This is a genomic window from Nocardioides sp. WG-D5 (assembly GCF_054031175.1).
Genome location: NZ_CM132928.1, coordinates 4,518,387 through 4,628,631, shown reverse-complemented (window position 1 = coordinate 4,628,631; position 110,245 = coordinate 4,518,387). Strand labels below are relative to the sequence as shown.

Below are 110,245 nucleotides of genomic sequence, written 5' to 3'. Positions count from 1 at the left end.
CTCCAGGAGCGCCTCCAGCACGGCGTCACGGGCGGCAGCGGCCTGCTCGAGGCGCTTGCCGTTGCCGAGGCGGCCGCGGACGTCCTCCTCGAGCTCCTTGACGGTGTCGAACTCGCTGGCGAGCTGGGCGAAGTCGTCGTCGTACGCCGGGAGCTCCTGCTCCTGCACCTGGTTGACGGTGACGTTGACGTCGACCTCCTGGCCGATCAGCTCACCGCCGACGAGGGTGCTCTTGAAGTCCTTGGACTCGCCTGCCGAGAGGCCGGTGATGGCCTCGTCGAGGCCGTCCAGCATGCCGCCCTTGCCGACCTGGTAGCTCATCCCGACGGCCTCGGCGCCGTCGACGTCCTCGCCGTCCTTGGTGGCCTTCAGGTCGATGACCACGAAGTCACCGTCGGCGGCGGGGCGCTCGACGTCCTTGAGGGTGCCGAAGCGCTCGCGCATCGCCTGGATCTGCTCCTCGACGTCAGCGTCGGTGAGCTCGATGTCCTCGACCTTGGCCTCGATGCCCTCGTAGTCGGGCAGCGTGATCTCGGGCTTGACGTCGACCTCGGCGGTGAACTCCAGCGCCTCGTTGTCCTCAAGCTTGGTGACCTCGATCTCGGGCTGCGCGAGCGGCTCGAGCGAGTTCTCCTGGAGGGCGTCGAAGTACTTCTGCGGGAGGACGTTGTTGACCGCCTCGGAGAGCACCGCACCGCGGCCGACCTGCTTGTCGATCACCTGGGGCGGGACCTTGCCACGGCGGAAGCCGGGGACGTTGATCTGCTGGGCGATCTGCTTGTACGCCGCGTCGAGGCTCGGCTTGAGCTCCTCGAAGGGCACCTCGACGGTCAGCTTGGCCCGGGTCGGGCTCAACGTCTCGACGGCGCTCTTCACAGGGTGTCTCCTGTCGTTTGTTTCTGAGAATGATGTCGCGTGCAGGGGCTGTATGGATTTTCAGGCGAGATGTCGGGGCGACAGGACTCGAACCTGCGGTCTCCTGCTCCCAAAGCAGGCGCGCTAGCCACTACGCTACGCCCCGTCAAGGGCCCCTCCCCAATCAGCGGGAATGGCACTTGGAGCGGATGACGGGAATCGAACCCGCGTAATCAGTTTGGAAGACTGAGGCTCTACCATTGAGCTACATCCGCGCACGCGAGAGCCAGCGCCCTCGTGCGACCCGCGAAATCCTGCCATAGATCTGGCTCACACCTGTAACCGGCTCCCCTACTGGCCGGTTTGCGTCACCGTCTACCGACCGCGACGAGGGCTCGATCGTCCGAGCTGGCGCTCAGTCCCTCGAGCAGACGGCGCGCTCCCCCACCACGTCCGGTGACGGCGAGATGGTCGGCGGTGGCGACCAGGTTGCCGATGCCGTGCTCGAGGTCGACGCCCCGCGCCTCCACGACACCGTCGGTGTAGAGCATCACCATGTCGCCCACCCCGAGCACGCCCTCGCAGGCGTCGAAGTCGACGTCGTCGATGAGGCCGAGCACGGGACCGTTGCTCTCGGCCTCCTCCCAGCGGCCGGTCGAGGCGCGGCGTACGAGGGCGGGCGGGTGGCCCGCGGTGCGGATCTCGTAGGCGCCGTTGCCGAGGTCGATCGAGAGGTAGACCGCGGTGGCGAAGCCCTCCTGCCAGTCCTGGCGGAGCAGGTAGCGGTTGGCGGCGGGGAGGAACTCGCTCGGGGGCAGCGCACCGAGCAGGCCGCCGAACGCTCCGGAGAGCTGGAGCGCCCGGGTGCCGGCACGCACGCCTTTTCCGGAGACGTCGACGACGACCACCTCGAGCCGGTTGTCCACGCGCACGGCCACGACGAGGTCGCCGGCGAACTTGGTGCCGCCGGCCGGAAGGACCGCGGAATCGGCGAGCCAGCCCGGAGGCATCGGCGGGATCGCCCCCTGATCGAGCCGGGTCGTCAGGTCGAGCAGCATGCGCTCGTTGCTCAGCCCGCCCACACCGAGATCGCTGCGCTTCATCGCGACGTACAGCACGATGAAGCCGAGCAGGAAGTGCACGACGATGGCGGCGGCATCGCGGTCGGACAGCGTCAGCCGGCTGGCGGCGACCACGATCATCACCATCACGAAGACCACGAACCAGCCCAGCGTACGCGGCCCCAGCAGCACCGCACCGAGCAGCAACGGCACCGTGAGGACGGCCACCGGGACCACCTGCAGCCAGCCGGTCTGGGCGGCCGCGAGGACCGTCAGGACGATGGTGAGCAGCCCGAGCCACAGCACCGTCCGCAGCTCCGGGTCACGGAACCTGCGGCGGAACGCGTTGCTCCGCAAGCGGTCTGCGAAGGCATGGCTCGACATGGCCTCACTCTAGGTCTCGAGGTGGGGGCTGCGTGGTCGTTCTCGCAGGCCGGAGACTAGTGCGGGCTACTTCTTTACGGTCGTCCGGGGCCGGTAGGCGCGCTGGCACTTCGGGCACCAGAACAGGTTGCGCTGCTGCAGCTCGGTGGTGCGTACGCTCGTGCCGCACACCAGGCACGGCTGGCCGTTGCGGCGGTAGACGTAGACCTCGCCGCCGTGGTCGTCCTTGCGCGGCGGGCGGCCCATGGCCTCGGGCGTGTGCTCGTCGCGGACGGTGTCGATGCGGTTCTTCTCGACGCCGTCCTTCATGAGCTCGACCAGGTCCTCCCAGATGGCGTCCCACTGCTGCCTGCGCAGGGTGTTGCCCGGGCGCATGGGGTCGATCCGGTGCCGGAAGAGCACCTCGGCCCGGTAGACGTTCCCCACCCCGGCCAGGACGGACTGGTCCATCAGCAGCGCCCCGATGGTGGTCCGGCTTCGGCTGATCCGCAGCCACGCCCGGCCCGGGTCCGCGTCGTCGCGCAGCGGGTCCGGCCCGAGCTTCGCGACCACCGCGTCCCGCTGCGCCGCGGTGACCAGGTTGCAGGTGGTGGCGCCGCGCAGGTCGGCGTAGGTTCCGCCCTCGCCGGTCGAGCTCGTCGAGACCACCCTCAGGCGGACCTGGCCGACCGGGAGCGGTGGCTCGCCCGTGTAGGGCTTCAGGTCGAGCTTGCCGTAGAGGCCGAGGTGGATGTGGACGTACTGCTCCCCCGGGAACTCCACGAACAGCTGCTTGCCCCACGCCTCGGCGCCGGCGACGACCTGGCCGTCGAGGAGGGCGGCGGAGTCGGCGAACCGGCCCTGCGGGCTGCTGACCCGGACCTGCTCGCCGGCGAAGGCATCGCTCAGATCGAGCGCGAGACGGTGGAGGGTGTGCCCCTCGGGCATCCCCGGATCAGTCCTGGTCCTCGGCCGGCCCCAGGCCCTTGGCCGAGTCCGGGAGCGGCGGCCGCACGCCGTCGGCGTCGTAGGCGTGGAGCTGGTCGATGCGGCGTACGTGCCGCTCGTCCCCGCTGAACGGCTCGGCCAGGAAGATCTCGACGAACGTCGTCATGTCCTCGAGGCTGTGCATCCGGCCACCGACCGCGACGACCTGGGCGTTGTTGTGGTCGCGGGCGAGCTTGGCGGTCTCCTCGCTCCACGCGAGCGCACACCGGATCCCGGTCACCTTGTTGGCCGCCATCTGCTCGCCGTTGCCGGATCCACCGATCACGACGCCGAGGCTGTCGAGCCCCTGGTCGCGGTCACGGGCCACACCCTCGGCCGCCCGGATGCAGAAGACCGGGTAGTCGTCGAGTGCGTCGTAGACGAACGGGCCGTGGTCGACAGGCTCGTAGCCGAGCTCCGTCAGACGGTTGATCAGATGGGACTTCAGTTCGAGACCGGCGTGGTCACAGCCGATGTGGACGCGCATGCCACCATCCTCTCTCACGGGCGGCCCATCTTCGGATTCGGTGGGGCGAGCAGCCGAAAAGCACTCCCGGCCACGAGCCGCACACCGATAGATTCCCCCACCGTGACCCAGTGGAAGACGATGGACGAGATCCTCGCGGCACGAACCCGGTTCGAGACGGCCATCGACGGCTGGACTCCCCCACAGGCCCACGGCGTGGGCCTCCGGCCATCGACGGCGACCACCCACGAGCCCGAGCACTTCCCCCTGGTCAACGCCTACGGCCACCGCTTCCCGGCGGTGGTGATCGCAACGGTCGTCGGACACACGAGCGGCACCGCGGCGTATAGGATGACCCGAGAGCAGCTCGAGCGGGCCATCGAGCTGATCTCCCCGGCGGAGGCGTACGTCGACTACGACCACCCCAACCTGTGGAGCTGGCGCGACCGGATCCTGCCCGCGCTGACCGAGGATCCCGAGGCCGAGGTGGTGGCGGTCTTCATCGGCGACGAACCGGAGGAGTCCCCGGATCCGGCGATCGACGCCTTCCGACGAGCATTTCCGGACGAGGCGGTCGCGATCGCCGCGGCGACGGCGGGGGCGGCGGTCGTCCGGGAGATGTACGGCACCGACCTGAGCCACTTCGACAAGTCGCCGACCGACTTCGCCACCGAGGCGGACATTGCCTCGGAGAAGGCGATCCGGGAGACGATCGCGACCTACCGGCCCGAGGACGCCTTCGAGGGCGAGGAGACCGGTCGCACCGGCGACAGCGAGCGGAGGTGGCTGGTGGACCCGCTCTGCGGGACCCTCAACTACGCCGCCCAGACCCCGCTGGCCGCGGTGAACGTCGCGCTGGTGACCCCCGACGGCGTCACGGCGGCGGTCTCGGCCGACCCGATCAGCGAGGAGATCTTCTGGACCGACGGGGTCTCGGCCCGGATCCGTAAGGGCGGCGGCGACACCGTCCTCGCCCCGACACCGCGCACCAGGCTGGTCGACGTCCAGTGCGACGGTCCGCTCGACCGGCCGTTCGTCGGCGGACAGCTCGTCGCCGACCCACGCCTGCGCGCCGAGTTCGGGCCGCGGGTGATGTCCTCGACGCTCGCGGTCGCCTGGGTCGCGGCCGGCCGGCGGGCGGCGTACGTCACCGACGGCCACCTCGAGGGCAGCGTCCACTTCACCGCGGGCATCGCGCTGTGCCAGGCCGCGGGATGCGTCGTCACCGACCTCAACGGCGACCCGATCCACACCGGCCGCGGGATGATCGCGGCAGCCGACGCCGACACCCACCGGAAGCTGCTCGGCCTGGTCCGCCGACATCTGGACCCGGCGGACCGGCCCTGAGCCGACGAGATCAGCGCTGCATCAACGCGTCCATCGCGACCGCGACGGCGGCGGCGACGCGGAAGTCGACGCGAGGGTCGTGGACGGTGACCGTGTACTTGTCGCGGAAGGCGAAGCGGCGCTCGATGGAGATCAGCGGCTGACCCTCGGAGGACACGTAGTCGAAGTGGATCGGCAGGAAGTCGAGCTCGGTGAAGCGACGCAGGATGGCCACCAGCTGGTTGCGCTCCTGACCGGTGCCGGAGTAGCCCGGGCCCTCGACGTGGAAGGTCGAGCGCAGCAGGCTCTTGCCGAAGTCCTTGCGGAAGAAGCCGAGCGGCGCGCCGCTCGCGTCGGTGACGTCGTAGCCCGCGTTGAGGTCCATCACCGCACGCGCCTTGAACGCGAAGACGGCCTGCGACTTCGACTCGTCGGCGTAGAACGTGACCTGCTCCTTGAACGCCAGCCGCTTCTGCTGCGCGAAGGCGAGCACCTGCCCCTCGGAGCCGTCGGCGTTGGCGGCCTGGGCGACGTACTTGTTGGCGAAGGGCGTGACCTTCTGGCGAAGGAAGAAGCGGGGTACGTGGTAGGGCTGCTGCGTCATGGGCGCAACGTACCCTCGTCAGCGCCGCCGCGCGACGAGATATGCCTGCGGCGTCCGCTCCCAGTTCTCGGCCGACCGCACCACCGTCGCGGTGACCTCGAAACCGGCCTCCTCGAGGAGTGCGCTGGTCGCCTCGACAGGGAGCCGGTAGCCGTCGAAGGTGACGTCGTGACCGTAGGCGCCGATGTGGCGGACGTGCTCGTCGCCGACCTGGAAGGCGGTCACGAACCGGCCGCCGCGCCGGGTGACCCGGGCGAGCTCGGCGATGACGTCGGGGCGGCGCGAGGGCGGGGTGTGGATGAGCGAGTACCAGGCCAGCACGCCTGCGAGCTCACCGTCACGGAGCGGGAGGCGGGCCATGTCGCCGACCTCGAACCTGAGCGCGGGATGCCGCTCCATCGCCTGCGCGATCATGCCGGTCGACAGGTCGACCCCGAAGACGTCCAGCCCCCGCTCGGCCAGGTAGGCGGTGATCCGCCCGGGCCCGCAGCCGATGTCGCCGACCAGGCCGCCACCGTCCTTGCGTACGTAGGCGGCGAAGGTGTCGAGCACGCCGGCGTCGAAGGACGTCTCCGTGAGCGTCGGGTCGACGATCTCGGCGTAGGCCTTGGAGACGGTGTCGTAGGCGGCCCTGGTCTCGGTGACGTCGTAGGGCTCGGTCACCGGCGTCCCCTCGGGCTGTGCTGGTTGATGAAGCCGGCGGTCATCGCCATCACCGACTCCGCCGCGGGGAACGTCGTGCCGTGGCGCCAGAACCCGTGGATCTGGCCGACGGCACGGAAGGCGACCACCTCGACGCCGAGGTCGGCGAGCCGCAGCGCGAAGTCCTCGTTCTCGTCGGTGAGGATGTCGCCCTCGGCGCTGACGATCAGCGTCGGCGGCAGGCCGCGGAGCTCCTCGTCGGAGGCGAGGTAGGGGCCGAGGTCGGGGTTGCGGAGGTCGGCCTCGGTAGCGGCGTACTGCTTCCAGTACCAGGCCGCCTCCTCGTTCCAGCCGTCCTCCATGGTGTAGCCCGGGGTGCTCATCGACGGGTCGAGGAACGGGTAGACGAGCACCATCGCGCCGAAGACGCCGGGGTTGCGCAGCGCCGCGACCAGGGCGAGGTTGCCGCCGGCGCTGTCACCGTGGACGTACGCCGGCAGCGTGCTCAGCAGCGGGTCGTTGCCCAGCCACTTGACGACCGTGTCGACGTCGTCGGGAGCCGCGGGATAGGGGTCCTCGGGAGGCCTGCGGTAGTCGACCGACAGCACCCGCAGCCCGCTCCGGTTGGCCAGCCGCCGGCACGCGGCGTCGTGGACCTCGACGTCGTTGAAGACGAAGCCACCACCGTGGAGGTGGACGATCAGCCCCTCGCGTACGTCCTCGGGGGTGTAGAGCCGGCACGGAACCCCGTCGGCGTCGATCCCGGTGACCTCCGCGACCTCCTCCTTAGCCTCGGCCGCGGCCAGCCTGCGGGCCTCGGTGCGCTGGGCGGCGACGTCGACCTCCCAGACCGGCGGCGAGGCCTGCTCGGCGGCGATGGCACGGCGGGCGGCGGGGAAGAGTCGAACCATGTCAGAAGATTCCCACACCAGTGGCGGTGGTGCATGCTGAGCCGCATGAACGCGGGGGAAGTGACGAGCACCTCGATCTACGTCATCGACGTGCTGGTGAAGGTGGTCGCGCTCGGGGTGGTGCCGAAGAACCGGCGCCCGAGCAGTGCGATGGCGTGGCTGCTGGCCATCTTCTTCATCCCGGGAATCGGCCTGATCGGCTACCTGCTGCTCGGTCAGACCCGGCTGGACCGACGGCGGCACGCCCGCCAGCGGGCCCTCAACGACGAGGTGACCGAGTATGTCCGGGGGCTGCCGAGGACCCCGCACCCGAAGACCATCTCCGAGGTCGACGCGGCGACGATCGAGCTCAACGAACGGCTCGGTTCACTGCCTGCCAGGCCGGGGAACCGGGTCGATCTGATCGACGACTACACCGCCTCCGTCGAGGCGATGACGGCCGCGGTGGACCAGGCCGAGACGTACGTGCACGCGCAGTTCTACATCACCGCCTGCGACCACGTCACCGAGCCGTTCTTCGACGCTCTGGACCGGGCAGCGGCGCGCGGGGTGCGGGTGCGGCTGCTCCTCGACCATCTGGGCTCGCGCGGCATCCCGGTCTGGCGCGCGCTCAAGAAGCGGCTCGACGCCTCCGACATCGACTGGCACCCGCTGCTCCCCATCAACCCGCTGCGCGGCCAGATCCGCCGCCCCGACCTGCGCAACCACCGCAAGCTCCTGGTCGTCGACGGCCGGGTCGCCTTCACCGGCTCGCAGAACCTCATCGAGCCCGGCTACAACAAGCCCAGGAACCACCGCGCCGGCCGGGAGTGGGTCGAGCTGAACGCCCGGATCGAGGGTCCGCTGGTGACCGCGCTGAACGTCGTGTTCGCCAGCGACTGGGACACCGAGACCGGGGAGCTGCTGCGGTCGGAGCTGGCCGCCCCCGCACCGGCCGCCGGCGACGTGACCGGCCAGATCGTGCCCAGCGGTCCGGGTGTCGACGCGGAGAACAACCTGCGCGCGTTCACCCATCTCATGTACGCCGCCAGGAAGCGGATCTCGATCACCAGCCCCTACTTCGTGCCGGACGAGTCGCTGTTGTACGCCGTGACGACCGCCGCCCGCCGTGGCGTCGAGGTCGAGCTCTTCGTCAGCGAGGGCAAGGAGCAGTTCATGGTCTACCACGCCCAGCGCTCCTACTACGAGGCGCTGCTGGAGGCCGGGGTCCGCATCTACCTCTACCCCAAACCCGCCGTCCTCCACTCCAAGCACTTCAGCATCGACGACGAGGTCGCCGTGCTCGGCTCGAGCAACATGGACATGCGCTCGTTCGCCCTCAACTACGAGGTCTCGCTGATGCTCTTCGACGGCGACCCGGTGGCGCAGCTGCGGAAGGTCGAGGACGGCTACCGGGCCATCTCCCGCGAGCTGCTGCTCGAGGAGTGGCTCGCGCGGCCGCGGGTCGCGGCGTACGTCGACAACGTGCTGCGCCTCACCGCCGCTCTCCAGTGAGCCCGGCGGGCACAGCGCTTCGCGCGAAGAATTCCGGGGCGGGATCGCCGGGGGCTCCCTAGACTCCCGCCGTGGACCTCCGAGCACGCGCTGCGGCGCTCGCGCTCGTCGCCCTCCTCGCCGCCGGCTGCGCGGAGCTTCCCGGGGGCGCGGGCGCCGGGCCGTCACCGGCGCCGTCGCATCCTCCGTACGAACCCGTTCCCGCCGACTACGAGGCGGTCGAGAAGGTGCTCGCCCAGCGCGCGACGGCGGCCCTGCAGGGCGACGAGGAGGCGTTCCTCGCCACCGTCGACCCCCGCGACCGCAAGCTGGTCGACCAGCAGCAGACCATCTTCGGCAACCTCCAGGAGCTTCCGATGAAGTCGCTCGCCTACGAGGTGAAGGACACCGAGCAGACCCCGGACGAGGTCCGCAACGACGGTGTCCTCTTCGCCCCGCAGGTCACCGAGGTGGCCCAGCTCGAGGAGGCGCACCGGGCGCCCGTCTCCCACCCGACCGACATGACCTTCGTACGCCACGACGGCGGCTGGGTGATCGGACGGGACCGTGCCGCACCCCAGGAGAGGTACAGCCGGCCGTGGTTCGGCGGCCCGGTCGTGGCGGCGGCCGGGCGTTCGGTCGTCGTGGTCACCGAGCGCGACGGCCCGACCGACGCCGCCGAGCTCCTGGACCGGGTCTCGACGGCGCGCGCGGAGGTCGAAAAGGCCCTCGAACCCGTGTGGCGCGGCGATGACCAGGAGGAGGTGCCGCTGCTCGTCGACGCGACGTACAACGGCAAGCCGCCCGGCGACACCTTCGAGGGCGAGGACGGCGCCGCTGCGGTGACCTTCTGGGTCGACGCCGTCGGGCTCCCGAAGACGAGCATCGCCACCTTCGCCGGAGCCGTCATCAAGGACAACCCGGTCGCGGCCAACCGGCTGGCGACCGACGAGCGCACGCTGCGTCACGAGCTGAGCCATGTCTACGGCCCGGCCCTGGTGCCCACCTGGGTCAACGAAGGGCTCGCCGAGTATCTCTCCGGCTGCGAGGCCAACATCTGTGGCGAGGACGAGGAGCGCGACCAGCTGCTGGCGCACGAGCGAGCGCTCCCGGGCGACGAGGAGTGGGGCGAGGACGGCTCGATCGACTACGCCATCTCCCACGCCGCGGTCTCGTGGCTGATCGACGAGAACGGCGGGATGAAGAGGTTCCTGGAGTTCTGCAACGACTTCTTCCTCCACCTGCCGAGCGGCACCGAGAACTTCCACGACGGGACCGGCAAGGCGCTGGAGGCGAGCTACGGCATCACCGAGAAGCAGCTGGTCGACGGCACCTGGTCGTGGTTCGAGCAGCTGCCCTCCGATTGACTGAGCCCATGCGCCACCGAACGCCCATCCGCGGGGGCAGCCGCTCCGAACCCAGCGACATGAACCTTCGCATCGTGGCTGTGATCGCTCTCCTCCTGCTCGCCGCCGGGTGCGGCACCGACACCGATCAGGCCGCCGAGCAGGCCACCCCGCCGGCCTCCTCGACGCCGTCGAGCGCCGCGTCCGCTCCGGGCGAGACGCCCGCCGAGGATCCCGCCTGCGAGGGCCGCTACGCGGACTACTCCGCCGAGGCGGTCGCCGAGGAGTGCTACGCCGACACGATCCTCTTCTTCCACGCGCCCTGGTGCCCGGAGTGCCGCGGGTTCGAGGAGGCGATCAAGAGCGGCGAGGTGCCTGAGGGAGCACAGATCCTGAAGGTCGACTACGACTCCGCGACCGACCTGCGCAAGAAGTACGAGGTGACGATCCAGTCGACCTTCGTGCGCGTCGACTCAACGGGTGCACGGGTCGCGCTGTGGTCGGGCTACGGCCAGGACAAGTCGGTCGACGCCATCTTCGAGAACACCCAGTGACGCTGCTGCTCGCGTCGTTCCTCGCCGGGGCGCTGTCGGTGCTCGCCCCGTGCGTGGTGGCGTTCGTGCCAGCCATGTTCTCCCGTGGCACCGGCGAGCGCCGCCCGTGGGTGGCGGTTGCCGCGCTCGGCGTCTCCGTCATCGTGTTCAGCGTCCTGCTCAAGTCGACGACCCTGCTGATCGACGTCCCGCCCCGGTTCTGGAGCGTCGTCTCGGGCGTGATCGTGGCGCTCTTCGGCGTGGTGATGATCTGGCCCCGGCTGTGGGACGCGCTGGCGTTCCGCCTCGGCCTCGGCTCCCGTGCCCAGGAGCGCCTGGCCCGGGCGAGCGTCCGCGGCGGGATCGGTGGCGACATCCTCCTGGGCGCGAGCATGGGGCCGGTCTTCAGCGCGTGCAGCCCGACGTACGCCCTGATCGTGGCGGCGATCCTCCCGGCCGAGCCGTTGCGCGGGCTCGGCTACCTGGTCGCGTACGTCGCCGGCCTGACCCTGCTGCTCGCCGCGGTCGTGGTGGGTGGCCGGGCGCTGCTGGCCCGGCTCCGGTGGGCGATCGACCCCGAGGGCGCCTTCCACAAGGTGCTCGGTCTCGTCCTGGTCCTCATCGGCGTCGCGATCGCGACCGGTCTCGACAAGACCCTGCTCACGCTGCTGGTCGAGCGGGGGCTCTTCGACTGGCAGATCGGGCTGGAGGGCCGGCTCAGCACCGATCGGTGACCACGTTCGCGGCGGCCCGGAACGACTCGCCACGCAGGAGCGGCACCACCGACGCGCTGTCCACCTCGGCGGCGACGACGACGTCCTCGGCGTAGCCCTTGGCGGTCAGCTCGCGGCCACCGGCACAGGCGTGGAGCGCGGCCGGGAGGTCGGCGGCACGGAACGCGTCGCGCGCCATCGCCGCCTCGGGCGAGAGGTCGTCGGGGTCGAGCGCGTCGAGGACGGCCCCGGCGCCCCAGAGGTCCTCGACCGCCGGCCGGAGCGTACCGTCCGGCCAGCGCTCCCCCGAGGCGATGACAGCGATGCTGGCGCCGTCGGCGAAGCGAGGAGCCAGCCACCTGGCGACGGCGGTCCGGTTGCGGAGCGAGGCACCGACGACGGTGGCACCGCCCTCCGCGAGCAGGCTGCTGATCGTCGAGCCGTTGGGCGAGGGCAGGACCAGCCGCCGGACCCCGTCGGCCTCGCGCAGCGACGCGGGCGAGAGCGAGGGACGCCCCGGCACCGCGTCCTGACGCTGCACCGCGAGGACGGCGTCGCGGTCGCGGGCGTACGCCTCCGCCCGGTCGTCGCGCCACCGGAACGGGAACACCTCGATCCCGCGCTCGGCCGCGACCGTCAGCGTCGTGGTGAACGAGAGCACGTCCACCACGACGGCGATGTCCGCGGGCCCGATCGCCTCGGCGCCCACCGGGCCCCAGTCGAGCCGGACCCGGTAGGCGTGCTGGCGATGCTGGTCGTCGACGGCGCTCACGCGCCGAGCGCGGCGGCGATCTGCGGAGCGATCTCGCGCAGCGCGCGGCCGCGGTGGGAGATGGCGTCCTTCTCCTCGATCGACAGCTCGGCCGACGTACGTCCGTCCTCGGTGTCGACCGCGACGAACAGGACGTCGTAGCCGAACCCGCCGTCACCGCGGACCTCGCGGATGATCCGGCCGTCCATGCGGCCCTCGACGACGATCTCGCCACCGTCCCAGACGAAGGCGATCGCGCAGGCGAAGTGGGCGCCGCGGCGCTCGTCGGGGACGTCGGAGAGCTGAGCGAGCAGCAGCTCGTTGTTGCGCTCGTCCGACTTCGGCGGACCGCCCCAGCGCGCTGAGAGCACGCCCGGCATCCCGTTGAGCGCGTCGACGCAGAGACCCGAGTCGTCGGCGACGGTCGGCAGCCCGGTGGCCTTGAACCCGGCCCTCGCCTTGATCAGCGCGTTGCCCTCGAAGTCGGGCGCATCCTCGACCGGCTCGTCGTAGTGGGTGACGTCGTCGAGACCGACGACCGAGACACCGGGCACCAGCGGCGAGAGGATCCGGAACATCTCCCCCAGCTTCTTGGCGTTGCGCGAGGCGACGTGGACGCTGAGCTCGTTCCAGGGCTCGTTCGTGGGCTCAGCCGGCAAGTGCGGCCTCCTGCAGCTTGGTCAGGTCGGCGCAGCCCTTCTCGCCCAGCGCCAGCAGCAGGTCGAGCTCGGTGCGGTCGAAGGCGACGCCTTCGGCGGTGCCCTGCACCTCGACGAACTTGCCCTCGCCGGTCATCACGATGTTCATGTCGGTCTCGGCGCGGACGTCCTCCTCGTAGGGCAGGTCGAGGCGCGGCACACCGTCGATGATCCCGACCGAGATCGCCGCGACGGAGCCGGTCAGGGCCTTCGAGACGCCCAGCGAGGCCACCGCGTCGGCGAGGGCGACGTAGGCGCCGGTGATCGCCGCCGTGCGGGTGCCACCGTCGGCCTGCAGCACGTCGCAGTCGATGTTGATGGTGTTCTCGCCGAGCGCCTTGTAGTCGATGACGGCGCGCAGCGAGCGCCCGACCAGGCGGGAGATCTCGTGCGTACGTCCGCCGATCTTGCCCTTCACCGACTCGCGCGAGGAGCGCTCGTGGGTGGAGGCGGGCAGCATCGCGTACTCCGCCGTCACCCAGCCCAGCCCGGAGCCCTTGCGCCAGCGCGGCACGCCCTCGGAGGCCGAGGCGGCGCACAGGACGCGGGTCTTGCCGAACTCGATGAGGACGGAACCGGCCGCGTGGTCGAGCCAGTTGCGGGTGATCTTGATGGGGCGCAGCTCGTCGTCGGCGCGCCCGTCAGCTCGTGTGGTCACGAGACCACCCTATGCAACGGTCTCCCGCTTGGGTTCACCGCTGGGTCGCGCCCACGCCCGGCGCACGACCCACGGCCCCAGATCCCGCGCCCGGCGCCCCATCCACGGCACTCCCTCGCCCGCCATCCAGGCCAGGTCCTGCCGCCAGCTGGTCGGCAGCCCGCCGCCGGGCTCCAGCGAGGGCGGTTCGAAGGAGAAGCCGTACGCCACCAGCTGCTCCCCGAACGCACGGGCCATCCGCCGGTGACCGAGCTCGGAGGGATGCAGCCGGTCGGCGGCCCAGAAGCGCCGTTCGTGCACGTCGGGGACCGCCCCCAGGTCGAGCCGCAGCCCGCCGTAGGTCGCGTAGACCTCGTCCCAGATGGCGTTGAGATCGGCCGTACGCCGCTGGATCGACCGCTTCATCCAGCCGGGCATCGGCCACATCACCGAATGGTCGTGGAAGCGCGCCGTCATCAGCAGCGCGCCCTGGCCCGCGAGGGCGTCGGCGCAGGTCATCAGGTCGTTCCGGAGTCTCGCCGTGTCCCACGTCGAGCGCATCACGTCGTTGACCCCGACGATCAGCGACGCCACGTCCGGCCGGTGCGCCACCGCGTCGGCGAGCTGCTGCTCGACCACCACGGTCGAGGTCGCACCGATCACCGCGGTGTTGCAGAAGGAGACGTCGTACGTCTGTCCCAGAGCCTCGGCCAGCAGCCGGGCCCATCCTCGCCAACCCTCGACAGTCGGGTCGCCGAGCCCAACGGTGGCGCTGTCGCCCAGCGCCGCGTAACGCAGGTAGGTGCCCACGTCCGACAACGGTGACGGGGGTGGGTGCCGAAGCACCCACCCCCGCGTGTCGTGTCGCGAACAGTCCGATGAACTACTTCACCTCGGACTTGAGCACCCGGTAGGCGCCCAGCACGACCGGGACGACCACCCACAGGAAGATGCTGCAGATGAGCGCGAGCACCTGCTGCGTACCGGGGTCGGGAAGACTCGCGCCGTCCGGCACAGATCCGGCACCCGCAGCGAACGGCGACAGCGCGTAGCCCATGTCGATGAACGGGATCACGTCGGCGGCCCAGTCGAAGATGAAGTAGAGCGTGGACCACACCATCAGCGGCAGGAGCAGCTGGTCGACGTAGACGACCACGATCGAGAACGGCGTGCTGAGCAGGCACATCGCGAGACCGAAGGCGCTCACGAAGTAGAGCAGCTGCTGGGCGATCGTCCAGCCCAGGACCTGACCGTCGATCGACCAGCTCGCGTCGTATCCGCCCACCGCAGCGGCGAGCACGTTCCCGACGATGCCGCACAGCAGCGCGACGGCGATCAGGACGAGGGCAAGCGCGACGACGGCGACCAGCTTGGCGCTCATCACTCGCAGCCGGCTCGGCTCGAGGCTGAAGGTGACCATGTTGGTGCGCTGGCCCCACTCCTGGGTGACGATCATGATCGCCAGGACCGGCGTCAGCAGCGAGAGCGGGATGACCAGGATCGAGGACCACGCCGAGAGCGAGACCTCGACGGTCTCGTTGAGCGCGGCCACCAGGACCACGATCCCCATGGCCAGCAGCAACAGTCCGGCCGAGATGATCAGCAGGGCGCGGCCAGCACGCGTGTCGGTCATCTTGCGCCACTCGACCAGCAGCAGCCGGCCGAACGGCACCTTGGTCACCGCCGGGAGCGGGGTGGACGGCGCTACGGATACGGCGCTCATGCGGAGACTCCTTCGGCGTGGATCTGGGTGGTGCTCTCGCGCTGGGTCTCGGCGGTGAGCTGCAGGAAGATGTCCTCGAGGCCGGCGCCGCCGTCACGCAGGTCGGTGAGCACGACGTTGGACTCCAGGGCGGCCTTGCCCACCTCGGCCGGCGCGGCCGAGACGCGCATGCCGGTGCCGAGCGGCTCGACGCTGTAGCCCTTGGCCTTCAGCGCGACAGTGAGCGCCTCGTTGTCCAGGGAGGTGACCAGCGACTGGCCGGCGGTGCCCTGGCTGGCGAGGATCGTGTCCTTGGTGCCCTCGGCCACGATGCGACCGTTGCCGATGAGGATCAGCTCGTCGGCGATCTGCTCGACCTCGTGCAGCAGGTGGGAGGAGAGCAGGACGGTGCCGCCGCGGTCGGCGTACTCCTTCAGCAGGCCACGCATCCAGCGGATACCGGCCGGGTCGAGGCCGTTCGCCGGCTCGTCCAGGATCAGGACCTTGGGGTCGCCGATCAGCGCGTGCGCGATGCCGAGGCGCTGCTTCATGCCGAGCGAGTAGTTCTTGATCCGGCGCTTGGCCTCCGACGGCGTCAGCGACACCAGCTCGAGCATCTCGTCGACGCGCGACTTGGGCAGGCCCATCGTCATCGCGGCGAGCGTGAGCACCTCACGGCCGGTGCGGCCGTCGTGCTGAGCGCTGGCGTCGAGCAGCACACCGACGTGGCGGCCCGGGTTGGGGAGGTCGGCATAGAGGCTGCCGTCGATCGTTGCCCGACCCTTGGTGGGGTTGGTCAGGCCGACCATGATGCGCATGGTGGTCGACTTACCGGCACCGTTCGGGCCGAGGAAGCCGGTGACTTTGCCGGCCTCGGCGGTGAACGACACGTCGTCGACCGCGGTGAAGGTCCCATAGACCCTCGTCAGTCCTTCGACTTTGATCATGGCCCACATCCTGCCGTGCTTCCGGCGCGGACTGCATCGGACATACGGATGACCTGCAACCCGACAAAAGTATGGGGCCGGTCCCGACTGCGGGATCCTGTCTGCCCGACCTCGGTTGACTAGCGTGTACGCCGTGCAGCAACCGTCACCCGAGGTCTATCAGCCACGCCTGAGCCTGTGGGGGCACGTGTGGCGGTATCTCCTTGCGCTGGGGATCAGCGCCATCGCCTTGATATCCAGCACCGACGGCTGGCCGGAGTGGCGCTTCCTGCTCGACCTCGGCCTCGGCGTCCTCTGCATGGTCCTGGTCTTCTGGCGCCGCCGTTGGCCGGTGGCGATCGCCACGTTCACCATCGTCGCCGGAGGGTTCTCGATCCTCTCCGCCGGAGCGTCGAGCCTCGCTCTGGTCTCGTTGGCGACCCGGCGCCGCTGGCGCGAGATCATCCCGATCTCCCTGCTCAACGTCGCCGCAGGCATGTTCTGGTTCGCGGTGATGGAGACCACCCCCACCGAGGAGATCCCCGGCATCCCGTTGTGGGGCTTCAACCTCGGCGCCAACGTGGTGATCATCGCCGCGATGGTCGCCTGGGGCATGTACATCGGCTCGCGGCGCGAGCTCATCGCCACGCTCCGGCTCCGTGCCGAGACGGCCGAGGCCGAGCAGTCGCTGCGCGTCTCCCAGGCCCGCGAGACCGAGCGCCGGCGGATCGCCCGCGAGATGCACGACGTGCTCGCCCACCGCATCTCCCACATCTCCATGCAGGCCGGGGCGCTCGCCTACCGCGAGGACCTCTCCGCCGACCAGGTCCGGGCCGAGGTCGGCACCATCCGCGAGGGCGCCCACCGGGCCCTCGAGGACCTCCGGACCGTCCTGGGCGTGCTGCGCGGCAACGGCGAGGACCCCGAGACCGCGCCCCAGCCGACGTACGCCGACCTGGGCCGGCTCGTCGAGGAGGCCCGCACGGGCGGCATGAACATCACCTTCACGGACGACGTCGAGGGCTCGCCGCCGGAGACGGTGGGGCGGTCGATCTACCGGGTCGTGCAGGAGGGCATCACCAACGCCCGCAAGCACGCCCCGGGAGCGCTGCTGGAGGTCGCGCTGAGCGGGTCCGAGGAGCACGGCATCGACGTACGCCTGCGCAACCGCCTCGGCTTCGACTCGAACACGCCCGGCGCCGGCCTCGGCCTGGTCGGGCTCACCGAGCGCGTCGACCTCGCGGGCGGACACCTCACGCACCGTACGGAAAAGGATGTCTTCATTCTCGAAGCATGGCTACCGTGGGGCCAGTGAGCAGCCCAGGGACCAGCCCAGAGACTCCGGTCAAGATCAAGGTCGGGATCGTCGACGACGACCCGCTCGTGCGCTCGGCCCTCGGGCTGATGCTCGGCGGCCAGGCCGACATCGAGGTCGTCGGCGAGGCGACCGACGGCCAGGAGGCACTCGCCCTGGTGCGTACGTCTGCCCCTGACGTGGTGCTGATGGACATCCGGATGCCGCGGATCAACGGCCTCGACGCGACCCGTCGGGTCCTGACCGAAGCCCGGCCGCCACGGGTGATCGTGCTGACCACCTTCGGTGCCGACGAGTACGTCGTGGACGCGCTCGCCGCGGGCGCCGAGGGGTTCCTCCTCAAGGACACCCCGCCGCCGGAGATCGTCGCGGCGATCCGCGCGGTCGCGGCGGGCGAGCCGATCCTCTCCCCCAAGGCCACCCGCACCCTGATCACCCGGCTCCGCGCCGAGCCGACCGGCGACCGCGCCGCTGCCGCCGGCCGCCGCCTCGAGGCGCTCACCGAGCGCGAGCACGAGGTCGCGCTCGCCGTCGGGCGCGGGCTGAGCAACGCCGAGATCGCCAAGGAGCTCTACCTCTCGATCCCGACCGTCAAGGCGCACGTCTCGCGCCTGTTCGACAAGCTCGGCGCCACCAACCGCGTGCAGATCGCGATCACCGTCCACGACGCCGGGCTGGTCTGAGCCGCCGGCCTAACCGCTGGTCGAGCCGCCGGAGCCGCTAGGCGGAGGCGTGTCGAGACCAACACAGTCCCCTCGGTGCTCGACCAGACCGTGTTGGTCTCGACACGCTCGCTTCGCTCGCGGCTCGACCAACGAGGGCGGTCAGATCTCGTAGATCGACCCCGTCGCCGCCAGCTCCGTCGGACCGTCGTACGCGGACCGCGCCTCGCGGAGCGCGTCGGCGGAGTCGTGCCAGGGCGGGACGTGGGTGATGACCAGCTTCTTCACATGCGCCTTGGTGGCGTACTCCCCCGCATGGACGCCGGTGATGTGCACCCCGGGCGGGTTCTCGACGCCGTCACGGAAGGCCGCCTCGCACAGGAACAGGTCGGCCTCGGTGGCGATGTCGAGGAGCGCCTCGGTCTCGGCGGTGTCGCCGCTGTAGGCGATGACCTTGCCGTGCGCCTCGATCCGCAGCCCGTACGCATCGACCGGATGCTCCACGGCCGTCGGGGTGATCACGAACGGACCGAGATGGATCGGCCCGGTGTAGGTCGAGAACGCGAACTCCTCGCGCATCCCGGGCCGCTTGGGCAGGTCGTAGGCCTTCGCCAGCCGCCGTCCGGTGCCCTTGGGACCGTAGACCGGGATGGGCGGCTGCGGGCCGGTCGGGTGCCACTTGCGGAGCACGTAGTAGGAGGTCATGTCGACGCAGTGGTCGGCGTGCAGGTGCGAGAGCAGGACCGCGTCGATCAGCAGCGGGTCGACGTAGCGCTGCAGGACGCCGAGCGCGCCGTTGCCCATGTCGAGCACGATCCGCCAGGTCCGCCCCTCCGAGTCGTCGGCCTCGACGAGGTAGCAGGAGGCGGGGCTGTCGGGCCCGGGATAGGAGCCCGAGCATCCGATGATCGTCAGCCGCATCCCGGAGGTCATCCCATCCCTCCGGCGAACTGCTGGGCAGCTGCCAGCTCCGGGCCGAGGAACCGGGCACCGATCGCCTTGAACTCGGCAGGGTTGCCGGTGGTGAGGAACGTGTAGGTCGGCTCGCCGCCCTCGCGCATGAGGTCGTTCTCGGCCAGGACGCGGTAGACGTCCTTCGCCGACTCCTCGGCGCTGCTGACCAGCGTCACGTTGTCGCCCATCACATAGGAGATCACACCAGTCAGGAGCGGATAGTGGGTGCACCCGAGGATCAGCGTGTCGACCCCGGCGCTGGTCAGCGGGTCCAGATATTCGTGCGCGGCGGCCAGCAGCTCCTCGCCGCCGGTGACGCCGGCCTCGACGAACGGCACGAACCGGGGGCAGGCCCGGGTGTGCAGCGAGACGTGGGGCGCCGCGGCGAAGGCGTCGTCGTAGGCCATCGACTCGGCCGTCGCGTGCGTGCAGATGACCCCGATGCGACCGGTGCGGGAGGCCGCGACGGCGCGACGCGTCGCCGGCAGGATCACCTCGACGACGGGCAGCGGCTTGTAGCGCTCGCGGGCGTCGCGCAGCATCGCCGCGGAGGCCGAGTTGCACGCGATGACCAGGGCCTTCACGCCCTGCTCGACGAGATGGTCGAGGCACTCCAGGGCGTACTCGCGCACCTCGGCGATCGGCCTGGGGCCGTAGGGGGCGCGGGCGGTGTCGCCGACGTACAGGATCGACTCGTGGGCGAGCTGGTCGATCACCGACCGGGCCACGGTGAGACCCCCGAAGCCCGAGTCGAAGATCCCGATCGGGGCGTCGCGGTCGGGCTGGGCTGAGCCCAAGGGCGAGGGCGAACCCAGGGACGAGACGGACTGCACAATCGTCAAGGCTAGGCCCAAACGCCGCGTAATCGCAGTGCTGGGGGTCACTCGAGACATACCCGAGATCCATCTCACGTTCATCAGCAGTGCCGATCGGTGTTGTTAACGTCCGGTCATGACGATTTCTCGGCGCTCGCTGGTGCTGACGGTGCTGATCGCCCTGCTGGCCGTCACCTTCGCGGTCGTGGAGCTGCCCGGGCGTCCCGCACAGGCGGCGACCACGAAGCGGGTGCTGGCGATCTCCGTCGACGGGCTCAGCGTGACCGCGATCGAGCGGCTCGGCCCGGGACACCTGCCCAACCTCTACCGGCTGATGCGCGGCGGCGCCTCGACCCGCGAGGCGCGCAGCGAGTACGAGCAGAACGTCACCCTGCCCAACCACACCTCGATGGTCACCGGCCGCCGGATCACCCGGTCCGCCCACGGCCACGGCGTCACCTGGAACGACGACCGTCCCTGGATGACGGTGCAGGAGGCCGCCGGGCATCCGGTCTCGTCGGTCTTCAGCCAGGTCGGGCGGGCCGGCCGGAGCAGCGCCCTGTTCGCCTCGAAGTCGAAGTTCGGCCTCTTCGACCGGTCCTGGCCCTCGATCGACCGGTTCGTCGTCGACGGCGACGCCGACCTGGTCGAGCGGGCGGCCGCCGACCTGGTGAGGAACAAGCGCGCTCTCACCTTCGTCCACCTGGGCTCCCCCGACCACTACGGCCACCGCGACGGCGGGATGAGCGCGGCCTACCGCGCCTCGGTGATCCGCACCGACGCCCGCATCGGCAGGCTGCTGAGGGCGATCGACTCCTCGACGGCGCTGAAGGGGTCGACGTACGTCATCCTCACCGCCGACCACGGCTTCAGGGCGACCGCCACCGACCACAGCGCCCACCTCTACGCCAACTACCGGATCCCGTTCGTCGTGTGGGGTCCCGGGGTCGCCCGCGGCGCCTCGCTCTACCGGCTCAACCCCGACTACCGCGCGCCGGGGACGACCAGACCGACGTACGCCGGTGAGCAGCCGATCCGCAACGGCGACCTCGGCAACCTGGCCCTCGACCTGCTCAGCCTGGGCCCCATCCCCGGCAGCACCTTGAACTCAATCCAGTCACTAGACATTCGCTGAGCGTTCGCCCGGGGTGCCATCGGGTTCACTTAGGGTGTGCCGGTGCGTCGCCTCTTCCCTCTGGTCTCCGTCGGCATCTTCGTCGTCGTCGTGCTCGTCGTCGCGTTCACCGCGCTGCCGGACCGTGACGGTGGCGAGCGAGCGGAACGGGAGGCCACCCAGGCCGACCGCAAGGTGCTCGCGATCTCCATCGACGGGTTGAACCCGGATGCGCTGGCGGAGCTCGGGCCGGCGAAGACGCCGAACATCCACCGGCTGATCGACGAGGGCGCCTCGACGCTCAACGCCCGCACGGCCTACGAGAAGAACATCACCCTGCCCAACCACACCGGGATGGTCACCGGCGACCCGATCGACGCCGACGACGGCGGCCACGGCGTCACCTGGAACGTCGGCGACCCGTCGAGGTCGATCGCTCCGGACGAGGAGTCGATGTTCACCGTGGCCCACGAGGCCGGGCTCAGCACCGGCGTCTTCGTGACCAAGCAGAAGTTCGAGCTGTGGCAGCGGGCCTGGGAGGACGACATCGATCTCTTCGTCCCGATCGACGACCACGACAAGCTGGTCCCGGAGGCGGCCGAGGACCTGGCCGACGAGCAGCGGGACCTCACCTTCGTACATCTCTCGCTTCCCGACGTCGCCGGGCACAAGTCGGGCGGGATGTCGCCGCAGTACCTCGACGCCGTCGAGGAGTCCGACGCGCAGGTCGGCGAGCTCCTCGACGTCATCGACGCCGATCCCGAGCTCGCGAAGGAGCTCGACGTCATCCTCACCGCCGACCACGGCTTCAAGCCCGGGATCACCAACCACTCCGAGAAGGTCTACGAGAACTACCGGATCCCGTTCATCGTGTGGGGTCCCGACGCCGGCGCCGGCGCGGATCTCTACGAGCTCAACTCCGACGACTACCGCGACCCGGGCAAGGACCGCCCCGGCTATGACGGCCCGCAGCCCGTACGCAACGCCGACCTCGGCAACCTGGCCCTGGATCTCCTCGGCCTCGGTCCCATCGAGACCAGCGACATCGGCAAGAACCAGACACTCGACGTCAAATGACGTTCTCGTAACCATCCACGCGCACATCGGGCCCTGAGGTACGTTTCGAACGTAATCTCCCGAAGGAGCGTGCGATGTCAGTCAGCCGGATCGCTCGGGCAGCTCTACGCCGGGACCGTCGTGCCCGGCGGGTCACGATCGTCGGCGCCGGGATCGGCGGCCTGACCCTCGCCGTCGAGCTGCGCCGCCGGGACATCGACGTCGAGGTGTACGAGTCCGCAACCGACCCGCACCCGACCGGCGACGCCGTGCTGCTCACCGCCAACGCGACCAGGCTCCTGGAGCGCCTCGGGCTCGAGCCTCGCCTCGGGGAGGCGTCGGCGACCGTCGACGGACTGGCCTGGCGCGACGGCCACACCGGAGCGGCGATCGGCCGGGTGCTCTCGGCCGAGGAGTACGCCGCGCGCTGCGGCGCGCCCTGCTACGGCATCCGTCACGCGGACCTGCAGGCTCTCCTGACCGAGGCCCTCGGCACCGACGGGCTCCATCTCGGCCACCGTCTGATCGACATCACCGACAGCGACGACGGGCCGGCGAGGCTGGAGCTCGCGGGCGGCGACCCGGTCGAGGCCGACCTCGTCGTCGGCGCCGACGGCGCCGCATCGATCCTGCGTCAGCACGTCGTCGGCTACGACGACGCCCAGTTCTCCGGCTGCGTGGCCTGGCGCGGGACCGTCCCGCGCTCGCGGCTCACCCTGCTTCCCGATCCCGGCCGCCTGCAGCTGTGGACGGGAGCCGACGGCCACCTGATGCATCATCCGGTCGGCGACGGCGACCATGCGTTCCTGCTGGTCAAGCGGCAGCTGGGACCCTGGGCGCCGGACTCGTGGTCGTGGCCGGCCGACCCCGACGAGCACGTCCACGCCTACGCCGGCTGGCATCCGGCCGTCGTCCAGATGATCTCCGCGGCGACGGCCTCCGAGCGCTGGGGCCTCTTCCACCGGCCACCCCTGACCACCTGGTCGCGCGGCCGGGTCACGCTGCTCGGCGACGCCGCCCACCTGATCCTCCCCCACCACGCCCAGGGCGCCGCCCAGGCGATCGAGGACGCGACCGTCCTCGCCGACTGCCTCGCCTCCGACGACGACTGGGACCGCGCCCGCGCGACCTACGAGCTACGCCGCCGCGACCGCACCCGCCGGATCCAGGCCGCCTCGGTGGCCGCCGCCGACGTCCTCCACCTCCCCGACGGTCCCCGCGCGCAGGCCCGCAACAAGCGGCTCGGGTCCCCCGATGCGTACGAGCGCCATCTCGCCTGGATCCACGAGCACGACGCGGCCGACCCTGCCCCGGGGCCCGGCGGCCCGTAACTCCGCGGCCCGCTGCCGCGTTGCCCGGTAGTGAGAGCCATCCTTGGCCCCAAGGGCTTCGTGGCGCTCGGCATCTGGGCGATGTACGCATCGGCCGTCGCCGTAGCGCTGGTGCAGCTCGGCTCCACCTCGGCGTCCGGCGGACTCGACTCCGGACGCCCGCTCGCCCCCGGCAGCCCCGAAGCCCTCATCGAGAGGCACGACTGCTGGAGCGCCGAGGCCCCGCGCGACATGATCGGCAGGCTCCCCGGCCACGCCATCGTCGCGACCGGCTCCACGCCGCGCTACGTCGACGCCCACCTCACCGGCAAGGCCCTCGACCAGGTCTTCTCCGGCGACGACCACGGCCTCGTCGTCTACGCCTTCTGCCGCTGATCCCGCACGGCTCGACCAGCGGTGCCGGTCAGGCCCAGAGCTGGCCCTCGAGGCCTTCCTCGGCCTCGTCGATGGTGCCTTCGTACGCCCCGGTGGAGAGGTACTTCCAGCCGCCGTCGGCGACGACGAAGGCGATGTCGGCCTTCTCGCCGGCCTTGAGGGACTTGGCGGCCTGGGCGAGGGCGGCGTGGAGGATCGCGCCGGTGGAGATGCCGGCGAAGATGCCCTCCAGCTCCAACAGCTCACGCACCCGGCGGACGGCGTCGCGCGGACCCACCGAGAAGCGGGCGTCGATGAGGGAGGCGTCGTAGAGCTCGGGGACGAAGCCCTCGTCGAGGTTGCGCAGGCCGTAGACGAGCTCGCCGTAGCGAGGCTCGGCGGCCACGATGCGTACGTCCGGCTTGGCGGCGCGGAAGTAGCGGCCGACGCCCATCAGGGTGCCGGTTGTGCCGAGCCCGGCGACGAAGTGGGTGATCGAGGGGAGGTCGGCGAGCAGCTCGGGGCCGGTGCCCTCCTCGTGCGCGAGCGCGTTGGCGCTGTTGCCGTACTGGTAGAGCATCTCCCAGTCGGGGTGCTCGGCGGCCAGGCGCTTGGCGACCCGGACGGCCTCGTTGGAGCCGCCGGCGGCGGGCGAGGAGACGATCTCGGCGCCCCATATCCGCAGCAGCTGGCGCCGCTCCTCGGAGGTGTTCTCCGGCATCACGCACACGATCCGGTAGCCCTTGAGCTTGGCCGCCATGGCCAGCGAGATGCCGGTGTTGCCGGAGGTCGGCTCCAGGATCGTGCAGCCCGGGCGGAGCCTGCCGTCCTTCTCGGCCTCCTCGACCATGCGAAGAGCCGGGCGGTCCTTGATCGAGCCGGTGGGGTTCCGGTCCTCGAGCTTGGCCCACAGACGTACGTCGGGCGAGGGCGAGAGGCGGGGCAGGCCCACCAGCGGAGTGCCACCGACCGACGCCAGCAGGTTGTCGTAGCGCATGGGGTCCATCGTCGCATCAACCGATCGGCTGATGCCTACTCGCGCCGATCGCCCGATCCGTGAGACCGCGCCACGCACCAGGCTGAACGTATGCATCAGGAGCGAGAACCAGCGGTCGTCGTGGACGGCCTGCGCAAGACCTATGGCGACAAGGTGGCGGTCGACGAGATCAGCCTGAGCGTCCACGAGGGCGAGATCTTCGGCATCCTCGGACCCAACGGAGCGGGCAAGAGCACGACCGTGGAGTCGATCGCCGGGCTGCGGGTCGGCGACCGGGGCCGGATCCGGGTCCACGGCATCGACCCGTGGACGGACCGGGCGGCGGTGACGGAGGTGCTCGGCGTACAGCTCCAGGAGGCGAAGCTGCAGCCGAAGATCACGGTCCAGGAGGCGCTGGAGCTGTGGAGCGCGTTCTACGACGACCCGGAGCCGTGGGCGCCGCTGGCCGAGCGGCTGGGACTCGGGGCTCACCTGCGGCAGCGGTTCGAGAACCTCTCCGGCGGCCAGCAGCAGCGGCTCTCGATCGCGCTGGCGCTGATCGGCCGGCCTCGGGTCGTCGTGCTCGACGAGCTCACCACCGGCCTGGACCCGCGGGCGCGCCGTGAGGTGTGGGACCTGGTCCGGGACGTACGCAACCGGGGTGTGACCGTCCTGCTGGTCACCCACTCGATGGAGGAGGCCCAGACGCTCTGCGACCGGATCGCCATCGTCGACGCCGGCCGGATCCGGGCGCTGGACACCCCGGCGGGACTCATCGACTCCGCCTCCGCCGCCACCATCATGACCTTCGAGACCTCGGTCGCGATCGACCTGGCCTCCCTGCGCGAGCTCGACGGCGTCACCGCCGCGCGCAGCGAGAACGGCACCGTCACCGTCGAGGGCGCCGAAGGAGTCGCGCTCGCGGTCATCGAGGCGCTGCGTCCGCAGGGGGTGGCACCGCTTCGGCTGCGGGTCGCCGCCGGCAGCCTCGACGCCGCCTACCTCGACCTCACCGAGACCGTCACCGACATGGAGGTACTCCGATGACCAGCCCGACCGTCGCCATGATCCGTACGGAGACCCGGCTCTTCGCCCGCGAGCGACTCTCGCTCTTCTGGATCCTCGCGTTCCCGACGTTGCTGCTCGTGGTGCTCGGGGTCGTGCCCGCCTTCCGCGAGTACAACGAGGACTTCGGCAACCGGCGGCTTATCGACCTCTACGTACCGACCACGGTGCTGCTCTCGATGATCATGGCGGCGATCATGACGATGCCGCCGACGCTGACCGGATACCGCGAGAGCGGCGTCCTGCGGAGGCTCGGCACCACCCCGGCCCGGCCGGCCTCGATCCTGCTCGGCCAGGTGCTGGTGCACGCGATCGCGGTCGCGGCCTCCTCGGTGATCGTGCTCGTGGTCGGCCGGGTGGTGTTCGGGACGCCGCTGCCGGGATCGCTCCTCGGGTACGCGGCGGCCTACCTGCTGGCACTGGCCGTCTCGCTCGGGATCGGGACCGCGATCACCGCGGTCTCCCCCAACGCCAGGACCGGACAGGTGGTCGCGATGGTGGCCTTCATCCCCAGCATGTTCACCGCAGGGGTCTACTTCCCCGTCGAGGTCTTCGGCGGCCCCGTCCGTGACGTCATCTCGCTCACGCCGTACGGCGCGGCGTCGAACGCCCTCAACGACGCCGGCGCCGGGGCCTTCCCGCAGCTGATCGACCTCGCGGTGATGGGCTGCTGGGCGATCGTGCTCTACGTGATTGCCGTGCGCGCCTTCAAGTGGGAGTGAGAGGGTCTGGGCATGGACTCGGTCGTCGAGCACGATCAGCGCTGGGTGCGCAATCTCAAGGTGCTGCCCCTGGCGCTGATCGTGCTCGCCACGACCATCTGCATCGCGACCCTGCCGGTGCTGGGACCCAGCACTCTCGAAGGGCGAGCGGCGTTCGGCGGGCTGGTGGCGGCGGTCGCGGTGTGGTCCTGGTGGTGGGCCTATGTCCACGGCGGCCCGCACCCGGTCGGCTACATCGGACGCACGCTGCTGATCGCCGTCCTCACCGTGATGCACCCGCTGTTCTGCATCGTCGCGTGGGTCGGCTTCCTGGACGCCTTCGACTCCTTCCGCGGCCGCCTGCGCTGGGTGGCGATGGGCGTGACGGCCGTGATCATGGCCGTCGGTCAGACCGGCGGACCGCCGCCCTACGACAACCCCTGGCAGGCGATGCTGCTGCCGCTGCTGTTCGTGGTCAACTTCGGGCTGGCGACGCTGATGGGCCACTACAGCGAGCACCTCGATGCCATCAGCCGGGAGCGGGGCGAGACGATCGTCCGGCTGGAGGACGCGCTCGCCGAGAACCACCGGCTCCAGGAGCAGCTCCTGGCCCAGTCGCGCTCCGCCGGCGTACGCGACGAGCGCGAGCGCCTCGCCCGCGAGATCCACGACACCATCGCCCAGTCCCTGGCCGGGGTCGTCGCCCAGCTCCAGGCCGCCCAGGGCTCCGCGGACGCCGAGGACGTACGCCGCCGGGTGGCGCGATCCACCGAGATGGCCCGCACCGCGCTGGTCGAGGCCCGCCGGTCCGTGCAGGATCTCGCCCCGGTCGAGCTGGCCGACGCGAGCCTTTCCGACGCGCTGTCGGCCCTGGTCGCGGGCTGGCGCGACGACCACGGCGTCGAGGCCTCCTTCGTCGTCGTCGGCGAGGCCACCGCGCTGCACTCCGAGGTCGAGGCGACGCTGCTGCGGATCGCCCAGGAGGCCCTCGCCAACGTCGCCAAGCACGCCTCCGCACGACGGGTCGGGGTCACGCTCACCTTCGACGGGTCCGAGGTCATCCTCGACGTACGCGACGACGGCTCCGGCTTCGATCCCGCCGCTCCGCGCCGCTCGTCCGCGTTCGGCCTCGGCGTGATGCGCGACCGCGCCCAGCGCCTGACCGGCACCTTCACCCTGGAGTCCGCCCCCGGCTCCGGCACCGCCGTCTCCGCCAGCATCCCCGCACTCCCCCGAGGACCTGCATGAAGCCATCGATCAAGATCGTGGTCGCCGACGACCACCCGGTCGTACGCGACGGGGTGGTCGGGGTACTCCTCGCCCAGGGTTTCGAGGTCGTCGGCCAGGCCGGCGACGGCGAGGAGGCGCTGGCCCTCGTCGAGACGCTCCATCCGGACGTCCTCGTCCTCGACCTCCGGATGCCCGGCACCAGCGGTGTCGAGGTGATCGAGCGGCTCCGCGCAAGGGAGTCGCGGACCGGCGTACTCGTCCTGACGACGTTCGACACCGACACCGACGTGGTCGCCGCGATCGAGGCCGGGGCGACCGGCTACCTGCTCAAGGACGCCCCCACGACAGACCTCGTCGAGGCCGTCCGGGCGACCGCGGCCGGCGAGACCGTCCTCTCCCCCGCGGTCGCGACCCGGCTGGCCTCACGGCTCCGCTCACCGGGCCCGTCGGCCCAGCTCAGCCCGCGCGAGCGCGAGGTGCTCACCCTGGTCGCCCGCGGCACCACCAACCGCGCGATCGCCGCCACGCTGTTCGTCAGCGAGGCGACGGTGAAGACCCACCTGGGTCACATCTTCGACAAGCTGGGGGTCACAGACAGAGCAGCCGCGGTCGCACGAGCGTACGACCGCGGCATTCTGGGCTAAGAGGTCAGCAGCCGCCGGCGACCGCAGGCAGCACGACGACCTGGTCACCGTCCTTGAGCTCGGCGTCGAGACCGCCGATGAAGCGTACGTCCTCGTCGTTGATGTAGACGTTGACGAAGCGGCGCAGGTCACCGTTGTCGATGAGGCGCTCCTTGATGCCGGAGTGGTTCGCCTCGAGGTCGTCGATGAGCGCGCTCAGGGTCTTGCCCTCGGCGCTGACTGCCTTCTCACCGGCGGTGTAGGTGCGGAGGATGGTCGGGATCTTGACCTCGATGGCCATGGGTTCGTTCTCCTAGATGTAGGTGGTGCGCGTCACGACAACGTCGGGACGACGTTGATTTCTTCCTCGGTGACGTTGCCGTCGACGATCCGGTAGGACCGGAACTCGACCGGACCCTCGTCGTTTCCGTGCTCACGGGTGCTGACCAGCACGTAGTGGGCGTTCGGCTCCATCGCCAGCCCGATGTCGGTGCGGGAGGGGTAGGCCTCGGTGGCCGTGTGGGAGTGGTAGACGACCACCGGCTCCTCGTCGTTCGCGTCCATCTCCTTGTAGAGCTGGAGCAGATCGGTCGAGTCGAACTCGTAGAAGGTCGGCGAGCCGGCGGCGTTGATCATCTCGATGAACCGCTCGGGCCGGTCGGACCCCTCGGGGCCCGCGACGATCCCGCACGCCTCGTCGGGATGGTCGCGCTTCGCGTGGGCGACGATCGCGTCGTACGTCGCCTGGTCGATGGTCAGCACGGGATCAGCCTAGGCGGACCGAGGCCGGCTCCTGAACGTGACCGGCACTCGGACTCCCGCCGGCCTCTCACCGGCGACCGTGCTAGGCGGCGACGGTCAGCCCGCCCCGAACGAGGTCGGCATAGGCACCGCCCCGCAGCAGCAGCTCCTCGTGGGAGCCGACCTCGACGACCCGGCCGTGGTCGAGGACGGCGATCTGGTCGGCGTCACGGACGGTGGAGAGCCGGTGGGCGATGGTGATCGTCGTACGCCCCTCCGCCAGCCGGTCCAGGGCCGCCTGCACCTCCCGCTCGGTGGTGTTGTCGAGCGCCGAGGTGGCCTCGTCGAGCACGAGCACGCGCGGGTCGCGCAGCAGGGTGCGGGCGATCGCCAGCCGCTGCTGCTCGCCACCCGAGAAGCGGTGGCCGCGGGAGCCGACCAGGGTGTCGTAGCCGTCGGGGAGCTCGACGATCAGCTCGTGGATCCGGGCCGCGCGGGCGGCCGCCTCGATCTCGGCGTCGCTCGCCTCGGGACGGGCGTGGCGCAGGTTGTCCCGGACGCTCGCGTGGAGCAGGTAGGTCTCCTGGGTGACCATGCCGACGTTGGCGGCCAGGTCGGCCAGGTCCAGGTCGCGCAGGTCGATCCCGTCGATCATCACCCGGCCGGAGGTCGGGTCGTGCAGCCTCGCGACCATCCCGGCCAGCGTCGACTTGCCCGAACCGGTCGCCCCGACCAGCGCCAGCGAGCCGCCCGCGGGCACGCGCAGGGAGATGTCCTCGAGCACCGGGTGCGAGCCGTCGTAGGTGAACCCGACGCCGTCGAAGACGACCTCGCCGCGAGCCTCACCGAGAGGCACGGGCGAGGCCGGGTCGTCGATCTCGACCGGCAGGTCGAGATACTCGAAGATCCGGGAGAAGAGCGCCAGCGAGGACGTGACGTCGACCCCGACGTTGAGCAGCCCCATCAGCGGCCGGAAGAGCGAGCCCTGCAGCGAGACGAAGGCGACCAGCGTACCGATCGTCAGCGCCCCGGAGGTCGCCGGGAAGCCGGCCGCGAGGTAGAGCGCGGCGGGAACCGCGGCGAAGACCACCTGCATGGTCGCCATCCGCCACCGTCCGGCGAGCTGGCTGCGTACCTCGAGGCCGACGAGGTCGTGAGAGGTCTGCTCGAAGCGGGCGGCCAGGGCCGGTGCGGCCCCGAGGGTCTTGGTCAGCAGGATGCCGCTGACCGAGAGCCCCTCCTCGACCTGCACGTGCAGGTCGGCCATCCTGGCCTGCCGCTGGGTGGTCACGGCGTAGCGCATCTGCGCCACCTTGCGGGTGGTCCACACCGCCGGCGGCAGCACCACCATGGAGATCAGCGCGAGCCGCCAGTTGAGTGCCATCATCGCCACCACGGTGCCGGCCACGACGGTGACGTTGGCCGCGATCGAGGTCGCGGTGGAGGTGACCACCGACTGCATCGAGCCGATGTCGTTGACCATCCGCGACTGGACCTCCCCACCCCGCGTACGGGTGAAGAAGTCGAGCGACTGGCGCTGCAGGTGCCCGAAGAGATCCGTACGCAGCCGGTGCATGACTCGCTGGCCGATCTCGGTCGAGATCAGCGTCTGCGCGACCCCGAGGGCGGCGGAGGCGATCGCGACGAGCACCATCGCGGCGACGCTGAGCATCAGCAGCCGGGTGTCGCCCTCGGGCAGGGCGGTGTCGATGACGTGCTTGACCAGGAACGGCTGCGCCAGCCCGATCACCGAGCTGACCACGATCAGCGCCACGACGAGAAGGAGGCGCCCTCGGTAGGGCGCGAAGAGGCGCGCGATCCGGCGCAGCGAGACCGGCTTGGCCTCGAGCTGAGCGCGGTCGGCGCGCTTGTTCTGGGGGTCACGGCCGTCGCGGCCGGACTCGCGGGAAGACTTGTTGGGGTGCGGGTCACTCATCCGAACACCTCGATCCTAATTACTGAGGTTGGCTCACAATGAGGCAAACCCAGGATGGGTTAGAGTTATTCCCGTGGACGAGACCGCCGACCTGCTGATGGCGGCAGCACACACCCTCCGTCGGCGCTTCGGCGCCGCCACGGCCCGGTGGGGCATCACCCCGTCGCAGAGCCGAGCGCTGCGCATCGTGCTCGCCGCCGACGAGCCGATCCGGCTCTCAGCGCTGGCCGAGCGACTGCACATCGTGCCCAGGTCGGCCACCGAGGTCGTCGACGGTCTCGAGGGTCACGGCCTGGTGGCGCGACAGCCCGACCCGGCCGACCGCCGGGCGGTCTGCGTGGTGGCGACCGAGGAGGGCGTACGTCTCGGCCGGAAGATCGACAAGGCCCGTCAGGAGGCGGCCGACGAGTTCTTGGCCGTCCTTCCCGACAGCGACCGGGAGAGCCTGCGCACGATCCTGGTCAGGCTGACCGCCGACTCACTCCGCTGACCACAGCGCTTCGACGATGGTCTCCTGCAGGATCCCGACCCACTGGTAGATCCCGTAGACCTGGCCGGCGGGGTCGTCCTCGGGCAGAGAGTCCCAGAAGTCCTCGTCGCCCTCCTCGACCCCGAGCCGGGTGGCGAGCGCCAGCCGGATGTCGGTGAAGGAGCGCATCCACGCCTCGGCGTCGGCGATCGGGAGCTCGACGTCGATGACCAGCCCGTCCTCGTCGAGCTCGGGCGGGAGCCCGGCCTCCTCGAGCGAGTCGATGATCGTCGAGGCGGCCCGCGCCTTGCCATCGCGCAGCCCGCCCTCGGTGAACCGCCGGAACTCCCCGGCCGCTTCGGTGTCGTCGCCGTAGGCACTCGGGAAGAGCCGCTTCAAGACCGGATCCTCCGGCTCCGTGGTCGGTCCCGAGAAGTCGAGCAGCGCCTCGAGCGGGTCGTCGCTCTCGGCCGGCGCGGCGACCTCGTTGCGCAGCAGCTCGACGAGCTGGGAGGCCAGCGAACGCAGCAGATCGGCCTCGAATCCGGAGAAGGTCGCGATGATCTGCTTGCTGCGGCGGTGGTAGCTGAACCCGCCCATCAATCCTGCTTCTCCAAGGTCGCCCAGAGACCGTATTCGTGCATCGCCTGCACGTCGCGCTCCATCTCCTCGCGAGACCCGGAGGAGACGGCCGACTTGCCGTCGTTGTGCACCTCCATCATCAACTTCTCCGACTTCTTCTTGGAGTAGCCGAAGTACTTCTGGAAGACGAAGGTGACGTAGGACATCAGGTTGACCGGGTCGTTCCAGACGATCGTCACCCACGGGGTCGCAGGCGCGACGAGGTCGTCGACCTCGGGCTCGTCGAGCTCCACGGGGCTTGGCGCGCTCATACAGTCCATCGTGCCACGATGTGCTCGTGGACTCGACAGCGGACTCGACCGCGCTCCTGACAGATCACTACGAGCTGACCATGCTCCAGGCCGCCCTGAAGGCGGGCACCGCGGAGCGCCGCGCCGTCTTCGAGCTGTTCCCCCGGCGCCTGGCCGGTGGACGGCGCTACGGCGTCGTCGCCGGGGTCGGCCGAGCCCTCGACGCGATCGAGGCGTTCCGTTTCGACTCCGAGCAGCTGGCGATCCTGGAGGGCGTCGTCGACGGCCCCACGCTGGAGTGGCTGGCCGGCTACCGCTTCACCGGCGACGTCTGGGGGTACGCCGAGGGCGAGACGTTCTTCCCGCAGTCGCCGCTGCTCGTGGTCGAGGCCAGCTTCGCCGAGGCGGTCGTCCTGGAGACGGTGCTGCTCTCGATCTACAACCACGACTCGGCCATCGCCACCGCGGCCTCCCGGATGACGCTGGCCGCCGGCGAGCGGCCGTGCATCGAGATGGGCTCGCGCCGCACCCACGAGGCCGCCGCGGTCGCCGCCGCCCGCGCGGCCTACGTGGCCGGCTTCACCGCCACCTCCAACCTGGCCGCCCGGGCCCGCTTCGGCGTACCCACCACCGGCACCTCCGCACACTCCTTCACCCTCCTGCACGACACCGAGGAGCAGGCCTTCCAGGCCCAGGTCGCCTCGCTCGGCAAGGGCACCACGCTGCTGGTGGACACCTATGACATCGCCGAGGCGGTGGCCAAGGCGGTCGAGATCGCCGGTCCCGAGCTCGGTGCGGTGCGGATCGACTCCGGCGACCTGGGGCTGCTCGCCCATGACGTACGCCGCCAGCTGGACGACCTCGGCGCCACCGAGACGAAGATCATCGTCACCAGCGACCTCGACGAGTACGCGATCGCCGCCCTGGCGGCCGCCCCGGTCGACGGCTACGGCGTCGGCACCCAGCTGGTCACCGGCTCCGGCCACCCCACCGCCGGGTTCGTCTACAAGCTGGTCGCCCGCGAGGGTGCCTCCGGCGAGCTGGAGCCGGTCGCCAAGAAGAGCGCGTCCAAGACCTCGATCGGCGGCCGCAAGTACGCCCTGCGCCGCCGCAACCGCAAGGATGTCGCCGACGCCGAGGTGATCGGCATCGGCACCGCTCCTGAGGGCGACAACAACGACCGTCCCCTCCTCACCCAGCTCGTGCGCAAGGGTGAGGTCGTCGGTCGCGAGCCCCTCGACGCGGCTCGCGACCGTCACCGGGCCTCGGTCGCGGAGCTCCCGGTCATCGCCCACTCGCTCCTCAAGGGCGATCCCGCGATCCCGACGCTGTTCCAGTGAGACCGGGTTTCAGCCGGGTCTAGGCTGGCGGGCATGACGCGTGCACTGATCGTGGTCGACGTACAGAACGACTTCTGCGAGGGCGGGTCCCTGCCGGTCGACGGCGGGGCCCGGGTGGCCTACGACATCGGTCAGCTGCTGCGCGAGCGGGCGGCGAGCAAGGAGCCGGAGCAGACGTACGGGCTGGTCGTGGCCACCAAGGACCACCACATCGACCCGGGCGACCACTTCGGCAACCCGCCGGACTACGCCAACTCCTGGCCGGCGCACTGCGTGGTCGGCACCGACGGCGAGGCCTTCCACCCCAACCTCGACCCGGTCACCTTCGACGAGATCTTCCGCAAGGGCGAGTACGCAGCGGCCTACTCCGGCTTCGAGGGCGCCGCCACCGGCGGCACCACCCTGACCGACTGGCTCCGCGCCCAGGGCGTCGAGGAGGTCGACGTGTGCGGGCTGGCGACCGACTACTGCGTACGCGCCACCGCGCTCGACGCACGGGCGGCCGGATTCCACACCAGACTGCTCTCCGACCTGGCCGCGGGAGTGGCCGCAGCGTCGACCGCGACGGCGATCGAGGAGATGCGAGCGGCGGGGATCGCGGTCTCGTGACAGATTTGGGAATTTTCGGCAGATAGAGATCGCCCGAAGGTCTATTGTCTCTCGAATGGCTCGGATCTCGGCGACAGCCCCCCTTCGCGAACCCCACTTCCGATGGTTCTTCGCATCCCGCTCGATCAACATGGTGGGCAACTTCATGGCGCCCGTCGCGCTCGCCTTCGCCGTCCTGGAGGTGAGCGACGCGCCGATCGCGATCGGCGCCGTCCTCGCGGCCCGCACCATCCCGATGATCGTCTTCATGCTCATCGGCGGCGTGCTCGCCGACCGGATGGGCCGGGCCCGGATCCTGTTCGCCTCCAACCTGATCTCCGGCCTGAGCCAGGCGGCGGTCGCCGTCCTGGTCATCGCCGGGGTCGCCGAGCTGTGGCACCTGATCGTCCTCTCCGCCCTCAACGGCATCGTCTCCGCCGCCGGTCTGCCCGCCCAGCAGGGGATCATCCCGCTCGTGGTGCCCCGCACCATGCTGCAGGAGGCCAACGTGCTGATGTCGCTGACGCGGGCGGTGGTCGCGGTCGCCGGTCCCGGCACCGCCGGCCTCCTCGTCCTCAGCGTCGGCGCGGGCTGGGCGCTCGCCCTCGACGCGGCCACCTGGATCATCGCCGCGCTGCTGTTGCTGCCGGTCAAGCTCAGCGGGTCGGTCGGCAAGGCCTCGGTGATCGGCGACCTGCGCCTGGGCTGGGACTACTTCCGCACCACCAGCTGGCTGTGGCTCTGCGTCGGCGCCGCGACGATGCTCAACGCGCTCTACGAGGGTGGGCTGCTCACCCTCGGCCCGCAGCGTGCCGAGGGATCGTCGCTGGGCGCGGGTGGCTGGGGTCTGCTCCTCACCTTCCAGGGCATCGGCGTGCTCGCCGCGACGCTCGTGCTGATGAAGGTCCGGCTCGAGCGGCCGCTGTTCTACGGCATGATCGGGATGGCCCTGTTCGGGCTGCCGATCGCGGCGCTCGGGTTCTCCACCGACCTCGGCGTGCTGCTGCCCGCGGCCACCCTCTCCGGCGCCGGCATCCAGGTCTTCAGCCTCGGCTGGCAGCTGTCGATGCAGGAGAACGTCCCCGGCGAGCTGCTCTCCCGCGCGTCCTCCTACGACCAGCTGGGCACCTATATCGCCATCCCCGTCGGGCAGCTGGCGATGGGGCCGCTGGCTGCTGCGTACGGGATCGAGAACATGCTCGCGATCGCCGGCATCGCCTATGTGGTGATCTCGCTGGCGACGCTGCTGAGCCCGGCCGTACGCGGCCTGAACCGGGTCTCCTTCCCCTCCGCCGAGCGCAACGGCGCCCCGGCACACTAGGGTCTCGCGCTCTCCAGCAACGACCGCAGCAGGTCGACCAGGCTGGCGACCGACAGGTCGGGGTCGAACGCACGCTGGACACCCAGCCCGATGCCGAGGGAGAGCAGCTGGACGGCGGCCTCCTCGGCCGGTGAGGGCAGCGTGAGGCCGAGCTCGTCGGCCTGCTGCTCGATGAGGCCGGCGACCGCCGCGGTGAGCTCGCGGCGCCTGTTGGCGAGCTGCTGGCTCACGCCCGGGACGCGACGGGTGCTGGTCGCGAACTCGACCTCGAGCGCGGTCCAGCCGACGTCACCGATGTTGGCTTCGGCCCACGCCGCGAAGGCGTCGATCCGGCCCTCGACGGTCTCGATCCCGTTGACCGCGCTCGCCAGGGACAGTGCCCGCTCCTGATGGATCACGTCGAGCACGGCGAGGCCGAGATCGTGCTTGGTCGCGAAGTTCGAGTAGACGGCGCCCTTCGAGTAGCCCGCCTCGGCGGCGACCTTGTCGAGCGAGGTCGCGTTGTAGCCGTCCGAGAGGAACAGGCGATGTGCGGTCTGGACGAGTCGCTCCCGCGTCTGCGCGTGCGACTCCTTGCGCGTGATCCGGCCCACGGCCCAGATCTTACCAGCCAGGCCTACCGTCGGTATTCAAATACCGTTAGTATCCGAATCATGACGCAACGACGCGCGCTCGCCATCGGCTGCGGCGGCACCCTCGGGTTCGCCTGGACGGCCGTCGCCCTCCGCACCCTCGAGGAGGCCCTCGACTGGGACGCCCGGACCGCCGACGTCCTGGTCGGCACCTCCGCGGGCTCCGAGATCGTCGCGGCCCTCGGGTCCGGCCGTACGCCGCAGGACCTGCTCGACGCTCTCGACGGGACACCGGGCGCCGACCCGGTGCTGGCGGCCCACGTCGCCGTCCACCCCGGCACGGTGCCGCCGATGCCGGCTCCCGCGCTGCCGGCGCTCGGCCTGGTCCGGTCCGGGCTCTCGCGCCGCTCGCCCTACAGCGCGCTGGCCGGGCTGCTCCCCCGGGGCCGCGGGGACGCCGGCTGGCTGCGGGAGTACGGCGACGCGCTGGCCGGTCCCGACGGCTGGGTCGGCCACCCCGCGACCTGGCTGGTCGCGGCCGACGCGACCACCGGCGAGCGGGTGGCGTTCGGCTCCGACGACGCCCCGGCGACTTCATTGAGCGCGGCCGTCGCCGCGTCGTGGGCGATCCCCGGCTGGTTCCCGCCGGTCGAGATCGCCGGCCGTCGCTACGTCGACGGCGGCGCGGTCTCCTCCGTCTCGGCCGACCTCCTCCTCGGCCAGGCGGTCGACGAGGTCGTCGTGGTCGCCCCGATGACCACCGAGGGCGGCGTACCGGCCCGCGGGATCGACCGGGTCGAGCGACTGCTGCGCTCCCAGATGACCGCGGTGCTCGACCGCGAGGTCGCCCGGCTCCGGGCGGCCGGGGTGCGAGTGATCCGGGTCGAGCCCGGTCCCGAGGAGCTCGCCGACATGGGCCCCAACTTCATGGACCTCGGCCGCCGCGAGGCCACCCTCGCCGCGGCCCGCCGACACGTTCCCGGCCGCGTCGCGGCCGCACTCGAAGGAGCAACCGCATGAGCAAGCATCACGAGGTCGTCGTCATCGGCGCCGGCATCTCCGGCATCGCCGCCGCGATCAAGCTGCGCGAGGCAGGCGTCGAGGACGTCGTCATCCTGGAGAAAGCCGACACCTACGGTGGCACCTGGCGGGCCAACACCTATCCGGGATGTGCCTGCGACGTACCGTCCAACCTCTACTCGTTCTCCTTCGCTCCCAACAGCGACTGGTCGCGGGTCTACGGCAACCAGCCGGAGATCCTCGCCTACATCGACCGCGTCGCCCGCGACCGTGGCCTCGAGGACATCACCCGGTTCGGCGTGGAGGTCCTGGGAGCCGCCTGGAGCAACGAGTCCGCCGAGTGGCGCCTGGAGACCAGCGCCGGTGAGATCACCGCGCGTTTCCTGGTCGCGGCCGCCGGCCCGTGGAACGAGCCGAAGATCCCGGACCTGCCGGGCCTGGCCGACTTCCCCGGTGAGGTCTGGCACTCGGCGCGGTGGAACCACGACGTCGACCTCGACGGCAAGCGGGTCGCCGTGATCGGCACCGGTGCGTCGGCCGTCCAGTTCGTGCCCGAGATCCAGAAGCAGGTCGCCGATCTGCACCTCTTCCAGCGCACCGCCCACTGGGTCCTGCCGAAGGTCGACCACCCGGTGCCGGAGGCGGAGAAGTGGGTCAAGCGCAACGTCCCCTTCTTCGAGAAGGCCCTCGGCGCCGTCGAGTACGCCGCGATGGAGACCGTCGGCCTCGCCTTCCACCGCCCCAAGCCGCTGATGCACGGGCTGCAGAAGATCGGTCAGGCCTACCTGCGCGCTGCCGTCCGGGACAAGGAGCTGCGGGCCAAGCTGACGCCCGACTACCTGCTCGGCTGCAAGCGGATCCTCTTCTCCAACAACTACCTCCAGTCGCTGACGAAGCCGAACGTCGAGGTGCACGCGACCGGCGTCGACCGCGTCGAAGGCGCCAGCGTGATCGGCTCCGACGGCAGCGCGGCCGAGGTCGACGCAATCATCCTCGGCACCGGCTTCCACATCCTCGACATGCCGGTCGCCGACCTGATCCGCGGGGCCGACGGCCGCACGCTCGCCGAGCACTGGGCAGGCTCCCCCGAGGCCTACCAGGGCACCTCGGTCGCTGGCTTCCCCAACGCGTTCGTGGTGCTCGGCCCGAGCCTCGGCACCGGCCACGGCTCCGCCTTCGCCGTCGCCGAGTCGCAGGTCGCGATGATCACCGACGCCGTCACCACCGCCCGCGAGCAGGGCTGGACACAGCTCGACGTGACCCCACAGGCCCAGGCAGCGTACGTCGCGGACGTGCAGGCCGCGCTCGCCGGCACCGCCTACAGCGGCGCCTCGTGCCACAGCTACTTCATCGACGCCAACGGCCGCAACAGCTTCTCCTGGCCGTGGTCGACCGGCGAGCTGGTCCGCCGGATCAGCCGATTCGACCCCGCCGACTTCCAGATCACCTCGGTGGTCGAGCCTGCCGAGACCGAGGTGTCCGCATGACCCGCTGCCCCAGGATCGACCTCGACGGCGCGCTGGTCGTCGTCACCGGCGCCGCCCGCGGTATCGGCCTGGCCACGGCGAAGGAGTTCGCCGCGGCCGGGGCGAAGGTGGCGCTCGGCGACCTCGACGACGCGCTGGCGCGGGAGGCGGCGGCAGGACTCGGCCGGGGCGCGAGCGGTCACCGGCTCGACGTCGCCGACAAGGAGTCCTACGGCGACTTCCTCGCCGCCGCGGAGGAGGCCCACAGCAGGCCGGTCGACGTCCTGGTCAACAACGCCGGCGTCATGCCCAACGGCGCCTTCCTCGAGCAGGAGGACCGGATCGACCGGCTGACCATGGACGTCAACGTCTACGGAGTCATCCACGGCATGCGGCTGGCGCTGCCTGGGATGATCGCGCGCGGTCACGGCCACGTGGTCAACGTGGCCTCGCTGGCGGGCAAGTTCCCGCTCAAGGGCCTGGCGGTCTACAACGCCAGCAAGTACGCCGTCGTGGGCCTCAGCGCGGCCACGCGCCTCGAGCTCGACGGCACCGGGGTCTCGCTGACCACCGTGCTGCCGAGCGCCGTCCGCACCGAGCTCTCCTCCGGCATCGACCTCGGCGTCCTCCCGACGGTCGACCCCGAGGACATCGCGGCCGCCGTGGTGAGGTCGGTCCGCACCCGGGCGGCCGAGATCGCCGTCCCGTCCTACGTCGGCCTCGCCGCCGCCGGCGCTCCGCTCGTCCCCGAGCGGGTGATGCGCCTGATCCGCCGCGCCGTGCACGACGACGCCGCGATCACCCGCGTCGACGACGACGTACGCCGGGGCTATCTCGATCGCATCGAGGCGCAGTAGGGGCGCAGCAGGCCTCAGGCCCAACGGTCGGCGAGGGTGCGGATCACGTTGAGGTTGCGGTTGGTGCTGATGGCGATGTGGCGCTCGACCACGGCGTTGGTGATCTTCGTCTGGTGAAAGCTCTCGGTGAGCAGGTGCACGGCGCGACCGATGACGTAGACCCGCTCGCCCTCGCCCGCCCGGGCGACCAGGGCCTCACGCGAGCTGGGATCGCTGTGCTCCTTGCACAGGAACACGAACTGCCGGCCCTCGTGACCCATCCCGACCGCCGCGGCGTCGTTGGCGATCACCTTCAGCTCGGCGGGCGTGACGCAGATCGTCGGCACCTCGAAGAAGCGGTCGGCGGCGAAGGCCTCCTCCAGGATCGCCTCCATCTCGGCCCGGTCGCCGACCGGGTGGTCGAAGCGTACGTTGCCCGTGTTGATGTAGGTCTCGACGTCGGTTCCGCCTGCCCTCACGACCGCTGCGGTGATCGCCTGCTTGGGGAACTTTCGCGTCGCGCCCAGGTTGATGGCGCGCAGGAACGCGATCCAGGTGTGCCGCTCCGTAGTCATTCTCAGATAGTCTCCACCCGTTCACCGCGCCGCAACCCCAACCCTGGAATCCACCGATGCCTTCACAGCAGCTGCTCCCCACAGCAGGCCCGACCGCCTCGGGCTCCGCTTCGGCGAAGACCCTGGACCTCTCCAGCGACCTGGTGGTCTACGCGGCGCGCCTCATGCGCCTCGTACGCCGCGCGCTCGATCTTCCGGCCAGCGTCCGCGTCCTCACGATCCTCGACGCCATCGGGCCGCTCGGCATCACCGACCTGGCGCGCGCCGACGGCTGCTCCCAGCCGACCATGTCGGCGCAGATCGCCCAGCTGGTGGAGACCGGCCTGGTCAGCAAGGAGCCCAACCCCGCCGATGCGCGGGCGAGCCTGGTGACGCTCACCGACGCGGGCCGGGCCGATCTGGCCGACGTGCGCGAGCGCATCTCGCATCTCATCGCCGAGCGGCTGGAGTCGCGTCACCGCACCGAGGCCGACCTCGAGGCCGCCGTCTCGGTGCTGCGCGACCTGGTCGAGGGCGACACCCTGGCCTAGGCCAGCGCGGCGGCCGCGGCCGCGACCACGTCCGGATCGGTCACCCAGTGACCACCGTCGTCGGCGACACCCAGGGCCACCCGGCCGGCGGTGAGGACCCGTCGCTTCGCGGAGAGATGCACGCCCTCGACCCCGAGCGCCGCCAGCGCCGCGATCGCATCGACGGTCACGCCGCCTCCGGCCAGGACGTCCGGTCCCCCGGCCGCGACCATCTCGGCGATCGTCGCGGCCCCCGCCGCGGCGGCCGGCGCACCACCTGAGGTGAGCACCCGGTCGACCACCCCGGCCAGCGACCGCATCGCCGCGACCGGGTCGGCGCTGAGGTCGACGGCCCGGTGGAACGTCACCGTCGCCTCGTACGCAGCGGCCGCATCCGCCAGGCCACGGACCAGCTCGACGTCGGGCTCCCCGTGCGGAGTGAGCGCGCCGATCACGATCCCGTCGACCCCGGCCGCCAGGACAATCTCGACCTCGCGTTCGAGGAGATGCCGCTCCTCGGCGGAGTAGCCGAACCCTCCCGGCCGCGGCCGGACGAGCACGTGGACACCCTGCCAGCCGTCGGCGGCGTCGGTGCCGCCGACCGCGTCGAGGACTCCCTCGACCAGCCCCTGCGACGGGGTGACACCACCGACCTCGAGGGCCGTGCAGAGCTCGACCCGGGTCGCCCCGGCCGCACGCGCGGCGAGCGCGCCGTCCACCGACGTCACGGCGATCTCGAGTGCTGTCATCGCGTCCTCATGACAGCCAGTGTGCCCGAATCCTCGACCCTCCCGCCGAGTCGGCTCGTCGAAATCAGGCCGAACCTCGCGCCGCCCAGTCACGCAGGGTGTCGATGCGGGCCTTGAGCTGGTCGGCGTTGGCGACGGCGGCGGGCGGGCCGCCGCACTCCTTCCGGAGCCGGTTGTGGGTGACACCGTGGGGCGTCTTGGTGCGATGGTGCCAGGCGGCGACCAGGCCGTTGAGCTCGCGCCGGAGCACGGCGAGCTGCTCGTGGGCGGCGACCGCGGCGACGGGCTCGTCGGCGGCGACCGGTCCCGAGGCCGACTTCTGCTTGCGCGCCCGGTCGCTCTGCCGCTGCTGGAGCAGGGTCTTCATCTGGTCGGCGTCGAGCAGCCCGGGGATACCGAGGAAGTCCATCTCCTCCTCGGAGCCGACGTGCACCTCACCGGAGTGGCCGAACTCGCCACCGTCGAAGAGCACCCGGTCGAAGCGTGCCTCGGAGCCCATCGCCTCCCAGGCCCCCAGCTCCTCCTCGGAGGCGCCCTCCTCGGCGTTGGCCGCCGCCATCAGGGCGTCCTCGGCGGCGAAGATGTCGTCCTCGCTGGTGACCTTCTTGCCGAGCACGTGGTCGCGCTGCAGCTCCAGCTCGGAGGCGAAGCCGAGCAGGTTGGGCACCGAGGGCAGGAAGACGGAGGCGGTCTCGCCCCGCGTACGAGCACGTACGAAGCGGCCCACCGCCTGGGCGAAGAAGAGCGGCGTCGAGGTGGTCGTGGCGTAGACCCCGACGGCGAGCCGGGGCACGTCGACGCCCTCGGAGACCATTCGGACCGCGACCATCCAGCGGTCGTCGGACTCGGCGAACTTGGCGATCTTCTTCGAGCCGGCCTTCTCGTCGGAGAGGACGACCGTGGCCGACTCCCCCGTGATCGACTTGATCGTCTTGGCGTAGGAGCGCGCCGAGTCCTGATCGGTGGCGATGACGAGCCCACCCGCGTCGGGGACGTGGCGCCGCACCTCGGTCAGCCGCTTGTCGGCGGCCGCGAGCACCGACGGGATCCAGGACCCGGCCGGGTCGAGCGCGGTCCGCAGCGCCTGCGAGGTCAGGTCCTTGGTCAGCGGCTCACCGAGGTGGGCGGCGATCTCGTCGCCGGCCCGGGTGCGCCACTGCATCTGTCCCGAGTAGGCCATGAAGAGCACCGGCCGGACGACGTGGTCGCGCAGCGCCTCGGCGTAGCCGTAGGTGTAGTCGGCCGCCGAGCGCGGGATGCCGTCCTCGCCGGGTGCGTAGGTGACGAACGGGATCGGGTTGGTGTCGGAGCGGAACGGCGTACCGGTCAGCGCCAGCCGGCGAGCGGCCGGCTCGAAGGCCTCCCGGACACCGTCACCCCAGGAGAGCGCGTCACCGGCGTGGTGGACCTCGTCGAGGATCACCAGCGTCTTGAACCGCTCCGTGCGGATCCGCATCGCGAGCGGGTTGACCGCGACACCCGCGTAGGTCACCGCGATCCCGACGTAGTCGGCCGAGGTCTTGCCCTGACCGGCCGAGTAGGTCGGGTCGATCGGGATACCGGCACGCGCGGCCGCCTCGGCCCACTGCACCTTGAGGTGCTCGGTCGGGGCGACGATGGTCACCCGGTCGACCAGGCGCCGGCCCAGGAGCTCGGCTGCGACCGTCAGCGCGAAGGTCGTCTTACCGGCGCCGGGCGTCGCCACGGCGAGGAAGTCACGGGGATGGTCGGTGAGGTAGGCGTTGAGCGCCTCCTGCTGCCAAGCACGGAGCTTGGGCGCAGTGCCCCAGGCGGCCTTGTTGGGCCACGCGGGTGTGAGGGCGCCGGGGAGGTCGGCGCTACTCACTCGTCGTCGCCCTCGCCACCGCCCGGCGGCATCCCCTCGAAGATCTCCTTGCAGTCGGGGCAGACCGGGAACTTGGACCCGTCGCGGCTCGGCACCCACACCTTGCCGCACAGCGCGACCACGGGGGTGCCCATGACCATCGCCTCGGTCAGCTTGTCCTTCTCCACATAGTGGGAGTAGCGGTCGTGGTCACCCTCCTCGGTGGGGACGTCTTGATGACGAACGTCCTCCCGTTCCTTGACGGCTTCTTTCGTGCCGAATCCCAGGATGCCCATGCCTCCCAGTCTACTGGTCCTCTAGTTGAGTTCCGGATCGGGCGGGCGCGTGGCGTGGAAGGCCAGCTCACCCGGCTGGCGTCGGAGCACCGCGGACCACATCGAGCTCACGTCGTCGAGGAACGAGTCGTAGGGCTCGCTGTCGACGACGTACCAGGACCCCTCCTCGACCTCTCCCTCGAGCTGAGCGGCGCCCCAGCCGGCGTAGCCGGCGAAGATGCGCAGCCGCGACAGGGTGCCGTCGACGAGCTCGACCGGCGTGTCGAGATCGAGCAGCCCGAGGCGTCCCACCACCGGGCGAAAACCCAGCGGCGGGTCGTCGGAGTCGACCAGGAGCGCCACCGCGATCGCGGAGTCCTTGCTCACCGGGCCGCCCTGGAAGAGGACGTCGGGAACGGCCACCGACGTCGCCCACGGATGCAGCACCTCGGCGACCGGCACCGGCGAGGGCCGGTTCAGCACCACACCCAGCGCACCGTCGTCGTTGACCTCGATCAGCAGCACGACGGTGTCGACGAAGTTGGGGTCGCGAAGCTCCGGGGTGGCTACCAGCAGCCGCCCGGCGCGTACGTCCTTCTGCTCCGTCATGACGCCATGATCGCATCACCTGGGGTACGTCAGCCGCAACAAGAAACCAACAAATACAACGGCCCCGGGACCGGTGCTAAGGGAGGTGCGGAAGGGAGTCCGCGGGAGGGAGCACACCGGCCCCGGGGCCTGGCTTGAAGGTCCGTACGCAGCCCTTCGACAAGCTCAGGACGGGCCTAGGCTGCCGAGCGGACCGCCCGGAACATGTCGACGAGGCCGGCGAAGGGCCCGCGCTCGACGACCTCGACGGCCGGCTCGTACTCGGCACGAGCCCGTGCCTCGATCATCGAGCCGAGGCGTACGCACTCGGCGTCGGCGAACGCACCCTTGCCCGCCATGACGGCCAGGGTCAGGTGCTCCTTGGTCTGCGACTTGGCCAGCGCGGTGGCCATCGCGTCGTCGACGGGAAGCGCGTGGTAGCGGTCGAGGACCGTGCGGATGCCTGGCAGGTCGTCGGCCGCGCCGTGCCACGCCCGGACGACGGCGTCCTCGAGGTCCATCGGCTGGTTGGCGAGCTCGGTCTCGATGCGCCCGGACAGGCGGGTGTGCCAGCGCAGCTGGAGGGCGGCGAGCAGGTCGAGCTCGTCGGTGAAGGTCTCGGTGACGCCGGGAAGATCCATGGGCAGCAGGCCGTCTCGACGCTCGTCGACGGCGGCGACCACGCCGCGGAGGATCTCCCCGCGCTTGTGATGGCTGGTCCAGCTCATTTGTCGGCTCCTTGCGGAAGGTTGGCACTCACATACCGCGAGTACGTACCTATAGTATTGGACATACCGACGGTATGGCCAATAGCCGGGACGGTGATTCCTGACACGGCCGTTAGAGTGGATGGGTGGCAAAGTCGTCCGTGAGCAAGCTCGTCCCCAAGGTTCCCCCGCTTCCGTCGGTGCCGGGGATGTCACGGCGGCAGCAGTTCTCCGCCTCGACCAAGAAGACGCTGGTCGAGGTCGCCGAGAGACTCTTCACCGAGCACGGCTACGCGAGCACGTCGCTGGACGCCATCGTGGCCGGCGCCGAGGTCACCAAGGGCGCGCTCTACCACCACTTCAGCGGCAAGCAGGCGCTCTACGAGGTCGTCTTCGAGAAGGTCGAGGCCGCGACCGCGCAGAGCATCGACGCCGCCATGCGCGAGTCGAAGGACCCGTGGGAGCAGGCCCGGGCCGGGCTGCGGACCTTCCTGGAGGCCGTCCAGCAGCCGACCTACCGCCGCATCGTCGTGCAGGAGGGCCCGGCCGTCCTCGGCTACCAGCGCTACCGGGAGCAGGAGGAGCGCTCCACGTTCACCGTCGTCGAGGACATCGTCGCCGCCGTCCTGCGCGCCGGCGACCGCACCGTCGACGACGAGATGGTCGCCACCTTCGCCCGGCTCTTCTTCGGGGCGATGTCGGCCGCCGGCGAGTCCGTCACCGAGGCGAGCAACCCCGAGGACGCCGCCGAGCGCATCGAGCTGGCCGTGACCTACCTGCTGACCGGGGTCCAGACCCTGGCGAAGCAGGGGGTCAAGGTCGAGGACATGCGCTGAGAGATCGGGCGATCTCTCTGCGCGCTACCTGACGGTCACGCCTCCGGGCTCGACCTGGCCGTTGCCCTTCGGGATCAGGTCCAGCCAGACCTTGCCCGGCGGGATCTCGATCGCGGCGCCCTGCGCGTCGGTGAAGGTGACCGCGCCCTTCTCGCCCTTCTTCACCCAGGTCGCCTCGACGATCTGGCCCTCGCGCAGGATCCACGCCTTGCCCCGGCCGGTGAAGTGGGAGACGGGCACGATCGCGCCGCCCGGGTCCTTGTAGGGGGCGATCGTGGTCTTGGTCTGCGCGACCACGACGGTGTCGGCGAGGAACTGGCCGCTCTTGGCCATGTAGTTGTTCTGCAGGTGGTACTTGCCACCCTTGAAGACCCAGTTGTCGGTGCGCGCCTGGGAGAACTTCACGTCGACGGCCCGGGCCGGCTTGCCGCCGGCCAGCTTCGTGGTCGCGTCGCCCCAGGGCATGAAGTCTCCGGGCCGCTTGGCCTTGCCCTTCCTCTCGGCAGCCTTCCCGACCTTGGCGACCTTGCCGACCACGCTGTGCAGGAAGTCGTGGGGCTTGCTGGTGTCGCGTACGACGTAGGGGGTGGACATGTCGATCCACGAGATGTCGTGCTTCTTCAGCTGCGCGAAGGTGTAGGGAGCCGCGCCGCTGGTCAGGATCTTGGCACCGATCGGTGCGGCGATGCCGGCGTCGGTGGCCCGCATGGAGCGGACCGGACCGGCCTCCTTCGGGAGCTGGGAGTAGTAGGCGACGGCCAGGCGCGTCACGCCACCCTCGACCAGCTCCTGGACGACCATGTCCGCCTTGGCGACGCCGTACTGCGGGTCGCTGGCCGCGGTGTTGTCGATCTTGACGATGTAGGCCGGGTGCTTGCGCGCCGCGCTCTGCCCCTCGGGGAGCTCGACGCCGGTCAGCGGCTCGTGGTCGGGCTCAGCCGGCGCGGACGGCGACGGCTTCGTCTCCTTGGGCTCCTCCGAGGAGCCGCAGCCGGTCAGGACCAGACCCGCGGCGGCCAGCGTTGCCACTGATCGCAGGAGGAACCCCGGGCGGGACGTACGCATCATCAATCTCCATCTGCATCGGCCTGCATCGGCTCAGTACCAAGACGAGTGTCAGACGGTAATCGTTGCATCCAACGCGGGCACGCCCGGGGTTCGGTCCTGACCAGATCAGGCGACGGTCGCGCCGCCGTCGACGTAGAGGGTCTGGCCGGTGATGTAGGAGGCCTCGTCGCTGGCCAGGAAGGCAGCGGCGGCGGCGATGTCGCCGGGCTCACCGACGCGCTTGACCGGGTTGGCCTCGGCCGAGAGCTTGCGGAACTCGTCCACGTCGAGGCCGAGGCGGGCCGCGGTCTGGTCGGTCATCTCGGTGGCGATGAAGCCCGGCGCGATGGCGTTCACGTTGACGCCGTAGGGGCCGAGCTCGATGGCGAGGGTGCGGGTGAAGCCCTGCACGCCCATCTTGGCCGCCGAGTAGTTGGCCTGGCCGCGGTTGCCGAGGGCCGAGGTCGAGGAGACGTTGATGATCTTGCCGTACTTCTGCTTCACGAAGACCGCCTGCGCGGCCTTGCTCATCAGGAAGTGGCCCTTGAGGTGGACGTTCATGACCAGGTCCCAGTCGTCCTCGGTCATCTTGAAGAGCAGGTTGTCGCGGGTGATGCCGGCGTTGTTCATCAGGATGTGCAGGCCGCCGAGCTCCTCGACGACACGCGCGATCGCGGCCTCGGCGTCCTCGGCCTTGGCGACGTTGGCGCCGATGCCGACCGACTTCGCGCCCTCGGCGAGCGGGAGCTTGGCGGCGGCCTCAGCGGCAGCGGCCTCGTGGAGGTCGATGATCGCGACCGAGGCGCCCTCCTCGGCGAAACGCGTGGCGACTCCGAAACCGATCCCTCGCGCCGCACCGGTGATGACTGCGACGCGTCCGTCGAAACGACCCATGACTCAAGCTCCTTTGGTTGTGACCGGCCCCACGAACACGTGCGGCCCCCGCCGACAATAGCGAGGGCCGTACGTGATGTCGCGAGGTGTCTACTGATTGGTAGCAACCCACTCGTCGCGGGCAGCCACGCCCAGGTCGGGGTGGTCGGTGAAGAACGCGTCGACACCGGCGTCGAGGTAGGGACCGACCTCGCAGCCGAGGTCACCGATCGCGATCGGGTCGGTGCCGACGCGGCACTCGGTGGGCAGGTACTTGTTCTCCGCGCGCATCGTCCAGATGACGGTCGGCAGCCCGACGCGGTGGGCGCGCTGGGCGAGGTCGGTGGCCTCACCCAGGGTGCCGTCGGCGTTGCGCGGGATGAAGTAGAACTTGTACGGCGCCACCTGGTCGGCGTACTTCTTGATGCTGCGCAGACCCTTGTCGGTGACCAGGTGGTCGTTGGTCACGCCGGTCCCGGCGACGACCTGGTCGTAGGGCGCCCCGCCGAAGTCGACCAGCTGCACCAGCGGCGTGTCGACCATGCGGTTGAGGTCCTTGAGGTTGCTGATCTCGAAGGACTGGATCACCGCCGCGGCGCGCTTGCCGCCGAGGCCGTGGCGCTTGAGGCTCCTCGCGAGCGGCTCCTCGAGCGAGAGACCGATGGAGTCGAAGTACGTCGGGTGCTTGGTCTCCGGGGCGACGCCGATGGTGCGGCCGGTCTCGGCCTCCTTGGCGTCCACCAGGTCGAGCACCTCGTCGAGGGTCGGCACCTCGTAGAGGCCGTTGTAGGCGGTGTTGGCGGGGCGGTCGCCCGGGATGCGCTCCTTGGCCCGCAGCGTCTTCAGCTCGGCGAGGGTGAAGTCCTCGGTGAACCAGCCGGTCAGCGCCTTGCCGTCGATCGTCTTGGTCGTCCTCCGGCCGGCGAACTCGGGGTGGTCGGCGACGTCGGTGGTGCCGGAGATCTCGTTCTCGTGGCGGGCGACGAGCACCCCGTCCTTGGTCGAGACCACGTCGGGCTCGATGAAGTCGGCACCCTGCTGGATGGCCAGGTCGTACGCGGCCAGGGTGTGCTCGGGCCGGTAGCCGGAGGCACCGCGGTGACCGAAGACGATCGGGTCGGCGTGGTGGTGCTTGGCCGCCTGGGCGGCGGTCGTGGTGGTGGCCGCCGCGGAGGCGGGGTTCGAGACCAGGACGGTCCCGGTGGCGAGCGCCGCGGCGGCAGCAAGCGCGAGAGTACGCATGCGAGTGGGGTTCAGCGTGTTCATGCCCCGATCACACCGGCCCCGGGAGTCCCTGGGGCCGGTGTGCGGTGAACGCCGCGTGACGATCTGTCGGCGGCTCAGGCGGCGTCTCGACCGCCCAGCTCAGGCGTACGCCGCTCCGCGATCACGTCCTGGAGGACGTCGGGGTTGTTGGTGATGATGCCGTCCACCCCACGGTCGAGGACCGAGCTCATCGTGGCGGCGTCGTTCACCGTCCAGGAGTGGATGTCCATCCCGAGCCGGTGGACCCGGGCGACGTAGCCGGCGTCGAAGGAGCCGTGGTGCGGGTTGATCTGGTCGGCCCAGGTGTAGCTGTCCAGGTCGGCGTAGGCCGGGGTGCCGAGCAGACCGACCGGCACCTCGGGCTGGATGCTCTTGTAGGTCTTCATGGAGCCGAAGTCGAAGCTCTGCACGGCGAGCCGTCCGGCCGCGACGGCTGATTCGACATAGCCCGGGAACGAGTCGAACTCGGCAGCGACCTTCTTCTCGATACCCGGGTAGAGCCCGGGCGACTTGAGCTCCATCAGGATCCCGGACCGCGTCGGCCGCACCTGCTCGACCATCTCCTTCAGCGTGGGCACCGGCTCACCGGCGTACCTCTCGCCGAACCAGGAGCCGGCGTCGAGGGTCTTGATCTCGGCGAGGGTGAAGTCCTTGACGTTCCACGGCGAGCGGCCGGGGAAGCGCTGCTCGACGTCGGTGGTGCGCGACAAGGTGGTGTCGTGCATCAGCACGAGCTCGCCGTCCTTGGTGGCCTGCACGTCCGACTCGATCCAGTCGGCGTCCTGCTCGATGCCGACGGCGAAGGCGGCGAGGGTGTTCTCGGGGGCGTACGCGCTCGCGCCGCGGTGGGCGGTGACGGTGATGTCCTCGGCCCGGTGGGCCTCGACGGCGTTGACCGCCACCGGAACGAGCATCGTGCCTGCGGCCAGCGCCACGCCGGCCAGCGTTGAGGTGAAGGTCTTGGACGCGACGGACGACAGCGACATGGCGCACTCCCGGGATCAGTGGATGACGACTGATCTCGAGTGAATCGGTCTCCGCCGACCTCGCCCCGACGCCTCGATGGCCGAAGCCGTACGCCTCGGTGAACTCAGCCAACTGCATTCCTTCGCGGGATCCGCGCTCGTCGGCTACGCCAGACTTGTCTTCACCGGCTGCCCGAGGTCATTGCATGTAGCGCGCGATCGGATGGGTCCAGTCGGCAGTGCAGTAGTAGGTCTGGAGCGCGTACCCACGACCTATCTGCAGGTCAGCAGCGAGTTGGGTACGTCGCCGTAGCTCATACGTTGTGCTCTCAGCGTCCTCGATCGGTCTCCAGATATTGGACCCGTCCCATTCATTATCGAGCTGGACCAGCGCATCGAGCGCCGCACCGCATTCACAACGGAAGTACTCCGGCCCAGCGGGACCCCAGAATGAGGCCGCACCGGCCCACCCACCGACCTTGATGCCTTGCGCGACCGCGAGGGAGTTGTAGGTATATCTCCAGTCTTCACCGAAGATCGCTTCCCACCGCTCTGCAGCGCCCGCGAGCTCCTCCGGCAGCCAGTCGGCCGTGGGGTACTCGGTGATGTGCTCGGGATGCACCACACATGGCGCCGGAACGATATCCGCCCAGATGCGCTCTCTCGGCGCCCGAGGTGGATCGCCCAGCACTGTCGTGATCTCGGTGGACGCCCGCCAGAAAGCTTGGAGATGCCCGTCGGCGGTGTGATCGTCGGAGTCGATGCTCAACGTCGGGCACCACATCAGCTGGAGAAGGTCGGCTCCAGCAGGATGCGGCAGCGCAGGAGCATCGCGAAGATAGAGCTGGATTCCGGGGATCAAAGGCAGCGGCTCCGAGCCATCCTCTTCGAACGCATGGTCGCCAGGACAGAACGGCCATGGCTCGTCCTCAGGCCACAACAACGGTCCGCCGACGGAGCTCTCCAGCACCGTCGGGCTTCCCGGCCGGGGGTGCAACCTGGTGCCGACCCGGGCGAGACGAGCAAGTTCAGGAATCTCATCCGCGAGAGCCACCGGACGCGGCGGAGTGGTGAGCGACACGACGTTGTCTCCTCTTCTGCAGGCAACACCGGACGCTAGCCGTGCCGACACAAGGCTGGGGCGTTGTTACCCGACCGTGGTGGTCCGTCAGCCCAGCACGGCGCGGAGCCGGTCGGCGTACTCCTTCTGCTCGCCGGCGGCGTACTTGTGGCGCGGCCAGAAGAAGCCCTTGAGCCCGTCGCCGCGGGTGCGCGGGACGACGTGGAGATGCAGGTGCGGCACGGACTGGCTGACGACGTTGTTGACCGCGACGAAGCTGCCCTGGGCGCCGAGGCCCTCGACGACCGCGGCGGCCAGGCGCTGGGCGTTCGCGACGAAGCCTGCGTGCAGGTCGGGCGGGAGGTCGAGGAGCGTCGCCAGGTGCTGCCTGGGCACCATCAGGATGTGGCCCTTCTGCACCGGCCGGTGGTCGAGAAAGGCCAGGAAGCCGTCGTCCTCGAAGACGATCTCGGCCTCCAGGTCGCCCGCGACGACATCGCAGAAGACGCAGCTCACGACTCATCTCCCCACGACAGCGTCGCCACCACGAGGTCGACCGTCGGCAGGACCAGGTCGGCGAGGTCGGGGTGGGGGAAGGAGTAGATCAGCCGTGACTCGTAGAGCCGGTCGGGCGAGGCCACCCACCGCTCCCCCACCGTCGTGGTCTCGGCCTGCAGCGGATGCCGCACCATCCCGAACGGAGCGGGCCGGTTGAGCGCGACCGCCAGCCCGGCCGGGCGCCGTCCGACGCGCTGCAGCCAGAAGGCCAGGAACGCGGCGCCCTGCTTGGCGGCCGCGTCCTTGGCCGCGGCCATCCATCGGGCCCATTCGGGCTGCTCGATCCTGGACCGCTGCACCTTCGGGAGGACCTTGTCGGCCAGGTCGGCGAGCTGGTAGTCGCGGATGTCCTCGTCGGACATGTCGACGACGTACCACTCCTGCGCCTTCGGCAGCCGCAGGTCGACGTGCGGCTTGGGGCCGAGCGTCTTGAGCGCCTCCTTGATGCCCAGGCGGAACCGGTTCGGTCCGGCGGGGTCGAAGGTGACGTACGCGATCTCCTCGATGTTGGCGGTCAGGAAGTCACGCAGGCCGTCGGCGTTGCGCAGCTGCGCGCGCCGGCGCGTGTCCTCGGCGAGGAACGTCTCCAGCGCCTCCTGGGAGGAGAAGATCATCGCCTCGTACGGTGGCCGGTTGCCGCGATCCCCGGGAAAGACCCTGATCCGGGCCTCGTCGAGCTGGGGAACGACAACCTGCCCCGTACGCAGCGCGGCACCGACCGCGTCGACGTCGGCGGCGGCGAGCGCCACCTCCAGCGCGCGGTTGCGGTAGCCGTCGATCATCGTCCGAGGCTAACCCCTCGGACGTGATCGGATCGGTCTAGACGGCGCCGAGACGCTGTGGCGTGTCGTCGTCGCAGGTCGCGAAGAAGTTGCCGACCTCGTCGACCATGTGGCTGAAGGACTCCGCCGCGAAGAGCACCGGCTGATAGTGGGTGATGTCGTAGTCGATCGTCGCCATCTGGGCGAAGTCGATCGGACGCACCTCCACCTCCCGCATCTCCTCGATCTCGCCGTAGGAGGAGAGCAGGCCGGCACCGTACGCCTTGATCTCACCCTCCTCGTGGAGCACGCCGAACTCGATGGTGAACCAGAAGACGTCGGCGACGACCTGGAGCGCCTCCCGGGTCTCCACGCGCCGCGCGGCCGCGCCGGCGAGGCGCTTCACCTCGGCGACCTGCGGGTCGGCGAGGAGGTTCCCGTGGCCGATCACCTCGTGGATGATGTCGGGCTCGGGCGTGTAGAGCGGCACCGCGTGATGGCGCAGGTACTGCGTCGAGTGGAACTGCCCGTCCGCCAGGCTCCCGTAGAACTCCTCCAGCGGGACGATCCCCGCGGCCGGGACGTACTCGAACCCGGTCAGCGGCTTCAGCCCCGCGCTCACCTCGTCGAGCTGTGGCACCCGATCCTGCGGGAGGTTGAGGGCCTCGACCGCCGCGAGGTAGTTGCGGCAGGCATATTTGGCGTGCAGCGGCGCGATCTCACGGCACACCGTGCGCCAGATCTCGTTCTCCGTCTCGGTGTAGTCGATCCGCGGCACTGGCCGCCCCGGCTTCCAACCGAGCGCGGCGCCAGCGATCTCGCTGCGTCGAGCCCGGTAGTCCTGGTCTGCGAACCCGGGGTGGTTGTCCCCCAGATGCACCTCGACCTGCCCGTCCTCGCCCACGGTGACGGGCGAGTAGAGCTGTCCTTCCTCGAACATCCTTACCTCCATGTGACGTACGCCTCACAACCCTATCGCGCACGCAACAGAAGTCGTCCCGCCAGGGAGGTGAACAACCGGAAGTCTTCCGCCCACCGAAACATCAGCCACGCCGAACTAAGGGGTCGACGGCAAGGCCCGCCGCGACGCGATCAGCCACGCGCCACATGAACGGGGGTGCGGGTGGCGAAGCCCCCGCCTCCGCGCGAGCGACGACATCAGCCACGCGGAGCTAAGGGGTGCGGGGATATCCCCGCCGCGACGCGAAGCGTCGCCTGAAAATGACGAACCGACGTGGCCCGCGCGAAGCGCGGGCACACGTCGGCCACAGGTTCGTGGAGCTGCGGGGAATCGAACCCCGGTCCTCGAGCGCCGTGCCAGGTCTTCTCCGGGTGCAGTCTGTGGGTGGCGTTCTCTCATCCCCGGGGCTCGACGCAGACACGTCCCCGACAGGCTCAGCCGACTAGTTGTCCCTCATGCCCCGTCGGCATGTGCATGAGGTGGAGTCTCCTAGATGACGCCTGGATCCGAGCCGGAGACGGATACTCGGTCAGACGCTTCGATCACCGCGTCAGGCGGCGAGAGCGAAGGAACTGCGCTTAGCGTTGGCAGTTATTGGTTTCCAGCGATCGTTTACGAGATGACGCTGGCTCCTCGACCCGCTTCCCCTGGGAGCAACGTCCCAAGTCGAAACCGATCAGCCCCTTTTGAGTTTTCAATGCCAGCGATGCTGGCAACAGGACAACACTACAGTCCCCTGCAGACATTCCCCACTCGGTTATCCCTTCATCCCCTTGAGCTTGCGGCCGACCTCGACCTCGGCCTCCCGCTTGGCCGTACGCTCCGCGATGGTGTTGCGCTTGTCCCACGACTTCTTGCCCTTGGCGACGCCGATCTCGACCTTGGCGCGGCCGTTGAGGAAGTAGAGGGCGAGGGGGACGACGGTGAGGCCCTTCTCGGCGACCTTGCGCTCGATCTTGTCGATCTCGGCACGGTGCAGGAGGAGCTTGCGCTTGCGGCGGGCGGCGTGGTTGGTCCAGGTGCCGTTGAGGTATTCGGGGATGTGGATCCCGTGGATCCAGGCCTCGCCGCGGTCGATGTCGACGAAGCCGTCGACCAGGGACGCGCGACCCTCACGCAGCGACTTCACCTCGGTGCCCTGCAGGACCATGCCGGCCTCGTAGGTGTCCTCGATGTGGTAGTCGTGTCGCGCCTTCTTGTTCTGCGCGATCATCTTGCGCCCCTGCTCCTTCGCCATTCCTCCATTCTCTCAGGCAGGAGGTCATGACCGCGAAACGTTTAGGCCTCAGCCGCCGATCAGCGGCACCGGGTCGACCGGAGTGCCGTCGCGCAGAACGGTGAAGTGCAGGTGGCAGCCCGTGGACCAACCCGTGGTCCCTGCGTAGGCCACGGTCTCACCGCGCCCGACGCTCCCCGAGCGTTTCGCGTAGCTCGAGATGTGGTTGTAGACGGCGGTGTAGGAGTGCCCGTTGACCTTGCCCAGGTAGAGGTACAGGCGGTTGCCCCACACGCTCGAGTAGGAGGTCGAGATGATCTGCCCGGACTCGATGGCGAGCAGCGGGCGGCCGCAGGGAGCGTGGTAGTCGGTGCCGTTGTGCAGCGCGACGTAGCCGTAGATCGGGTGCTTGCGGATGCCGTAGGGCGAGGTGATGTAGGTGTCGGTCACCGGCATCCCGAAGAGCCCGCCGACGGAGCCGACGTTGCGGTCGGTGCCGGAGCCGGCCGACGCCAGCGACCGGATCTTCGTACGCAGCGCCGACTCCTCCGCCTCCAGCTTCCGCAGCTCGGCGGCGTCCGCCGCCCGGGCCGCCTCGGCCGACCGCTTGGCGGTGGCTGCCCGCTCGGCCAGGGTCGACATTTCGTCGTGGGCCGCGGCGGCCTGGTCCCGGAGTGAGTCGACCTCGGCGACCAGCTTGCGGGCCTTCTTCTCCTTGGCGGCGATCGCGTCGGTCGCCTCCTGCACCTCGGCCTCGCGGACGACCAGCATCGTCTCGGTCGCCTCCATCCGCTGGAGCGTGGCGTCCTGGCCCGCGGCGGCCGCGTCGACGTACGTCTGCTGGCGCATCAGGTCCTCGAGCGAGCCGCCGGAGAGCAGGGCCGCCGCCTGAGCCAGTCGCGGGTCTCCCCCGGTGAACCGGGACAGGATCTCGTCGCGCATCTGCTCGCGCTGCGCCTTCACCTCGGCCTGGCCCTCGGCGAGCTCCTTCTTCGCCTTCGCGAGGAGCACCTTCTGCTCGGCGAGCTCGGCCTTCACCTGGGTGTGGGCGGCCTGCACCTCGACGAGCCGGGCGTTGAGCTCGTTCAGCCGGGTCTGGGCGCGGTCGAGCTTCTCCCGCGCCGCGGCGTACGTCGCCGATGCCTCCCGCAGCCCGGCACTGGAGTGCTCCAGATCCTCGGCCGCGGCCTTCTGGTCGCGCTGGATCTCCCGCTGCTCCTGCTCGAGCCGGTCCCTCTCGTCGGCGGAGGAGGGCAGGGTCGGCGAGAGCAGCACGGCAGCGACCACGACGCAGCTGAGCGCAGCGGCGAGCCTGCCGGCACGGGGGAAGACGTGCACGGCTAGACCGTAGGGGATCCGGATCAGACCTTGATGTATTTGCGGGTGAGCAGGAGTGTCGGGACCAGCGTGAGCAGGATGCCGAGGACCGCGACGATGGCGAAGGAGCTGAAGAACTCCTCCCAGCCGACCCACTGCGTCACCGCGGTGGACGAGAGCCGCTGCTCGACGCCGAAGTACATCACCGAGGCCAGCGCGATGCCGGACAGCGCGATGCCGACCAGGGCCACCACGAGCGACTCGAGGAGGAACGGGAGCGCGATGTAGAGGGTCGAGGCACCGACCAGCCGCATGATCCCGATCTCGCGACGCCGGGCGAAGGCCGCCAGCCGGATGGTGTTGGCGACCAGCAGCAGCGCCGCGACGACCAGCACGATCGCGCCGACCAGCGCCGCGCTCTGCAGCCCGTCGACGGCGGCGAGGATCGGCCCGGTGACCTCATGGACGTCACCGACGTGGTCGATGCCGTCCAGGCCGGCGACGGCCTCGATGATCTCGGCGGAGTGGTGCGGGTCGGTCATCGTGACCCAGTAGGACTCCCACATGTCGTCGGCCCTGACCACCGGGTCGGGACCGCTGACGCCTTCGACGTCGAGAGCCTGGAGCCGCTCGTAGGCCTGCTCCTGGCTCTCCTCCTCGACCTTGTCGACGTACTTGTTGTCGTCCAGGGCGTCGGTGATGACCTTCTTCTGGCTGTCGTCGACGGCGCCCGCGCACTGCGGGTTGCGGTCGTTGGCGCCGTTGCACATGTAGAAGGTGATCTGCAGCTCGTCGCCCCAGACCTCCTCGGTCAGCTGGGCCTGCTCACGCAGCAGCAGGCCGACGCCGGCCAGGGTGAGCGAGACGAGCAGGGTCAGGGCCACCGCGACGTGCATGGACAGGTTGCGGCGTAGCCCCTGGCGGAGCTCGGTGAATACATAACGCAGCTGCATGGCGGGTAGAGGAAACTTTCTCTAGTCGAGAGCCTGGTCAGGGTGAGCGGGGCCGGCCGAGGACTGAAGCCTCAGAACTGAGCCCCGTAGCCGCCCTGGACCTGGTCGCGTACGAGGTGGCCGTGCTCGAGCTCGATGACGCGCTTGCGCATCTGGTCGACCATCTGGACGTCGTGGGTCGCCATCACGATGGTGGTGCCCGACCGGTTGATCCGGTCGAGCAGGCGCATGATGCCGACGGTGTTGCCGGGGTCGAGGTTTCCGGTCGGCTCGTCGGCGATCAGGATCATCGGCCGGTTGATGAACGCCCGGGCGACGGCCACGCGCTGCTGCTCACCACCGGAGAGCTCGTCGGGCATCCGGTCGCCCTTGCCGTCGAGACCGACCAGCTCGAGCGTCTCCGGGACGCGCTCGCGGATCTCGCGGTTGGAGTGGCCGGTCACCTGCATCGCGAAGGCGACGTTCTCGGCGACGTTCTTGTTGGCGAGGAGGCGGAAGTCCTGGAAGATCGTGCCGACCTGGCGACGCAGCCGCGGCACCTTCCAGCCGGCGAGCCGGTTGATCTCCTTGCCGGCGACATAGACCCGGCCGGTGGTCGGCCGCTGCTCGCGCAGCATGAGCTTGAGAGCCGTCGACTTCCCCGAGCCCGACTGGCCCACAAGGAAGACGAACTCCCCCTTCTGGATGTCGATCGAAAGGCTGTTGAGGGCGGGTCGGGCCTGCCCTGGATAGGCCTTGCTGACCTTCTCGAAGCGGATCACCGCACCGAGGGTAGTGCAATGGTGGTGGGCTCAGCACTTCGGCTCTGACATACCTGCCCCTGTACTCTGACGGCGTGCGCTCTGCAGTCCGGATCCTCATCGGTGCCGTAGTCCTCACCGCGATCGCGGTCGGGGTCGGCGTGCTCACCCTGAAAGACGACGAGCCGGAAGCACCCGAGGTCAAGGGCGACCTGAGCACCGCGGACACCACCACGATGCACGTACGCCGCGGCGCGTTCTGCGACCGCGTCCCGACCGAGGACGCGACCGAGGCCCTCGGCGGCGCCGCCACCGAGAAGAAGGCCTACGGCGACGGCGACCAGACCGCGATCTCGGGCGAGGTCAACGACGTCGCCCAGGAGTACGGCTGCATCTGGACCGGCCCGGAGGACGCGGCCACCTCGGCGCGCGCGTGGGTCTTCGCCCCGCCGGTCACGCTGGACTGGGCCACCCAGATGACCAAGAGCGTGCCCAAGGGCTGCAAGGCCGCGTCGACCCCGGCGTACGGCAAGCCGTCGGTCGCCCTCACCTGCACCGACGCGAAGAAGCAGCCGAAGGTCGTCTACCGCGGGCTCTTCGGTGACGCCTGGCTCTCCTGCGAGCTCACCGGCAAGGCCGGCGAGTCGACCGCGGCGCTGCAGAAGCGCGCGTCCCGCTGGTGCCTGGTGACCGCCACCGCGGCCGCCGCCTGACGGCCGGCCCCACACCCGCCCCGCCCTCTATCGGCGCGTCATTTGCGCCGAAGCAAAGTCTAGTGCTTTAATCGACTTAGTCGCTCGGGCCGGGTAGGCACCTCACCGGGCGGCGCGCGCCGCCGCAGGCACTGAGTCAGAGCAGAGCCGGCTGGCGAGAGCGGGTGGGGTCCTTAGGGATGGGGATCCCACCCGCGACGCGGGACGCGTCGCATTCAGCGCAGCGACGCGAGCCACGCGAGGACGGTGTCGGCGAACTCGTACGGCTGGTTACGGTGCACGAAGTGGCCGACGTCGAAGTGGACCAGGTCCGCCTCCGGGATGCGGAGGGCGGCCTTCTCGAGGTCGGCCCGCGGGATGTGGCTGTTGCCGCCGCCGGCCACGATCAGGGTCGGCATGGGCAGCAGCTCGAGCTGCTCCCACATCCACGCGTCGTACGTCGTCGCCTCGACCAGCAGGGACGCGATGCACTCCCAGTCGTGCGGCATCGGCCTGGTGGCACGACCGGGCAGCCTCCGCCGGCGCGGCGCGGGCGGCACCACGTCCTCGAGGACCAGCCGGGAGACGAGGTCGGGCCGGTGCATGGCGACCAGGAGGGCGACGTTGCCGCCGGTCGAGTGCCCGACGACCACGGCACCGGAGATCCCGAGCGAGTCCATCGCGACGATGACGTCGTCGGCGATCAGTCGGTGGGAGTAGTCGGAGGCCCAGTCCGAGTCGCCGTGCCCACGCATGTCGAAGGCGTGGACCCGGTGCTCGGCCGCGAACGGCGGCACGACCTCCTGCCACCGCTTCGCACTGCCTCCGAGCTCGTGCAAGAGCACCATCGGCACCCCGTCCTCGGGCCCGTAGACGTCATAGACGTACGCCGCGCCGCGGCCCGGGAGTGGAAGCCTGGTGCGCGTTTGCGCAACCATCAGCTCAGTTCTGTTCGGCCTTCTCGGCACCTCGGCGCCAGCGGATGCCGGCCTCGAGGAACCCGTCGATGTCCCCGTCGAAGACGGCCTGCGGGTTGCCGACCTCGTAGGTCGTACGCAGATCCTTGACGATCTGGTAGGGGTTGAGGACGTAGTTGCGCATCTGGTCGCCCCAGGACGCGGCGACGTCGCCCTTCAGCTCCTTGAGCTGCGCCTCCTCCTCGGCCTTCTTCAGCGCGAGCAGCTTGGCCTTGAGAACGATCATCGCGGCGGCCTTGTTCTGCAGCTGCGACTTCTCGTTCTGGCAGGAGACCACGGTGCCGGTGGGGATGTGGGTCAGCCGGACCGCCGAGTCGGTGGTGTTGACCGACTGGCCACCGGGGCCCGAGGAGCGGTAGACGTCGACCTTGATGTCGTTCTCGTCGATCTCGATCTCGTCGGTCTGCTCGAGCACCGGCACGACCTCGACCGCGGCGAAGGAGGTCTGGCGGCGGCCCTGGTTGTCGAAGGGGCTGATCCGCACCAGGCGGTGGGTGCCGGCCTCGACGGACAGGGTGCCGTAGGCGTAGGGCGCGTGGATCGCGAAGGTGGCGGACTTGAGCCCAGCCTCTTCGGCGTAGGAGGTGTCGAAGACCTCGACGGGGTACTTGTTGCGCTCGGCCCAGCGGACGTACATCCGCATCAGCATCTCGGCGAAGTCGGCAGCGTCGACGCCACCGGCGCCGGAGCGGATCGTCACCAGGGCCTCGCGGGAGTCGTACTCCCCCGAGAGCAGGGTGCGGATCTCCAGGCTCTCGACGGCCTTCTTGACCCGGCCCAGCTCGGCCTCGGACTCGGCGAGCGTGTCGGCGTCGCCCTCCTCCTGGGCCATCTCGACCATCAGCTCGAGGTCCTCGATGCGGCTGCTCAGCTCGGTGAACTTGTTGAGCTCACCCTGCAGCAGGGAGAGCCGTCCGGTGACCCGGGTGGCGTTGTCCTGATCGTCCCAGAGATCGGGCGCGGCGACCTGCTCGCCGAGGTCGGCGATCTCCTTGCGCATCGCGTCCAGGTCCAGCACCTGGCCGATGGTCTGCATCGTTGCCTGGAGCTGCTTGATCTCGGTGTCGAATTCGGGGCCTGCCACGTCTTACAGGTTACTTGACGCGTGGTGCAGCACCCGATTCGCCGGCCCACATATGCGCTCGCCCTCCGGCAAGGGGAACCGGAGGGCGAGCGCCAGGGGGATATGTGGGGGTCAGCCCGATCGAACGGGCCCCGAGAAACTTCAGACCTGGTGGGTCGAGCCGGCGAACCAGCCGCTCCAGGCAGCCTCTTCACGAACAGCCGCACCCGGCTTGGGGGCGTGCAGCATGATCGCCTCGCCGTTCTCCCAGCGCAGGAAGATGCCGACGTGGTAGACGGGGCTGCCCCAGAACATCAGGTCACCGCGCTGGATCTGGTCGTTCGGGATCGTCGGCAGCGCAGCAGCCTGGTCCCGCGAGACCCGGGGAAGCTCGATGCCGGCGGCGCTGAAGGCGTACTGCGTCAGGCCGGAGCAGTCGAACGCGCTCGGACCGGTGGCACCCCAGACGTACGGGTCGCCGATCTGCTCCGAGGCGACGCTGATCGCCCGCTCGATCTTGCCCTGCTGGCTCGCGGCGAAGGCCTTGGCCTCCGCCTCGGCCTTCTTCTTCGCCTCCGCGGCCCTCTTGGCCGCGATCGCTGCCTTGCGCTTCGCCTCGGCCGCCTTGCGGGCTGCCTCGGCCTTGCGCTGCTGCACCTCGACAGCCCTCTCGAGCTGCTGGATGTCGGTGAGCATCGCCGCGGGGGTGGCCGAGGCCTCCAGGGTCGGAGCCTCCACCACGGGGGCCGACTCGACGGTGGTCACCTCATGGGAGACCGGCGCGGCGTTGGCGGCGGGAACCGCCACCAGAGCACCGGCGGCGATACCGCTGGCGAGGGTGATGCGGCCGGCGAGCTTGCCGTGGCCGCTGAGAGATCCTGTGATGGCCCGCACGAGCGAGACGTTCGGCGACCGGAACGGGCGCGCGTTGCCTCGATGGGCAGGACGGGATACGGACTTGGACATGCGTGAGTTCCTTCCCACGCCTGCGAGGTGAGCTGTCGGGTTCGGGCCAGAAGGTTGCCCGGCCATCCTTGGATGGCTTCACCCCAAGCGACCGTCCGAGTTAGTCGCGTGGAACTTGGGTCCCCCGCTCCTGTCCCATACGTACTGCTGAGTGTGAGGGTAAAGGGGGTTCAGTAGTAGGGGCCGGCTTCCGGAGGGACAGGATTCGGCGTGTACCGGGGCCGGTCGTGCGTTCTGCACGGCTCAACCAAGGTGACATGCGATTTGGACCGGATCCAATCCCGAATGCCCGGTTTCCGAGCACATTCCGCGTGGTTACGCGTGTTTTTGCCGTCGTTTGTGAGTCATCTCACGCACTGAACAATGGTCTGACGCCGTGTTGGACTTGCGGTTGCTCCGACTTCGAGTCGGCTGTGACTACTCTCCGGCTTCCAGCCGGAACCCGACTCCGCGGACCGCGACGACCTTCTCCTGCACACCGGCCGCCTCGAGCTTCTGGCGCAGGCGTCCGACGGTGACGTCGAGGGTCTTGGTCGAGCCGTACCAGTTCTCGTCCCAGACCTCGGCCATCAGCCGGTCGCGGGAGACCACCTTGTCGCGGGAGGCGGCCAGCACGGCCAGGAGCGCGAACTCCTTGCCGGTCAGCGTCACCTCGCGCTCGCCGGCGTAGACCCGGTGGGCGGCGACGTCGATGCGCAGGGCGTCGTCGTCGGCGCCGGGCTCGACCGGACCCGAGCGGCGCAGGAGCGCGCGGACCCGGGCCTGGAGGACGGCCAGCGCGAACGGCTTGGCCAGGTAGTCGTCGGCACCGGCGTCGAGCCCGACCACCAGGTCGATCTCGGCGTCGCGGGCGGTGAGGATCATGATCCCGCCCTCGTAGCCGTTGTCACGCGCGGCCTTGCAGACCTCGAGTCCGTCCATGTCGGGAAGACCCAGGTCGAGCAGCACGAGCTCGGCCTCGTAAGGGGGCGCGAGCAGCTCCAGCGCCTTCTTGCCGGAGTCGACCCAGGTGACGTCGTAACCCTCTCGCTGGAGCGTGCGCACCAGCGGGGCGGCGATGTCCTCTTGGTCTTCTACGACGAGCACGGAGTTAGACATGGGGAGAACAATAGTTAGAGGCCTGTAGCCCTTGTGAAGAGATCCCCCGATTCTGACACCCGTGTGACCACATCGTTAGGTCCGAGCTGGTCGATCGCGAGCGGATCCTCGGCTCCGTCCTCGACCTCGTCCCAGCTGATCGGGGCCGCGACCTTCGGGATCTCCTTGCCGCGGAGCGAGTAGGGACAGATGGTCGTCTTCGACCCCGAGTTCTGTGACCAGTCCAGGAAAACCTTGCCTGACCTGCGGCTCTTGGTCATCGTCGCGGTCACCTTGCTCGGGTTGGCCTTCTGCAGGTCCTCGGCGATCTCCTTGGCCAGCGCCGTGGCGAGATCCGGCTCGACGGGCTCGGGCAGGGCGGCATACAGGTGCAGGCCCTTGCTGCCGCTGAGCACCGGCGCTGCGGTGAGTCCGCGCTCGCCCAGCGCCTCGCGCACCAGGAGCGCGACCTGGCAGCACTCCTGGAGCCCGGCCGGCTCGCCGGGATCGAGGTCGATCACGATCCGGTTCGCGCCGGCCGGCGTGCCGTCGGCACCGACGGTCCACTGGTGGACGTGCAGTTCCAGAGCGGAGAGGTTGGCGGCCCAGGTGAGCGCCGCCAGGCTGTCGAGGATGGGGAAGGTGAGGGTGCCTTCCTTGTGGTCGGCCGTGCGCGAGCCGGTGGTCGGGACGGTCACCGTGCGGACCCAGCGCGGCGTGCCGGCCGGGGCGTTCTTCTCGAAGAACGACATGTCCCCGATGCCGTGCGGCCAGCGGATCCTGGTCACGGCACGGTCCTGGAGCTGCGGCAGAAGCACCGGCGCGATCTGGGCGTAGTAGTTGAGCACCTCCCCCTTCGTCATGCCGGTGCGTGGATAGAGCACCTTGCTCAGGCTGGTCAGGGTCAGGACGCGTCCGTCGACCTCGACGCGTACCTCTTCTCGATCGACCATCACAGATCCTCCGGTGAGACGTCGTCCCTGATCCCGATGAAGCTCGGCTGCCGCAGCCGGCCCTTGTAGCTCGGCGCGGCGACAGGGCTGCCATGGGTCTCCACCTCGACGACGAGGAGCGGCTCGACCCAGTGCGTGCCCTTCGCGTCCAGGGCCGGCACGCCTCCGTCGGGGTCGACGTCAGGCCCGGCGAACGGGCTTCTCGCGGTCTCGCGGAGCAGCTCTCCGAGCCGCTGTGCCCGCTTGCCGGTGATGCCGCTGCCGACCCGCCCGCGGTAGATCAGCCCGTCCGGTGTCGGCTGCCCGACGAGCAGGGCGCCGAGACGCTCGGCGCCGCCCTCGGTGCCGACCTCCGGTCGCCAGCCGCCGACCACTAGCGAGGCCCGGTAGCGGTGGGGCAGCTTCACCCAGTCCCTGCTCCGCTCGCCCGGACGGTAGCGGCTACCGCGCCGCTTGGACACGACCCCCTCCAGCCCCTGCGCCTTCGTCACCTCGTGGAGCATCCGGCCGTCGTCGTACGTCGCCGGCACCTGCCACGAGCCCAGGTCGCCCTCGGCGTGGACCGCCTCGAGCACCTTGCGGCGCTCCGTCCAGGGCTCCTCGATGAGCAGCCGCCCGTCGAGACGCAGAAGGTCGAAGACCATGTACGTCGCCGGGATCAGCTCCGCGAACCGCGCCGCCCGGCGGACGTCGCGGTTGTGCATCCGGTCCATCAGCACCCGGAAGTCGGGCAGCCCGGCGTCGTTGAGCGCGATCACCTCACCGTCGACGACGACGTCCCGCTCCGGCCCCGTCGCGATCTCGGGCCACGCCGGTGTGGCGTCGTTGCCGTTGCGCGTGACGAGCCGGGTCTTCGTACGTCCCTGCTCGGACTCTCCGATGAGCCGGATGCCGTCCCACTTGACCTCGTGGACCCACTCCTCCCCCGGAGGAACGTGGGTGCCGGGCGTGGCCAGCATCGGACGCAGCATCGAGTGCATGGACCCATCTTGCTTCATCTCCCGAACGCGCGGGACGGCTCTGACGTGGGTGAATGGGGTACCGGTATTGGCAAATACGACAGATACTTGGTGAATTCCTACCGACTGACGAGGGGTCCGCATGCGTGCGATCTGGAAGGGCGCTGTCTCGTTCGGGCTGGTCAGCGTGCCTGTGAAGCTCTATTCGGCGACGGAGTCCCACGACGTCTCGTTCCGTCAGGTGCACAAGGCCGACGGCGGCCGGATCCGCTATCAGCGGATCTGCTCCATCGACGGCGAGGAGGTGCCCTACTCCGAGATCGCCAAGGGCTATGAGACCGAGGACGGCGAGATGGTCGTGCTCACCGACGACGACTTCGCCAACCTGCCGACGACGTCCTCGCGCGAGATCGCGGTGGAGAAGTTCGTGCCGAGCGACCAGATCGACCCGATGCTCTTCGAGAAGAGCTACTACCTGGAGCCGGAGAACACCGGGATCAAGCCCTACGCGCTGCTGCGTCAGGCGCTCCTCGAGGCCGACCGGGTCGCCCTGGTGACCGTCGCCCTGCGCCAGCGCACCACGGTCGCGGCGCTGCGGGTGCGGCCGACCGACAACGGCGACGTGATCGTCCTGCAGACCATGATGTGGCCCGACGAGATCCGGGTGCCCGACTTCAAGGTCGAGGCCGGCGAGGTCAAGGACTCCGAGATCAAGATGGCCAACATGCTCGTCGAGACGCTCGCGGGCGACTTCCATCCCGAGGAGTTCTCCGACGACTACGCCAGCGCCGTCGAGGAGATGGTCAAGGCCAAGATCGAGGGTGGCGAGGTCGAGCGCACGCCCACCTCCACCAAGACCTCCGGCGAGGTCGTCGACCTGCTCGCCGCCCTGCAGCGCTCGGTCGCCGCGGCCAAGAAGTCGCGCGGCGAGGAGGTCCCCGAGGAGGCCGAGGAGAAGAAGACGAAGAAGTCCAAGGCGTCCTGAGGCGACACGTACCGAAATCTCTGGTGCGGGCGTGTCGAAAGGGGCAGGCTCTGCTCGACGCGTAGGCGACGACGCGCAACGGACGCGTCGCCGACCCGCAAGGAGAAGCAGATGCGCTACATGATGTTCGTGAAGATGGACCCGAACGCGGGACCGCCCCCGGCCGCGCTGATCGAGGCGGTGGAGGCCGAGATCAAGCAGCAGTACGCCGACGGCATCCTGCTCGACGCCGACGGGCTCGGTCCCGCGGTGGAGATCCGGCTGACCGCCGGCGAGGTGACCCACGTCGACGGGCCGTTCGCGGAGGCGAAGGAGGTCGCGGGCGGGTTCTCGCTCTTCGAGGTCCGCTCGCAGGACGAGGCGATCGAGCTCGGGCGCCGAATGATCCAGCTCCACGAGGAGCTCTGGCCAGGACAGGACGTGGCCGTGGAGATGCGGCCGCTGTTCGGTCCGCCGACGCCTGCTGAATGACCGCGACCACCGAAGACGCGATCGTCGCGGTCTGGCGCAACGAGTCCGTACGTCTCCTCGCCGGTCTGGCGCGGATGACGCACGACCTCGACCTGGCCGAGGACCTCGCCCAGGATGCCCTCGTCGCGGCGCTGGAGCAGTGGCCGCACGAGGGCATCCCTCGCAACCCCGGCGCCTGGTTGATGTCGATCGCGAAGCGGCGCGCGATCGACGGGTTCCGCCGCGACGAGGTGCTGCGCCGCAAGGTCGCGCTGCTCGGACACGAACTGGAGGAGGGTGAGATGCCTGACCTGGCTGCCGCGGTCGACCACATCGAGGACGATGTGCTGCGGCTGATGTTCCTCTCCTGCCACCCGGTGCTGGCGCCCGACTCGCGCACGGTGCTGACCCTGCGACTCGTGGGCGGCCTGACGACCGCCGAGATCGCACGGGCCTACTTCGCCAAGGAGTCGGCCGTCGGGCAGCGGATCTCGCGGGCGAAGCGCACCCTGACCGAGGTCGGGGCGTCGTTCGAGCTTCCCACCGGCGAGGAGCGAGCGGCTCGGATGCGCGAGGTGATGCAGACGATCTATCTCGTCTTCAACGAGGGCTACGCGGCGACGTCGGGGCCCTCGTGGACCCGCCCCGAGCTGTGCCTCGAGGGCATGCGGCTGGCCCGGATGCTGGCCGCGCTCGCCCCGGGCGACCCCGAGGCGCAGGCGCTGCAGGGGCTGCTGGAGATCCAGGGATCGCGGCTCGCGGCCCGGGCCGATGCGGAAGGTCATCCGGTGCTGCTGGAGGACCAGGACCGGACCCGCTGGGACCAGCTGCTGCTGCGCCGCGGCCTGGCGGCGGTCGAACGCGCCACGGCACTGGCCTCCTCCGGCACTCCCGGCGGGAGCTACCTCGTGCAGGCGATGATCGCCGCGTGCCACGGGCGCGCCCGGCGAGCCGAGGACACCGACTGGGCCGAGATCGCCCGGCTCTACGATCTCCTCGCCTCCGGTGCCCCGGGGGCCGTCATCGAGGTCAACCGGGCCGTCGCGCACGGGCGCGCCTTCGGTCCCGACGCCGGGCTGGCGATCCTGGCGGCACTCCCCGACGGAGCTCTTCCGGGGTCCCATCTTCCCGCCGGCGTACGTGGGGACCTGCTGCACCGCGCCGGGCGTCATCTCGAGGCCGCGGCGGCGTTCGACGAGGCGGCCTCGCTGACCGGCAACACCGGGGAACGCGAGCTCCTCGAGAAACGTGCGGCCGCGTGTCGAAGAGCCGAGGCCTCGTCCGACGCGTAAGTATCTCGACGACCACCGCGACAGAAGTGAGCAGAACGATGACGAAGACCACCACCTCCGCCGACGGCACCACGATCGCCTACGACGTCACCGGCACCGGCCCGGCGCTCGTCCTGGTCGACGGAGCGATGTGCTACCGCGACTTCGGCCCCTCCAAGGACCTGGCCGCCGCGCTCGCGGACCGGTTCACGGTCTACCGCTACGACCGCCGCGGCCGGGGTGAGAGCAACATCGCGAAGCCTGCTGCCGCGGGCACCATGGAGGCGGTCGAGCAGGAGGTGGCCGACCTCGGTGCGGTGATCGAGGCCGCCGGTGGCCACGCGCACCTGCTGGGCCTGAGCTCGGGGGCGTTCCTCGCGCTGGAGGGCGCACGGGCCGGGCTGCCGATCGACAAGATCGTTGCCTACGAGGCTCCCCTCATCCTCGACGACACCCACCGTCCCAACGACGCCGACCTGGCGCAGCAGGTCGAGAAGCTGGTGGAGAAGGGCAAGCGCGCTGCCGCGGTCGAGCTCTTCATGCGTACGGTCGGGATGCCGCTGGTCGCGGTCAAGATCATGCGCCTGACCCCGGCCTTCAAGAAGCTCACCCCGGTCGCGCACACGCTGGCCTACGACCTGGGCATGTGCGTGCCGTTCCAGCAGGGTGTCCCGCTGCCGGGCGGCTACTACAAGAACGTGTCCGTGCCCGTGCTGTCGATGGCGGGCAGCAAGAGCCCTGCCTACATGACCAACGCCCAGCAGGCCATCACCAAGGCGGTCCCGGGCGCCCGCTACGTCGTCCTCGACGGGCAGAACCACATGGTCGAGGCCAAGGCGCTGGCCCCCGTCGCCACCGAGTTCCTCACCGCCTGAACGACCCCGTCCGAGAGCCGCCTATCCTGGCGCCATGGCGCAGCTCTGGGACATCTCCCCACCGGTCCACGCATCCTCGCCGGTCTTTCCCGGGGACCACGCGACCGAGGTCGGCTGGACCTTCCGGATCGGCCCCGGCTGCCCGGTCAACGTCGCCGAGATCTCGGTGTCGGCGCACGTCGGGGCGCATGCGGACGCGCCGCTGCACTTCACCGACGGCGGCACGCCCGCCGGCGAGATGGCCCTGGAGCCGTTCCTCGGCCCGTGCCGGGTGATCGACGTGTCCGGGGTGCGCCCGCTGGTCACCGTCGATCACGTCGACGTCACCGACCTGCCGCCGCGCGTGCTGTTCCGGACGTACGAGACCCAGCCGACGACCTGGGACGAGTCGTTCTGTGCGCTGGACCCCGCGCTGATCGACCTGCTCGCCTCCCACGGCGTGCGGCTGGTCGGCACCGACGCGGCCAGCCTGGACCCGGCCTCCTCCAAGGATCTGCCGGCCCACTTCGCCACCCACCGTCATGACGTACGCATCCTGGAGAACCTGCTGCTCGACGAGGTGCCCGCGGGCGACTACGAGCTGATCGCACTCCCCCTCAAGCTCACCACCGCCGACGCCGCGCCCGTACGGGCCGTGCTTCGGGCGATCACCACCCAGGAAGGTGCCGAATGAACCGCGACGACGCTGTCGCTCTCGACCAGGCCGACCCGCTGGCCCCGCTCCGGGACCTCTTCGACCTGCCGGAGGGGACGATCTACCTCGACGGCAACTCGCTCGGGGCGCTCCCCCGCGCCACCGCCGGCCGGGTGGCCGAGGTGGTCACCCAGGAGTGGGGCCAGGGGCTGATCGAGTCGTGGAACACCGCGTCCTGGATCACCCTGCCCCAGCGCGTCGGCGACAAGATCGCCCGCATCATCGGCGCAGGTCAGGGCGAGGTCGTGGTCGCCGACTCCACCTCGCTCAACGTCTACAAGGTGCTCGCCTCGGCGCTCTCGATCGCCGCTGCCGACTCCCCCGATCGCCGGATCGTGGTGAGCGAGCGCAGCAACTTCCCGACCGACCTCTACATCGCCTCCTCGCTGTGCCGCGACCGCGGCTACGAGCTGGTGCTGGTCGACTCCCCCTCCGAGATCGAGGGGCTGCTGGACCGGACAGCGGTGCTGATGCTGACCGAGGTCAACTACCGCACCGGCTACCTGCACTCGATGGCCTCGGTGACCGCAGCCGCCCACGAGCACGGCGTGCTCGCGGTCTGGGACCTGTGCCACTCGGCCGGCGCGGTGCCGGTCGACCTTCGTGGGGCCGACGCCGACTTCGCGATCGGCTGCGGCTACAAGTTCCTCAACGGCGGCCCCGGGTCGCCCGCGTTCCTGTGGGTCAACCCGCGCCACGTCGACCGCTTCGAGCAGCCGCTGTCGGGCTGGATGGGTCACGCCGCGCCGTTCGAGATGTCGCCGGGCTACCGGCCGGCCGAGGGAGTCTCGCGCTACCTGTCCGGCACCCCGGCCGTCATCGGCATCTCCGCGCTGGAGTGCGGCGTCGACACGCTGCTCGCCGCCGAGGCGTACGGCGGGATCGAGGGGCTCCGGGAGAAGTCGCTCGCGCTGACCCGGCTCTTCGCCGACCTGGTCGCGTCCCGGCTGCCCGGTTTCACGATCGAGTCGCCGCTGGAGGACGCACAGCGGGGCAGCCAGCTGTCGCTGAGCATCGACGACGACGGGGCGTACGCGATCGTGCAGGCGCTCATCGAGCGCGGAGTGGTCGGCGACTTCCGGGCAGGATCGCCGGACATCCTGCGCTTCGGCGTCACCCCGCTCTACACCCGCTACGTCGACGTGTGGGATGCCGTCGACCACCTGGTCTCGGTGATGGACGACGACGAATGGCGCGACGAGCGCTTCTGGACCCGAGGAGCAGTGACATGAGCAGCACGCAGGACCTTCCGATGGACTACTCCGACTACCTCCATCTGCCGGAGGTGCTCGGCGCGCAGCACCCGCTCTCGGGCGACCACAACGAGATGCTTTTCATCGTGCAGCACCAGGCGATGGAGCTGTGGATGCGGCTGGCGCTGCACGAGCTCACCGAGGCGCAGCGGCTGCTGGCCGAGGATGCGGTGCGCCCGGCCTTCAAGGGGCTGGCCCGGGTCTCGCGGATCATGGAGCAGCTCGTGCACGCCTGGGACGTGCTCTCGACGCTGACCCCGACCGAGTACGACAAGTTCCGCCCCTACCTGGCCACCGGCTCGGGGTTCCAGTCGTGGCAGTACCGCTGCATCGAGTTCGCGCTCGGCAACAAGGCGGCCTACACGCTCCGTGCCCACGAGGGACGGCCGCACGAGCAGGACGTGCTGGCCGCGTACGGTCGGCCCTCGCTCTACGACGAGTCGCTGCGGCTGCTGGCCCGGCGCGGCTTCGACATCCCGGCCGACCATCTCGACCGGGACTGGAAGCAGGAGTACGCCGCCTCCGACGCCGTCGAGGCCGCCTGGGGCGAGGTCTACCGCGACCCCGAGAAGCACTGGGACCTCTACGAGCTCGGCGAGGAGCTCACCGACCTGGAGACCGCCTTCCGGGTCTGGCGGTTCCGGCACGTGACCACCGTCGAGCGGATCATCGGCTTCAAGCCCGGCACCGGCGGGACCTCGGGGGTCTCCTACCTGCGCAAGCAGCTCGACATCATCCTGTTCCCCGAGCTGTGGGCGATGCGTACTGAGCTATAGGCGATCCTCCGGATCGCGAGCGCTTCGCTATAACCCTCGTCTTCCTCCGCTCCGTCGTCGCTGCGCTCCTCCTACGCTGCGTCCAGACGAGGGACGCTCAGCGCTGGCTGTGACTCAGCGCTCGAGCTTGCCGCGGAGCCGTTCGGCGAGACGTACGGAGGCCTCGATCTCGACCTTGCGGATCGAGACGGACTCGATGTTGATGCCGAACGGCACCCCGAGCTGGCGGCAGAAGGACATCAGCTCGATCGCGGTCGCCTCGGCCTGCTCGAGCGAGGCGTCGAGGGTGTCGGTGGCGTGGCGCAGCTCGTTCTCGATCCAGCGCGGGACGTCGACGCCGAGCCAGCGGAGGAACTCCAGGGTCTTCATCGAGCCGCACACGGAGAAGGTGAACACGATCGGCACGGGCTGCAGGCCGCGGGTCTCGCACTCGTAGCGGTAGTCGGAGACGAGGTTCTTGGCGGCGTTGACGTCGTAGACGACCTGGCTCACGAAGTAGGAGCAGCCGGCCTCCTGCTTCGCGATCAGGCGCAGGTGCTCGTCGCCCTTGGCGGTGTGTCGCTCGGGGATCGCGACGGCACCGAGGAGCAGGTCGGGGTTGGCCTCCCTGCGGATCTCCTGAGCGCGGCGCAGGCTGGTGGAGACCCGCTTCTCGCCCGAGGAGGCGCCGACGAAGACCGACAGCGCCCTGGCCGGGTCCTGGGTCTTGACCCAGTCGCGCAGCGTCGACTCGTCGTACTTCCCGGTGGCGCGGTAGACGACGGCCGGTACGTCGAGACCGGCGAGGTTGCGCTCGAGGAACTCGGCGGGGTCGAGGGTGCGTACGAACGGGAACGGCCGCTCCTCGGGGTTGCGGTCGGACTCGTCGTCGATGTCGTAGAGGATCAGCCCGTCGACATCGAGCGGCCGGATCCGCTCGAGCGTGACCTCCGCGATCTGCTGCACCCTCTCGGGGTCCGTCGTCACCCTCGGCGGGGTGACGGCGAAAAGCAGAATCTCACCGGCCCGGTCACTGATGCGCTGCTGCAGATCCACGACATCAACGCTAGCCGAGCCCAGCCCACTCGGCGCATCTGTCCCACCCCCGTGCGCCGAGTCGGCGCAACTGCCCCGCAGATACATGCTCAGTCGGCGCGTCTGTCCCGAATTCCGAAGCCGAGTCGGCGCAACTGCCCCAACCGCATGGGACAGATGCGCCGACTCGGCACTGGTTCGTGGGACATCAGCGCCGACTCGGCATGGATGTCTGGGGCAGACGGGCCGAGTCGGCCGGAGGTCAGTAGACGCTCGGGCCGGAGACCGGGGCGTCGTACGTCTCGGTGTCGGGCTTGATCTTGAACAGCTCGGCACGACGCTTGATCGTCTCGGCACGAGCCAGGCGGGGCTTGTCGCTGCCGTCGCGGATCACGCGGCCGCCCTCCTCGAACTTGTGGAGGAACTCGTAGGCCCAGGTCACGTCGGACGGGGACGGGCTGAACGACTCGTTGATCACCGCGGGCTGCTCGAGATCGAGGCAGAGCTTGCCGGTCATGCCCATCGCGACGCCGTCGGCACCCTGCTCACGGAGCAGCGGGTGGCTGCTGCCGACCGTCGGGCCGTCGATCGGGCCCGGAAGGTTGCCGATCCGCGAGGCGAGGACGAGCTTGGTCCGCGGGTAGGCCATGGCGAGGGGGTCGTTCTCCGCACCGGTGTCGCGGCGGTAGTCGCCGGAGCCGAACGCGAGCCGGTAGGCGCCGCGGGCGCGCGCGATCGTCGCGGCGTCCTCGATCCCCAGCGCCGACTCGAGCAGCGGGATCACCGGGGTCGATCCGCCGAGCCGCTGGAAGGTGTCGGTCACCTGGTCGGGCGACTCGGTCTTCGCGAGCATCACCCCGGCGAGCGTCTCGATCCCGGCCAGCGCGGCGAGGTCCTCGCTCCAGTCCTCGGTGGTCCAGTCGTTGATGCGTACCCAGGCGCGGCCGCCGCCCTTCAGCCAGCTGGTCACGTTCTCGCGGGCCTGCGCCTTGAGCGAGGTGTCGATCGCGTCCTCCATGTCGAGGATGATCTGGTCGGCGCGGCTCAGCTGTGCGTCGTCGAAGATCTCGGTACGCATCGCGGAGACCAGCAGCCAGGACCTGGCGTTGTGACCCTCGACTCGGTTGGCTTCGCGCACCTCGCGCTTCTCGGCGATCTGGGTTGTGCTCATCGTTCGCGTATCTCCCTACTGGCGTCCTGGGCTGGGCGCGTTTTGGACGGTAAACCAACGCGCAGGTGACTCGCGAGTAGGAAGGCTGCGGGCAGAGGTGGTTGAGACGTAACCCACATCAGGACCAGATCAGGGCGAGATCACGACCAGATCAGGCCGGGTCCCCGTCCTCGCCGGCGAGGTCCGGCATCGGCTGGATGAGCTGATAGACGGAGTAGAGGTCCAGCTCGTCGTCGGACCGGCGACCGGCCTCGCGATAGCGGGCGACGACCTCGTTCAGCTCTTGCTGGAGCCGCACGGCGTCGTCCTCGGAGAGCCGCAGGGAGGTCTCGGAGACGATGCGCTTGGCCGGGTCGTCCTCGTCCGCGGAGATCTGGAAGGCCTGGTCGACCAGGTGGTGGCCCCATGCCACGGAGTTGCGCTGGAACACGGTGTAGGCGGCATCGCCCCCGGGCTGCTCGACGATCTGTCTGGGGTTGAGCGTGATGTCGTCGTCGACGAGTCGCCAGACGCGGTCACGCTTGTCGCGGCCGGCGTCGGGAGCGACCTCGACCAGGCCGTACTTCGCGAGCTGTCGCAGGTGGAAGCTCGCCTGGTTGGCCGGGATGCCGGTGCGCTTCGCGATGTCGACGGCGCGGAGGGAACCTGCCGCGGACAGCTCGTGCAGCACCCGGTTGCGCGTCGGATGGGCGATCGCGCGCAGGATCCGCGGGTCGTCGTAGGTGGCCATGGCGCCACCCTAGCCGAATCTCGCACCATTTAGTGCGCAAGGACTATTGCGCAATATATGTTGCGCAATCTACGGTGCGGATATGCCCTCCTATCGCGCTCTCGCCCGCAACCACGACTTCACCGCTCTATGGGTCGGCGCCACCGTCGCCGAGCTCGGGACCCGGGTGAGCATCTTCGCGATGCCGCTGGTCGCCTACGCCATGACCGGATCCGCGTTCTGGGCGGCCACCGCCGAGGCGGCCCACCTCGTCGGCATGGTCGGCATGCTGCTCCCCGCAGGGGTGATCGCCGACCGCCACCACCGGCTGCGGATCATGCGGCTCGCCCACGGCTCGGGAGCGGTGCTGTACGCCTCCCTCGCCATCGCCGGCCTGCTCGGCTCGCTCACCCTCCCCCACCTGCTTCTCGTCGCCCTGCTCACCGGAGCGCTCAACGGGCTCTTCCTGCCCGCCGAGAACTCGGCGATCAGGTCGGTGGTCGCGCCCGATCAGCTGCCCACGGCGTTCTCCCAGCAGCAGGCCCGCCAGCACATCGCCGGACTGCTCGGCGGGCCGCTGGGCGGCGTACTCCTCGGTGTCTCCCGATGGGCGCCCTTCGCCGGGAACGCCATCGCGTACGCAGCGGGCTGGCTGCTGCTCGCACGCGTCCGCGCCGACCTCTCGGCGCCACCGGCGGCGGCACGGGAGGCCAAGAAGCCCCTGGCCGACCTGACCGCGGGACTGGGCTACAGCTGGCGGCAGCCGTTCCTGCGTACGCTGCTCCTCTTCAGTCCTGCCATCAACCTCGCCGTCAACGCGCTCTTCTTCCTGGCCCTGCTGCGGCTGGTCGAAGCGGGCTTCCCGGCGTGGCAGATCGGGCTGGCCGAGGCGGCCATCGGCGCCTGCGGGATCCTCGGCGCCCTCGCCGTGCCCTGGCTGATCGACCGGCTGCCGACCGGATGGCTGACGATCCTCGTCGCCTGGAGCTTCGTGCCGCTCTCGATCCCGCTGGCGTTCTGGACGCACCCCGCGGTCATGGCTCTGGCCGCCTCGGTCGGTCTCTTCCTGAACCCCGCGGGCAACGCCGGCATCGCCGCCTACCGGATGGCGACCACGCCGCAGGAGCTGATCGGGAGGGTGCAGGCCGCCGCACAGTTCGTCTCGATGCTCTCGATCCCGCTCGCACCGGCACTGGCCGAGGCGCTGCTCGCCGGAGTCGACGGCGCCGTGGCCGTCCTGATGGTCGCCGCGCTGACCGCCGCAGCGGCCCTCATCCCGACCCTGGCGCGGTCGGTCCGGTCGATCCCGCGCCCCGCGGAATGGCAGTCCGCGACCTCGAACGACGCCAACCTCCGCCACACGCGTGATTCAGAGCGCAAATCTCGGCTCCCGCTCGGATAGCCTTCCTAAGTCCCCCAACGCAACATTTGCTCCTCGGAAGCAAAGGAACCCCTCCATGTTCAACCGGGCCTGCCTGGCGTTGGCACTATTGGCCGGAGTGTTCGTCACGGTGCTGTCGCCGGCACCGGCCCACGCGATGACCGACTCGTGGGCCGAGTGGGCGCCCATCTCCGGGACGTCGAACGACTACTCCACGACGATGACCCAGCGGTCGGCAGGTTTCCCGGCGGCACAGATGGCGAGCGACTCCCGCGCCAACGTCGCCCTTCCCAGCGGCGCGTCCACCTTCCTCGACGCCGGCACGCCTCCGGGCGCCAAGTACGGCTCGAGCCGCGGGTCCGCCTACATCAACCTGCGCCCGAAGGCCGACACCCCGAGCGGGGCCTCGACCACGACGTACACCTTCGCCAACCCCACCCCCGACACCGGCTGGGCGTTCGTGCTCGGTGACATCGACTCCGACCAGGTCCAGATCCGGGCGACCGACGAGAACGGCGAGGACGTCCCGGCCGCGGCGATCTCCGCATGGTTCCAGGGCCCGTTCAACTACGCCGGCGGCACCGACCAGCCGACCTGGAACCCGGCCACCTCGACGCTGACCGGCAACCCGACCGCCACCGACACCAACGGAGCCAGCGGCTGGTACGAGCCCGACATCCGGCTCACCAGCCTGACCTTCGTCTTCACCCGCCGTGCCGGTTTCCCGGTCTACCAGACCTGGTTCGTGAGCAGGGCGCGCCCGATCGGCGGCACTGTCACCGACGTGTCGACCTCAGGATCGTGCCCGGTCGAGGACTCGGTACTCACCCTGGTCTCGCCCTACGGCGAGACGCTGGCCACCACGAGCCCCGCCGCCGACGGCACCTACTCCTTCGGCGAGTTCGCCACCCAGGACGGCTACACCGTCCGGCTGAGCCGGCCCGAGGGGTGTGTGACCGTCGGAGCGACCGAGGCGACCGTCAGCAACCGCGGCAACGACGGCGACCCCGCCTCACGAGCCGACTTCGACGTACGCCAAGTGATCCCGCAGCCGATCAGCGGCACCGTACGCAACGACGCCGGTGCCCCGGTCCCCGGCGCGACCGTGACCCTCACCCGTCCCGACGGCACCACCGCGACCACGACCACCGGCACCGACGGCAGCTACCTCTTCGACGACAACGAAGCCGGCACGGGCTACTCGGTGACGCTCACCGTCCCCGCCGGCTACACCGCGGGCCCCGACGGGACGACCCGCTCCGACATCACCGTCGACGACACCCCGATCACCGACCAGGACTTCGTGGTCGACCAGCTGGCCAGCGTCTCGGGCACCGTGACCGGTGGCGGCAGCGGGCTCGGCGGCGTCCAGGTTCGCCTGGTGCCCGCCGGCGGCGGCGACCCGATCACCACCGTCACCGACGGCGACGGCAACTACACGCTCGACGGGGTGCCGCCGGGCGACTACACCGCGGAGATCGACGCGCCCGAGGGCTACTCGGGTGCCACCACGCGACCCGTCACGGTCGCCTCGACCGACGTGACCGGGGTCGACTTCGACCTCACCCGCCCCGGATCGATCGCCGGGCGGGTCACCGACGCCTCGAGCGGCGACCCGGTCGCCGGTGTCACCGTCACCGTCGACGGTCCCGACGGCCCGGTCGAGGTCACGACCGACGACGCGGGTGGCTACATCGTCGAGGACCTTCCGCCGGGCGACTACACGATCAGCGTCACCGCGCCCGACGGGATGCGTGTCGTGGGCGAGGCCTCGCGCACGGTCACGATCACCTCCGCCGGGGAGATCCACGGCGGGCAGGACTTCCGGGTCGACGAGGTCGCCTCGCCGAGCCCGACACCGGACCCGACCCCGACACCGGACCCGACGCCCACGCCGGACCCGACACCCGAGCCGACCCCGACACCGGACCCGACCCCGGCGCAGGAGCCGACCGACGTCCCGACCCCGGGCGGAGATGAGAATCCGCCGACGGCCCCGAACCCGGGACCGCCGACGGAGACCTCACCTCAGAGCTCGTTGCCCGACACCGGCGGCCCGTCGTGGATCTTCGCCGCGCTCGGCGTCTCCCTCGTGCTCGCCGGCACCGTGCTCACCGTGACGGCCCGTCTACGCACCCGAAGGCACGGTTGACCTCTTCGTTGACCGCCGAGGTCGCCCAGATCTCCCACCGCAGCGGGTGATCCACGATGGCCTCGGGGAACCGCTCGCGGATCGGGGTCGGGAAGTAGGCCACCAGGCGCTGGGTCATCTCCTCGTCCTCGGCCGGGTCGGGCAGACCCTCGGCGACCAGCTCACGCCGGCGCTCGATCTTGGTCCAGGCGAGGACGACGGCCAGCTCGGGGGCGGTGAGCCCCTCCCCCGCCTCCAGGCGGCGTGCGACCTCGGTCGACGACGGCAGACCCTCGACGTCGCGGTCGAGCACGCCCTCGGTGACCCACTCCGCGATCTGGCGCTCGTGAGCCTTCAGAAGCTGCGGCGCCGAGGCGATCGCACGGGTCAGGGTGACGTTGTGGGCCTCGTTGTCGGCCAGGACCAGCGCGGCGACCTCGTCGGTCATCTCCTCGAGGAGCTCGTCTCGCGCAGCCAGCGTGAGCGAGCCCGCACGTACCTCTCGGTCGAGCAGGATCTTGAGGTTGACCTCGTGGTCGGAGGTGTCGACACCGGCGGAGTTGTCGATCGCGTCGGTGTTGATCAGTCCGCCCTTGCGAGCGAACTCGACCCGGCCGGCCTGGGTGATGCCCAGGTTGCCGCCCTCACCGACCACCCGCACCCGCAGCTCGGCGGCGTCCACCCGGACACCGTCGTTGGCGTGGTCACCCGCATCGGCGTCGGTCTCGCTGGACGCCTTGACGTACGTCCCGATCCCGCCGTTCCACAGCAGGTCGACCGGCGCCCGCAGGATCGCGCTGATCAGCTCCTGCGGAGTGAGCCGCTTGACGTCGGTCGGCAGGCCGAGCGCCGTACGCACCTCGGGGCTGATCGGCACCCACTTCAGCTGCCGCGACCACACGCCGCCACCCGCCGAGATCAGCGAGGTGTCGTAGGACTCCCAGGTCGACCGGGGCGTCTCGAAGAGCCGCTTCCGCTCCTGGAAGCCCGTCGCCGCGTCGGGCGTCGGGTCGATGAAGATGTGCCGGTGGTCGAAGGCGGCCACCAGCCGGATGCGGTCCGAGCGCAGCATGCCGTTGCCGAAGACGTCGCCGGACATGTCCCCGACGCCGACCGCGGTGATCTCGTCGACCTGCGGGTCGATGCCGAGCCGCTTGAAGTGGTGCTGCACCGAGACCCAGGCACCCCGCGAGGTGATGCCCATCGCCTTGTGGTCGTAGCCCGCCGAGCCCCCGGAGGCGAACGCGTCGCCGAGCCAGAAGTCGTACTCCGCCGCGACCGAGTTGGCCAGGTCGGAGAACGTGGCGGTGCCCTTGTCGGCCGCGACGACCAGGTAGGAGTCGTCGGCGTCGTGGCGGACCACGTCGGCCGGCGGCACGATCTCGCCGTCCACCCGGTTGTCGGTGACGTCGAGGAGACCACGCAGGAACGTGACGTAGGCGTCGGGACCGGCCACGCCCTTGGGGACGAAGCCACCCTTCGCGCCACCCGGCACGATCACGGTGTTCTTGACCTGCTGCGCCTTCGCCAGCCCCAGCACCTCGGTGCGGAAGTCGTCGCGCCGGTCGCTCCACCGCAGCCCACCACGGGCCACCGCGTCGAAGCGCAGGTGCACGCCCTCGACGTCGGGTGAGTAGACGAAGATCTCGTACGCAGGCCGCGGCAGCGGCAGGTCGGGCAGCTGCTGCGGGTCGAACTTGAACGAGAGGTAGTCCCGCCCGCGGTAGTAGTTGGTGCGCGTCGTCGCCAGGATCGCGGCGACGTAGCTGCGCAGGATCCGGTCCTGGTCCAGGCTGGCCACGTCGTCGAGAGCCTCGATGATCGCCTCGGCCCGCTTGGTCTCGTCACGCGCGGTGAGCGAGGGGTCGAAACGCGTCTCGAACAGCTCCACGATCTGCCGGGCGATGCCCGGGTTGGTGCACAGCGCGTTGCCGATCGAGAAGAACGAGCTCGGGGTGCCGGTCTGGCGCAGGTAGCGGGCGTACGCACGCAGCATCGTGACCTGGCCGTGGTCGAGCCCCGCCAGGACGAGCGCGTTCAGCCCGTCGATCTCGCTTCGCCCGGACCAGGCCTGGTGCAGCGCTGCGACCAGCTGGGTGGGCGTGCCGGCCGGGGTGCCGGAGTAGGCGAGGCCGAAGTCGTAGATGAACCACTCCTCCGAACCGGACGTGCCGACGCCCTCCAGGTCGTAGGGCCGCTCGTCGGTGACCTCGAAGCCGAAGGAGGACAGGATCGGCAGCATCAGCGACAGCGAGAGCGGGCCGCCGGTGCGGTAGATCTTGATCCGGAATCCGCCGGGGCTCTCCGGGTCCTTGTAGAAGGAGAAGTCGACCGCCTCGCCCTGGTGCGAGAGCAGCTCCAGGCGCGTCAGGTCGGCGGCGCCGGTGTCGGCGTCGAAGTCCTCCTTGTAGGCCTCCGGGAAGGCGTCGAGCACGTGCGAGAGCCGGGCCGCGCCGTCCTCGCCGGCATGGGCGATGACCGCGCTGACGAGGTCGTCGCGCCAGCTCCGGGCGGCCTTGCGCAGCCGCGACTCCAGGCTGTCGATCAGCCCCGGGGTGTCCAGGGCCTTGCCCAGCGACTCGGTGGTGCCGTGCACCACGAAGTGCACCCGGGCCGTGGTCGACTCGCTGATGCGTACGGTGAACTCCAGGTCGGTGCCGCCGAGGGCTTCGAGGAGCACCTTCGAGAACCGCTCGCGGACCGTCGTGTTGTAGCGGTCACGCGGCAGCGAGACGAGCACCGAGACATAGCGTCCGTACGTGTCGGGTCTGACGGCCACCCGCAGGATGCGACGCTCGATCGCTCCCAGCGCGGCCTCGGCGAGGTCCATCAGCTCCTCGGTGGAGGCGTGGAAGAGCTCCTCGCGCGGGTAGGACTCCATCGCGTCGAGCATGGCCTTGCCGGTGTGGCTGCGGCGGTCGTAGCCGGTGTGGTCGAGGACCGCGGCGACCTTGCCGCGGACGACCGGTATCCGGGTCACCGACTCCCGGGCCGCCTTGGTGGTGAACAGGCCGAGGAAACGGTGCTCGCCGACCACCTCGCCGGCGCCGTTGAAGATCTTGATGCCGACGTGGTCGAGGTAGGCGGGCTCCCCGACGGTCGAGCGGGAGTTGGCCTTCGCCAGGACGAGCATGACCTTGTCCCGGGCATGGGCGGCGACCTTCGGCGGCATCTTGCCGTGGTCGGGGGCCTGCGGCGGGTCGGCACGCAGGATGCCGAGGCCGGTGCCGGAGCGGCCGCGCAGGTAGTCGCCGTCGAGGCGGTACTCCCGGTAGCCGGTCAGCAGGAAGTGGTCCTCGGCCAGCCAGGCCAGCAGCTCGGCGGCCTCGGCGGCCTCCTCGCGCGGCACGCTGTTGGGCGGGGTGTAGCGCAGGCCGGCCGCGATCTCCGCCAGCCGGCGGTGCAGCCGCGGCTCGTCCTCGACGACCTCGCGTACGTCCTCGAGGATGCCCTCCAGACCCGCGACGATCTCCTTGGCGGCGTCGGGGGCGAGGCGGTCGATCTCGATGTGCATCCAGGACTCGCGGATGTCTCCTTCGTTCACCCCCTCGAGCGCACCGGTCACGTCACGGGCGACGTCGATGACGGGGTGGACGACGAGATGGACGTCGAGGCCACGACGGTAGAGCTCGGTCTTGACCGAGTCCACGAGGTAGGGCATGTCGTCGACGACGATCTCGACGACGCTGCGGCCTCCGGCGGACCAACCGTCTGCGGCGGTGGTCGGGGTGAGGATGCGCACGGCGGCGGTGCCCTGGGGGCGTTTCGCTGCCAGCGCCAGATGCGATCCCACCGCGCCGGCGAGATCAGCCTCGCTGCGGCCGGTGAGCTCCTCGGGGGCTACGTGGCGGAAATAGGTGGTGCTCGGCAGTCGGTTCTGCAGGACGTTCTGCGAAGCTTGGACAGGTTTGATATGCGTCTCCGTTGACACACCTCTCACGGTATCCCGGCATCACTCCGGATAGGCCGCCGCGTCCAAAGGAATCGCCGATGTGAGTCATAGGCCGATGGCCCGGTCGCCGGCGCCGCGGTAAAGAGCATACCCGGAGAATGTGTCGGTTCTCTCGGTCCCTTCACTGATGACTCTGGCCCGCGTAGGCGTCATGATGTGTGGTCATGAGCAAAAAGCTGTCGGTGGACCTGGCCTACGACGCCCCGATCGCAGCCGTCTCCCGGATGCTCGCCGACGCGACGTTCCGCGAGCAGGTCTGCGACGCGCAGCACGCGCTGTCCAAGAGCGTGGCGATCACCGGGTCGACGGTGAGCATCCGCTACGAGCAGGCGGTCAGCGGCGTGCCCGGGTTCGCGAAGAAGTTCGTGGGCGAGACCATCGAGGTGCACCAGGACGAGATCTGGTCCTCCGACTTCGCCTCCGGCGACCTCAAGCTCACCCTGCCCGGCAAGCCCGGCTCGCTGTCCGGCACCGCCCGCCTGGCCGAGAACGGCACAGGGACCGTCGAGACCGTCACCTTGACCGCTACCGTGAATGTGCCCCTGGTCAGCGGAAAGCTGGAGGACCTCATCCTCTCGATCTTCAAGAAGGCGCTCGAGAAGGAGCATGAGGTGGGCACCCGCTGGCTCGCCGGCTGAGCCACCTCATCCCCCGTCCCAACCCGCAGAAGAGCCTCAAAGGATTTCGGCAATGACGACGACCCTTCAGCACGAGCTCGTCTACGACGCTCGCATGGGCGAGGTGTCCGCGATGCTCGCCGACCCGGGCTTCCGGGAGCAGGTCGCCGACGCCCAGGGCGCGCTCCGTCGCCGGGTGACCATCGGCGGCGCGCCGCGGGAGGTCCGCATCGACCGCGTGCAGTCCACCGTCGGCGTACCGTCGTTCGCGAAGCGCATCGTCACCGGCGACCTGACCGTCCACCAGAACGAGGTCTGGTCCTCCGACACCGTGGCGGTCGTCGACATCACCGTCCCCGGCGGCCTGGCCACCCTGCGCGGCAACATCTCCCTGTCGGAGTCCGACGGGCGCACCACCGAGAGCGTGCGGCTGAACATCAAGGTGCCGGTGCCCCTGGTCGGGGCCAAGCTCGAGGCGTACGTCGAGGAGCTGATGCTCAAGGCCTTCGACCTCGAGCAGGCCGTCGGCGCGGCGTATCTCTCCCGCTGAAATTTTGTCACCGATCTGGTGCAACCGAACTGAAAAGCCAACCGTCCCCATAGGTGCTCGGCAATAGATTGCCGGGGTTCAGGTCTCGGATCAGGAGGGATTCGGGCCACTCATGAGGGGGCATCTCGATGGTAAAACCTCGTACGCGCACGCGGCAGCTGGTCTCGGCCGGCATCGGGCTGGTGGCAGCCGCACTCGTCCTCACCACGACGGTGACGGCGAACTCGGGACCCGCGAGCGGTGCTACCGGCAAGGGAACGCTGAAGCTCGTCGCCGCCGCCGACACCGTCCAGGTGGAGGCTTGGGAAGGGACGGCGTACTTCCAGCCGTCGGTCTGGCTGGCCGCCTATGACGCTGCCTTCGAGTTCCGTGCGAGCCACGCTGCCTACGACGAGCCGGTCAAGCTGACCAAGACCGTCATCCGGGGCAAGAAACGCACCACCACGACCGCGCCGGCCTCGATCGTCGACGGGATGAAGGGCTTCAAAGACGGCCTGCGGGTCACGCTGAAGAACAAGTCCGGCAAGGTCGTCCTCGACGACACCCGGCCGCTGTGCCCCGGTGGCTACGACCGGCAGCGGGTGCAGACCGACGGCGCCACCGGTCCGGTCTACCCCGAGTTCTGCGGCGGCAACTGGTTCACCAAGGGCGTCCTCTACGGGATCGAGCGGGGCATGGCGGTCCCGGCCGTCTCCGACCTCGAGTTCGAGACCAAGGGCGAGACCCGGCTCACCATGACGATGAGCGTCAGCAAGGCGGTCGCCGACTTCCTCGGTCTGCCGAACGCCAGCCGCACCGCTAAGCAGGACCTGGTCATCGTCGACGGATGCGCCGAGGGTGGCTGCGAGACCGAGGGCGAGGGCGAGATGGGCATCATGGCGGCCCACGGCGCCGATGACGACCAGGGCGCTCGCACCGTGGTGCCGCGAGAGACGCTGGAGGGCGGCGAGAACGGCCGCGGCCGGCTCCCGCTGGGCGGCGCTCTCGGCATCATCAAGCCGGGCAAGCCCAAGAAGGACACCCTGCCCGACCTGGTCTCGCTGCCCGCATGGCAGATCTCGACCGAGGTCGACGAGGGCGGCACCGACCGCCTCAACTTCGCCGCCAACGAGTGGAACGCCGGCCCCGCGCCGATGGTCGTGGAGGGCTTCCGCCGTGGCACCTCGGCGGTGATGGACGCCTACCAGATGTTCTACCGCGACGGTAAGCAGGTCGGGGTGAAGCGCACCGGCACGATGGAGTTCCACGAGGCGCCCGAGCACAACCACTGGCACTTCCTCGACTTCGCCAAGTACGAGCTGGTCGACGCCAAGGACAAGGTCGTCTCCACGAGCGGCAAGCAGTCCTGGTGCCTCGCGCCGACCGACCCGGTGGACCTGACCGTGCCGGGCGCGACGCTGCGGCCCAGCCAGACCGGCCTGCAGTCGGCCTGTGGCGAGAAGTCCGCGCTCTGGCTCCGGGAGACCATGCCGACGGGCTGGGGCGACACCTACAACCAGGCCCAGACCCAGGCCTTCGACCTGAGCAAGGTCAAGAACGGCACCTACCGGATCAAGGTCACCGTCAACCCCGACGGCAACCTCTACGAGCGGACGCGGTCGAACAACGTCAGCTACCGCACCATCACCATCGGCGGCAAGGCCGGTGCCCGCACCGTCAAGGTCCCGCCCTACCAGGGCGTCGACACCGAGACGTGGTGGGGCGAGGAGGAGTGATTCCGGCCTGAGACCGCGCCGCCGGCGTCGATCTACCCGATGAGCTGAGGGATCTCCTGGGTCGCGAACCAGCCCAGGTCCTCGTCGGGATCGGCGTCGGCGGGCCGGTCGGCCAGGTCGGCGTGGACGGCGGCGACGAGCTTCAACGGCACCACCTGGTCGCCCAGGGCGGCGGGCGCGTCCACGACGACCACGACCCGGCGGCCGGGACCGGCCAGGAGCGCCGCCGAGTCGTCGGCGGCGCTCATCAGGGCTGCGTACTCGGCCTCTTCGCTGTCGTCGGGGGCGGCGTAGCCGTCGGCGGTGCCGGGCAGCTCGCCCTTGGCGTACCAGTCAGCGAGCAGCGCGAGCGTGGCGGGTACGTAGATGCGGGTCACGGTGGGATTGTGCCTCACTCGCCGGAGTTCTTGACCACGCGCAGGCCCCGAGGCGCGCGGAAGCGGCGGCCGGATGCGGTGTCGAGCAGCTCGTCGAGGGCCTCGCTGATGCACTGTCCGACCAGCGACGCGTCGGGCACCAGGTCACGGTCGGCGGTGATCGCGAAGAAGACCTGGCCGTCGTAGGAGGTCACCCCGATCGCGAGGGTGTGGCCCTCGGTCAGCGGGTGGATCGGATAGGAGGCCACCAGCCGCGAGCCGGCCGCGTAGCGGGCCTCCTGCGGACCGGGCACGTTGCACACCGAGAGCAGGTAGTCATGCTCGCTCTCGGCGGCCACCCGGGAGCCGACCACGTGGAAGGTCGCCGGGGCGAAGCCGCTGATCCCCGCCAGCCGCTGCGCGCTGACCGTGCGGGCGTTCGCCTTGTGCTGCTCGAAGGAGTAGGACACCTGGTGGAGGCGGACCACCGGCGACGGCTCCGCGACCGGCAGCACCACGAAGTGGGGCGCGACCGCCGAGCCGAGCTGCGTCGGGTCGAGCTCCTCGTCGATCACCGAGACCGGCACCAGCGCCGGCACCTGGCGTACGCCGGCCAGCGACTGCTGCCGGGTCATCAGCCACGCGCGCAGACCGCCGGTGACGGCAGCGAGGATCACGTCGTTGACGGTGCCGCCGTGGGTGTCCCGGATGCGGCGGAAGTCGGCCAGGTCGGCCTGCAGCGTGACCACCAGCCGCTGCTGGGAGAGCGCGCCGCTGAGCGGTGTCGGCCGCTCCGGAGTCCGGCCGGTGAGCGCCCGGGCGATCCCGTTGCCCGCGGTCTGGAGATCCTTGGCGACGCTGGTGACCCGCCCCAGGGCGACGCCGCCCAGGCTGCGTGCGGTGCCGGTCAGCCCGCTGACCGAGGTGACCGCGTCGAAGACCGCACCCGCGACCAGACGGGCACTCGACTGCGGCTCCGGCGGCTCCCACAGGTCGGGCACGATCGGCCCGACCTCGGGCTTGTCGTCGAGCAGCAGCTGGACCAGGTCGACCGTCTCGGCACCGTCCACCAGCGCCTGGTGGGTCTTGGTGATCAGTGCGACCCGGTCGCCGGCCAGCCCCTCGATGACGTAGAGCTCCCACAGCGGCCGGGAGCGGTCCAGGGGCCGGGAGACGATCCGGCCGGCCAGGTCGAGGAGCTGGTCCATCGAGCCCGGGCGGGGCAGTGCGGAGCGGCGTACGTGGTAGGTGAGGTCGAACCGGTCGTCGTCCGCCCAGACCGGGTAGGCGATGCGACCGGGCACCACCCGGACCCGTTGGCGGTAGCGGGGCACGAAGGACAGCCGGTCCTCGACGTGCTCGAGGAACGCGCCGTAGTCGAAGCCCTCGGACCGGGGCTGGATCAGCTCGATGCTCGCCACCTGGTGCGGTACCGCCAGCGTCTCCCCGTCCAGGAACGCCACCTCACGTGGCCGAAGTCGGTCGCTCATGCTGCCACCTCCGTAGCGCAGGCGCCAGGGTAGGGACGCGGCAGCATGTTGGTCCCGTGATTCGCTCGCGGACGCTCGCTCATACCCTCTCAGCCCCCTCTTTGGTTCATGTGCGATTGTGGCAGAAGCCAGCTTGAACTTAGCCCACGAAACGGGGGAGCAATGCGCCTCACGGCCCGAATCATCGCGGTCGTGGCAGCAATCTGCGGGATCGCGTCCATCGCGACCGCCTGCGGAAACGACGTCGCCACCGAGCCCAGCACCGACAGCGACCCGGTGGTCGTCCAGATCAACTTCTCCGATGACTCGGTCGACCCGCACGGCACCCAGGTCGACGTCCCGCTCGGCCACAGCGTCGAGCTCGACGTGACCGCCGACGCCGCCGGCGAGATCCACGTGCACACCGACCCGGCGCAGTCCGCCGCCTACGGCGTGGGCACCACCCGGATCAGCCTGGGCGCGTTCGACATCCCCGGTCAGTTCGTGGTCGAGTCGCACACGCTCGGCAAGACCATCGTCACCCTCGAGGTCAGGTGATCCTCACCCACGGCGTGGGCGGTCGCCAGGACCTCCCACTGCCGCTCGAGTACGTCATCGCGGGCGCCGTCCTCGCCCTGGTCGTCTCCTTCGCACTGCTGGTGCTGACCACCAGGCGCGCCGCCGAGGGCGAGCTGGTCGCCGCACAGGGTCCGCAGAGTCGCAACCCCCGAGGTTGGCCGTTGCCGCGGCTCGGGCGTGTCGTCGACTCCCCCGCCTGGACCGCGCTGTGGCGCGTCGTCGGGCTGCTGATCTTCGCCTACTTCGTGCTGGTCGCCTTCGCCGGCTCCGACAACGCCCTGAATCCCATCTTCGGGATGACGTACGTCTGGATCTGGGTCGGCCTCGTCCCGTTCTCGCTCCTCTTCGGACCGGTCTGGAAGGCGATCAGCCCGGCCCGCACGTTCGTGGCCGGACTGACCTGGCTGCGCGGACCGGGCGATCCCCCGCTCCGGCTGCCCGAGCGCCTCGGCTACTGGCCTGCGGCGTTCACGCTCCTCGCCTTCGCCTGGCTCGAGCTGGTCTACCCGGAGAACAACTACCTCGGCCCCGTACGTCTCTGGCTGGCCGTCTACCTGGCCGTCATGATCCTCGGCGGCGTGCTCTTCGGTGAGGAGTTCCTGGAGCGCTGCGACCCGTTCGAGGTCTACTCGTCACTGACCTCGAAGCTGTCGGTGTGGGGACGTACGCAGGCCGGCAACCTGGTCCTGCGCACCCCGCTCGGCAACCTCGACACCCTGCGTCCGGCCCCCGGCCTGGTCGCGGTCGTCTCCGTGCTGTTCGGCACCATCGTCTACGACTCCTACCGGGAGTCGCCGCCCTGGCTCCAGATCGTGCAGAGCCCGGAGATCTCGGGCGGCACCGCCTACCTGATCAGCAATCTCGCCCTGATCTCGTTCCCGCTGGTCGTGGCCGGGTTCTACTGCCTCGGGACGATGCTGACCGGCGTCGGTGACGTGCCGCGCCGGGCGCTGCCCGCCGAGCTGGCGCCCTCGATCGTGCCGATCATCGTCGGCTACGTCGTGGCCCACTACCTCAGCTACTTCTGGGAGAGCGGGCTGGCGACGCTGCGCAACGCGTCGGATCCGCTCGGAAACGGAGGCGACTGGTTCGGAACGGCCGACCTCCCGGTCTCCTACTTCTTCGCCTTCCACGCCACGCTGCTGGCCGTGATCAAGGTGGCCGCGGTGATCATCGGTCACGTGCTCGGCGTCTGGTCGGCCCATATCCGGGCGCTCCAGGTGCTTCCCAAGCAGCATCTGGTGACCGGGCAGGTGCCGCTTCTGGTGACGATGGTCGGCTTCACTGTTGGCGGGTTGTATCTCTTGTTCGCTGCCTAGCGCGACTCTGCTTCACGGTTCACCCACCACGCATCCACAAAGCAGCGCAACACTACCTAAAGCGGGCTAACAGGTTTGCGCGATGGTTTACGGCCGCTTGCCAAGTCTGGGAGACTGATCCTTATGTCTGGTACCCCCCGCTTCCTGACTCTTGCCGACGTGGCCGAGGTGCTCAACACCTCGAGCGCACAGGTCTATGCCCTTGTCCGCCGTGGTGAGCTCCCCGCCATCAAGATCGGCGGCCGCGGCCAGTGGCGCGTCGAGGCCAGCGTCCTCGAGAAGTTCATCGATGACATGTACTCGCAGACCAAGGCCTTCGTGGCCGACCACCCGTTCGTCGAGGCCGAGGGCGCTGCGCCCGCCGCCACGCCGGACGCGTCCTGAGTCACAGCCCTCAACCCCCACAACCAAACCTTCCCCACAACAACGCGAAGAGCTGCCGGGCATCGCGCCCAGCAGCTCTTCGCGTTTTACGGCCTCGCGGTGTCAGGCGAGGTTCTCGGTCTGTGCCTCCAGCTTGATCTTGAGCTCGTGGCGGGCGCCGTTGCGCATCACGGTGAACTCGATCGTCTCCCCCGGCTGGTGGGCGCGGATGGCGACGATCATGCCGATCCCGTCGGTGACGGTGACGTCTCCGACCTTGGTGACCCGGTCGCCGTCCTTGAGGCCGCCGGCGGCCGCGGGCGAACCCGCCTCCACCACCGAGATCAACGCGCCGTTGTGGTCGACGGCCTGGACGTCGACGGAGGCGCCGACGATCGGGTAGGTGGCCTTGCCGGTCTTCAGGATCTGCGCGGCGGTCACCTTGACCTGGTCGATCGGGATGGCGAAGCCGACGCCGATGCTGCCGCCCTCCCCGCCCTCGCCGCCACCAGCGGTCGCGATCGCCGAGTTGACGCCGATGACCTGGCCGACGAGGTTGACGAGCGGACCGCCGGAGTTGCCGGGGTTGATCGCGGCGTCGGTCTGCACTGCGTTGATGTAGGAGGTGTCGTCCTCGGTTTGTCCGGTGCTCACCGGGCGCTGGAGCGCGCTCACGATGCCCGAGGTCACCGTCGAGCTGAGACCGAGCGGCGAGCCGATGGCCACGACCCCCTCACCGATCCTCAGCCTCGAGGTGCTGCCCAGCGACGCGGGCTCGAGCTCCTTGACCTCCGGCACGTCGAGCACCGCGAGGTCGTAGACCGCGCTGCGCCCGACCACGTCGGCCTTGTAGCGGCGACCCTTGTGGTCGACCACCTCGATGCTGCCCTTGGCCTTGGCCGCGTCGGCGACAACGTGGTTGTTGGTCACCACGTGGCCGTTGCGGTCGAAGACGAACCCGGAGCCGGTCGCGGCGTCCTCGACGCCCTGGTATTCGGCGAAGATCTGCACCGTCGAGGGCAGCAGCGTCGCGGCCACCTTCACGATGCTGGCGTCGTCGCCCGCCAGGGGCGCGTCGGTCTCGATCGAGCCGGGGTCGAGCCCGCCGCCGGCCAGGCTGGACATGTCGTCCTGGTCCTCGAGCACGCCACCTGCGTAGCCGCCCAGCACTCCGAGCAGGAACGCGACGGCCGCCGCGAGCGCCCAGATCGGGCCCGGAACGCGCCAGCGCTGCGTGGAGTCGGTCCTGACCGCTGACGCGGGCGGCGGGACCGGCGGGGCGTCGAACCCGGGCAGCGAGGGACCGGGCGGTGGCGGCGGCGAGGGCGGCATCGGGCCGGTGACGGGGCCCGGGCCCGGCGCGACGGCGGGCCTCGGTACGTCCGGAAGCGGCACCTCAGCCGTGTCGCGCTCGTCGTCGACGACGTTGTCGGGGGACGACTGTCCGGCCGAGGGCACGTTCGGCACGTTGCTCGGCGGTGCCCAACGAGAGATCGGCCGCGACTGGTCGTCTTGTGGTTCCTGCGTCACAGGACCCATTCTTCCCACTCGTCCCAACAATGGGCAGCCGGGGTCTCGTGACGTGTCGCCGTGTCGTCGGTCAGCGGCGTACGTGCGCGACGACCGGGGCGCCCGGGACCTGAGTGACCGAGGTGACCGGAAGGTTCCTCGGGACCGGCGCGTCGGCTGGCGCGGCGGCGAAGGTGAACATGCTGAACACGGCGGCGCCGACAGCACCGCCACCGGCGGCGACCATCACCAACGTACGCCGCATGGAACGGGGGTCGGAGTAGCTCTCGCCGAGGCGATGTCCTGAGCTTGTCGAAGGGTCGTCCATGGGCCACATCGAGGCGGCCATCACGCCACCGCGGAGGGACCCTTTCAGGTCGGCCGGGGCCGAGACGCCGGGATCGACGCTGAGCCCGGCCAGGCGCCGCTTGAGCCAGCCCTCACGCTCGACGAGGCGGCGGCAGGCGCAGCACTCGTGCACGTGGGCCCAGGCCCGCTCCTCCTCCGCTTCGGGGAGCTGGCCGTCGAGAAGCGCGCTGGTGCGCGCGCCGAGGTGGTTGCCCAAAAAACTCATGAAGCCCCGCCCCACAACACCTTGGGCCCGGAGTGACGCAGCCGTCCGCCGCGCGGGGCGCGGTGGGCGAGAGCGTCACGGAGCATCGCCCGGCCGCGGTGGATCCGCGAACGGACGGTGCCGAGCTTGGCACCGAGGATCTCCGAGATCTCCTCGTAGGAGAGCCCCTCCACGTCACAGAGCACGACCGCGGCCCGGAAGTCGGGCGGCAGCGTGGCCAGGGCGCGCTCGATGTCGTCGTCGAAGCGCTGGTCGGTGTAGGCCAGGTCGGGCGTCGGGCCGTTGCTCGTCAGGCGCGAGGCGCGCTCGTCGGAGAGGGCATCGAAGCGGATCCGCTGCTTGCGGCGGGCCTGGTCCAGGAAGAGGTTGGTGGTGATCCGGTGCAGCCAGCCCTCGAAGGTGCCGGGGCTGTAGGTGTCGAGAGAGCGGAAGACGCGTACGAAGACCTCTTGGGTGAGATCCTCCGCGTCGGGGCGGTTGCCGGTAAGACGGTATGCGAGCCGGTAGACCCTGTCGGAGTGCTTCTCCACGATCTCGTCCCACGACGGCACACCCGGCTCTGACGTCGGGGGCTCGGTCGTGGGTTCCGCGGTCATGGTGCTCCTGCCTGTCTCGCTGATCGCTGACATCTCCTACGTTAGATCGCCTGGACCTGGAAGGGCTGAGAGTTGCCTGTGAGGCTCCTATTTTTCCTCTTCCTGTCACCGTCCAACGCACAAGTTGGATCAGGCGTTCCCGCACCGTGGAGGGAAACACGTTAGGTTTTGCGGTGTGACCAGCCCTGTCTCGACCGCAAGTTGGACCTACGCCGACGAGTACGTCGCGGAGGACGACCTCCTCGCAGCCGCCCGCTCGCGGGCCGAGGAGGTCGGAGTCGCGCCGATCGGGCCGGGCGGTGGCGCCACGCTCCGCTTCCTCGCCTCCGTCCTGGACGCCAAGAACGTCGTCGAGGTCGGCACCGGCACGGGTGTCTCCGGGCTGTGGCTGCTGCGCGGCATGCGTCCCGACGGGGTCCTGACCACCGTCGACATCGAGACCGAGCACCAGCGGCTGGCGCGGCAGAGCTTCACCGAGGCCGGCTTCGGCCAGCGGCAGGCGCGGTGCATCGCCGGCGCCGCCCTCGACGTGCTCCCCCGGCTCACCGACAACCACTACGACATCGTCTTCGTCGACGGCGACAAGACGGAGTACGCGGCCTACCTCAAGGAGGCCCTGCGCCTCCTCCGTCCCGGCGGCGTGGTCGCCTTCGACAACGCGCTGTGGCACGACCGCGTGGCCGACCCGTCCGTACGCGACGAGGAGACCGCCACCATCCGCGAGCTCAACCAGCAGGTCGCCGACAACGACGACCTGATCCCGCTGCTGCTCCCCGTCGGCGACGGCCTGCTGCTCGCCCGCAAGATCTAGCCGAGCGAGGCGTCACCCCCGTCGGCCGAAGCGGCACCTGCGTGCCGGCTCGGCCGACGTAGGTGACCTCTCGGCCGACCGGGGTGACCTCTCGTCAGGACCCGACGCCGGCCAGCGGGTCCGCTTCGGCCAGCCACGTCAGCAGCACCCGGGCACCGAAGCCGGTGGGTCCGGGGGTGAGCTCGTGGACGTCGGCGTAGGCGTCGCCGCAGGCCACGTCGAGGTGGGCCCACGGGATGCCGCCGGTGAAGTGGTGCAGGAAGAGCGCGGCGGTGATGGCGCCGGGGCCGCCGGGGGCGTTGTCGGCGTCGGCGACCTTCGAGGACAGCTTGTCCTCGTAGTCCGCGACCAGCGGCATCCGCCACAGCGTCTCGCCGGAGAGGTCCGAGGCCTCGCTCAGCCGGGTCGCCAGCGCGTCGTCGTCGGCGAAGTAGCCGGCCATCGTCTGCCCGAGCGCCACCCGCATCGCACCGGTCAGGGTGGCGATGTCGACCAGCGCGGCAGGTTTGATCTTGTCCACGGCGTACGCCATCGCGTCGGCCAGCACGAGCCGGCCCTCGGCGTCGGTGTTGGTGACCTCGGAGGTGCGGCCGCCGTAGTGGGTGACCACGTCGCCGGGACGCAGCGCCGAGCCGGAGATGGCGTTCTCCGCGGAGGCGATGAGACCGACGACCTTGACCGGGCAGCCGATCTCGGCGAGCGCCGACATCACCGAGAGCACCACCGCGCCACCGGTCATGTCGCGCTTCATGTTGATCATGCCGTCGCCGGGCTTGATGTTGAGCCCGCCGGTGTCGAAGGTGATGCCCTTGCCGACCAGCACCACGGTCGGCGTCCTCCGGCCGGCCTTGCGGGGCGTGTAGTCGAGCCGGATCAGCCTCGGCGGGGTCGCCGATCCCTGACCGACCGCGACGATGCCCCCGAAGCCCTCCGCGGCGAGCTGGTCCTCGCCCCAGACGGTGACCTTCAGACCGGTCTCCGCGCCCAGGGCCGTGGCCTGCTCGGCGAGCCAGGCCGGGTTCTTGAGGTTGCTCGGGACCGTGGCGAAGAATCGCGCGCGCCAGCCGGCGCGCGCGATCGCCTGGGCCCGGTCCAACGCTGCCGCCTGGTCATCACCGAGGTCGGCCAGGGTGATCGTCTCCACCGGCGTCCACGGCGCTCCCTCGGAGCGCCAGTGGAAGAGGAAGGACCCCAGCGTCGCGCCGGCCACGAACGGCTCCAGCCCGACCTCGGGATCGACTGCCGGAATGGTCGTGACCACCTCCGACCGGTCCCGTACGGCGCGAGCCAGTGCGGCCCCCGCTCGCCGGAAGTCGTCGCGACGTTGCGCGCCGACACCGATCAGGAGGATCCGTCGCAGCGCACCGGAGCCGGTGACGGCGTACGTCGTCACCTCACCGGCACTGCCGGTGGCACCCTCGAACTCGAGGTGACCCAGCAGGTCGTGATCGTCGCCCAGGTCGGCGGCCCCGGGACCGATGACCAGCGCATCCTCGCCGGGGATGACCGGGAGCGCGATGATCTCGGCATCGAGGCTCTCCGGACCGAGAGGGCTGAGCGTGAAGGTGGGCGGCGTGACCTGCGACGGCAGAGCCTGTGACGGCAGCGTTGTGGTCATCTACGCGTTCAGCCCGAGACCTTTGATCTCTTCGCCGAGCGCAGCGGCCTCTTCGGCGTTCAGTTCGACGACCAACCGGCCACCACCCTCGAGCGGGACGCGCATCACGATGCCCCGACCTTCCTTGGTGACCTCCAGCGGACCGTCTCCCGTCCGCGGCTTCATCGCCGCCATGCGGCACCTTCTTCCGTGTCTCGCGTGTCGGCGCTCACCTGCCGGATGGCCTCGGAGCGCGCATTGCGCGTCCATTATCCCTCATCAGGTCAGCAGACCTGACGGCAAGGTGGGAGTTTCGGCGGGTTGACCTGCAATCGAACCTGTCAGATGACCGAGGTCCCGTAGGCCCACGTCAACCAGATCGCCAGGATCACCAGCGTGAGGTGCACCACGATCGCCGCCCCGGAGCCCTCCAGGAAGGCTCCGCCACGCTCCCGGTGATCGCCGCCGGCCGACCGGTCGTAGGCGTCGTCATAGCGATCGTCATAGCGGTCGTCGTAGCCGCGGTCGTACGCCTCGTCGTAGTCGTAGCCCTGGGCGTACGGCTGGTCGTAGCCCTGCGCGTAGGCCTGGTCGTAGGCCTGCTCGTATCCCGCGTAGGCGGGGTCGTCGTAGTCCTGGTCCTGCTGCCGACGCGACCGCCTCTGGGGCGCGCGCGGCGCCTCGGACTCGGCCCGGCCGCGGGGACCGTAGGACTCGAAGGAGTAGGGGTCGTACGCCTCGGGCTCCTGGGCCACCCGGCGACCCGACGGGCGGCTCGGCGGCGGTGCTGGTGCGGGCTCGGGCTGCGGCTCGGGCTGCGGTGCCGGGCGTGGCGCGGGCCGCGGGGCGCGCGGCGGGGCCGGCTGCGGCTGGCCCGGCTGCGGCTGACCCGGGTAGCCCGAGTAACTGCTGTCACGACGGTATCGGCGGTCGGCGAACTCGTCATGGCTGTCGTTGCGGCGGTCGTCGTAGCGGTTGTCGTAGCCACGGGAGCGGCGCTGCGGCGGCTCCTGCCGGCGACCCCACGGATCCTGGCCGCCCTGGCCACGGCCCGGCTGGGGCTGGGGCTGGCTCGGCTGGGGCTGGCTCGGCTGGGGCTGCTCGGGTGGCGGCGCCTGCGGAGCCTGGTGCTGAGGGGCCGGGCGCTGGGGGGTCGGGCGCTGCGGTGTCGGGCGCTGCGGTGTCGGGCGCTGGGGCGCGGGCCGCTCGCGCACCGGCTGCTCCGGTGCCGGCCGCTCCTGCACCGGACGCTCCTGGGCGGGCCGCTCCCGGGCGGGGCGTGCGGGCGCCGGCCACTCCTGGCGGGACCGCTCCTGCCGGGATCGCACGGGCGCGTCCGGCGTAGGCGGCTGGGGCGTGGGCGGGCGCTGCGCAGACCGCTGCGGGGCGGACCGCTGCGGCGCGGGCGGTGGCTGAGGGGCCGCAGGCTGCTGGGGGGCGGGCTGCGGCGGCGCCTGACGCCCTGCGACGCGACGACCGATCTGCCCGTCCCGCGCCGGCGCGGGAGCAGGAGCGGGTGCCGGCGGCGGTGCGGGCGAGGGGTCACGCTCGACCGGAGCCATCACGGCCGTCTCGTCGAGCCCGGCGGCCGCCCGTCGAGGCTCGGGCCGAGGCTCGGGCCGGCGCTCGGCCGGTCGTCCGGGCTGCGCGACCGGCTGCGGAACGGGCGGGACCGCGGACCGGGCCACCGGCTGCTGGACAGGCTGGCCCGGCTGTGGAACGGACTGCTGGGCCGATCGCCGCGGGTCGGCGTAGCCGGTCCGGTCGTCGTACTCGCTGTAGCCGTCGTAGCCGGCATCGTCATAGCCGGACTCGTCGTAGCCGTAACCGTCCTCGGCGGCGTACTCCTCGTCGTAGTCGTCATAGCCGTAGTCGTCGTCGACGGCACCGGCGCGCTGCTCCTTGAGCCGCCGGGCGAGCAGGTAGAGACCCGCGATCGCGGCCAGCCAGATCCCGAAGAGCCCGATCACGCCCGGGAGGTTGCCGCCGAGGAAGAACGACGACGGCGAGGCGAGGAAGAGGACCCAGATCAGCAGGCCGGCGACGCCGGCGTACAGGTGGATCCGGGGCGGCAGTCCCGCCCGCTGCGGCTGCAGGAGATGGGGCTTGAGGTAGGTGAGCGCGACGATCACCGCGACCAGGGCGGTCACGGCGTAGACGAGTACGGCAGCGAAGCTCACGGCAGCGATTCTGTCCTAGACGTCGGGCGAGCCCGAATCGGGCTCGGGCGTGTGTGATGTGAGTCCCCCGACTCCGACCCCGTCACCGGCATCCCCGGCCGCGGCCGACTCACGCCATTCTGCCTCCTCGGCAAGGCGGGCGATCAGAGCGTCCACCTCGTCCATCCGGTAGCCGCGGAAGGCCACCGAGAAACGTACGCGACGCAGGTCTGCCGCCTCCAGGAGCCGATCGCGCGGCACCAGCGCGTCGGGCCGGTCGCCGTACTCCTCCCCCATCGGCGCACCCGAGCCGGCGGCAACGAGGGCGACTCCTCCGAGAACCAGCACGATGAGTGCCGCGAAGATCCAGCCCATCGGTCAGTCACGCGCCTTCAGCATCAGCTCGACCGCCTCATCCACGTCGTCGGTGAGGGTGATCATGTCGAGGTCGGTCTGCTTGATCCGGCCGTCGGAGAGCATCGTCTCGCGCATCCAGTCGAGGAGCCCCTCCCAGTGCTTCACGCCCATCAGCACGATCGGGAACTGGGTGATCTTCTTGGTCTGGGAGAGCGTCATCGCCTCGAAGAGCTCGTCCATGGTGCCGAGGCCGCCGGGCATGACGACGTAGCCCTGGGAGTACTTGACGAACATCATCTTCCGCACGAAGAAGTAGCGGAAGTTGAGCCCGAAGCTGACGTAGTCGTTGAGCCTGGCCTCGAAGGGCAGCTCGATGCCGAGGCCGATCGACTCGCCGCCGGCCTCCAGGGCGCCCTTGTTGGCCGCCTCCATCGTGCCCGGGCCACCGCCGGTGATCACCACGAAGCCGGCCTCGGCCAGGCCGCGGCCGACCGCCTCGGCCTGGGCGTAGGTCGGGTGGTCGTGAGGCGTGCGCGCGGACCCGAAGACGCTGATCGCGGGGCCGATCTCGGAGAGGTCGTTGAACCCCTCGACGAACTCGGCCTGGATCTTCATGACCCGCCAGGGGTCGGTGTGGACCCAGTCGCCGTGGCCGGAGCTGTCCAGCAGTCGTTGGTCGGTGGTGCTGCCGGCCGGACGCCCCTTGGTGGGGCGCGGGCCGGAGCCGCTGCGTCGCGTCATGCGGTCAACCAATCACGAAGGGCCAGCTCGCACGTGGTGATCTCGGAGATCCGCACGTGCTCGTCGGCTTTGTGGGCGAACATCGGGTCACCTGGACCATAGTTGACCGCCGGTATGCCGAGAACCGTGAACCGCGCCACATCGGTCCAGCCGAACTTGGGCCCGACCTCCCCGCCGACCGCCTCGACGAAGGCCTTGGCCGCCGGCCGGTCCAGTCCCGGCAGCGCCCCGGGCGCGGAGTCGGTCAGGGTGACCTCGTAGCCCTCGAAGAAGCTCTGCACGAAGGCGAGCGCCTCCTCCTCGGAGCGGTCCGGCGCGAAGCGGTAGTTGACCGTGACCACGCACTCGTCGGGGATCACGTTGCCGGCCACTCCCCCGGAGACGAAGACCGCGTTGAGACCCTCGTGGTACTCGAGCCCGTCGATGACCGGCTTGCGCGGGACGTACGCCTCCAGGCGGCGCAGCACCTCGCCGGCCTTGTGGATCGCGTTGACGCCACGCCACGAGCGGGCGCTGTGGGAGCGCTCGCCGGTGGTGCGCACCTCGACCCGCAGGGTGCCCTGGCAGCCCGCCTCGACGCCGGCGTTGGAGGGCTCCATCAGGATCGCGAAGTCGCCGGCGAGCAGGTCGGGCTCGCTGGCCGCGAGCTTGCCGAGTCCGTTGTGGACGGCCTCGATCTCCTCGGCGTCGTAGAAGACGTACGTCACGTCGCGGTTGGGCGCGTCCAGCGTGGCGGCGAGCTTGAGGATGACCGCGTCACCGGACTTCATGTCGCAGGCTCCGAGGCCGTGCAGGATGCCGGTGGCCTCGTCGAGGCGGCTCGGGAAGTTGCCGTTGACCGGCACCGTGTCGAGGTGGCCCGCGATGACCACGCGCTCGGGAAGACCGAGGTCGGTGCGCGCCACGATCGAGTTGCCCCGCCGCTCGACGACGAGGTGGTCGTACGCGGCCAGTGCCCGCTCCACGGCATCGGCCAGCTCCAGCTCGTTGAGGCTCACCGAGTTGATGTCCATCAGCTGCCGGGTCAGCGTCACCACGTCGGTCGTCAGGTCGAGCTCGGGAGTGTCAGCACTGGTTGTCACGGGGGTAAGTCAACCAGCCCTCCCTGAGGGATCGGCCGGGGACCTGGCTGCCTGGATGCCGGACATCCACCGCCGAGCCCGATACACGCGCTAAATTCTGTAGTTACTAACTTGACTTAATGTAGAGAGGGGTGTCGATTGACCGCCGTGCGTCGTGCCCGCCTCTTCGACGAGGCCGAACCGCTGCACCTGTCCGGCGGCCGCACGCTGGCTCCCGTCGAGGTCGCCTACGCGACCTACGGCGACCTCGCGCCCGCCCGGGACAACGTCGTGTTCGTCGCCCACGCGCTCACCGGCGACGCCGAGGCGGCGCAGTGGTGGCCGACGATGGTGGGGCCGGGAAAGCCGGTCGACACGGACCGGTTCTTCGTCGTCTGCGCCAACCTCCTCGGCGGTTGCCGAGGCACCACCGGGCCGTCCTCGACCGACCCCGCCACCGGCCGCGCCTGGGGGCTCGACTTCCCGCTGATCTCGGTCGCCGACCTGGTGACCGTCCACCGCCGGCTGCTGGCCCACCTCGGCATCGAGCGGCTCCACGCCGCCGTCGGCGGGTCGCTCGGCGGCATGCAGATCCTGCAGTGGGCCGCCGACGCCCCCGGCCAGATCGAACGGGCGGTCCTGGTGGCCACCTCCGCCCGGCTGAGCACGCAGAACATCGCGCTCTCGAACATCGCCCGGCAGGCGATCCTCCGCGACCCCGACTTCCGCGGCGGGCGCTACCCGGACCACGGCGTCGTCCCCGCCGACGGGCTCTCGGTGGCGCGGATGCTCGGCCACGTCACGTACGTCTCCGAGCCCGGGCTGGAGGCGAAGTTCGGCCGCTCGCGGCGCGACGGTTCGACGCCGGGATTCGGGATCGACTTCGAGATCGAGAGCTATCTCGACCACCAGGCGAGCACGTTCGTCGACCGCTTCGACGCGCTCTCCTACCTCTATCTCTCCCGCCTCCTCGACTACTTCGACCCCTTCGCCGACGACGGTTTCGCGAAGGCGATCCGGGACACCCGGTTCCAGGTGATCTCCTTCGACTCCGACTGGCGCTTCGGGACCCCCCACTCGGTCCTGATCGAGAAGGAGCTGCGGCGCGCGGGGGTCGACGTCGAGCGCCACGAGATCGCCTCGACCTGGGGCCACGACTCGTTCCTGCTCGACCCACCGGGCTACCTCGACCTCGTCGAGAGCTTCCTCAACGATCGAACTGGAGATGGTTCATGAGCGACCACGCGTACGGCTTCAACACCCGTGCGATCCACGCGGGCAACATCCCCGACGCCGCCCAGGGCGCCCGGGCGCTGCCGATCTACCAGTCGGCGTCGTTCGTCTTCGACGACACCGCCGACGCCGCGGCACGCTTCGCACTGCAGAAATACGGCAACATCTACACCCGCGTCGGCAACCCGACCGTCGCCGCGTTCGAGGAGCGTCTCGCCTCCCTGGAAGGGGGCATCGGGGCGGTCGCCACCGCGTCGGGCCTGTCGGCGGAGTTCGTCACCTTCGCCTCCCTGGCGGGCGCCGGCGACCACATCGTCGCCTCCGCCCAGCTCTACGGCGGCTCGGTCACCCAGCTCGACGTCACCCTGCGCCGCTTCGGCGTGGCGACCACCTTCGTGTCCTCGACCGACCCCGAGGCGTACGCAGCAGCCATCCGCCCCGAGACGAAGCTGATCTTCGCCGAGACCGTCGCCAACCCGTCGGGCGACATCGCCGACCTGGCCGGACTGGCCGATGTCGCGCACGCCCACGGCGTGCCGCTGGTCGTCGACTCGACGATTCCGACGCCGTACCTGTCCCGGCCGATCGAGTGGGGCGCGGACATCGTGGTGCACTCGGCGACCAAGTTCCTCGGCGGGCACGGGACCACGCTGGGCGGCGTGGTGGTCGAGTCCGGCCGCTTCGAGTACTCGCCCGAGCGGTTCCCGCTCTTCCACGAGCCGGTCGAGCACTACGGCGGCCTGTCCTGGTGGGGCAACTTCGGCGAGTACGCCTTCCTCACCCGGCTCCGCGCCGAGCACCTGCGCAACGTCGGCGCGACGTTGTCGCCCCAGTCGGCATGGCAGCTCGCCCTCGGCGTCGAGACCTTGGCCCTGCGGGTCCAGCGCCACGTGGAGAACGCCCGGATCGTCGCCGAGTGGCTCGATGCCGACCCGCGGGTCGAGCACGTCCGCTGGGCCGGACTGCCCTCCCACCCGCACCACCCAAGGGCGCAGAAGTATCTGCCCAAAGGTCCGGGCAGCGTCTTCTCCTTCGACATCGCGGGCGGCCGGGCGGCCGGGGAGCGGTTCATCGAGTCGGTCGAGCTCGCCAGCCACCTGGCCAACATCGGCGACGCCAAGACCCTGGTGATCCACCCCGCCTCGACCACCCACCGCCAGCTCAGCGAGTCGCGGCTCACCGAAGCCGGTGTCTCTCCCGGCCTGGTGCGGATCAGCGTCGGCATCGAGGACGCCGACGACATCATCTTCGACCTCGACCAGGCGCTCACCGCCGCCACGAAGGAACTCTGATGACCATCGCGCAGATTCCCCACGAGCCGACCGCACGCGAGCGGCAGGGGCTGCTCCGGGCAGCGACGTCGATCGCGATCGTCGGCTTTTCCCCCAACACGGCCCGGTCGAGCTACTACGTGGCCACCTATCTCACCCAGGACACCGACTATCGGCTCTACTTCATCAACCCGAACGCCGCAGGCCGCGAGGTGCTCGGCCGGCCCGTCTACGCCAGCCTGGCCGACCTCCCGGAGACCCCCGACGTCGTCGACGTCTTCCGCCGGGCGAGCGACCTGCCCGCGGTCGTCGACGAGGTGATCGCACTGGGCTCGCCGGTGGTCTGGTTCCAGCTCGGGCTGACCAACGACGAGGCCGCGACGACCGCTCGAGCCGCCGGGCTGACCGTCGTCCAGAACCGCTGCCTCAAGATCGAGCACGCCCGCTTCCACGGCGGCCTGCACCTGGCCGGGTTCGACACCGGGTTGATCACCTCGCGCCGGATCGCGCGCTGAGACTTCCCCAATAGTCGAGTTAGTTAGTCTATTATATCGATTAACCTAGTCCCTCGACCCCGGAGTGTTCCCATGAGCCTCGATTCACGGACACAGCTCAACGATGTCGACCTCGCCGCCGTCGGCAACCTCGTCCAGGCGATCCAGGACGATCCCGCCAAGGCGCGCACCACGTGGGCGGCCCACGTGACCTGGAAGGGCGCCTTCGCCTCCGAGGCGAAGATCCGATCCTTCGAGCCGACCCAGTCCGACGAGCCCGCGGGCCTCGGCGGCGGAGACACCGCTGCCAACCCCGTCGAGCAGCTTCTCGGCGCCCTGGGCAACTGCCTCGCCGTCGGCTACGCCGCGAACGCCTCGGTCGCGGGGATCAAGCTCGACGACCTGCGTATCGATCTCAAGGGCGACGTCGACCTCACGGTCTTCCTCGGCCTCGCCGAGGGCCACGCCGGCTTCGACGCGATCGACGCCGTGGTCACCATCGCCTCGGAGGCACCCCGCGAGGAGATCGAGGCGCTCCACGCCAAGGTCCTCGCCAGCTCGCCCGTCGGCCACACCCTCCGCAGCGCGGTCCCGGTCGACGTCTCGCTCGCCTGACCAGAGTCCCCACAACTCCATCCACACCCATCGAAACGAGGAACCACCGATGACAGAGACCACTGTCGACAACGGCGTCAACGTCGAGGCCCTGCTGGGCGCACGCGCCGCCCTCCAGGAGACCCCGGAGGCCGCCAAGTTCACCTGGCGCGCCACCAACACCTGGGTGAAGGGCACCCACTCCAAGAGCAAGGTCGAGGGCTTCTTCGGCCTCGGCGAGGAGCAGGAGGCCGGGCGCTCCTTCGAGTCCGACGGCGACCACCCGCCGCAGTTCGCCGCCGACAACCAGGGCCCCACGCCGGTCGAGACGGTCCTCGTCGCCCTCGGCGGCTGCCTGACCGCGGGCGTCGCCGCCGTCGCCCAGCAGCGCGGGATCCAGCTCAACTCCGTCACCGCGACCATCGAGGGCGACCACGACATCCGCGGCATCCTCGGTGCCGACGCGGACGTACGCAACGGCTTCACCGGCGTCCGTGTGAACTACTCGATCGACGCCGACGCCTCCGCCGAGGACATCGAGGCGCTGGTCGCGCAGTCGCAGAAGCGCTCGGCCGTCTTCGACATCCTCACCAACCCGACCGCGGTCAGCGTCTCGGTCTCGTGATGACGAGTGCCCCGTCTCGCCGCACCACCGTCGCGGTGATCGGGGCGGGGCACAGTGGCCTCGCGGTGAGCCACCGCCTCGGCGCCGAGGGGATCGACCATGTCGTCCTCGAGCGCGGGCAGGTCGCTCACTCGTGGCACACCCAGCGCTGGGACTCGCTCCGCCTGCTCACCCCGAGCTGGATGAACCGGTTGCCCGGGCTCGCCGACCCGCTCCTCGGCCCCGCCGAGGCCGACGAGTTCCTCACCGCCGCGCAGGTCGCCTCGCTGGTCACCGGCTACGCCGACGTCATCGGCGCGCCGGTGCACGAGCACGTCGAGGTCCACCGCGTCGCCCCCGGACCGAACGGCTATCTGGTCGAGACCTCCGCCGGCCCCTGGTCGGCCGAGCACGTCGTGCTCGCCACCGGTTCCGTACGCGGCGTGGTGCCCGCCCTGGCCGCCGACCTGCCGCCCGGCCTGCCCTCGGTGCACGCCATCGACTACCGGCGTCCCTCGCAGCTCCCGACCGGCGGCGTGCTGGTCGTCGGGGCGGCCGCGAGCGGCGTACAGATCGCGGCGGAGCTGCAGGCCTCGGGCCGCCAGGTCACCCTCGCGGTCGGCGAGCACGTCCGGGTGCCGCGCCGCTACCGCGGCCGGGACATCTTCGCCTGGATCGAGGAGGCCGGGATCCTCGACGAGCGTTGGGACGAGCTCGACGACATCACCCGCGCCCGCCGGCTCTCCTCCTTCCAGCTCGTCGGCGGCGCCACCACCCTCGATCTCAACACCCTGCAGGAGGCCGGGGTACGCGTGGTCGGCAAGCTGGCCGGGCTGCGCGACGGTACGGCGCTCTTCTCGGGCTCGCTGGCCAACATGGCGGCCCTGGCCGACCTCAAGGCCAACCGGCTGCTGGCCGGCATCGACCAGACCTTCGGCGGGTCCGGCGAGCGGCTCGAGCCCACGCGTGTGCCCGAGCCGCTGCTGTCCCTCTCGCTGACCTCCGGCGAGATCGGCTCGGTGGTCTGGGCGACCGGCATCAAGCCCGACCACGGCTTCCTCGACGCCGACGTCTTCGACCACAAGGGCGCGATCCGCCACCACGGCGGCGTCACCGACCTGCCCGGCCTCTACGTCACCGGCCTGCCGGTCCTCCGCCGGCGCCGTTCGACCTACATCGACGGCGCCCGCGAGGACTCCGCCGACCTGGTCGCGCACCTCTCCCAGCGCCTGGCAACCCCCACCCGCCGCACCGCAGGCTGACCCGAACGCCGAGTCGGCGCAACTGTCCCGAATTCTCCCGCCGAGTCGGCGCAACTGTCCCGGATCCCCACGCCGAGTCGGCGCAACTGCCCCAGCGCCTGGGACTGACGCGCCGACTCGACTCCCATCCGCGGGACAGACGCGCCGACTCGACACTCCACAGCGGGACAGACGCGCCGGGTCGGCTATCGGTTGACGTGCGCGAGGACCCCGTCGATGATCCGGGCCAGTCCGTAGTCGAGCTCACGCGCGGGGTCGGTGGCGGCCTGGTAGGCCTCACCGGCGGCGGTGCCGACCCGGTTGGCCAGCGGATAGTCGCTGCCCGCCATGACCTCGGTCAGCGTGTCGTAGTTGGCGGCCCACCACTCCGCCTCGGTCATGCCGGTGACCTGCTCGGCACGGCGCTTCATCAGCTCGCCGCGGACGATGTTGCCCGCGAACCCGATCAGCACGGCGACCGTCTGGTCCATCTCCAGATCGGTCAGCCCGAGGCCGTCGACGGCCTGCAGCTGCCACTCGTAGCGGTCGCTCATGTTGGGCCCCAGCCAGGGGCGTACGTCCTGCACCTCGAGCAGCCACGGGTGGGCCCGGAGCTCGTCGTGCTGCAGGTTGGCGACCAGCTCGAGGCGCTTGCGCGGGTCCTCGGGCAGCTCCGGGAGCTCGGTGCGGCCGGTCACCTGGTCGGCCATGAGCACCAGCAGCGCGTCGCGGTTGGGGACGTAGGAGTAGAGGGTCATCGCGCCCAGACCGAAGCGCTGGGCGATCGCGCGCATCGTCACCGCCGCCAGTCCCTCGGCGTCGGCCAGGTCGATCGCGGCGTCGACGACCTCGTCGACGCTCACCTTCTGCTTCGGCCCCCGCTTCGCCTTCGGCTCCTCGGGCGTCCCGGTCCGATGGCGCCAGAGCAGGCGCAGGGACGGATCTGGCTGATCACGCTGGTCTGGCTCCGGCACGTGGCTCATCGTAACCTCATCCGAAACAATTTCGTACACCGTACGGAACAAATGCTAGAGTCGCTCCGTTGTCATCTTCGTACAGCGTACGAAATTGGAGGAACGTGCATGCCGAACGACGCGAAACCGGTGCCGCCGCGCTGGCTCAAGCCGATGAACAAGGTCTTCATGACCCTGTCGAGGACCGGGCTCGGGATGAAGGAGCTGCCCGTGCTCACCGTGCCCGGCCGCACCAGCGGCAAGCCCCGCAGCACCCCGCTCTCGGTGCTGGACCTGGACGGACGGCGCTATCTGCTCGAGGGCTTCCCGGGTGCCGACTGGGCCCGCAACGTACGGGCCGCCTCCGGCCGCGCCACGCTCCGGGTCGGACGGACCACCGAGGACGTGCAGCTCGTGGAGGTCGACGGGGACGAGGCGCTGACCGTGCTCCGGCTGTGGCCCGAGCGGATGGCGGACGGGGCGAAGATCATGCTCGACGCCGGGGTCGTCGCCGCGGTGACGCCCGAGGCCTTCGAGGCCGTCGCCGGGCGTTGTGGGGTGTTCCGGATCGAGGTGGGCCGATGACTCCGTTGTCCGCGCGAAACGTGCGCAAGCGCTACCGCGACACCCAGGCGCTGGACGGCCTCGACCTGGAGGTGGCGGCCGGCACCGTGCACGCCCTGCTCGGGCCCAACGGTGCCGGCAAGTCGACCGCGGTGAACGTCTTCGCGACGCTCACCCGGCCCGACGCCGGCGAGGTGCGCGTCGGCGGCCACGACGCCGTACGCCACCCCGCCCGGGTCCGCTCCACGATCGGCCTGGTCGGGCAGAGCGCCGCCCTCGACGAGGCCCTCCACGGCCGGGAGAACCTGGTGATGTTCGCCCGCCTGCACGGCCTCTCGAAACCCACTGCCGTACGCCGCGCCGCCGAGCTCCTCGACGCCTTCGGTCTCACCGAGGCCGGCGACCGGAAGGTCTCGGGCTACTCGGGTGGGATGCGGCGACGCCTCGACATCGCCGCCGGCCTGGTCACCCGCCCGCAGATCCTCTTCCTCGACGAGCCGACCACCGGGCTGGACCCGCGCGCCCGCCACGAGGTCTGGGAGATGGTGCGGCAGGTGGTCGCCGACGGGACGACGGTGCTGCTGACCACGCAGTACCTGGACGAGGCCGACCAGCTGGCCGACATGGTCACCGTGCTCGGCGCCGGCCGGGTGATCGCCGAGGGCACGCCGTCGGCCCTGAAGAGCGACCTGGGCGGCGACCGGGTGATGATCACCGCGACCGGGCCGGACGACCTCGCCCGGATGGCCGGCGTCCTCGGCTCCGCGGCCGCCGTCGACCCCGATCGGCTCGAGGTCACCGTCGAGGCCGGCCCGGCCGGTGGCGGCGCCGCGGTCGTCGAGGTCGTACGCAGCCTCGACGCCGCCGGCATCACGGTCGACGACGTGCTGCTGCGCCGGCCGACCCTGGACGAGGTGTTCCTCCATCTGACCGCACCTGAAGGAGTCTCCCGATGACCGATCTGACCCCAGGACTCACCACCACCCTGCGACAGACCGCGACACAGACCTGGGTGATCACGCTGCGCGACCTCAAGCACTGGCAGCGCGAGCCGTGGGGGCCGGTGTTCGGCATCCTGTTCGCGATCATGATGCTGCTGATCTTCGGCTACCTGTTCGGCGGCGCGATCGAGATGCCGGGCGGCGGGACGTACCTGCCCTATCTGCTTCCCGGCGTGCTCGCGCTGACGATGATGTTCGGCATCGACGGCACCATGGCCGTGGTCACCGAGGACACCAAGCGCGGGGTCACCAACAGGTTCCGGTCGCTGCCGATGAGCGGCCTCGCCGTGCCCCTGGGACGGGCGGTCGCCGACCTGGGCAACTCGGCGGTCCAGCTGGGCGTCCTGATGCTCGGCGGGCTGCTGATCGGGTGGCGGATCGAGGGCTCGTTCCTCGAGGCGGCGGCCGCGGTCGGGATGCTGCTGTGGCTGCGGCTGGCGATGCTGTGGCTGGGCATCTTCCTCGGTCTGACGCTGCGGATGGAGGGCGCGCTGACGATGGTGCAGGTGCTGGTCTGGCCGCTGGGGTTCTGCTCGAGCCTGTTCGTCTCGCCGGAGACGATGCCCGGCTGGCTCGGCTTCCTGGCGGCGTGGAACCCGGTCTCGGCGACCGCGACCGCCTGCCGCGACCTCTTCGGCAACCCGACGGGGATCACCTCTGGTCTGCTCGCCGACCACGCGGTGCTGCTGGCGGTCGCGTGGCCCGCGGTCCTGCTGGCGATCTTCGTCCCGCTGTCCACGCGCGCGTTCCGGCGCCTCGGCTGACCATGGGAGAACGGGCCCGGGAGGCGATGCCTTCCGGGCCCGTTTGCGGATGGGGGAGAGTCAGGCGGTGGCCGGCTCGAGGCCGTCGGTCGCGTCCGTGGCCGGCTCCTTCGCCGGAGCGACGGCACGGGTCAGCGACCCGAGCGCGAAGGCGACGAACAGCAGCACGACGCCCAGGCCCGCGACCAGCGCCGAGAGACCGAAGGCGGTGACCGCGGTCAGCAGGGAGGCGCGTACGAACGACGACTCGGCCGCGACCGGGCGGATCGGATCCTCCTGGTCGAGCTCGGCGTACGTCTTGCCCTTGGTGATCCCCAAGGCGTGCTTCTCGACGGTGGCCGCCTGGGCGTAGGCCGAGAACGGGCCGTCGACGTGGTCGCCGGCGAGGAACGAGGCGTCGTCGGCGACGGTGATCTCCTGCGCCTTCAGCTGGGTGTGGGCCAGGTAGTAGGTCGTGGCTCCACTGGCGATGAACAGGAGGCCGAACAGCCCGATCAGGGGGCTCAGCAGCTTCGCGATCCGAGGTTTGCGGGTCATGCCGACTAAGGCTCACCTAACTCACCTCCGTTGGAAAGCCCTGGAGGGTGTGATCTTCGCCCCGCGAATTTTTTTCCGGGGAATCTGTCGGATCGGCGTCGAGGCGTTCGTGGAGTGGTTGAGAAGCGGCCGAACGGACCGCGAACAACCACACACGCATCACGAGACGAGAGGCACCATCATGAGCACCAGCACCTACACCGAGGCCACGACCACCACCCGCCAGTTCGCCGGTCGGATGCCGGTCTGGCTGGTCAGCACCGCCGCCGTCCTGGCCGGCGCCCTGGTCACCGGCGTCTACGAGTTCGTCGCCCGGGCGATCGGGGTGCCGTTCAACGTCGCGCTCCCCGGCACCGGCGTCGAGCCCGCCGCGATCCCGGCAACCGGGCTCGCCTGGGCCGTCGCCGAGCTCGGCCTGATCGGCATCATCATCGCCGTCTGCCTCGCCCGCTTCGCCAAGCGTCCGCGCTCGACCTGGAAGCGCACCGCCTGGAGCCTGACCGCGCTCTCGCTGGTGCCCAGCCTGATCGCCGTCACCGACTCCTACGCCACCAACATCATGCTGGTGATCTCCCACCTCGTCGCCGCCGCGGTGATCGTCCCGGCCGTCGCCGCCCGGCTGGCGGAGCGGAACCCGCGCCGCGCCTGAGGTCCGGCACACCGTCAGCCGGCACACCGTCAGCCCGGTGGGCGGCGAGCGATGATCAGCTCGCCGACACCGGGCATCGGCGACGTCTCGACCGTGAACCCGGCGGCCGCCAGGTCCGCGAGGAGCGCCGGTCTCGGATGGGTGCGGTAGTACATGACGAACTTCGGCCGCCACACCGCGTTGCGTACCCGCATCACCAGGTCGAACCCGGTGAGCAGCCAGTAGGCCGGGTGCGTCGGCCCCGGCGCCCGAGCGGCCGGCAGCGCGAACACCCCGCCCGGCCGCAGCGCCCGGTAGATGCCGTCGAAGAGCGGCCCACGCTCCTCCGGCAGGAAGTGCCCCAGCGCCCCGAAGCTCACCACCAGGTCGTACGCAGCGTCGAACGGCAGCGCGCGCGCATCCGCCCGCACCAGGTCGGCGCCGGGGTGGGCGGCTCGGGCCTGCGCGAGCATCCCGGCGCTGAAGTCGACCCCGGTCGGTGGCTCCGTGGTCGCCTCCTCGAGCAGCTCCAGGCCGACCCCGGTGCCGGTGCACACGTCGAGGCCCCGCTCGAACGGCCCGTGCTCCCGCAGCGCCGTGATCGTCGCGGCGAGCATCCAGTCCGGCGTGCGGAACGGCGTCGCGTCGAACTTCGGCGCCAGCAGGTCGTAGCCGCGCTCCACCGACGACAGCGCCTGGATGGCGAGCTCCTTGAGCGTGGGCCTCTCCACACCTCCACGATAGGTGTCGCCGGCCGCTCCTGCCGGGTATTGCCGACCACGACCCCACAGCGCCGAGGCGCAAGCCCGACCAGGAGAGACCCTAGGAGGGTGAGTCACGCCAGGCGTGACTCACCCTCCTAGGGTTGATGGAGCTCAGGCCTTCGCCACCGCGATCTGGGCCTTCTCGCCGTCACCGAGGTCGACCGGGTTGCCATCGAGCGAGTCGACGACGTCGTAGGTCGTGGCGAGGGTCTCGCGGGCGATCAGGTCGGCGTGGGTGGTGGCAGCCTGGCGTACGGTCTCGGAGCCGGCCACCGCGAGGGTGATGCGGTCCTCGACGTTGAGGCCGGAGTCCTTGCGGGCCTGCTGGACCGCGCGGACCAGGTCGCGGGCGAGACCCTCGGCGGCGAGCTCGGGGGTGACGACCGTGTCGAGGACGATGAAGCCCCCGGGCAGCATGGTCACGGCGATGTCGTCGGAGGCGGAGCCGGCGACGGTCTCGAGCGTGTACTCACCCTCGACGAGCGCCAGACCACCGGCGACGACCTCACCCGAGTCGGAGACCGACCAGTCGCCGGACTTGGAGCCCTTGATGGCCTTCTGGACGTCCTTGCCCAGGCGCGGCCCGGCGGCGCGGGCGTTGACGCTGAGCTTCTGCTCGATGCCGTAGGTGCCGGCCTCCTCCGAGTCGGCCGCGAGCAGCCGGACGGACTTGACGTTGACCTCGTCGGCGACGATCTCCTCGAAGCCGGCGATGTCGGCCCCGACCACGGTCAGGTTGCCGAGCGGCAGCCGGTTGCGGAGCTTGCGCGCCTTGCGCAGGGCCGAGGTCGAGGAGCAGACCGCGCGGACGGCGTCCATCCGGGCGACCAGGTCGTCATCGGCGGGAAGGTCCTCGACGACCGGGTAGTCGGCCAGGTGCACCGAGCGACCACCGGTCAGACCGCGCCAGATCTCCTCGGTGGTCAGCGGCAGCAGCGGCGCGACCAGGCGGGTCACCGTCTCCAGCACCGTGTAGAGGGTGTCGAAGGCGGCCTTGTCCTCGTTCCAGAACCGCTCCCGGCTACGTCGGATGTACCAGTTCGTGAGCACGTCGATGAACCGCTGCGTCGCCTCGCACGCCTCGGCGACGTAGTAGTCGTCCATCGCCGTGGTCATCTCGGCGACGTAGTCGCGCAGCTTGGCCAGGACGTAGCGGTCCAGCGGGTCGGTGGACTCGGTCGAACCGGTGGTCTCCAGGTTGGCCGCGTTCGCGTAGAGCTGGAAGAAGTACCAGCTGTTCCACAGCGGGATCATCACCTGGCGTACGGAGTCCCGGATGCCCTGCTCGGTGACGACCAGGTTGCCGCCGCGCAGGATGGGCGAGGACATCAGGAACCAGCGCATCGCGTCGGCGCCGTCGCGGTCGAAGACCTCGTTGACGTCGGGGTAGTTGCGCAGGCTCTTGGACATCTTCTGCCCGTCCGAGCCCAGCACGATGCCGTGGCTGATGCAGGACTGGAACGCCGGCCGGTCGAAGAGCGCGGTCGCCAGGATGTGCAGCGTGTAGAACCAGCCGCGGGTCTGGCCGATGTACTCCACGATGAAGTCGCCCGGGAAGTGGTGGGCGAACCACTCCTCGTTCTCGAACGGCACGTGGTTCTGGGCGAAGCTCATCGAGCCCGAGTCGAACCAGACGTCGAGCACGTCGGAGACCCGGCGCATCATCGACTTGCCGGTCGGGTCGTCCGGGTTGGGACGGACCAGGTCGTCGACGTACGGCCGGTGCAGGTCGGGGTTGCCGTCCTTGTCGCGGGGCAAGGTGCCGAAGTCACGCTCCAGCTCGGCGAACGAGCCGTAGACGTCCAGGCGCGGGTAGGCCGGATCGTCCGACTTCCACACCGGCACCGGGGAGCCCCAGAAGCGGTTGCGGGTGATCGACCAGTCGCGGGCGTTCTCCAGCCACTTGCCGAACTGGCCGTCCTGGATGTGCTCGGGCACCCAGCGGATCTGCTGGTTGAGCTCGAGCATCCGGTCCTTGATCTTGGTGACCTCGACGAACCAGCTGCTCACACCCTTGTAGATCAGCGGCTGACGACAACGCCAGCAGTGCGGGTAGGAGTGGTTGTAGGACTCGCGGCGCAGCAGGATCGTGCCCGCGGTGACCGACCCGGTCTCCCCCGTGCCCTTCGTCGTGGCCTTGAGGTGGTCGATGATCTGCAGGTTGGCGTCGAAGACCTGGACGCCGGCGTAGTCGACCACCGGCGCGGTGAAGCGGCCGTCCTTGCCGACCGGCATCACCGCCTCGATGTTCTCGCGGTCGGTGACCTCCTTGTCGACCTCACCGAAGGCACCGGCGGTGTGGACGACCCCGGTGCCGTCCGTGGTCGTGACCGCGTCGTCGGCGGCCACGATCCGGAAGGCGTTCTGGTGACCGGCGTAGTAGGAGAACGGCGGCGTGTAGGTGCGACCGAGCAGCTCGGAGCCCTTGTAGCGCCCCAGGACCGTCGCCTCGTCGGCGTCCGGGAACAGCTCCTTCTGGTACGCCGCGAGCCGAGCCTCCGCGAGGACGTACCTGGCCGTCTTGTCGGTGCCCGGGACCGGGCCCTCGACGACGACGTAGTCGATGTCGGAGCCGACCATCACCGCGAGGTTGGACGGCAGGGTCCACGGTGTCGTGGTCCAGATCAGGATGTGGGCGCCGTCGAGGACCTCGTCCTCGCCGGTCGCGTCGAGCTCGTAGCCCACGGTGACCGCCGGGTCCTGGCGGTCCTTGTAGACGTCGTCGTCCATCCGGAGCTCGTGG

General features: G+C 70.2%; 116 protein-coding genes, 2 tRNA genes, 1 other RNA gene and 1 riboswitch (2 of these 120 only partly in view). Of the genes, 51 read left to right on the top strand and 68 right to left on the bottom strand.

Annotated features, from left to right (window positions below; genetic code table 11):
• From tig to ACWZJV_RS22435, 6 genes are all read right to left on the bottom strand, one after another.
• Positions 1-876, bottom strand: partial view of a trigger factor gene (gene tig, locus ACWZJV_RS22460; RefSeq protein WP_008358575.1) — the 5' portion only. 519 nt of this gene lie to the left of the window's left edge; only the first 876 of its 1,395 coding nucleotides appear in the window; it begins with the start codon at positions 874-876; its stop codon lies off the left edge, out of view.
• A 72-nt stretch (positions 877-948) separates the two neighbouring features.
• A tRNA-Pro gene (locus tag ACWZJV_RS22455) sits at positions 949-1,021 on the bottom strand.
• 35 nt (positions 1,022-1,056) lie between these two features.
• Positions 1,057-1,130: transfer RNA gene (locus ACWZJV_RS22450), tRNA-Gly, on the bottom strand.
• Between the two features lie 93 nt (positions 1,131-1,223).
• The gene (locus ACWZJV_RS22445) at positions 1,224-2,300 is read right to left on the bottom strand and encodes a PP2C family protein-serine/threonine phosphatase (RefSeq protein WP_457178791.1); all 1,077 of its coding nucleotides are present in this window, start codon (positions 2,298-2,300) and stop codon (positions 1,224-1,226) included.
• Between the two features lie 66 nt (positions 2,301-2,366).
• Positions 2,367-3,227: an Fpg/Nei family DNA glycosylase gene (locus tag ACWZJV_RS22440; protein ID WP_457178789.1), complete on the bottom strand. Its 861-nt coding sequence runs from the start codon at positions 3,225-3,227 to the stop codon at positions 2,367-2,369.
• 7 nt (positions 3,228-3,234) lie between these two features.
• Entirely contained in the window at positions 3,235-3,753 is a 519-nt protein-coding gene (locus ACWZJV_RS22435) for a ribose-5-phosphate isomerase (protein WP_008358580.1), read from the bottom strand.
• Positions 3,754-3,855: 102 nt separating this feature from the next.
• Here ACWZJV_RS22435 and ACWZJV_RS22430 point away from each other — a divergent pair, with 102 nt between their 5' ends.
• Positions 3,856-5,079 (top strand): inositol monophosphatase family protein, encoded by a 1,224-nt coding sequence (locus tag ACWZJV_RS22430; RefSeq protein ID WP_307785660.1) that lies wholly within the window; start codon positions 3,856-3,858, stop codon positions 5,077-5,079.
• A gap of 10 nt (positions 5,080-5,089) precedes the next feature.
• On the opposite strand, the gene ACWZJV_RS22425 is transcribed toward ACWZJV_RS22430, so the two are convergent.
• The 3 genes from ACWZJV_RS22425 to ACWZJV_RS22415 are packed head-to-tail and all read right to left on the bottom strand — an operon-like array spanning position 5,090 to position 7,215.
• Positions 5,090-5,662 (bottom strand): hypothetical protein, encoded by a 573-nt coding sequence (locus ACWZJV_RS22425; RefSeq protein WP_457178787.1) that lies wholly within the window; start codon positions 5,660-5,662, stop codon positions 5,090-5,092.
• 18 nt (positions 5,663-5,680) lie between these two features.
• Positions 5,681-6,325: a class I SAM-dependent methyltransferase gene (locus ACWZJV_RS22420; RefSeq protein ID WP_008358586.1), complete on the bottom strand. Its 645-nt coding sequence runs from the start codon at positions 6,323-6,325 to the stop codon at positions 5,681-5,683.
• A complete protein-coding gene (locus ACWZJV_RS22415) occupies positions 6,322-7,215 on the bottom strand; it encodes an alpha/beta hydrolase (protein ID WP_457178785.1) in 894 nt (297 codons plus the stop codon). Before ACWZJV_RS22415 ends, ACWZJV_RS22420 begins: the two co-directional genes overlap by 4 nt.
• 45 nt (positions 7,216-7,260) lie before the next feature.
• On the opposite strand from ACWZJV_RS22415, the gene cls reads away from it, so the two are divergent.
• From cls to ACWZJV_RS22395, 4 genes are all read left to right on the top strand, one after another.
• Positions 7,261-8,709: a cardiolipin synthase gene (gene cls / locus ACWZJV_RS22410; RefSeq protein WP_457178783.1), complete on the top strand. Its 1,449-nt coding sequence runs from the start codon at positions 7,261-7,263 to the stop codon at positions 8,707-8,709.
• A gap of 71 nt (positions 8,710-8,780) precedes the next feature.
• Entirely contained in the window at positions 8,781-10,055 is a 1,275-nt protein-coding gene (locus ACWZJV_RS22405) for a PE-PGRS family protein (RefSeq protein WP_008358593.1), read from the top strand.
• A gap of 74 nt (positions 10,056-10,129) precedes the next feature.
• Positions 10,130-10,588: a thioredoxin family protein gene (locus ACWZJV_RS22400; RefSeq protein ID WP_457178781.1), complete on the top strand. Its 459-nt coding sequence runs from the start codon at positions 10,130-10,132 to the stop codon at positions 10,586-10,588.
• On the top strand, positions 10,585-11,301 hold the full coding sequence (locus ACWZJV_RS22395) for a cytochrome c biogenesis CcdA family protein (protein WP_457178779.1): 717 nt from the start codon (positions 10,585-10,587) through the stop codon (positions 11,299-11,301). Before ACWZJV_RS22400 ends, ACWZJV_RS22395 begins: the two co-directional genes overlap by 4 nt.
• On the opposite strand, the gene ACWZJV_RS22390 is transcribed toward ACWZJV_RS22395, so the two are convergent.
• The 6 genes from ACWZJV_RS22390 to ACWZJV_RS22365 all read right to left on the bottom strand — a co-directional run bounded on the left by ACWZJV_RS22390 (position 11,285) and on the right by ACWZJV_RS22365 (position 16,015).
• Positions 11,285-12,052, bottom strand: coding sequence for a 2-phosphosulfolactate phosphatase (locus tag ACWZJV_RS22390; protein WP_457178777.1), 768 nt, complete (start codon positions 12,050-12,052; stop codon positions 11,285-11,287). The genes ACWZJV_RS22395 and ACWZJV_RS22390 overlap by 17 nt on opposite strands.
• Positions 12,049-12,690, bottom strand: a complete 642-nt coding sequence (rdgB, locus tag ACWZJV_RS22385) for an RdgB/HAM1 family non-canonical purine NTP pyrophosphatase (protein WP_457178776.1) — start codon at positions 12,688-12,690, stop codon at positions 12,049-12,051. Before rdgB ends, ACWZJV_RS22390 begins: the two co-directional genes overlap by 4 nt.
• Entirely contained in the window at positions 12,680-13,387 is a 708-nt protein-coding gene (gene rph, locus ACWZJV_RS22380) for a ribonuclease PH (protein WP_457178774.1), read from the bottom strand. The genes rdgB and rph overlap by 11 nt, the downstream gene beginning before the upstream one ends.
• A 9-nt stretch (positions 13,388-13,396) precedes the next feature.
• The gene (locus ACWZJV_RS22375; RefSeq protein ID WP_457178772.1) at positions 13,397-14,176 is read right to left on the bottom strand and encodes an SGNH/GDSL hydrolase family protein; all 780 of its coding nucleotides are present in this window, start codon (positions 14,174-14,176) and stop codon (positions 13,397-13,399) included.
• Between the two features lie 73 nt (positions 14,177-14,249).
• A complete protein-coding gene (locus tag ACWZJV_RS22370) occupies positions 14,250-15,089 on the bottom strand; it encodes an ABC transporter permease (RefSeq protein WP_008358606.1) in 840 nt (279 codons plus the stop codon).
• On the bottom strand, positions 15,086-16,015 hold the full coding sequence (locus tag ACWZJV_RS22365; protein WP_008358607.1) for an ABC transporter ATP-binding protein: 930 nt from the start codon (positions 16,013-16,015) through the stop codon (positions 15,086-15,088). Before ACWZJV_RS22365 ends, ACWZJV_RS22370 begins: the two co-directional genes overlap by 4 nt.
• 133 nt (positions 16,016-16,148) lie before the next feature.
• Between ACWZJV_RS22365 and ACWZJV_RS22360 the strand changes: the two genes are divergently transcribed.
• The gene (locus tag ACWZJV_RS22360) at positions 16,149-17,309 is read left to right on the top strand and encodes a sensor histidine kinase (protein WP_457178769.1); all 1,161 of its coding nucleotides are present in this window, start codon (positions 16,149-16,151) and stop codon (positions 17,307-17,309) included.
• Positions 17,306-17,992, top strand: coding sequence for a response regulator (locus ACWZJV_RS22355; RefSeq protein ID WP_008358611.1), 687 nt, complete (start codon positions 17,306-17,308; stop codon positions 17,990-17,992). Before ACWZJV_RS22360 ends, ACWZJV_RS22355 begins: the two co-directional genes overlap by 4 nt.
• Before the next feature lie 141 nt (positions 17,993-18,133).
• Here ACWZJV_RS22355 and ACWZJV_RS22350 read toward each other — a convergent pair whose 3' ends face one another.
• On the bottom strand, positions 18,134-18,904 hold the full coding sequence (locus ACWZJV_RS22350; RefSeq protein ID WP_008358613.1) for an MBL fold metallo-hydrolase: 771 nt from the start codon (positions 18,902-18,904) through the stop codon (positions 18,134-18,136).
• Entirely contained in the window at positions 18,901-19,758 is an 858-nt protein-coding gene (gene murI / locus ACWZJV_RS22345; protein ID WP_457178767.1) for a glutamate racemase, read from the bottom strand. Before murI ends, ACWZJV_RS22350 begins: the two co-directional genes overlap by 4 nt.
• A gap of 118 nt (positions 19,759-19,876) precedes the next feature.
• Here murI and ACWZJV_RS22340 point away from each other — a divergent pair, with 118 nt between their 5' ends.
• The 4 genes from ACWZJV_RS22340 to ACWZJV_RS22325 all read left to right on the top strand — a co-directional run bounded on the left by ACWZJV_RS22340 (position 19,877) and on the right by ACWZJV_RS22325 (position 23,616).
• A complete protein-coding gene (locus ACWZJV_RS22340) occupies positions 19,877-20,875 on the top strand; it encodes an alkaline phosphatase family protein (RefSeq protein WP_457178765.1) in 999 nt (332 codons plus the stop codon).
• Positions 20,876-20,917: 42 nt separating this feature from the next.
• A complete protein-coding gene (locus ACWZJV_RS22335; RefSeq protein WP_008358620.1) occupies positions 20,918-21,931 on the top strand; it encodes an alkaline phosphatase family protein in 1,014 nt (337 codons plus the stop codon).
• Between the two features lie 74 nt (positions 21,932-22,005).
• A complete protein-coding gene (locus tag ACWZJV_RS22330) occupies positions 22,006-23,241 on the top strand; it encodes an FAD-dependent monooxygenase (protein WP_196875002.1) in 1,236 nt (411 codons plus the stop codon).
• A 30-nt stretch (positions 23,242-23,271) separates the two neighbouring features.
• Positions 23,272-23,616 (top strand): hypothetical protein, encoded by a 345-nt coding sequence (locus tag ACWZJV_RS22325; protein ID WP_457178762.1) that lies wholly within the window; start codon positions 23,272-23,274, stop codon positions 23,614-23,616.
• Positions 23,617-23,644: 28 nt separating this feature from the next.
• On the opposite strand, the gene ACWZJV_RS22320 is transcribed toward ACWZJV_RS22325, so the two are convergent.
• The gene (locus tag ACWZJV_RS22320) at positions 23,645-24,592 is read right to left on the bottom strand and encodes a PLP-dependent cysteine synthase family protein (RefSeq protein ID WP_457178761.1); all 948 of its coding nucleotides are present in this window, start codon (positions 24,590-24,592) and stop codon (positions 23,645-23,647) included.
• A gap of 90 nt (positions 24,593-24,682) precedes the next feature.
• Here ACWZJV_RS22320 and ACWZJV_RS22315 point away from each other — a divergent pair, with 90 nt between their 5' ends.
• From ACWZJV_RS22315 to ACWZJV_RS22300, 4 genes are read left to right on the top strand one after another with little or no spacing between them, the layout of a single operon-like run.
• Positions 24,683-25,618 (top strand): ABC transporter ATP-binding protein, encoded by a 936-nt coding sequence (locus ACWZJV_RS22315; protein ID WP_457178759.1) that lies wholly within the window; start codon positions 24,683-24,685, stop codon positions 25,616-25,618.
• Positions 25,615-26,358 carry an ABC transporter permease gene (locus ACWZJV_RS22310; RefSeq protein ID WP_457178757.1) on the top strand — a complete coding sequence of 248 codons (744 nt, stop codon included), beginning with the start codon at positions 25,615-25,617 and terminating at the stop codon, positions 26,356-26,358. The genes ACWZJV_RS22315 and ACWZJV_RS22310 overlap by 4 nt, the downstream gene beginning before the upstream one ends.
• A 12-nt stretch (positions 26,359-26,370) precedes the next feature.
• Entirely contained in the window at positions 26,371-27,585 is a 1,215-nt protein-coding gene (locus tag ACWZJV_RS22305; protein ID WP_457178755.1) for a sensor histidine kinase, read from the top strand.
• A complete protein-coding gene (locus tag ACWZJV_RS22300) occupies positions 27,582-28,211 on the top strand; it encodes a response regulator (RefSeq protein ID WP_457178753.1) in 630 nt (209 codons plus the stop codon). The genes ACWZJV_RS22305 and ACWZJV_RS22300 overlap by 4 nt, the downstream gene beginning before the upstream one ends.
• A 4-nt stretch (positions 28,212-28,215) precedes the next feature.
• On the opposite strand, the gene ACWZJV_RS22295 is transcribed toward ACWZJV_RS22300, so the two are convergent.
• The 3 genes from ACWZJV_RS22295 to ACWZJV_RS22285 all read right to left on the bottom strand — a co-directional run bounded on the left by ACWZJV_RS22295 (position 28,216) and on the right by ACWZJV_RS22285 (position 30,867).
• Positions 28,216-28,491, bottom strand: a complete 276-nt coding sequence (locus ACWZJV_RS22295; protein WP_008358635.1) for a MoaD family protein — start codon at positions 28,489-28,491, stop codon at positions 28,216-28,218.
• A gap of 32 nt (positions 28,492-28,523) precedes the next feature.
• Positions 28,524-28,952: a Mov34/MPN/PAD-1 family protein gene (locus ACWZJV_RS22290; protein ID WP_457178751.1), complete on the bottom strand. Its 429-nt coding sequence runs from the start codon at positions 28,950-28,952 to the stop codon at positions 28,524-28,526.
• Positions 28,953-29,034: 82 nt separating this feature from the next.
• The gene (locus tag ACWZJV_RS22285) at positions 29,035-30,867 is read right to left on the bottom strand and encodes an ABC transporter ATP-binding protein (RefSeq protein WP_457178749.1); all 1,833 of its coding nucleotides are present in this window, start codon (positions 30,865-30,867) and stop codon (positions 29,035-29,037) included.
• A 73-nt stretch (positions 30,868-30,940) separates the two neighbouring features.
• On the opposite strand from ACWZJV_RS22285, the gene ACWZJV_RS22280 reads away from it, so the two are divergent.
• Positions 30,941-31,357: a MarR family winged helix-turn-helix transcriptional regulator gene (locus ACWZJV_RS22280; protein ID WP_008358638.1), complete on the top strand. Its 417-nt coding sequence runs from the start codon at positions 30,941-30,943 to the stop codon at positions 31,355-31,357.
• Here the strand turns inward: ACWZJV_RS22280 and ACWZJV_RS22275 are convergent.
• Together ACWZJV_RS22275 and clpS are read right to left on the bottom strand one after the other, a co-directional pair.
• Entirely contained in the window at positions 31,346-31,936 is a 591-nt protein-coding gene (locus ACWZJV_RS22275; protein ID WP_008358639.1) for a DUF2017 domain-containing protein, read from the bottom strand. The two genes, ACWZJV_RS22280 and ACWZJV_RS22275, sit on opposite strands and share 12 nt — an antisense overlap.
• Positions 31,936-32,229 carry an ATP-dependent Clp protease adapter ClpS gene (gene clpS / locus ACWZJV_RS22270; protein ID WP_040755277.1) on the bottom strand — a complete coding sequence of 98 codons (294 nt, stop codon included), beginning with the start codon at positions 32,227-32,229 and terminating at the stop codon, positions 31,936-31,938. Before clpS ends, ACWZJV_RS22275 begins: the two co-directional genes overlap by 1 nt.
• 26 nt (positions 32,230-32,255) lie before the next feature.
• Between clpS and ACWZJV_RS22265 the strand changes: the two genes are divergently transcribed.
• From ACWZJV_RS22265 to ACWZJV_RS22255, 3 genes are read left to right on the top strand one after another with little or no spacing between them, the layout of a single operon-like run.
• A complete protein-coding gene (locus tag ACWZJV_RS22265) occupies positions 32,256-33,548 on the top strand; it encodes a nicotinate phosphoribosyltransferase (RefSeq protein WP_457178746.1) in 1,293 nt (430 codons plus the stop codon).
• A gap of 33 nt (positions 33,549-33,581) precedes the next feature.
• Entirely contained in the window at positions 33,582-34,157 is a 576-nt protein-coding gene (locus ACWZJV_RS22260) for an isochorismatase family protein (RefSeq protein WP_457178744.1), read from the top strand.
• 55 nt (positions 34,158-34,212) lie between these two features.
• Entirely contained in the window at positions 34,213-35,457 is a 1,245-nt protein-coding gene (locus tag ACWZJV_RS22255; RefSeq protein ID WP_457178742.1) for an MFS transporter, read from the top strand.
• Here the strand turns inward: ACWZJV_RS22255 and ACWZJV_RS22250 are convergent.
• A complete protein-coding gene (locus tag ACWZJV_RS22250; RefSeq protein ID WP_196875012.1) occupies positions 35,454-36,050 on the bottom strand; it encodes a TetR/AcrR family transcriptional regulator in 597 nt (198 codons plus the stop codon). The genes ACWZJV_RS22255 and ACWZJV_RS22250 overlap by 4 nt on opposite strands.
• Positions 36,051-36,110: 60 nt before the next feature.
• Between ACWZJV_RS22250 and ACWZJV_RS22245 the strand changes: the two genes are divergently transcribed.
• From ACWZJV_RS22245 to ACWZJV_RS22235, 3 genes are read left to right on the top strand one after another with little or no spacing between them, the layout of a single operon-like run.
• Entirely contained in the window at positions 36,111-37,049 is a 939-nt protein-coding gene (locus tag ACWZJV_RS22245; protein ID WP_457178740.1) for a patatin-like phospholipase family protein, read from the top strand.
• Positions 37,046-38,536, top strand: coding sequence for a flavin-containing monooxygenase (locus ACWZJV_RS22240; RefSeq protein WP_457178738.1), 1,491 nt, complete (start codon positions 37,046-37,048; stop codon positions 38,534-38,536). The genes ACWZJV_RS22245 and ACWZJV_RS22240 overlap by 4 nt, the downstream gene beginning before the upstream one ends.
• Positions 38,533-39,372, top strand: coding sequence for an SDR family oxidoreductase (locus tag ACWZJV_RS22235; RefSeq protein WP_457178736.1), 840 nt, complete (start codon positions 38,533-38,535; stop codon positions 39,370-39,372). Before ACWZJV_RS22240 ends, ACWZJV_RS22235 begins: the two co-directional genes overlap by 4 nt.
• Positions 39,373-39,386: 14 nt before the next feature.
• Here the strand turns inward: ACWZJV_RS22235 and ACWZJV_RS22230 are convergent, their stop codons facing one another.
• A complete protein-coding gene (locus tag ACWZJV_RS22230; RefSeq protein ID WP_457178734.1) occupies positions 39,387-39,926 on the bottom strand; it encodes a DUF1697 domain-containing protein in 540 nt (179 codons plus the stop codon).
• Between the two features lie 56 nt (positions 39,927-39,982).
• On the opposite strand from ACWZJV_RS22230, the gene ACWZJV_RS22225 reads away from it, so the two are divergent.
• The gene (locus ACWZJV_RS22225) at positions 39,983-40,456 is read left to right on the top strand and encodes a MarR family winged helix-turn-helix transcriptional regulator (protein WP_008358659.1); all 474 of its coding nucleotides are present in this window, start codon (positions 39,983-39,985) and stop codon (positions 40,454-40,456) included.
• Here the strand turns inward: ACWZJV_RS22225 and ACWZJV_RS22220 are convergent.
• The 5 genes from ACWZJV_RS22220 to ACWZJV_RS22200 form a co-directional block, all read right to left on the bottom strand.
• Positions 40,453-41,184 (bottom strand): copper homeostasis protein CutC, encoded by a 732-nt coding sequence (locus ACWZJV_RS22220; RefSeq protein WP_457178731.1) that lies wholly within the window; start codon positions 41,182-41,184, stop codon positions 40,453-40,455. The two genes, ACWZJV_RS22225 and ACWZJV_RS22220, sit on opposite strands and share 4 nt — an antisense overlap.
• A gap of 64 nt (positions 41,185-41,248) precedes the next feature.
• Complete coding sequence (locus ACWZJV_RS22215) at positions 41,249-43,030, bottom strand: DEAD/DEAH box helicase (RefSeq protein WP_196875017.1); 1,782 nt, start codon at positions 43,028-43,030, stop codon at positions 41,249-41,251.
• A complete protein-coding gene (locus ACWZJV_RS22210) occupies positions 43,027-43,305 on the bottom strand; it encodes a DUF3039 domain-containing protein (protein ID WP_008358664.1) in 279 nt (92 codons plus the stop codon). The genes ACWZJV_RS22215 and ACWZJV_RS22210 overlap by 4 nt, the downstream gene beginning before the upstream one ends.
• A 21-nt stretch (positions 43,306-43,326) precedes the next feature.
• Positions 43,327-43,893, bottom strand: coding sequence for a YqgE/AlgH family protein (locus ACWZJV_RS22205; protein ID WP_008358666.1), 567 nt, complete (start codon positions 43,891-43,893; stop codon positions 43,327-43,329).
• A 176-nt stretch (positions 43,894-44,069) separates the two neighbouring features.
• Entirely contained in the window at positions 44,070-44,600 is a 531-nt protein-coding gene (locus ACWZJV_RS22200; protein WP_008358668.1) for a hypothetical protein, read from the bottom strand.
• Between the two features lie 125 nt (positions 44,601-44,725).
• Here ACWZJV_RS22200 and ACWZJV_RS22195 point away from each other — a divergent pair, with 125 nt between their 5' ends.
• Positions 44,726-45,415 carry a TetR/AcrR family transcriptional regulator gene (locus ACWZJV_RS22195; protein ID WP_040755278.1) on the top strand — a complete coding sequence of 230 codons (690 nt, stop codon included), beginning with the start codon at positions 44,726-44,728 and terminating at the stop codon, positions 45,413-45,415.
• A 24-nt stretch (positions 45,416-45,439) separates the two neighbouring features.
• Here ACWZJV_RS22195 and ACWZJV_RS22190 read toward each other — a convergent pair whose 3' ends face one another.
• From ACWZJV_RS22190 to ftsE, 13 genes are all read right to left on the bottom strand, one after another.
• Complete coding sequence (locus tag ACWZJV_RS22190; RefSeq protein ID WP_457178728.1) at positions 45,440-46,480, bottom strand: DUF3048 domain-containing protein; 1,041 nt, start codon at positions 46,478-46,480, stop codon at positions 45,440-45,442.
• 108 nt (positions 46,481-46,588) lie between these two features.
• Positions 46,589-47,356 (bottom strand): SDR family NAD(P)-dependent oxidoreductase, encoded by a 768-nt coding sequence (locus ACWZJV_RS22185; RefSeq protein WP_457178726.1) that lies wholly within the window; start codon positions 47,354-47,356, stop codon positions 46,589-46,591.
• 90 nt (positions 47,357-47,446) lie between these two features.
• Positions 47,447-48,601, bottom strand: a complete 1,155-nt coding sequence (locus ACWZJV_RS22180; RefSeq protein WP_457178724.1) for a glycerophosphodiester phosphodiesterase — start codon at positions 48,599-48,601, stop codon at positions 47,447-47,449.
• A gap of 74 nt (positions 48,602-48,675) precedes the next feature.
• Complete coding sequence (locus ACWZJV_RS22175) at positions 48,676-49,587, bottom strand: glycerophosphodiester phosphodiesterase (protein ID WP_008358678.1); 912 nt, start codon at positions 49,585-49,587, stop codon at positions 48,676-48,678.
• Positions 49,588-49,765: 178 nt separating this feature from the next.
• A complete protein-coding gene (locus tag ACWZJV_RS22170) occupies positions 49,766-50,647 on the bottom strand; it encodes a hypothetical protein (protein WP_457178722.1) in 882 nt (293 codons plus the stop codon).
• Between the two features lie 87 nt (positions 50,648-50,734).
• Positions 50,735-51,142 (bottom strand): HIT family protein, encoded by a 408-nt coding sequence (locus ACWZJV_RS22165; protein WP_457178720.1) that lies wholly within the window; start codon positions 51,140-51,142, stop codon positions 50,735-50,737.
• A complete protein-coding gene (locus ACWZJV_RS22160) occupies positions 51,139-51,966 on the bottom strand; it encodes a hypothetical protein (protein WP_457178718.1) in 828 nt (275 codons plus the stop codon). Before ACWZJV_RS22160 ends, ACWZJV_RS22165 begins: the two co-directional genes overlap by 4 nt.
• A gap of 37 nt (positions 51,967-52,003) precedes the next feature.
• On the bottom strand, positions 52,004-52,885 hold the full coding sequence (locus ACWZJV_RS22155) for a phenylalanine 4-monooxygenase (protein WP_457178716.1): 882 nt from the start codon (positions 52,883-52,885) through the stop codon (positions 52,004-52,006).
• A 333-nt stretch (positions 52,886-53,218) separates the two neighbouring features.
• Positions 53,219-53,590, bottom strand: a transfer-messenger RNA (tmRNA) gene (gene ssrA, locus ACWZJV_RS22150).
• A 73-nt stretch (positions 53,591-53,663) separates the two neighbouring features.
• Positions 53,664-54,143 (bottom strand): SsrA-binding protein SmpB, encoded by a 480-nt coding sequence (gene smpB, locus ACWZJV_RS22145; protein ID WP_008358688.1) that lies wholly within the window; start codon positions 54,141-54,143, stop codon positions 53,664-53,666.
• Positions 54,144-54,191: 48 nt separating this feature from the next.
• Positions 54,192-55,460 (bottom strand): peptidoglycan DD-metalloendopeptidase family protein, encoded by a 1,269-nt coding sequence (locus ACWZJV_RS22140; RefSeq protein WP_457178714.1) that lies wholly within the window; start codon positions 55,458-55,460, stop codon positions 54,192-54,194.
• Positions 55,461-55,483: 23 nt separating this feature from the next.
• Entirely contained in the window at positions 55,484-56,392 is a 909-nt protein-coding gene (gene ftsX, locus ACWZJV_RS22135; RefSeq protein ID WP_008358691.1) for a permease-like cell division protein FtsX, read from the bottom strand.
• 71 nt (positions 56,393-56,463) lie between these two features.
• Positions 56,464-57,153: a cell division ATP-binding protein FtsE gene (gene ftsE, locus ACWZJV_RS22130; protein ID WP_008358693.1), complete on the bottom strand. Its 690-nt coding sequence runs from the start codon at positions 57,151-57,153 to the stop codon at positions 56,464-56,466.
• Between the two features lie 74 nt (positions 57,154-57,227).
• Between ftsE and ACWZJV_RS22125 the strand changes: the two genes are divergently transcribed.
• Entirely contained in the window at positions 57,228-57,845 is a 618-nt protein-coding gene (locus ACWZJV_RS22125) for a hypothetical protein (RefSeq protein ID WP_196875021.1), read from the top strand.
• Between the two features lie 215 nt (positions 57,846-58,060).
• On the opposite strand, the gene ACWZJV_RS22120 is transcribed toward ACWZJV_RS22125, so the two are convergent.
• The 6 genes from ACWZJV_RS22120 to ACWZJV_RS22095 form a co-directional block, all read right to left on the bottom strand.
• Positions 58,061-58,762 (bottom strand): alpha/beta fold hydrolase, encoded by a 702-nt coding sequence (locus tag ACWZJV_RS22120; RefSeq protein ID WP_457178712.1) that lies wholly within the window; start codon positions 58,760-58,762, stop codon positions 58,061-58,063.
• 4 nt (positions 58,763-58,766) lie between these two features.
• Positions 58,767-59,885, bottom strand: a complete 1,119-nt coding sequence (gene prfB, locus ACWZJV_RS22115; RefSeq protein WP_008358700.1) for a peptide chain release factor 2 — start codon at positions 59,883-59,885, stop codon at positions 58,767-58,769.
• Between the two features lie 141 nt (positions 59,886-60,026).
• Positions 60,027-60,830, bottom strand: a complete 804-nt coding sequence (locus ACWZJV_RS22110) for a C40 family peptidase (RefSeq protein ID WP_196875023.1) — start codon at positions 60,828-60,830, stop codon at positions 60,027-60,029.
• A 2-nt stretch (positions 60,831-60,832) separates the two neighbouring features.
• Positions 60,833-60,994, bottom strand: a riboswitch (cyclic di-AMP (ydaO/yuaA leader).
• 253 nt (positions 60,995-61,247) lie between these two features.
• Complete coding sequence (locus tag ACWZJV_RS22105; RefSeq protein WP_040755281.1) at positions 61,248-61,928, bottom strand: response regulator transcription factor; 681 nt, start codon at positions 61,926-61,928, stop codon at positions 61,248-61,250.
• Positions 61,929-61,942: 14 nt separating this feature from the next.
• Positions 61,943-62,860 (bottom strand): non-homologous end-joining DNA ligase, encoded by a 918-nt coding sequence (gene ligD / locus ACWZJV_RS22100; protein WP_457178709.1) that lies wholly within the window; start codon positions 62,858-62,860, stop codon positions 61,943-61,945.
• Positions 62,860-63,840 (bottom strand): ATP-dependent DNA ligase, encoded by a 981-nt coding sequence (locus tag ACWZJV_RS22095; protein WP_457178707.1) that lies wholly within the window; start codon positions 63,838-63,840, stop codon positions 62,860-62,862. The genes ligD and ACWZJV_RS22095 overlap by 1 nt, the downstream gene beginning before the upstream one ends.
• A 121-nt stretch (positions 63,841-63,961) precedes the next feature.
• Here ACWZJV_RS22095 and ku point away from each other — a divergent pair, with 121 nt between their 5' ends.
• The 7 genes from ku to kynA all read left to right on the top strand — a co-directional run bounded on the left by ku (position 63,962) and on the right by kynA (position 70,123).
• A complete protein-coding gene (ku, locus tag ACWZJV_RS22090; RefSeq protein WP_328531957.1) occupies positions 63,962-64,804 on the top strand; it encodes a non-homologous end joining protein Ku in 843 nt (280 codons plus the stop codon).
• Positions 64,805-64,915: 111 nt separating this feature from the next.
• Positions 64,916-65,275 carry a YciI family protein gene (locus ACWZJV_RS22085; protein WP_457178705.1) on the top strand — a complete coding sequence of 120 codons (360 nt, stop codon included), beginning with the start codon at positions 64,916-64,918 and terminating at the stop codon, positions 65,273-65,275.
• Positions 65,272-66,546, top strand: coding sequence for an RNA polymerase sigma factor (locus tag ACWZJV_RS22080; protein WP_457178703.1), 1,275 nt, complete (start codon positions 65,272-65,274; stop codon positions 66,544-66,546). The genes ACWZJV_RS22085 and ACWZJV_RS22080 overlap by 4 nt, the downstream gene beginning before the upstream one ends.
• Before the next feature lie 38 nt (positions 66,547-66,584).
• Complete coding sequence (locus ACWZJV_RS22075) at positions 66,585-67,400, top strand: alpha/beta fold hydrolase (protein ID WP_457178701.1); 816 nt, start codon at positions 66,585-66,587, stop codon at positions 67,398-67,400.
• A gap of 34 nt (positions 67,401-67,434) precedes the next feature.
• On the top strand, positions 67,435-68,073 hold the full coding sequence (gene kynB / locus ACWZJV_RS22070) for an arylformamidase (protein ID WP_457178699.1): 639 nt from the start codon (positions 67,435-67,437) through the stop codon (positions 68,071-68,073).
• The gene (gene kynU / locus ACWZJV_RS22065) at positions 68,070-69,326 is read left to right on the top strand and encodes a kynureninase (protein ID WP_457178697.1); all 1,257 of its coding nucleotides are present in this window, start codon (positions 68,070-68,072) and stop codon (positions 69,324-69,326) included. The genes kynB and kynU overlap by 4 nt, the downstream gene beginning before the upstream one ends.
• Positions 69,323-70,123, top strand: coding sequence for a tryptophan 2,3-dioxygenase (gene kynA / locus ACWZJV_RS22060; RefSeq protein ID WP_008358719.1), 801 nt, complete (start codon positions 69,323-69,325; stop codon positions 70,121-70,123). The genes kynU and kynA overlap by 4 nt, the downstream gene beginning before the upstream one ends.
• 114 nt (positions 70,124-70,237) lie before the next feature.
• Here the strand turns inward: kynA and ACWZJV_RS22055 are convergent, their stop codons facing one another.
• From ACWZJV_RS22055 to ACWZJV_RS22045, 3 genes are all read right to left on the bottom strand, one after another.
• Complete coding sequence (locus ACWZJV_RS22055) at positions 70,238-71,158, bottom strand: methylenetetrahydrofolate reductase (RefSeq protein ID WP_457178695.1); 921 nt, start codon at positions 71,156-71,158, stop codon at positions 70,238-70,240.
• A 241-nt stretch (positions 71,159-71,399) separates the two neighbouring features.
• A complete protein-coding gene (locus ACWZJV_RS22050; RefSeq protein WP_196875029.1) occupies positions 71,400-72,308 on the bottom strand; it encodes an HpcH/HpaI aldolase/citrate lyase family protein in 909 nt (302 codons plus the stop codon).
• 151 nt (positions 72,309-72,459) lie between these two features.
• The gene (locus tag ACWZJV_RS22045) at positions 72,460-73,038 is read right to left on the bottom strand and encodes an ArsR/SmtB family transcription factor (RefSeq protein ID WP_457178693.1); all 579 of its coding nucleotides are present in this window, start codon (positions 73,036-73,038) and stop codon (positions 72,460-72,462) included.
• Between the two features lie 82 nt (positions 73,039-73,120).
• Here ACWZJV_RS22045 and ACWZJV_RS22040 point away from each other — a divergent pair, with 82 nt between their 5' ends.
• Both ACWZJV_RS22040 and ACWZJV_RS22035 read left to right on the top strand, forming a co-directional pair.
• On the top strand, positions 73,121-74,419 hold the full coding sequence (locus ACWZJV_RS22040; protein ID WP_457178691.1) for an MFS transporter: 1,299 nt from the start codon (positions 73,121-73,123) through the stop codon (positions 74,417-74,419).
• A 55-nt stretch (positions 74,420-74,474) separates the two neighbouring features.
• Positions 74,475-76,550, top strand: coding sequence for an MSCRAMM family protein (locus ACWZJV_RS22035; protein WP_457178690.1), 2,076 nt, complete (start codon positions 74,475-74,477; stop codon positions 76,548-76,550).
• Here ACWZJV_RS22035 and ACWZJV_RS22030 read toward each other — a convergent pair.
• The gene (locus tag ACWZJV_RS22030; RefSeq protein ID WP_457178688.1) at positions 76,510-80,460 is read right to left on the bottom strand and encodes an NAD-glutamate dehydrogenase; all 3,951 of its coding nucleotides are present in this window, start codon (positions 80,458-80,460) and stop codon (positions 76,510-76,512) included. The two genes, ACWZJV_RS22035 and ACWZJV_RS22030, sit on opposite strands and share 41 nt — an antisense overlap.
• 185 nt (positions 80,461-80,645) lie before the next feature.
• Between ACWZJV_RS22030 and ACWZJV_RS22025 the strand changes: the two genes are divergently transcribed.
• The 3 genes from ACWZJV_RS22025 to ACWZJV_RS22015 all read left to right on the top strand — a co-directional run bounded on the left by ACWZJV_RS22025 (position 80,646) and on the right by ACWZJV_RS22015 (position 83,363).
• Positions 80,646-81,119 carry a DUF2505 domain-containing protein gene (locus tag ACWZJV_RS22025; RefSeq protein WP_040755283.1) on the top strand — a complete coding sequence of 158 codons (474 nt, stop codon included), beginning with the start codon at positions 80,646-80,648 and terminating at the stop codon, positions 81,117-81,119.
• A 52-nt stretch (positions 81,120-81,171) separates the two neighbouring features.
• Entirely contained in the window at positions 81,172-81,648 is a 477-nt protein-coding gene (locus ACWZJV_RS22020; protein ID WP_008358730.1) for a DUF2505 domain-containing protein, read from the top strand.
• Positions 81,649-81,776: 128 nt separating this feature from the next.
• Positions 81,777-83,363 carry a lysyl oxidase family protein gene (locus ACWZJV_RS22015; RefSeq protein WP_457178685.1) on the top strand — a complete coding sequence of 529 codons (1,587 nt, stop codon included), beginning with the start codon at positions 81,777-81,779 and terminating at the stop codon, positions 83,361-83,363.
• A 32-nt stretch (positions 83,364-83,395) separates the two neighbouring features.
• Here ACWZJV_RS22015 and ACWZJV_RS22010 read toward each other — a convergent pair whose 3' ends face one another.
• Positions 83,396-83,740 carry a DUF6912 family protein gene (locus tag ACWZJV_RS22010; protein WP_008358732.1) on the bottom strand — a complete coding sequence of 115 codons (345 nt, stop codon included), beginning with the start codon at positions 83,738-83,740 and terminating at the stop codon, positions 83,396-83,398.
• A 14-nt stretch (positions 83,741-83,754) separates the two neighbouring features.
• Positions 83,755-85,209, bottom strand: coding sequence for a wax ester/triacylglycerol synthase family O-acyltransferase (locus tag ACWZJV_RS22005; protein WP_457178683.1), 1,455 nt, complete (start codon positions 85,207-85,209; stop codon positions 83,755-83,757).
• Between the two features lie 192 nt (positions 85,210-85,401).
• Here ACWZJV_RS22005 and ACWZJV_RS22000 point away from each other — a divergent pair, with 192 nt between their 5' ends.
• The 3 genes from ACWZJV_RS22000 (at position 85,402) to ACWZJV_RS21990 (ending at position 87,470) form a co-directional block, all read left to right on the top strand.
• The gene (locus ACWZJV_RS22000; RefSeq protein WP_196875036.1) at positions 85,402-85,746 is read left to right on the top strand and encodes a hypothetical protein; all 345 of its coding nucleotides are present in this window, start codon (positions 85,402-85,404) and stop codon (positions 85,744-85,746) included.
• Positions 85,743-87,086: a hypothetical protein gene (locus tag ACWZJV_RS21995; RefSeq protein ID WP_457178681.1), complete on the top strand. Its 1,344-nt coding sequence runs from the start codon at positions 85,743-85,745 to the stop codon at positions 87,084-87,086. Before ACWZJV_RS22000 ends, ACWZJV_RS21995 begins: the two co-directional genes overlap by 4 nt.
• Before the next feature lie 123 nt (positions 87,087-87,209).
• Complete coding sequence (locus ACWZJV_RS21990; protein ID WP_008358738.1) at positions 87,210-87,470, top strand: helix-turn-helix domain-containing protein; 261 nt, start codon at positions 87,210-87,212, stop codon at positions 87,468-87,470.
• Positions 87,471-87,572: 102 nt separating this feature from the next.
• Here ACWZJV_RS21990 and ACWZJV_RS21985 read toward each other — a convergent pair whose 3' ends face one another.
• From ACWZJV_RS21985 to sigE, 3 genes are all read right to left on the bottom strand, one after another.
• Positions 87,573-88,907 carry a S1C family serine protease gene (locus ACWZJV_RS21985; RefSeq protein WP_457178679.1) on the bottom strand — a complete coding sequence of 445 codons (1,335 nt, stop codon included), beginning with the start codon at positions 88,905-88,907 and terminating at the stop codon, positions 87,573-87,575.
• 142 nt (positions 88,908-89,049) lie between these two features.
• Positions 89,050-89,532 carry a hypothetical protein gene (locus ACWZJV_RS21980; protein WP_457178677.1) on the bottom strand — a complete coding sequence of 161 codons (483 nt, stop codon included), beginning with the start codon at positions 89,530-89,532 and terminating at the stop codon, positions 89,050-89,052.
• Positions 89,529-90,128 carry an RNA polymerase sigma factor SigE gene (sigE, locus tag ACWZJV_RS21975; RefSeq protein ID WP_457178675.1) on the bottom strand — a complete coding sequence of 200 codons (600 nt, stop codon included), beginning with the start codon at positions 90,126-90,128 and terminating at the stop codon, positions 89,529-89,531. Before sigE ends, ACWZJV_RS21980 begins: the two co-directional genes overlap by 4 nt.
• A 175-nt stretch (positions 90,129-90,303) precedes the next feature.
• Between sigE and ACWZJV_RS21970 the strand changes: the two genes are divergently transcribed.
• Complete coding sequence (locus tag ACWZJV_RS21970) at positions 90,304-90,939, top strand: O-methyltransferase (RefSeq protein WP_196875040.1); 636 nt, start codon at positions 90,304-90,306, stop codon at positions 90,937-90,939.
• Positions 90,940-91,033: 94 nt separating this feature from the next.
• Here ACWZJV_RS21970 and ACWZJV_RS21965 read toward each other — a convergent pair whose 3' ends face one another.
• The 6 genes from ACWZJV_RS21965 to dapE form a co-directional block, all read right to left on the bottom strand.
• A complete protein-coding gene (locus tag ACWZJV_RS21965; RefSeq protein WP_457178673.1) occupies positions 91,034-92,557 on the bottom strand; it encodes a leucyl aminopeptidase family protein in 1,524 nt (507 codons plus the stop codon).
• Positions 92,558-92,731 carry a DUF3117 domain-containing protein gene (locus ACWZJV_RS21960; RefSeq protein ID WP_008358749.1) on the bottom strand — a complete coding sequence of 58 codons (174 nt, stop codon included), beginning with the start codon at positions 92,729-92,731 and terminating at the stop codon, positions 92,558-92,560.
• A gap of 146 nt (positions 92,732-92,877) precedes the next feature.
• Positions 92,878-94,716, bottom strand: a complete 1,839-nt coding sequence (locus ACWZJV_RS21955; RefSeq protein WP_457178671.1) for a hypothetical protein — start codon at positions 94,714-94,716, stop codon at positions 92,878-92,880.
• A gap of 15 nt (positions 94,717-94,731) precedes the next feature.
• Positions 94,732-95,070, bottom strand: coding sequence for a DivIVA domain-containing protein (locus tag ACWZJV_RS21950; protein ID WP_457178669.1), 339 nt, complete (start codon positions 95,068-95,070; stop codon positions 94,732-94,734).
• Positions 95,071-95,073: 3 nt separating this feature from the next.
• A complete protein-coding gene (locus tag ACWZJV_RS21945; protein ID WP_008358758.1) occupies positions 95,074-95,793 on the bottom strand; it encodes an LOG family protein in 720 nt (239 codons plus the stop codon).
• Entirely contained in the window at positions 95,790-96,875 is a 1,086-nt protein-coding gene (gene dapE / locus ACWZJV_RS21940) for a succinyl-diaminopimelate desuccinylase (protein WP_196875043.1), read from the bottom strand. The genes ACWZJV_RS21945 and dapE overlap by 4 nt, the downstream gene beginning before the upstream one ends.
• A gap of 147 nt (positions 96,876-97,022) precedes the next feature.
• On the opposite strand from dapE, the gene metX reads away from it, so the two are divergent.
• The 6 genes from metX to ACWZJV_RS21910 all read left to right on the top strand — a co-directional run bounded on the left by metX (position 97,023) and on the right by ACWZJV_RS21910 (position 102,312).
• Complete coding sequence (gene metX / locus ACWZJV_RS21935; RefSeq protein WP_457181974.1) at positions 97,023-98,090, top strand: homoserine O-acetyltransferase MetX; 1,068 nt, start codon at positions 97,023-97,025, stop codon at positions 98,088-98,090.
• Positions 98,087-99,379 carry an O-acetylhomoserine aminocarboxypropyltransferase/cysteine synthase family protein gene (locus ACWZJV_RS21930; RefSeq protein ID WP_457178667.1) on the top strand — a complete coding sequence of 431 codons (1,293 nt, stop codon included), beginning with the start codon at positions 98,087-98,089 and terminating at the stop codon, positions 99,377-99,379. Before metX ends, ACWZJV_RS21930 begins: the two co-directional genes overlap by 4 nt.
• Positions 99,379-99,873 carry a CoA-binding protein gene (locus ACWZJV_RS21925; RefSeq protein WP_457178665.1) on the top strand — a complete coding sequence of 165 codons (495 nt, stop codon included), beginning with the start codon at positions 99,379-99,381 and terminating at the stop codon, positions 99,871-99,873. The genes ACWZJV_RS21930 and ACWZJV_RS21925 overlap by 1 nt, the downstream gene beginning before the upstream one ends.
• A 72-nt stretch (positions 99,874-99,945) precedes the next feature.
• Positions 99,946-100,467, top strand: coding sequence for an OsmC family protein (locus tag ACWZJV_RS21920; protein WP_457178663.1), 522 nt, complete (start codon positions 99,946-99,948; stop codon positions 100,465-100,467).
• Positions 100,468-100,516: 49 nt separating this feature from the next.
• Positions 100,517-101,071, top strand: coding sequence for an OsmC family protein (locus tag ACWZJV_RS21915; RefSeq protein WP_008358772.1), 555 nt, complete (start codon positions 100,517-100,519; stop codon positions 101,069-101,071).
• A complete protein-coding gene (locus ACWZJV_RS21910; protein ID WP_457178661.1) occupies positions 101,071-102,312 on the top strand; it encodes an NAD(P)-binding domain-containing protein in 1,242 nt (413 codons plus the stop codon). The genes ACWZJV_RS21915 and ACWZJV_RS21910 overlap by 1 nt, the downstream gene beginning before the upstream one ends.
• Positions 102,313-102,497: 185 nt before the next feature.
• Here ACWZJV_RS21910 and ACWZJV_RS21905 read toward each other — a convergent pair whose 3' ends face one another.
• The gene (locus ACWZJV_RS21905) at positions 102,498-103,274 is read right to left on the bottom strand and encodes a TetR/AcrR family transcriptional regulator (protein ID WP_008358775.1); all 777 of its coding nucleotides are present in this window, start codon (positions 103,272-103,274) and stop codon (positions 102,498-102,500) included.
• 99 nt (positions 103,275-103,373) lie between these two features.
• Here ACWZJV_RS21905 and ACWZJV_RS21900 point away from each other — a divergent pair, with 99 nt between their 5' ends.
• Genes ACWZJV_RS21900 through ACWZJV_RS21890 form a run of 3 tightly spaced genes read left to right on the top strand, consistent with a single transcriptional unit; the run spans position 103,374 to position 105,573 of the window.
• The gene (locus ACWZJV_RS21900; protein ID WP_457178659.1) at positions 103,374-103,829 is read left to right on the top strand and encodes a nitroreductase/quinone reductase family protein; all 456 of its coding nucleotides are present in this window, start codon (positions 103,374-103,376) and stop codon (positions 103,827-103,829) included.
• The gene (locus tag ACWZJV_RS21895) at positions 103,826-104,764 is read left to right on the top strand and encodes an ATP-binding cassette domain-containing protein (protein WP_457178657.1); all 939 of its coding nucleotides are present in this window, start codon (positions 103,826-103,828) and stop codon (positions 104,762-104,764) included. Before ACWZJV_RS21900 ends, ACWZJV_RS21895 begins: the two co-directional genes overlap by 4 nt.
• Positions 104,761-105,573 carry an ABC transporter permease gene (locus ACWZJV_RS21890; RefSeq protein WP_457178655.1) on the top strand — a complete coding sequence of 271 codons (813 nt, stop codon included), beginning with the start codon at positions 104,761-104,763 and terminating at the stop codon, positions 105,571-105,573. The genes ACWZJV_RS21895 and ACWZJV_RS21890 overlap by 4 nt, the downstream gene beginning before the upstream one ends.
• A 60-nt stretch (positions 105,574-105,633) precedes the next feature.
• Here the strand turns inward: ACWZJV_RS21890 and ACWZJV_RS21885 are convergent, their stop codons facing one another.
• Positions 105,634-106,110 carry an aromatic ring-opening dioxygenase LigA gene (locus tag ACWZJV_RS21885; RefSeq protein ID WP_457178653.1) on the bottom strand — a complete coding sequence of 159 codons (477 nt, stop codon included), beginning with the start codon at positions 106,108-106,110 and terminating at the stop codon, positions 105,634-105,636.
• A 181-nt stretch (positions 106,111-106,291) separates the two neighbouring features.
• Here ACWZJV_RS21885 and ACWZJV_RS21880 point away from each other — a divergent pair, with 181 nt between their 5' ends.
• Positions 106,292-106,759, top strand: a complete 468-nt coding sequence (locus ACWZJV_RS21880; RefSeq protein ID WP_457178651.1) for a DUF6069 family protein — start codon at positions 106,292-106,294, stop codon at positions 106,757-106,759.
• Between the two features lie 29 nt (positions 106,760-106,788).
• Here the strand turns inward: ACWZJV_RS21880 and ACWZJV_RS21875 are convergent, their stop codons facing one another.
• Together ACWZJV_RS21875 and ileS are read right to left on the bottom strand one after the other, a co-directional pair.
• Positions 106,789-107,469 (bottom strand): class I SAM-dependent methyltransferase, encoded by a 681-nt coding sequence (locus tag ACWZJV_RS21875; RefSeq protein ID WP_457178649.1) that lies wholly within the window; start codon positions 107,467-107,469, stop codon positions 106,789-106,791.
• Positions 107,470-107,613: 144 nt separating this feature from the next.
• A protein-coding gene (ileS, locus tag ACWZJV_RS21870) for an isoleucine--tRNA ligase (RefSeq protein WP_457178647.1) crosses the window boundary here: on the bottom strand, positions 107,614-110,245 show its 3' portion. It continues 611 nt past the right edge of the window; the window shows 2,632 of its 3,243 coding nt (coding positions 612-3,243); its start codon lies beyond the right edge, outside the window; the stop codon is at positions 107,614-107,616.

Coding starts and splice junctions, on each gene's coding strand:
- ACWZJV_RS22445 (WP_457178791.1), bottom strand. CDS start 2,300: ATGTCGAGCCATGCCTTCGCAGACCGCTTGCGGAGCAACGCGTTCCGC.
- ACWZJV_RS22440 (WP_457178789.1), bottom strand. CDS start 3,227: ATGCCCGAGGGGCACACCCTCCACCGTCTCGCGCTCGATCTGAGCGAT.
- ACWZJV_RS22435 (WP_008358580.1), bottom strand. CDS start 3,753: ATGCGCGTCCACATCGGCTGTGACCACGCCGGTCTCGAACTGAAGTCC.
- ACWZJV_RS22425 (WP_457178787.1), bottom strand. CDS start 5,662: ATGACGCAGCAGCCCTACCACGTACCCCGCTTCTTCCTTCGCCAGAAG.
- ACWZJV_RS22415 (WP_457178785.1), bottom strand. CDS start 7,215: ATGGTTCGACTCTTCCCCGCCGCCCGCCGTGCCATCGCCGCCGAGCAG.
- cls (WP_457178783.1), top strand. CDS start 7,261: ATGAACGCGGGGGAAGTGACGAGCACCTCGATCTACGTCATCGACGTG.
- ACWZJV_RS22370 (WP_008358606.1), bottom strand. CDS start 15,089: ATGAGCGCCGTATCCGTAGCGCCGTCCACCCCGCTCCCGGCGGTGACC.
- ACWZJV_RS22365 (WP_008358607.1), bottom strand. CDS start 16,015: ATGATCAAAGTCGAAGGACTGACGAGGGTCTATGGGACCTTCACCGCG.
- ACWZJV_RS22350 (WP_008358613.1), bottom strand. CDS start 18,904: ATGACCTCCGGGATGCGGCTGACGATCATCGGATGCTCGGGCTCCTAT.
- ACWZJV_RS22340 (WP_457178765.1), top strand. CDS start 19,877: ATGACGATTTCTCGGCGCTCGCTGGTGCTGACGGTGCTGATCGCCCTG.
- ACWZJV_RS22330 (WP_196875002.1), top strand. CDS start 22,006: ATGTCAGTCAGCCGGATCGCTCGGGCAGCTCTACGCCGGGACCGTCGT.
- ACWZJV_RS22320 (WP_457178761.1), bottom strand. CDS start 24,592: ATGCGCTACGACAACCTGCTGGCGTCGGTCGGTGGCACTCCGCTGGTG.
- ACWZJV_RS22315 (WP_457178759.1), top strand. CDS start 24,683: ATGCATCAGGAGCGAGAACCAGCGGTCGTCGTGGACGGCCTGCGCAAG.
- ACWZJV_RS22310 (WP_457178757.1), top strand. CDS start 25,615: ATGACCAGCCCGACCGTCGCCATGATCCGTACGGAGACCCGGCTCTTC.
- ACWZJV_RS22305 (WP_457178755.1), top strand. CDS start 26,371: ATGGACTCGGTCGTCGAGCACGATCAGCGCTGGGTGCGCAATCTCAAG.
- ACWZJV_RS22300 (WP_457178753.1), top strand. CDS start 27,582: ATGAAGCCATCGATCAAGATCGTGGTCGCCGACGACCACCCGGTCGTA.
- ACWZJV_RS22295 (WP_008358635.1), bottom strand. CDS start 28,491: ATGGCCATCGAGGTCAAGATCCCGACCATCCTCCGCACCTACACCGCC.
- ACWZJV_RS22285 (WP_457178749.1), bottom strand. CDS start 30,867: ATGAGTGACCCGCACCCCAACAAGTCTTCCCGCGAGTCCGGCCGCGAC.
- ACWZJV_RS22275 (WP_008358639.1), bottom strand. CDS start 31,936: ATGGGCGGGTTCAGCTACCACCGCCGCAGCAAGCAGATCATCGCGACC.
- clpS (WP_040755277.1), bottom strand. CDS start 32,229: ATGAGCGCGCCAAGCCCCGTGGAGCTCGACGAGCCCGAGGTCGACGAC.
- ACWZJV_RS22260 (WP_457178744.1), top strand. CDS start 33,582: ATGACGCGTGCACTGATCGTGGTCGACGTACAGAACGACTTCTGCGAG.
- ACWZJV_RS22255 (WP_457178742.1), top strand. CDS start 34,213: ATGGCTCGGATCTCGGCGACAGCCCCCCTTCGCGAACCCCACTTCCGA.
- ACWZJV_RS22245 (WP_457178740.1), top strand. CDS start 36,111: ATGACGCAACGACGCGCGCTCGCCATCGGCTGCGGCGGCACCCTCGGG.
- ACWZJV_RS22240 (WP_457178738.1), top strand. CDS start 37,046: ATGAGCAAGCATCACGAGGTCGTCGTCATCGGCGCCGGCATCTCCGGC.
- ACWZJV_RS22235 (WP_457178736.1), top strand. CDS start 38,533: ATGACCCGCTGCCCCAGGATCGACCTCGACGGCGCGCTGGTCGTCGTC.
- ACWZJV_RS22230 (WP_457178734.1), bottom strand. CDS start 39,926: ATGACTACGGAGCGGCACACCTGGATCGCGTTCCTGCGCGCCATCAAC.
- ACWZJV_RS22225 (WP_008358659.1), top strand. CDS start 39,983: ATGCCTTCACAGCAGCTGCTCCCCACAGCAGGCCCGACCGCCTCGGGC.
- ACWZJV_RS22220 (WP_457178731.1), bottom strand. CDS start 41,184: ATGACAGCACTCGAGATCGCCGTGACGTCGGTGGACGGCGCGCTCGCC.
- ACWZJV_RS22210 (WP_008358664.1), bottom strand. CDS start 43,305: ATGGGCATCCTGGGATTCGGCACGAAAGAAGCCGTCAAGGAACGGGAG.
- ACWZJV_RS22205 (WP_008358666.1), bottom strand. CDS start 43,893: ATGACGGAGCAGAAGGACGTACGCGCCGGGCGGCTGCTGGTAGCCACC.
- ACWZJV_RS22200 (WP_008358668.1), bottom strand. CDS start 44,600: ATGAGCTGGACCAGCCATCACAAGCGCGGGGAGATCCTCCGCGGCGTG.
- ACWZJV_RS22190 (WP_457178728.1), bottom strand. CDS start 46,480: ATGCGTACGTCCCGCCCGGGGTTCCTCCTGCGATCAGTGGCAACGCTG.
- ACWZJV_RS22185 (WP_457178726.1), bottom strand. CDS start 47,356: ATGGGTCGTTTCGACGGACGCGTCGCAGTCATCACCGGTGCGGCGCGA.
- ACWZJV_RS22180 (WP_457178724.1), bottom strand. CDS start 48,601: ATGAACACGCTGAACCCCACTCGCATGCGTACTCTCGCGCTTGCTGCC.
- ACWZJV_RS22175 (WP_008358678.1), bottom strand. CDS start 49,587: ATGTCGCTGTCGTCCGTCGCGTCCAAGACCTTCACCTCAACGCTGGCC.
- ACWZJV_RS22160 (WP_457178718.1), bottom strand. CDS start 51,966: ATGATCGACGGCTACCGCAACCGCGCGCTGGAGGTGGCGCTCGCCGCC.
- ACWZJV_RS22155 (WP_457178716.1), bottom strand. CDS start 52,885: ATGTTCGAGGAAGGACAGCTCTACTCGCCCGTCACCGTGGGCGAGGAC.
- smpB (WP_008358688.1), bottom strand. CDS start 54,143: ATGGCGAAGGAGCAGGGGCGCAAGATGATCGCGCAGAACAAGAAGGCG.
- ftsX (WP_008358691.1), bottom strand. CDS start 56,392: ATGCAGCTGCGTTATGTATTCACCGAGCTCCGCCAGGGGCTACGCCGC.
- ACWZJV_RS22120 (WP_457178712.1), bottom strand. CDS start 58,762: ATGGTTGCGCAAACGCGCACCAGGCTTCCACTCCCGGGCCGCGGCGCG.
- ACWZJV_RS22110 (WP_196875023.1), bottom strand. CDS start 60,830: ATGTCCAAGTCCGTATCCCGTCCTGCCCATCGAGGCAACGCGCGCCCG.
- ACWZJV_RS22105 (WP_040755281.1), bottom strand. CDS start 61,928: ATGTCTAACTCCGTGCTCGTCGTAGAAGACCAAGAGGACATCGCCGCC.
- ligD (WP_457178709.1), bottom strand. CDS start 62,860: ATGGTCGATCGAGAAGAGGTACGCGTCGAGGTCGACGGACGCGTCCTG.
- ACWZJV_RS22095 (WP_457178707.1), bottom strand. CDS start 63,840: ATGCACTCGATGCTGCGTCCGATGCTGGCCACGCCCGGCACCCACGTT.
- ku (WP_328531957.1), top strand. CDS start 63,962: ATGCGTGCGATCTGGAAGGGCGCTGTCTCGTTCGGGCTGGTCAGCGTG.
- ACWZJV_RS22085 (WP_457178705.1), top strand. CDS start 64,916: ATGCGCTACATGATGTTCGTGAAGATGGACCCGAACGCGGGACCGCCC.
- ACWZJV_RS22080 (WP_457178703.1), top strand. CDS start 65,272: ATGACCGCGACCACCGAAGACGCGATCGTCGCGGTCTGGCGCAACGAG.
- ACWZJV_RS22075 (WP_457178701.1), top strand. CDS start 66,585: ATGACGAAGACCACCACCTCCGCCGACGGCACCACGATCGCCTACGAC.
- kynB (WP_457178699.1), top strand. CDS start 67,435: ATGGCGCAGCTCTGGGACATCTCCCCACCGGTCCACGCATCCTCGCCG.
- kynU (WP_457178697.1), top strand. CDS start 68,070: ATGAACCGCGACGACGCTGTCGCTCTCGACCAGGCCGACCCGCTGGCC.
- kynA (WP_008358719.1), top strand. CDS start 69,323: ATGAGCAGCACGCAGGACCTTCCGATGGACTACTCCGACTACCTCCAT.
- ACWZJV_RS22050 (WP_196875029.1), bottom strand. CDS start 72,308: ATGAGCACAACCCAGATCGCCGAGAAGCGCGAGGTGCGCGAAGCCAAC.
- ACWZJV_RS22045 (WP_457178693.1), bottom strand. CDS start 73,038: ATGGCCACCTACGACGACCCGCGGATCCTGCGCGCGATCGCCCATCCG.
- ACWZJV_RS22040 (WP_457178691.1), top strand. CDS start 73,121: ATGCCCTCCTATCGCGCTCTCGCCCGCAACCACGACTTCACCGCTCTA.
- ACWZJV_RS22035 (WP_457178690.1), top strand. CDS start 74,475: ATGTTCAACCGGGCCTGCCTGGCGTTGGCACTATTGGCCGGAGTGTTC.
- ACWZJV_RS22025 (WP_040755283.1), top strand. CDS start 80,646: ATGAGCAAAAAGCTGTCGGTGGACCTGGCCTACGACGCCCCGATCGCA.
- ACWZJV_RS22020 (WP_008358730.1), top strand. CDS start 81,172: ATGACGACGACCCTTCAGCACGAGCTCGTCTACGACGCTCGCATGGGC.
- ACWZJV_RS22015 (WP_457178685.1), top strand. CDS start 81,777: ATGGTAAAACCTCGTACGCGCACGCGGCAGCTGGTCTCGGCCGGCATC.
- ACWZJV_RS22005 (WP_457178683.1), bottom strand. CDS start 85,209: ATGAGCGACCGACTTCGGCCACGTGAGGTGGCGTTCCTGGACGGGGAG.
- ACWZJV_RS21990 (WP_008358738.1), top strand. CDS start 87,210: ATGTCTGGTACCCCCCGCTTCCTGACTCTTGCCGACGTGGCCGAGGTG.
- ACWZJV_RS21980 (WP_457178677.1), bottom strand. CDS start 89,532: ATGAGTTTTTTGGGCAACCACCTCGGCGCGCGCACCAGCGCGCTTCTC.
- sigE (WP_457178675.1), bottom strand. CDS start 90,128: ATGACCGCGGAACCCACGACCGAGCCCCCGACGTCAGAGCCGGGTGTG.
- ACWZJV_RS21965 (WP_457178673.1), bottom strand. CDS start 92,557: ATGACCACAACGCTGCCGTCACAGGCTCTGCCGTCGCAGGTCACGCCG.
- ACWZJV_RS21960 (WP_008358749.1), bottom strand. CDS start 92,731: ATGGCGGCGATGAAGCCGCGGACGGGAGACGGTCCGCTGGAGGTCACC.
- ACWZJV_RS21950 (WP_457178669.1), bottom strand. CDS start 95,070: ATGGGCTGGATCTTCGCGGCACTCATCGTGCTGGTTCTCGGAGGAGTC.
- ACWZJV_RS21945 (WP_008358758.1), bottom strand. CDS start 95,793: ATGACGCGACGCAGCGGCTCCGGCCCGCGCCCCACCAAGGGGCGTCCG.
- ACWZJV_RS21930 (WP_457178667.1), top strand. CDS start 98,087: ATGAGCGACCACGCGTACGGCTTCAACACCCGTGCGATCCACGCGGGC.
- ACWZJV_RS21925 (WP_457178665.1), top strand. CDS start 99,379: ATGACCATCGCGCAGATTCCCCACGAGCCGACCGCACGCGAGCGGCAG.
- ACWZJV_RS21920 (WP_457178663.1), top strand. CDS start 99,946: ATGAGCCTCGATTCACGGACACAGCTCAACGATGTCGACCTCGCCGCC.
- ACWZJV_RS21915 (WP_008358772.1), top strand. CDS start 100,517: ATGACAGAGACCACTGTCGACAACGGCGTCAACGTCGAGGCCCTGCTG.
- ACWZJV_RS21910 (WP_457178661.1), top strand. CDS start 101,071: ATGACGAGTGCCCCGTCTCGCCGCACCACCGTCGCGGTGATCGGGGCG.
- ACWZJV_RS21905 (WP_008358775.1), bottom strand. CDS start 103,274: ATGAGCCACGTGCCGGAGCCAGACCAGCGTGATCAGCCAGATCCGTCC.
- ACWZJV_RS21900 (WP_457178659.1), top strand. CDS start 103,374: ATGCCGAACGACGCGAAACCGGTGCCGCCGCGCTGGCTCAAGCCGATG.
- ACWZJV_RS21895 (WP_457178657.1), top strand. CDS start 103,826: ATGACTCCGTTGTCCGCGCGAAACGTGCGCAAGCGCTACCGCGACACC.
- ACWZJV_RS21890 (WP_457178655.1), top strand. CDS start 104,761: ATGACCGATCTGACCCCAGGACTCACCACCACCCTGCGACAGACCGCG.
- ACWZJV_RS21885 (WP_457178653.1), bottom strand. CDS start 106,110: ATGACCCGCAAACCTCGGATCGCGAAGCTGCTGAGCCCCCTGATCGGG.
- ACWZJV_RS21880 (WP_457178651.1), top strand. CDS start 106,292: ATGAGCACCAGCACCTACACCGAGGCCACGACCACCACCCGCCAGTTC.